This is a genomic window from Saprospiraceae bacterium (assembly GCA_016719615.1).
Taxonomy (GTDB): domain Bacteria; phylum Bacteroidota; class Bacteroidia; order Chitinophagales; family Saprospiraceae; genus Vicinibacter.
The window spans coordinates 626,199-741,541 of sequence record JADJYQ010000001.1 but is presented as its reverse complement, the minus strand read 5'-3'; the positions used below and the strand labels follow the sequence as shown (position 1 = coordinate 741,541).

Below are 115,343 nucleotides of genomic sequence, written 5' to 3'. Positions count from 1 at the left end.
TGGCGACCATTACTATTTCACCTACGTCTCTGCAACAAAAACTTACATATGGGCCAAAGTCATCTGTGCCGGAATAACAGGAATCTACCATTCTTCGAACCCGGAATGTATTAATTCCACAATTATCCAAAGATCCGTCATCAAATGTTTCTGCGAATACTTTGGCAGTACCATCTGCACCTAAACTAACAACTGTTTTTTGATCGCAAACAGGAATCGGAACGAGATCATCAACAACACCTACTTCAATTGTATCTTTCGTAATGTTTCCGCATGCATCTTCTACTATATAATTTATCCAAATCCGTCCCTCTGGAGCTCCCCTAAGAAAGAAACACTTCAGATTTTTATCGTATTCAATATATTGTTTACTAACAATAGGAGGCAATCCAGGAATTGGATTTTCGAGACTTGTAAAAACATCATAGGTCCAGCTATTGCAATCGATTACTGACAGAGGTGCTGGCAATTTACCTTCACTTCTGCAGCTATAAACTTGCATTCCCATTGTAATATCTTTCGGACTCTCTACTATTGGTGCTACATCGTCTATAACTTTTATGATCTGATTATAATCTAAAACCAAACCTGTACACCAGTCAAGGATCACCCAACGTCTCAATACCTTATAGGTATTTCCACAAACGGGTATTTTCAAATCCGAAAAACTTGCATTTAAAGTTGAGCAAGATTTTGGAACCGGCCATCCTGTAAAATCGGGATGCGGATTTCCATTGGGTAATTTTGGAAATAGGAGATTACAATTCAATGGCGGCAAATCGAAACCATCATAATCGTGAGGATATACAATGTCTAATACGGTTGGCTTAATAATGCAGATGGTATCATTGCAATAATTTACATTTCCGTAGGCATCTTCTGCTTTCCATGCTCTTACTATTTTACGCAAATATGCGCTATCGCAAGTATTGTTATATGTATAATCCGTAAATGATAAATACGCTTTTCCACATTTATCCCAACCATGAACTACAAAATGATTCGGATCTAAAGAATCAATCGTTACACTTATCCATGATGGGATTGGATAGCCGAGATGATATGGACTCAGGATAGCACCACAGCGAACCGTATCATTAGAACAAACTAATTGAGGAGGATATTTATCCTCCACCAGAAGTTTGCCCCAACAGGAATTTCCGGTGGCAATGTGCCAAACTTTATAATCATACCGTTTATTGATATCGGTATGATCAAATGAAAGATCTGTTTGTGCAGTGCCGTTGGCATTATAAACAATCATTGCATAATCTGCATTCACTCCGATCATATCTTCCAATACCATAGAAGGAGCTAACACAGCCAAACAATTGGTATCCAAGGAAACATGCACGAGATCATTGCATGCCATAGGCACCATTAATTCTTTAAATGTTCCTTTGGCGGCAAGCAGACTGTTTATATCTGTAAGGCCGGTGAGCAGGATCATCATCAGAAAACATTTCAAAATGTTTTTACATCGGTTCATGGATTCACTAATTTTAAGGTATTGAGTAAATGTGTGTTGTTTCAGCTTACATATAGGACTAGCAAATTATATACCAAAAAATTGTAATATGAAAAATCGGATCAAACTTTGGTGCCTCAATAGTATTATATAATATTGTTTATGAATATTTTATACATATATTAATATTATTATATTAAAAAAAAACTTATAAAATTTAATTTGAATATGAGTGCCTGAAAGGCTCCTGGAAAGTAAATACCAGCTTATGTGTGCCTACAATTAACTCTTCGGTTTTAATTACATTTCCTTTTATTCATTGCGACTTCGTGGCAAACAAAAAGAGAGCCACTAAGGCTCAAAGGCACAAAGGACCACTAAGAAGATTTAATTAGAATCTGCATTGAAGCTTTTAGCTCCAGGCTTTAAGCTTTATGCTTCCTAGCTACCCTTGATTTTTATGAATATAAGCTGCGATGAGGTCTACGCCTTTGTCAAAACTTTTATTGTTGTTGATGATGATGTCGATTTCATCCAAATAGGGTTCAATGTACTTTTCATAAGCAGGCGCAACATGATGTTGATAGCGATACAAAACGTCCTCCAAAGGATAATTCCGTTCCGTTTTATCTCTGGTAATTCTCCTGATAATTTTTAAATTATCCTTTGCATGAATCAAAACAGTCAAATCGAGCAGTTCTCGTGTGTCTTCATGATGAAGAATGAATAGGCCCTCCACCAAATAAACTGCTGCTGGTAACACAGTTACCGTCTTTGCTTCATGATGATCATTGTTAAAGGTATATTCAAGCCTGCTCACAACTTCATTTTTACGCAAATGCTGCATATCTCTCATAAAAGCTTCATGGTCAATAGCATCGGGTATATCAAAATTGATGACTCCCTTATCGTCACTTTGTTGCAAATGACGTGGTTTATAGTAATTGTCCTCGGAGATGAGTCCCAGCTGCTGTTCAGAAAATTGGGCTCTTAGAGCACGAATAAATGCCGTTTTACCCGCACCACTTCCTCCTGATATACCGATCAACATAATTTACTGAGCTGTGGAAAAGAAATCACTTATTTTTAAGCTTGTTTAATAACCAAAGGTATGAATATTATTGAAATAGCTCGGGGGCTGCTGGGGATCTCCATACTCTTATTGATTTGTTACTTGTTGAGTGTCAATAAAAAGCAAATTAAATGGAATATGGTTTATGGCGGTGTCATCTTTCAGATTGTCATTGCTTTTTTATTAATACAAGTGCCCTTTATCACACATCTATTCGAATACATTGTCAAATTCTTTTCGGTGATGATCAAGAGCAGCAGCTTATCAGCTACATTTCTTTTTGGTGATTTGGCAAAACCAGGTAGCCCTTATGGATTTGCATTCCTCATACTCCCTACGATTATATTTTTCTCAGCCCTTTCATCTGTACTCTATTATCTGGGCGTCTTACAAAAAATCGTCTTTGGTTTTGCCTGGCTCATGAATCGAACTTTCAAATTATCAGGCGCTGAAAGTCTTGCTGCTGCAATTAATGTCTTTGTTGGTCAGACGGAAGCTCCACTAGTTATTAAACCATATCTGCCTACGATGACCAAATCTGAAATGCTTTGCCTGATGACCGGTGGAATGGCTACCATTGCCGGAAGTGTCTTTGGTGCTTATATGGCCATGCTTGGTGGAAGTGACGATCAACAGATGTTGTATTTTGGCTTGCATTTATTAACAGCTTCCATTATTTCTGCTCCGGCTGCAATTATAGCAGCTAAAATCTTATATCCTGAAACAGAAGAAGTCAATCAAAATCTTGAAATTCCTAAATCACAAATGGGTGAAAATTTTCTGGATGCCTTATCTCATGGCACCACTGATGGTTTGAAACTCGCAGTAAATGTTGGTGCGATGCTGCTTGCGTTTATGGCTATGGTATATTTAGTAAATATCATTTTAACTCAAGTCGGTGAAATTACAGGTCTCAACCTTTGGTTATCAGAAGCTACATTGGGTAAATACAAGGAATTAAATTTACAATACATTATGGGGATACTCTTTTCACCCATTGCCTGGATCATAGGTGTAGATGGGCAATATATGATTCCCGTCGGACAATTATTAGGCGAAAAAACAATTTTGAATGAATTTGTAGCTTATTTATCGCTGGCTGATATGAAAAATGCGAATGTACTCGATGAAAAATCAATACTCATTGCAACCTATGCACTTTGTGGATTTTCAAACTTCGCTTCGATTGGAATTCAAATTGGAGGAATCGGAACCCTGGCCCCAAATCAAAGAGTAAACCTTACACAACTGGGTGTTAAATCGCTTATTGGCGGAACCATAGCATGTCTGATGATAGCTTGTGTAGCGAATATAGTCACAAATTTATTTTAAAATTTAAAACACTTAGTAAGATAGCCTGCATTCGGATGAGATGATCAAGCCATGCTTGATCAAAACATTAGTTTTGAAAAAATGTATATTTTTTAACAAATTAAATTGCAGATTTTATTATCTTTGAAATATCCATATAGCATATCACGACCCTTCTTTCAGGATAAATTGCTAATCATCTATGCTTGTATTAATTGTAATTTGCATTTCACTTCTATTGGCGTATGTCGTTGAAATAAGTTCGAGGACAACAAAAGTACCTTCAGTATTATTTTTGCTCGCACTTGGATATTGCCTGAATCAAATATGCCTAGGATTCAATATTCTAATGCCAAATATGGAAGCGATTCTACCTGGATTAGGCACTGTCGGATTGATTTTAATCGTTCTGGAAGGTTCTTTAGAATTAGAACTTAAAAAAGAAAAATTTCAATTCATTAAAAAATCGCTTGTTTCCGCAATCGTTCCCATGATTATTTCCATGGTGCTCATATCTGTAGTATTTGTTTATGCAACAAAAGAAGATTTGCTAAAATGTATATTAAATAGCATTCCACTTTGTGTGATCAGCAGTGCTATTGCAATTCCCGCATCAAAATTTTTAAACAAGCCGGACAAAGAATTTGTCATTTATGAGAGTAGCCTTTCCGATATTCTGGGAGTACTTTTCTTCAATTTCTTCCTCATTAATCAATGGCTTACTTTAAGAGTTTTAGCTGGTTTACGGCACAGATCATCGTTGTCATTGTGATTTCAGCTTTCGCTACCATCCTTATGGCCTACATGTTAAAAGAAATTCAACATAAAATTAAGTTTCTTCCAATCATCATACTTATTGTCCTCATCTATGCAGTCTCAAAGGAATTGTATCTCCCCGGATTGATATTTGTTTTAATATTAGGACTGTTTTTAGGCAACCTCGACGAAATCAAACATTTGAATTGGATTAAACAATTTCATCCTGAAATTCTCAATCGGGAAGTACATAAATTCAAAGATTTAATAACCGAATTTACATTTCTCATTCGTTCTATTTTTTTTCTAATGTTTGGTTTTCAAATTCAAACTCATGAATTGTTGAATATGAATTCTATGGTACTTGCATTCATTATCATTTTTATTATTTATGTAAGCAGATACTACTTTCTGACTTTGCTTAAAATATCTGTACAACCTTTATTTTATTTTGCCCCAAGAGGACTGATTTCAATTTTACTTTTCCTATCCATTCCAACATCCAACTTATTGCCTGTGCTAAATAAAGCATTAGTCACTCAAATAATAATAATAAGTTGCTTAATGATGATGTATGGAATGATGAGCTATAAACCACAAATAGAAATTCAATCATAGAAAAATTTATTCGTCATGATAACAGTCATTATTCCCGCTTTAAATGAGCAAAAAACTATCGAAAAAGTTATACACCTCAGTTTGAAATCTAAAAATGTTGACGAAGTTATTGTTGTTGATGATAAATCAATGGATTCGACTATTGATACCGCAAGAAAGACTGGAGCAAAAGTGGTAACAAGTACAAAATTGGGGAAAGGCCCCTCAATGTTTGAAGGAATGTTGGCAGCAAAAAATGAAATGATTGTTTTCCTGGATGCAGATATTGAGACCTACCAGGAGGATACGATACAATTACTTACAGACCCTATTAAAAATGATCAGGCAGATTTTGTCAAAGCGTATTTTACCAGGCAGGCAGGCAGGGTTACAGAATTGGTTGCCAAACCTCTGTTGAATATTCTTTATCCGGATTTTCCAGACCTCAAACAACCACTTAGTGGCATGGTGGCCGGTAAAAAATCCTTCTTCAAACAATGTATTTTTGAGGAAGGATATGGAGTAGACATTGGCCTGGTATTGGACATGTACTCTCTAAATGCGAGAGTTGTTGAAGTTAACATTGGACATATAGAAAACCGGATGCAATCTCTCGAACAACTTGGGAAAATGTCCAGAGAAGTCGCAAATACCATTATTAAAAAATCAAAAGATAAAAACATTCAAAACCTGGAAACCTTTGAATATATTCATGTAATCCGTGAACAAATGGATTTTGCAATCAGAGAAAGTCTGGGATCTCTTAAAAAGTTAGCCATTTTTGATATGGACAATACGATATTAAGGGAAAGTTTTATTCGACAGGCAGCAAAGAAATTTGGATTTCAAAAAGAATTAATCGAAGTAGTAACCAAATACGATAATCCATTCGCCAGGACCAAACATATCGCTAGATTGATGAAGGGGATCAGCGTGGATGAGATATGGAAGTTGGCAGAAGACATTCCGGTAACAAAAAATCTAAAGGAAATATTAATAAAACTGAAGGAAAAAGGATATATCACTGGTATTATCAGCGATAGTTATGATTGTGTCACCAATCACATCAAGAATATACATGGATTTGATTTTACATTGGCAAATGAACTTGAATTTTCTAAAAGCAGGGCAACCGGCGAAGTCAAGATACCCTCCTTCTTTCTTCACGATAACTCCAGTTTATGCAGTCATATGTATTGTAAACTCAATGCTATGGTTCATATTTTAGACAGATATAAAATAGAACTCAAAAACGCATTAGTAATTGGAGATGGTGAAAATGATATATGCATCATTAAGCATTCCGGGGTTGGTGTTTCCTTCTGTGCGACAATGCCTCTTGTTGAACAAGTTGCAGATTATATCATCAATGAACCCGATTTTAATTTATTATTTCCTATCCTCAAATAAGGATTTATCAAGATTCAATCAAACATTCCATCCGGTAATTGCATTTTTAGAAATTTTTGCTCCGCATTGAATTCAAGAATCCATTCTTCCCTTAATGGAAGGTAAAATAATTTTTCCTGAATAGTAACCAACAAGAGTATTTGAGAAGGAAATTCCTCTATTTCCATAATGACCCCAGATTTTGAAGATGTGGTATCATGAAATGCATAACCTACGATATCTTCCTCCATTTCCTTATGCACATCGCCCGTAGGTTCACCATGCCAGCGACTACCATCAATATAAAATGGGGTATTGCTGAGTTGCTTGGCAGATTCCGGAGACTTTATGTCTTTAAAACGAATCATGCCTTCCTCTAAATCACAATCTTCTTCTATAAAGAAGGGAACAGCATTCCCTTCTATCATAAAAAACAGAACTTTTTCAGCCTCAATAAACTCAAAATATTTATCCAAGGCTTCAAACGTCATTTCGCCTTTTAATCCATGGGTTTTAAATGTTTTCCCTGCTTCTATTAATTCTATCATTATTTAATTGGAGTACAGCAAACGCTGGGTGAGGATCATACCTTTTTGTGCACGTTTCGAAAATGGGATTGCTGTATCCGTGTTTTGCGTATCAAGCAACCATTGTTCTTTGTAAATTAAACCAATGCCCTTTGCGTATTTTGCGATCGAGTATCTTTTTTGGATAATGTTTTCGTCATCCACTTCGGTCACTTGACAGGTATTTGAATAAACGCGGCCCAAAATTGTATCGGATTTGTTTATATAATCGTAAATGTAATACCAATTTTCAAAGGGTTCTAAAGACTCTCCACCAATAAGAATCGTAGTGCGGGGATGAATATAAACATTACCATTCCAGGAGGTGCCCCTTTGAGCCGGAAATACCAACCTAACAAATGTTAGTCCGTTTTCTCTTTTGTTTAAAGCTAAAGAATTTGCTTCGACATAAAAATTGCCCGACAAATCCCAACCCTGACTGCTATCTCGCGAATGATATACATCTAGCCGGTAAATGAGTTGATTCGTTGCATCCCGGAAACTATCTCTTACCTCCTCACGGATAAAAGACCTAGAAGTATCGACTACCACTGTTGATTTTAAGGAATATAAAATGGAATCTGTTTGGTACATCCAGTATTTACCGATGGCAATGGGATAATAATCGTACCCAAAAATAGAAGGATCCAGAACCTCCGGGTCTTCAGACTGGCAACTTTGGCATATCAGCAAAATGGCCCCAAGCAAGCTCCAGATTAGGCTTTGAAATTTATTTACAATTACATACATATTAGTTTTATTTTATATATGTATAACAAAGATCGAAAAAATATTCGAAATCCCAGGGGTTTTTAAAATAAACCGGGAATGTTTTGACGAATGATGCCTCCACAAACCACATCATCGCCTTCATAAACCACAGCCGACTGCCCGGGAGCTATGGATTTAACGGGACCAATAAATTCAACTTTAATAGCTTCTGAAAGAGCATGAACAAAAGATGCCTGGCCCGGATCTTTATATCTGATCTTAGTTGTAAATTCTGTGGAATCATCGACGCTACTATATTTTTGCCAGTTGGGTTTTCCGACTTCCATAAAACTCGAACTCATTTCCTGGTCATCAGCCAGAACAACTACATTGGTCTCAGGTTTAATTTCTGCAACAAACATAGGCTTTCCAAATGCCATGCCGAGACCTTTGCGTTGGCCGATAGTAAAAAAAGGATATCCATCATGTTCTCCTAAAATATTTCCCTCTTTATCGACAAACATTCCTCTATTGAGTTGATCCAATTTTTCAGGAGCTCTTCTTTTTAAAAATGAACGATAGTCGTTGTCGGGAATAAAGCAAATTTCATAACTCTCCGATTTTTTGGAAAGATCTGCATAACCCCGGTCAAAAGCTATTTTGCGAACATCTGGTTTAATCAAATCTGCCAACGGGAACATCGTTTTCTGGAGACAGTCCTGCGTTAGGCCCCAAAGAACATAGGATTGATCTTTATTCAGATCGACTGCTTTTGAAATATAAAATCGCCCATCCGATTGATTGATTTTGGCATAATGTCCGGTTGCGATTTTTTCGCAATCCAGCGCTTTAGCCCGCCGGTATAGCGCATCCCATTTGATATGTGTATTACACATGATGCAAGGATTCGGAGTTCTGCCAGCAAGGTATTCATCTACAAAATTATCGATCACCGACTCACCAAATTCTTCTCTTAAATCCAAAATAAAATGCGGAAAACCCAGATCTACTGCTACTCTTCTCGCATCCTGCAAAGAATCTAAAGAGCAACAGCCGGTTTCTTTTTTAGAGCCTCCTGAAGAGGCATAATCCCAGGTCTTCATGGTCACGCCAATCACTTCGTATCCCTGCTCATGCAACAGCAAAGCAGCAACTGTGCTGTCTATGCCACCACTCATTGCGACCAGGATTTTTCCGTGTTTACTCATTAAATTATTAAATATTAACGATATATATATTTTATTTATTTTAATATAAATTGCTACCTGACAATTTTAATACTGGAGTTATAAGTTTTTGCAGAGGTATTGTATATTTGCCATCCCAAAAAATATTCAAGCCATAAAGATGGTTTAATTAACATTGAGGGGTGCTAAAAGTTGTTCAGCTGTATTTATTCATATGGCAAATTTACTTTAAACTTTGCTGAAATAATGAGCTCTTGCTCCTTTTAAGACCACTTCAATTCAACTATAACAGATTGTTTTTAAAAAATTGCGGGAGTAGCTCAGTTGGTAGAGCACAACCTTGCCAAGGTTGGGGTCGCGAGTTCGAGTCTCGTCTCCCGCTCAATTCAAGAGTCAAGGGTTAAGGGTCAAGAGTCAATTTCTGACTCAATAATTCTGATTCTTCTTTTATTTAGAACACTCTCACACCAAATATTCATGTTTAATGAAGAACTGCGTCATCGTTCTTTTAAATTAACGATAGATGTTATTCTGTTTTTAAGGCAAATCCCGGATAATCAAGAGCATAAGATTATCAAAGGACAATTGATCAGGTCCGTGAGTTCTATGGCAGCAAATTTCAGAGCTTCGTGCACCAGCCGATCAAAAAATGAATGGTATTCTAAGATGTGCATAGTAGTTGAAGAAACAGATGAAACGCTATTTTGGATTGAAATCCTTGAAAATCTTATTATCCAACATAAAGATGAATTGGAAAAATTAAAGGAGGAAGCTCAGGAATTGGTTAAAATATTTTCAAAGGTGAGGGGAAAAGTAAAATCCTGACACCTATCTTTGAAAGTGATTCGTTAATAGCTAGCAGTTGATACTCTAAATTGACTATTGACTCCTAACTATTAACTCTTGCTCCCCTGCCCAGGTGGTGGAATTGGTAGACACGCAGGACTTAAAATCCTGTGGCCAGTGATGGCCGTGCGGGTTCAAGTCCCGCCCCGGGTACTAGGTTCAGAGAAATCTGGACCTTTTTTATTTTAGTCGGGTCGAACATAGGTCGAACAAATTAGTATTTTTCTTTATTCCACTTATTTTATTTCCCTTATTTTTGTTTAAATGGAAGGACTTTCACTCAAAGCCGCTGCTAATATGAAGCTATTAATTTTATTAAAATGAGGCGAAATTTAGTTTTTGTAAAATTGTTTTTTTTCTCAGTTCTTACTTCAATGTCAGCTGAAAAAATAACACAAAGAGAAATATCCACCACAATTTCCATTGGTAAAAATGGTCCTGAAGCAATTGTAGAAATTGATCGCGTATTTGACCCTGAAGGGCGACAATACTTTATGTCTTTTGGTTATTCAAAAGATTCTCTCATTAAAACAAAAAAACTTGATTGTAATAACATTGGCAAAACTATGCTCAAATGCTACTACAACAATAGCGGGAATAGGGATAGCACTTATTTGCTTGTAATTTTACAAGATAATAAAGGGCTCTGTAGCCAAAAACAAAATACAGATACATTTTCAATCTTTGGATCAATAAAAACTCAGAATGGTAGAACCGTTGAAGCGGAAGTCGAATTAGTAAAGTATGATATCTCTCAAAAGAGATCAAAGGCACTTTCAAATGATAGTGGGTATATATTCAATGTTATGGAACAAGAATTTTATGGCTTACAAGTAAAAAATACTGACACAGATTTCTCTAGAGGTCTCAGTGGTGCTGACATATTAAGAATTCAAAGACACATCTTAAGTATTGATAGATTTGTTTCTTCGTATCAATATTTAGCAGCAGATGTTAATTGGGATAAAAAAATCAATTCCGCAGACATTAAACTTCTGAGGGATATGATCCTAGGGAGAATCTCTCGGTGGCCAAATTTTCTTTCTGCATGGATTTTCATTCCTAATGAATGGAAATTTACAAATAATACTGTCCCTTGGAACAGTATGCCTGGTGTGTGGCAAAACATCGCCCTGCAAGGTTCAATCCAAAAAGATTACCTTGCTATAAAAAGAGGGGATGTGAATGACTCAAATCATGGCAATCTTTGGGATAATGAGATTCAATCAAGGGGTTCATATTCTGAAGAATTAGCATTAGAGGAAGAGGTAATAAGAAATGATCTTTTGATTGAAGAGATGGAAAAAAGGACTATTTTAATTAATTTAATTGAAATAAATTCTATTAAATCTTCTGTTTTTGGTACAAAAACAATCACAGTTAAGAAATAAGAAATTAATGGAAGTTATTTGTCTTGAGGATGAGGCCTTTTATGCTTTAATTGATAGGGTCGTGTCCCGAATTAAGGACAAAGAGGGCATCAAAGAAGATAGATGGATTTCCACTAAAGAAGCCATGATTAAACTTAGAATTAAGAGTAAAACAACACTTCAGAAACTGAGAGATGAAAACAAGATCCGGTTCTCCCAGCCAGAAAGAAAAATTATTCTTTACGATACCGATTCAATCAATGAATATTTAGAAAAACATTCAAAAGAAACTTTCTGATGGAATTGAACGAGGAACAATTTATAGCAGGATTTAATAGTGGTTATCTCTTAGCTCAATACGATCAGGAAGTGCTTACCTCATTGCTAACCCAGATAAGTCCAGTAAATTCATATATCTCCGGAATGACTTATGGTAAAAAGGAGTATGAATTAACGCTTCAAACTAATCAATTAGACGATTTGAGGAAGATTAGAAGTAAGGGAAAAGATAGTCGAGAATCCGAATTGGATTAGTATTTTAAAGTTTAAAAGTACTATAAATTGCAAGTGCAACAGCAACAGTTGAGATAAATGAAGATAAATTAAATCCGTTCAATTAATAGCTGTTGTTGGTGCGCAGTTTAGTGGACATAAATTGGAAAATTCCAAAATATTCGCACTCATCATATCATCTCCATTTTCATCGATACCAATTATTACCAATCTACGATTTGAGTCATAAAATCCATTGAAAATCCGAATGCCGACACAGCCCTCTTGCTCTAGGATATCCTTGACTTTATTAGAACCAAAGCTATTTGCTTTGGGATTAGAAACACTCGCGGGACCAAAATTGCTGACCCAATCTGAGACCAAATCTTCAGCTTCTGATAATGAAATGCGTGAACAGGTTTCTGGACTAAATGACTCTGGCGTAAGCTTGAAATTTAATGGGTTAGATAATAATTTAAAAATCTTGGTAAAGATGGCTTCTATTTCGATTCTATCGCTAAAATACGTTTGCTTTTAAGCAATATTCATAAAAAATGGTACATGTTGCAATTCAGATGAAACATAGTGCAGTTTATTATTCATTTCGTACCACCTCCTAAAAACAGTATAAAGTGCAGTCAGATTTGGTATATGTTGCAATTTATTTTGCAATATGTTTGCATAACATTTTGCTATATCAAGTTGATGTAATAAGTGTTTAGCTTACAAAATTATATGTCCTTATACAATGTAGGAGTCAGGATTGATTCGAATTAAAGTATATTTAAACCTTTGTTAAACGAGAAACTTAGATTCGAGCTGATTATTTAACAAAATCCACATATCTTTATGAAAAACTTAGTGTTTTTAATTTCAGTTTTTATTTTACTTTCCTGTAATCAGGAAGGTTATCTAACCGATTCTAAGCTTATGCAAACAACCAGAAAAATGCAAAAGCTCTATAATCTAAATCCAACAGTCGATGGTTTGATGCCAACAGGTGAAGACCCCTATGATTGCTCGGATAATGAAGGCACTTGTGAAACAGGTTGCCCTTCATATTCATGCACAAGACAAGTTTTAGATCCTTGTGATTTTGATGATATGGGAGATTATGCACAAGCTGTAGTTTGTATGCTTAATAAACATGCAAATCCACCATGCGGAACGATGCCAGGAGTGCCTCTCGGCTGCGAAGATCTTGTCACTATTTGTTATAAAAATCTTTTTACTCCTCCAGACCTAATTGAATATTTGGATATGGGTTATATTAATTCTTGGAGATATTGTGCGTATGCTGATTGTGATGAATATCTTTGTCCATCCTTTTTAGGAGATATTATCCATCATTTATATCTGGACACGACTGCTCAAAACATTTTAATAGATTATGCTTGGGATTTGGCTGACAGGAAGAAACCAGATGAATGTGTATTTGGGGACGCGATTCCTTATCAAATAAGATTCATGTTTTGTTATGATATAACTACTAGTCCACCAGGTCCCACCCAATGCTGGGAGGGCAGTAGTTCATTTTGTACCAATATGAGTATTAAATTACAAGTTGACTATATGTGTTGTGAACCAAATTAAATCACATGATTACTCGTTTTGGAATAATAACTTTAATTATATTTTGTAGCGAATTAATTTTTTGCCAATCTCATTGGCAAAAAATTAATTCCGAACAGTTTCAAAAATGTGAGGACATTGCAATATCGAATGATGGTGAGATATATGTCGCCCTTCGTTATAAAAATATAATACTTGAATCAAAGGATCAGGGCAATTCTTGGCTAAACATAGTCAACGATACATTTACATATAATCCCCTTCATTATACAAAAGAATTGTATATTGATGACAAGAATAGACTAGTACAGTTTTTTAATGATGGTGGATTATTTTTTGGCAGGTTTTATGAAGAAAATGAAGGTTTTAAGTTATTAGATAGTGTAATCCAACTTCAACTTTTGTATAATACAATTAAATATGATGAAAATGGTATTTCATATACATTCCAAGGCAATCGTATAATAAGATATAATAGAAATTGGTCTGAAGTTAAAGATATTATTGTTCTTCCGGATAAAATTGAGGCCATATTCCCATATACGGAAGATATTAATTATGCACTATGTTACGCCAATAATGAGTACATTATTTATAAATTTAACACCACTAATTTAAGCTATGTCAAAGTTAATACACTCTTAATCATAAGCAGCGTAAAGAATTTTTATATCTCAAAACAAGGACATGTATTTGTAGGTAATGGGAATGGTCTGTTTATCTCTAACAATCCTGCAGGAATACCGAAAAGAATTCAAATTGATCCTAAATATAGCATTTCTGATCCCGTTAGAAATTTGGTACTGACTAAAAGGAATCAAGTAATAGTCAGAACAGATAATAGTTGTTTTATTACTTATGATGAGGGGCAATCATGGACTGAAATCAGTGACTTTAATATTAACTTCCCTTCCAAATTCTCCAAAATCGAAGCTTTAGATTCTTCTTTAGCAATAGCTATGGTTAATGAAGACAATTGTGGCCACATTGGCATGAGAATATTTAGATCAGGAAAATCTGGATGGACTGAATTGAAACTTGATTATTCCCTTTGGAATTTTTCAAATGTATTTAAGAATGCTGGTGAAAGGCTATTCGCTAAACCAGATTATTGTTCTTTCTTATATTCAGAAAATGAAGGTGCAACATGGGACAATCTAATGCATGATGGAGCCGAATTAAATAAAGTTTTTCCACTCCATAATAAAGAATTAGTTGGCATAGATATTAATAGCAATATCCTAATTTCAAATGATAATGGCAATAAATTTCAAGTAATAAATTTTTCTGCGCCAGAAATTCATTATATTGGTAATCTTCTAAATAAAAATCATTTTTCATTACTGTTTTTTGGAATGAAGGATGTCGCAGGTGATTTTATTGATACAGTAATTACGTACAAGTATGAGAATAATAACTGGGCACTCCTCGGAGGAGGTAATCTGCCAAATCCGCAAGTTTTAAGATATTATTTATCACCAACGAATAAATTGTATGCTTATTCGTATACAACTCAAGATGTATACGTAAGCGCTAATGAGGGAATAAGCTGGAGCATAGATACAACATTTAAGGATTTCAAAAGGATTGTGGATTTAAGAATAGAAAATAATGGCACTATATTAGTTAGTGGCGAAAAATACAATAGGGAAACCAATCTATTTGAATCAGATGGAGGTTCTGATTTTATTCCTACTTCCTCTTATTTTGAAAATAAATTTATAGGAATTTATGATAAATATTATCCAAAAATAATTGCCATTAATAATATTGGAGGTATAAGCATTTCAAATGACGGTGGGCATATTTGGAACGATTTTAACAGTGGATTACCGATTTTTGGTAAAGAATTTGTCATCTATAATTCATTGTTTTGGGATTCGGAGGATTATATTTTTGTTTCAATAGCTTATGATGGATTGTATAAAAGCGTTGACAAAATAACAAAAGTAAACGAATTGATAAAATCAAATTGGCACTCCGTATTTCCAAATCCATTTAATGATCACTTGTCCGTGGAGCTAGACACACAGATTAATGCGAAAGGGGCTGTCTTAAATATATACACTCTTAGTGGCATTGCAGTTCAAAGATATAGTTTAGCCAGTAGCAAAAATAAAATTAAACTTGAAAGCAATTTAAATCCTGGATATTATCTATATAATATACGCTTACCGGATGGCAAATTACTTAGTGGAAAACTTGTAAAAATTTAGGACAGTTGATTTATTATGATTGAATTCCTGATTATCGATAATGTAATCGCACTAAACGGCCTACTCGGCTTACCATCAATCATGAGCTTTAAATAAATCTTGTAGTTTGGTAGGTTTATAAAATCCTCCACATCAAATTCAGGATACATTTCTTTAGACATCAACATAGCATCTTCCGTGCCTATTCTAAAGGAAATTATAGTTCCTACATTTCCAAGTACAGCACTTTTAATATCTGGATCAAGCTGAGCCATATACTGATGAGCCATTGTCATTCCAACTTTAAACTTACGAAGCTCGGAAAACATACCAATTAGAGATAAGGTAGTGAAGTTATGAAATTCATCCACATAGACCATAAATGGAACTCTCTTGTCTTCTTCGGTATCAACTCTGCTGAAAGCAGCAGAAGCAATTGACGTAATAAATAATGCACCAAGTATATGAGAGACATCCGCTCCTACATGTCCTTTGGAGAGATTGACCAAAACAATTTTCTTTTCATCCATAGCTTTCCTTAATGACACTTCTTCTGGATTAACAATTAATACACGCTTGATTACAGGATGCACTAACATTCCTCCAATTTTATTCAATACTGGTAATAGGTCGTATTTGTGATATTCATTGAATTCACGTTTCCAGAATTTCTTTACACTATCACTTTTGACATGCATTAAGGCTTCTTTCCTAAAATCTTTGTTCAATAAAATTTCAACTATGTCAGCAATAGTGGCTTTGGGTTGATCGAGAAGTGTTAGAATTGCATATCTAAGGATATGCTCCAACTTAACCCCCCAGGCACTATCCCAGAGTTTAGAAAATACATCAAGAATTCCGGAAGCGACCAAAGAACGCTTTTCTGGCGACACTTTTCTGAACGGGTTATATTTCAACTTTAAACTAGCATCAGGTATATTAAAATAAATTAAATCATCTTTCCGGTTTTCCGGAATGGCTTTTACTACTTTCTCTACCAGATCTCCATGAGGGTCAAGTAAACAGCATCCTCTTCCAGCTTGAATATCCTGAGTAATCATTGTCTCAATTAGTGTGGATTTGCCGGTTCCTGTTTTTCCAATCATATAGGTATGCATCAATCGGTCAGCTTGCTTAATACCGAAATTTTTTTGCTGATTCCGGTAAGATGTTTGGCCAATGTAGGTGATTTCATTATTTAAAGTTTCTTGCATCCATAAATCATAGTCATTTTATCACTTAGATTAAAGACAGTATTTTATGTCAATTCATCAATTTGTACTGTCTTCATTTCCACAATGGATTCATTACACTGTATTGCAAGGAACCATGAATAAAATATCCAATAAAAAAATAGTAGAAGCAAGTGTTTCTCAACTAGAAAAACTCTTTAATGAGTATATAAACGAGTGCCAATTTTCTATGTGCTTGCGCTCAGAAACGATCCGAGGATACAAAGCAGTGTTTAGCCTATTCTCAAAAGTAATGCCGGAGGTTTCAACTACGGGCGAACTAAACACAGAAATGTTGAACTTGTTTTTCAAACGTATCAAAACCCGTTCAAGGATTGTAGGTAAAAATACTATTAAAACCGGAGTAAAAAGCTCAACTATAAAAACACAATACAGTAAACTTATTGTTTTCTTTAAATGGTTATGTCAAAAAGGATATTTGGAACAGAACCCTTTGAAGAATATTAAGGCGCCTCAAGTAAACTATGATGATTTCCGAAGATTGGAGGATGAGCAAATCAATAAAATATATTCTGCAATTACTCGATGCTCTAACAATACATTGCTTCTTCGACGAGATACTGTCATGGTCAGCATTCTTTTGTTTTGCGGGATAAGAAAAGGCGAATTTGTTTCTCTTCATGTTAAGGATGTTGATATTGAAAAGAAAGAAATCACGATAAAAGGCGAAACTTCTAAATCAAAGAGAACACGAGTTTTAAAAATTCATCCAACACTTATGCTTCATATAAAAGATTACTTAAAAGAAAGGAAGAATTTAAAAACAGAATGGCTCATTGTTTCTAGTAGAGGAGATAGAGGTTTAACAAGAGAAGGATTAAAGCATTGGGTTCAAAGTATTATAGACAAATCCGTAAAGTTTCATCTTCATGAGTTTCGCCACACTTTCGCTTGTAAACTTGCAGAATCAGATGTCAACATCTTTAAAATACAAAGAATGATGGGACATCAAAATATTTCCATGACAATGAAATATGCACGTTCTTTGAAAACAGAAGCAATGGAAGATGATATTGGTAAAATATCCTTTTAAACTTTTGATATTTCATGTTAAATCTGCTAACTTGAAATATGTCGAGCAATTTATTAATTATAAGTATCGAAAGCAGAGTATTTTCATTGAAGTTGTTGAGTGGTAAACAGGTCGTACGATTGCATCTGTTTTAAGTACCAAAATCCCATTTCATCTTCATTTTATATGCGTCATTTTGGAAAAGGTCTCTCCAATGTTCCTTTTAAGAAGCATGTTCCATGTTCAAATCGGCATACTCAATTCCTAACAAGATTTGAGCCTCTATTCTAAATTCCGATTAATAGGCTTATGCGTCCCGATCAAAATACGTACTTTATAAATTCATTTTAAACCTAAAATTTCAGGTAGGGAGATGAATTCTTTAATATTTGTATTTTTTTTGATCTTTTTGAATGGAACGGCAAATTCGAAAGACAAGTTGGCTTTGAACCAATCATTTGGATTAAGACTTTTCTCAACTTGAGCTTTGGCTTCCCTTACAAATTTTATATAAGACTCAATTAGTAAATCCAATCTTGTGGTTTGCAAGTGTGGTAATAATTCAAATAAAAAATTTAAATTTAGCATTACCGGATCGTGTATTGCTTTAAATTTGTTTATTTTCAAATTAGATTTAAATATTCCTGTTAAGTAATTATTTATACCAGGTAAAGAATATGAAAAGTCGGTATAGATTATAATTGGATAAATTTCGATCCGATTTCGTTTTAATTTCTTTATTTCAAAATCGTCAAATTTATAGGATGTCTCATTTAAATAGTGGATTTGATTTATTAACTGCATCACTCCTTTTGGCTTACCTCTATCATTCTGAACAAATTTTTTATCGACTTCATGATTGATTTGATCAAAATCATAAGATTCTACAATGGACGAAGGCATTAAATTATCTTTGAATTCAAATAGAAAAATCTTATTTCTTTCTCGCAAATATGCATCAGGTTGACCATCCTCCTTTCCAAATTGAAATACTTTATGCTTCATGGAATAAATAGCGGACATGATTGGCATGAATATTCTCTCTTCGGAAATGCGTTTCCCGATAAAGGACTTAAAATTTTCGAAACCTGAATAGACCTTATTCAATTGAGCACGGTAGTATATATCAAAGATGAAACCATTATAAATTTTGTTTTTTAAAAAATTCCAATTCAAAACAATAAAATTGTATTCTTTATAACCAAGTAAAGGATATTTTTTTATTGCGAGGTAATCTTTGTTATAATTCTTTTCTTTAATAATCTCTAAAACATTCAACCTTAAATGGTTTAAAAAATGGTGCATATTTTCTTTTACAGAAACAAAAAACAAATTCACATCAAATCCATCCATTTCTCTCGTTTTATTAAGACGTGCGATATTCATTAAATTATAAACATAATCTTCACATGTCATGTGGATTTCTTCTTCAAATTTATTTAATAAAAGTTTTGCATCATAATCTTTTTTTAGCTCATCTAAAAGAACAAGGGTTCTTATTGATTGAAAAATTTCTTGGGGCCTTTGATTAAACTGAAACTGCTTCGTCATATATGGCCAACTCAGGCTATTGAAGGAGTGATCAGAATTAACTTTCACGCCTTGCATTACGTCATCTAATTCCTTTAGTGTTTTGTTAACAATTAAAAGATATGCTTTAAAGATTTTTAAATCTTCTTCTGGCGTTGTGTCTTCAAGCCTATCGTTGCTAAATTGAAGCGCATACACCATAAATTCTGTAATATAAAATTCAGAGAATAATGTTATTCCTGTTTCCTGTTCTTTTTCGAATTTACTTATTCTTTGTTTTATTGATATTAATTCATCATGAGGAATTCTTCGTAAGAACAAATGCAATATATCTACTTCATTGTGACTAAAATGTATTTGTGTACTTATTACCGCTAAATTAGTTAATAATGCTGCCGTCGGGATGTTTTTAATTAGATCATCAATTGTATCATCCGATTTAGGAAATATTGCTTTAAATCCAGGTGAAGTTTTGAGGGGCATAAAAGTTATTTTAAAGGATATGATGATAATAAGGTCATTTTGCAATCAAATAATGAGACTAATTTAATCGAATACTTTGCTTTTGAATTGCAGACCGTAATTTAGCCATCCTAAAAAGAATATCAGGATGGCATTTTCTGATCTGTTTTGGGTTGTTGCAAAAACAAATACTTGATTCAGTTACTCGTTCATGCCCTGAAAGCATTGCTTTTATTCGAGGCCAATTTTTATCCTTTCTCAAATCCTGTAAACATGCTTCAATATCTTCTTTCGTCCCATCACTAAAAGCGAAAGACTGAAATATTCCTGCGGAACCATGAGCATATTCGTTCCAAGGCCATTTTTCATATTTATCAAAATATGTTTGCTCATACAAAAATGGAACAACAAGTCTTTCTAAGAATTTAGTAAATAAAAATCCCGATTGAATAAATTTACCTCTTTCCGCCGGCCCACAAAGACATGCCTTCCCATCAGGATAAAAATGTCTGCCAATATTTATCTTTCCTTCATCAATTTTTAGTTGTAAAGATGGTAACTCGGTTAGCTTGTCCGCTTTTTTAACAAGCACCTCGTAACTGTCTTGTAGAATTTCTCCTTTAGCCATCTGCTTATCATCAATTAGCCATGTGAACCCGCCCTCTTTATCATAGGCTGCCCGAAAATTAATTAAACCGCTTACCTCACTACGATCTTGATTAATATTTAGGGATGGGCAATACTCTGAAATCCATTTGATTTCATCATCTGTAATCATTGCTCCAGGGCTTGCTTGGTTGAAAAGAACTGCCTACTGTATAAGCTGAAGTAGATGCCACCTTACTTGAAGAATTTGAATCATTATCAACGAACGTTTCTTTCCAATCGCTTAAATCATCAGAGTTTTCAATTTTAGTGTAAGTCCTTTTAGCCATTTGGGTAATGGATTCTTTTTCAGAATCACTGACTAATTTTGATACAACATTATTTGTATTTGCGGGATCAATTAATTGAATAGTAGAGTATCTATCATTGAATTCTTCAAGCACTTTTAAAAAGCTTTTCTGCAAATTGCCTTTATCCTTATATTCAGTAAGAACTTTGACAATGAATAACTCCAAAATAAATGTCTTAATTTTAAGATCATTTCTATGGGCCCAAAGTTTCACAAGTCGAATTATTTCCACACAGCCGCTGTCTTTAATGTGGTCGATATGCGTTCTTAAATTTGTTTGCATTCGTTGTTTATCACCATAAGCAACATGTAAAAAAACATCTTTAGTGTCTTCAATGAAACGACCAGGCACAACATCAATATGAAAATCAACTGGAGCTTGAGATCCCTTTAGATCCATGATTCTTTCTGATGAAGACTTATGAGTAAGTTCATATTTGTCTTCAAGATGATGTGCTACGTCTTCACGGATTTCTTTTAGTGAGCGATCATCTGAACTTGGAAAATAACAAACTACGTCAAGGTCATATCTCTCGCTGATCATAGTTCCTTTTTCTCGAGATCCGGCATATTTAATAATGGGATCATTTCCAAACTCTTTACGAAGATAATCAGTTATCTCCTTTTTGTGTTTTTGCAGATCTTCTTCTTGTTGCTCTGTTAAGTCTTGTGATTTAAGCAAATCTTGTAAATATTTTTCTATAGTCATAATTAGTTTATTTTATTGTTAATGTTGGCAGGAATCCACCTTGATTTTTATCATAATCATATACAAGTACTGGAGGATCAGCTTTAGGTAATAATTCTTTTCCGCATAACACTGCTATCGGAGACGGAATTGCTGGAAAAAGATGAATAACGCATTCACCTCCGTATTTGGCTCTTATATCGCTAATGGTCTTTCGGTATAACATTCTGAATTTCTCAAGGCGAGATTTATACATAAGAAATTCGGGGCCAGCATTTTCGACTTCGATCTCGAATACAGGTACTTCACTACCCAAGATAGTTCTGTATTCTTTGGAACCAATCTTACCACTTAAAGACAAAACAAGTGCAACTTTAGATTTATCGGAACCATCATTAAACGAATATTGATATTCAAAGGGGTCTAATAAAAGTTCTTGTTTCCATTTCCAATCATCCGTGTCTCGATGTTTTTGAAAAAGGTCAGATGCGATAATATTACCGACTTGATTTCCTAAACATATAAGTGCAGGGATCGGAGCAAGCCCAAATATGGATAAGTGTTCATATCGTTGTCCATTGTTTCCTTTACGTAGACTATGTTTAACTTGTTCAGAAATTTCACGAGAATATTCATTCCAAAAATTTTGATCACCACTACCAGATTTAGTTGAGAAATCAAAAAATATACCTTTATCATCCGCTGGGTATCGAGGGTATAGAGCAGCAAAAGCCTGAGCATTCGATATTACTACTTGTCTATCACGAATTGGTGATTGAAAAATAACCACAGTAGTCTTGTGTTCAGGTGCAAGTTCTGTTTGTCTCCTAATACGATCTTCATGTATAGCCTTATATTTAACCAGATCTTCTACTGAATAATCATTCTTGTTTTTTCCATCAATTAATTTTGAATGGGTTTGGCAAAGCAATAAAAGATTATCATAATCAATCTGCAACTCTGGAGATAAAACTACATCCCCACGGGGCCCATTGCTACTTGCAGCAACGATATGGGCCATGTGTGCGAAATTATCCTCTTTTAAAGTTAAACCATCACGCCAAACCATGACGTTACATCCTGGAAATTCACATCTTCCACCGGATTTAACCCATAGCTTAAGCATTATATCATCTGGTATTTTCTTTCTGTTACTCATTAATGTTTTTTATCAATTATTGATGAAGGATCGTTGCCGTAACTGTCTTTATCCTTAATCTGACCTTTCCGATTATGATACACGGCTTCAGTTTCATTCTGTTTTGCAAGCTTTTGTGTTTTTGCTTCTGACGCAACTTGCGTGTGATGAATTGAAATAGGTTTCTCAACTCCTCCTTTTTTTACCGCCCAATCTCCATCCCAAGGAACACTGTGAAAGTTTTTCTTTGCCATATCAATCTTGTTTAAAGTTATTCATAAAGATCTCCAGGGAGCACCGCGACTACTACTCCTTGAATAATACAATTTTCAGTTAATACTATTGGTTTATGTCTGGCTTCTGTTGACTTTGGACGAAGAATAACTAAGTTATCCTTTCTCTCGAAGTACTTAACAGTGGCCGAATCATCAATTAGTGCTACAACAATCTCGTTATTTTCAGCAGTTGGTTGCTGCTTCACAAGAACAATGCAATTATCCTGAATTGTTACTCCATTTACTTGAGCATTATTCATAGAATTACCCACTACACGCAACAAGAAATATTTCTGATTGGGCCGAGCAAGCGCAATACTTATAGGAATAAATGTTTCGATATGTTCTTCGGCTAGAAATGGTGTACCTGCTGCGATTTCTCCAATCAAAGGAACTTCCACCGTCGTTATTGACTTTTTCTCAGACCAAGATTCGTTGGCAAGCCTAATCTCATGATTTGGTAGAATTTGTATTAATCCAGCAACTTCGATACGCTCCAAAGCCAATTTTCCAGATCTGGGGGAACTTTTACCTATAATTTTGATTATCTCCCTTAAGGTAGGGGCTTTCAGCCCGTTGGCTATGCGGTTTCTAATGATTAAGTATAGCTTTTTGTCGTTTTCGCTTAATGAACCCATCATATAGTCCTAGTGTACAGAAAAGTAAACAAAAAAGCAAGCCACAGGGTTCAAAAAATAGATTATTATTTTTTAATAATTACAAATACCTGTATTACAGCAAGATAATAAGCCTATATGTCCAGATTTTAAGGACTATCTAAAACTGAAGTTGACAACCAAATTTGTAATTGCTATACTTATAGAGTCCTTAGAAAAAGTCGCGTTTCGCGGCTTTTTCCTTTTTACGCCTTTTTTTTGATCTGAAACTTAAGGTTATCAATCTCCATAAACTTTACGGGTAACCCACTGGCTTGAGTAAGCTTCCGAAGCTTGGTTGATAATCGAGAGGTTGAGTAGCGAGCGCCTTTTTGTACTTTCTTAGCACTGGAAAAAATGGTAACTTTTGAACCATTTGACACAGCACTTTCAATAAGCATTACAAAGTCGCCATCTCCAGTAAATATCATTAGTTCTGTGTTTTCTTTTGCTTGATCAAGAATTTCCATTGTCATTTCAACATCGCAGTTACATTTCCAGGTATGACCATTATTGATTCTCTGGGTAATTTCAGTGTCGTATTTCGGACAATTTGCACTGACTATCTTATCGCTGTTATTATATACATAGTAATATTTCGATCGAACGATGCCTCCAATGTTTGTTATCTTATCAAATAGACCGGAACATTCCACATCACCGGGTTCAATACCAGGATAGAAAAACACTTTTTCGCAATTCCATCTTTCTTTGAGATAGGCAAATAGTCTTTCGAGATCGGTTGCGAATTTTAAAACCTTGAGAGTGGTCGGTCGTCTCTGTATTTTGTACATCGATAAAAGTAAATCGCTTCATGCAGTGATTGTATCATTTTGTGAATTGGATCACCACTTGAAATTTTCAATAAATCTGCTATACTGTCAATCAAGTCGAGCAATTTATTAATTATTAAGTAGCAATTGCAGAGTATATTCATTGAAGTTGTTGAGTGATAAACAGGTCGCACTATTGCATCTGTTTAAAACACCAAAATCCAATTTTATCTTTATTTTATATGCGTCATTTTGGAAAAGGCCTCTCCAATGTTCCTCTTAAGGAAGTGGCCCCGCATTTGAATCAAAGAAGAAGCACTATAATTGAATTTAAATGGCTTTTTGGGAAAATTAACGATTTTAAACGACCACTTCCCGTGGTGAACAGGTTCTTGGCTTAACTTCAAAAAATAATCTGCTTGAATTAAAAGATCATGGATATAGACATTTTGTTGCAGAAGTTTTGCGATTATTCTTCATCAATTCGTGGGTATTCAAAACATACAATACGGAGATATAGAAATGTGATAAAGAGTTATTGCCAATTTGCAAACATTAGTGTGATTAATCAAGTCAATGATGAAAATGTTAGGGCTTTATTTTATCATGGCCGGACAGAGCGAAACTGGTCGGTGAACACATTTATCGCTTATCATAAGACGCTATTAGTATTCTTTCGGTGGTGTATCACTCAGGGCTATATGCAGAAAAATCCAATCGCTGATGTTGAAAAACCTAAAATGGAAAAGCGCTTGCCTCTAAAACTAAATAAACAAGCTTCACTAAGGTTATTGGAGGTGGTTTATAATTACCCCTATGAATACAAGTTTCTCAGATATCGTAATCACGCCATATTTTCAACTTTCATTTTTACCGGATTACGAAAACAGGAATTACTTAATCTCAAATACACTGACATAGATACAGACAACTTCACTATTTTTGTTAAGCAAGGAAAAGGAAACAAAGATAGAATTGTGCCAATGAGCTATACTTTAGCTCAGAGTTTAAAGAAATATCAAAATGAAAGAAAAAGACTGAATAAAACCAACCCTGAATTTTTTTCATCCCTTCGAGGGAATGTCGGCTTTACAGATAATGGATTAAAAAAATTGGTGGAACAGGTGCGTAAATCTTCCGGTGTTGCTTTTTCTGTCCACAAACTTAGACATACTTTTGCAACTCTCATGCTTGAAGGTGGATGTGATATTTATTCTCTCTCAAAAATGATGGGGCATTCGGATATTAAGACTACTACAATATATCTATCAGCCAGCGCAGAACATTTAAGGGGGCAAATGGTGAAGCATCCATTAAATGATTTAGTATAATCTCCATTTTCATTGCAGACCGGAGTCTGGATTTTTATTTGTGCGCCCAGGAGGGATCGAACCTCCGACCATTCGATTAAGAGTCGAGTGCTCTACCAGCTGAGCTATGGGCGCATGTGTTTATTAAGCTGAATCTTAATTTAGTGCATTTGAACGAGATGCACCCGAAGAAATGTTGCCAAAATGGAAACTTCTATTGTGCATAATCTTGATTATAACATAGGTGTTTATTTTTTAAAAGACATTGAATGACGCTTCACAAAATTTTGACCACAAAACTTTATTATGGTATAATTAAATAAAGGCAGTCAGGTTGTAAAGATTTCATTAACCGACATGCAAGCACTCTAATTTACTTTCGACGAAAGCTAAATTTATTTTCATTACTAATATTGAATTAATTGACAGTGCCTTGGCACCGTTGGTTTGCAATCTGCGATACCCTTCAAATTTCGCAGATTATGGGTACCTAAAGGTGCGAAGGTGCCAATTTTATCAATTTAATCTACTTCAAAATGAGACCACCATAATTGAGTGCGTACAATTTAATAGCAATACCACTAAACGTGGAGCGTGGGCGAAAAAAATTGCCAAATTGGCAACAAATACTGTCTACGATAGGAAGTATTATAAGTATAAACTTAGGGCATCAGAAAAATTATTTCTGGTGCCCCTTTTTAATTTATGTCTTCACCACCAAATTATTTAAAAGTCTATAGAAAACGTTCCGGTTTAATTCAGGAAGATATTGCTTTCATTTTGGATTTACCGGATTACTCCAATATATCCAGATATGAGAAAGGTCAACGAGCGCCATCCATCGAATTACTTCTAACTTATCACCACTTATTTGATGCTCCAATTGAATCGTTTTTCGAGCAGGAATCACAAATAATTAAATTAAAACTTATCCAAAGAATAATTCAATTAGTTCCAGAATTAAAAAAAGATCAAATAACATTAAAGAGCACCCAAAGAATTAGATTTCTTGAAGAAACTATTAAAAGACTAACAAAATAAAATACTATGAAAACACAGAGTGAAAAACCTAAAATCGTTTACGCAATTTATCCAAATGCTAACGGCTTCGGATTTGTTTATATGGAAAACGCTAGAAAATTAATTGAATACGGATCAGTAAGAATCAACCCAATTTCAAACAGAAAAATTCTTGAACGGATTAAAAAATCAATCTCTTATTTCAGACCAACGATAATAGTTTTATCCGATCCGGATGGTAAATCCTCTCGGACTGGAAAAAGAACCCGCAGACTTATACAGAAAATAATGACTTATGCAGAATCCGTAAAGCTTCCGGTTGAACAGTACTCCCGTGATCAGGTAAGAGATGTATTCGAAGGGTTCGGAGTTGTCACCAAATATGAGATTGCTCAGTTCCTTCTTGCGGAATTTAAAGAACTGGAACCTAAGAAGCCAAGGGAAAGGAAACCATGGGTAAGTGAAGATAGGAATATGGGGATTTTTGATGCGCTGTCGCTTGCATTGAGTTGGTTTTATCTTAATGATTAATAGTATCAATCTTTCGAATTTCAAGATTTATTTGAAACTTAGGATTCAAGTAAACTAAGCATGCCGTTTAGTGCAGCATCATTATATTAATTTGCTAAACTCAAATATTTGTATTTAGCTTATAAATGTTCTAATACTAATTTACTTACAGTGTTAACTAGATCTTTGTCATAGCCCAGATTCGTATAAACAATATTTCCTTGTTTATCTATAATGTATAGTGTTGGATAGCCATTAACATTGTAGTCTCTTGCTACATTCGCAGAATCCATGAGAATGAAGTAATTAATATCGTGTTTCTTAATAAATTCAGAAAGCTCACTTTTACTTTCATCTATAGGATTAATGCCAATAATTCTTAAACCTTTTGAGTAGAATTTATCATGCAGTTCCTTTAAACTGGGCAAGGACAAAAGACAAGGATAACAGCCTTTATAAAAGAAGTGAAGAAGAACAACCTTGTTTCTGAAATCATATAAACATATTTTTTTATTTGATAAAGAGATTAGATTCCAATTTGGAGCTGCCGTACCTTTTGGTAATGGCTTGAATTCTTTAACAAGAGAAAAATCAACAATTTTATATCCAAAGGGAATTGCTTCTAATGTAAATGCGCTAGAATCAATATTAGTATTTACGTCATAACTTTTTAGTAAATATCTATTATACTGACGAATGGTATCCATATTATGTATTCCTACCACAGTGAAAGACAATTGTATTGGAATTGAATCTGACTTGGAAATCCAAAAGTCATATTCGAGACTAAGAGTTTGAATTGGTGTCGAACTATCTATCTCAGGAATCTCTATTACATGAAAATGATAACAATTAATATTATTAATATATTCGCTTCCTTTGAAATAAAACATATGTTTAGCTTCCGATAAATCGGCTTCACTTAAAAGAGGAGAACTTGAATTATTAGTTAATGGAGAATACAGAGAATACATACCACTATATGCTTTAAAATACGAATCCCAGTTAGTTTTTGACATCACTGTTGCCGTACTATCTGTTGGCTCAATTGTCACAATTTCATGGCCTGTATAAATGACCTCTCTATTCAATTTTCCATCCTGATATTCTTTGTAGTAAAAATGAGAAGAAAATACACTATCATTCTTTGCTTTTAAAAATTTGCATTTAAACAGATGCTCAGTGCCATCAATTCCTTTAATCAGAGACATTTCATAATTGCCACACTTTACAGACTGACATTTGATAAATGCCATTTTCAATATACTCTTCGGATCCCTTGAGCAAGCTGCGAATAAAAAAACACAGCTTAAATAAATGGAATAAGTTTTATGTTTCATAAATTGTTATTTATTTAGCTAAATCGGAAAAACCGGACAAATTGACCAAGGGTTGTCAATTTCACCGGTTTTTCCAAAATTGAATTAACTTCTTTTAAAACATTTCCCAAGTGTAATAGAAATAGATAAATTGTAAACTGAAAAATAAAAAAGTTCATCTTTATTAAAGAATGTAACCAAGTCACCAAAGATAAACGATGATTCAATTTGAAAGCGATTATTTAATCTATATTTACATCCTAGGATGAAATCAAGATAATATGTTTTATCTCCATACAAATGTATTCCATAACTCTGAGGCCAAGTATTACAAATTCCTAAGCCAATTCCAAATTTTTTGTCATAGAAATATCTTCTATATAATAAAGCATTTTCATACAGATAATAAGTTACATTTGATGTAACTCGAAAAAGCCTTGGATCCACTTTTGAACCCCGAGCTGATAAATATAAACCTGTCTCAATTGAATTCACATCGTTTATGAAATACTCAATCTGAAGCCCTCCTTTCCAAAGTAGTCTGGGAGAAAAATTATACTCAAATGGAACTAGCTTATCATGAATAATGTTCAAATTCATGCCGAGATTAAAATTAAAATGCAGCTGACCAAACAGTTGTATTGTCAGAAAGAGAAAAATCAGGATCTTCAATATGATTAATGATTATTTATCGAAATTTCAATGATCATTTTTCAAATCTTGAAAATTGCATTAGTTACTCAATTATTTCGTATGTGATCCGCCATTCACCTATACAAAAATTACAACTTATCCTTTCACTATAAGGTGACTTATTAATAAAACCAGGTGTAAGAGTCAAGTTTTCTTCCATGATCTGATCTATAATTGTGTCGGCATCATATGCGTTTAAAAAAATATCATCAATATTTGAGCGAAATATAATATTAGAGTCAAGATTGAAATTTATAGGAGAAGCTAAAATATTTTCATTCTCAGTTCGGTTAGAAGTAAATATTTTTGACTTATTTAAATAAATTGATATATATATATCTGGACCATCAAGACTATCCCATAGTATAAATTCATTTGGATTGATAAATTTATTTAATTCAATAGCGGTAATTTTTAATTTATGAGGAGTTTGTTCTTTCGAACAACCGGAAATTATAATTAGCATAAAAATGAAATAATTAATATTCATAAAATATTATTATATGTTGGACAATTATCAATTTTCATTAGACATTATTTTTGTAGGATATCCTATTTAAATATTAATATACAATTATATTTAGGGTTTTAGTTTGAAGTTAAAAATAGTATAATTTAACGATAAACTACCAACGTAAAACAAATGGGTATCTCTGTTTGAATTTAGCGGGTCTAATCCACCAACTAAGTATGATATTTCAATATTAAATCGAGGGTTAATGATCCATCCCAAATGAACTTCAAAGTCTAATTCATACTCCTTGTCCTCAATTAGATGAATAGGTGGATGTTTAGTAAAACCGTTTATTAGACTTAACCCAAATACAAGTTTATTTTTAATAAATGTATGATGCAAAGAAATGGGGATTTCGATGAAATTAAAATATAAAGTACCGCATCTTCCTTCAAAAAATGCATATTTAGCACAAGTTGGCCGAAATGAAACCAGGCAACCAGTACCTAATATAAAATTTTTAATTTTATATTGCGAAATTAAACCGAATCTAAACCCAAATGCGTTATCATATGAATCTCTAAAATTAGGTTCTACATTTATTTTAGTGGTTCCATAATTCAGACCAACTTTTGTGTTTATACTAAGTTGATTATACCCAATGGTTCTAGAATTAATGAATATAACCCCAAATAGAATTAGTTTTATATGTATGAATAGTTGATGCTTTGAAATTTTCATTCTAATAATAAATTACCACCAATCTATATAAGTTGCGCAATCCGCAAAACAATATCTGCAAAAATCAATTGAAATAGATGAAATTTTATCGTTCATGTTAGCGCAAAATAGCCAACCCCATTTCTGCTTCTTTAAATTTGGGACAGCCCAGTCGGAGTCGTCGTAATTGCATCTTGGGTGCATTACCCACATTTCAATCCAACAGCCACTTGGGGTTTGCCTATAACCAGAATTTCTGAACATGATAAATGCCACTTGGGTTAGTGGACCACAAAACATATTTGTTTCCATCCAATCTTTTGTACTTCCAGATTGATGCATTTTAAAAGATGATATTCTATCATTCCAGTTACTAGACATCCCTAATGCGCAATTTTCTAAATTTGGTATATTAAATTCAAATTCACAGTCTCCTCTCCAATGCTTGTTGTAAGAATAATCTGTAAATTCGAATGAGTTGCCACCATAATCAATATGTTCATAGAAAGTTGCAAATGGTGGATCATTTGAAGGCGCCATTGCAGTTGAACTATCGGGTTCTGATTCAGTCTCAGGAATGTTATATAAAAATATTGTGTCAGGATGTTCATCTGTCAATACCTTCATAATATCATTTTCACCAATTGCATCTTTTAGGGCATCTTCGGTTTCACTATTAAATGGAACACCTTCTTCAGCTTCAGTTTCGCTATCGAATTCCAAAGTATAATATACACCATCATAATAAAAAGTTTCATAAATGGTATCATTACTTCTCATTTCAAGATCTATTTGTTTGCCGTCCGTTAAATCATTTAAATGATTGGTATTTTTATCGCAAGAAGGCATTATTGTGATAATTCCAAACACCAAAAATAATAATTTTTTCATAATTTGCGCGTTTATTTGTTAAATATTAGTAAAATGAAATTATTTGTTTTTAGTTTTATATTTTTCTTTGTCGCTTGTACAGAAAGCGGAATAAACAATTTGAAGGAGTTTAACTTATCCCAAGTTGGCTTAAATTCATTTCCATATTCCAATATGGGAAAACCTTGGGACTCGTTAGATGCTCCTGATTTAATATTGGAAGTCTATCTCAACAATAAACTTTCCTATTCATCAAAAGAATCTCAATATGTTAATTTAAACTATTTGGATTTGCCAATTTGGTTTAACTTTGATAGCTTGCTCTATTTGGAGCCAAGTACTTTAATTAAAGTCAAATTGTTTGATATGGATAGTAACTCAAGAGATTTAATTGATACCATCGAATTTCAACCTCCCTTCATATTTGAACTACCGCTAATAGAAAATATTACGTCAGATACTACAACTTGGAGATTCCATTACGTAGGCAAATAGTTAAATAATTATTTATTTTTCTTTTTCTACTTAACTTTTTAAGTCCTGTACTTACAAAAGTAACATATAAAATATTGCACTGTTTACTATTTGTATTGCAGAAAATACTATAATTCAATAGTTGCAATTTGCGCTCTAAAAGTAAGACTAATGATTGTTATTATGATTACAATAAATGGGTGGCATAGGAAATGCTCAAAAAGGTCAAAGTTATTTTTCGACTTAGCTCAATTCCACAGGTAATTCTCTACCATCTACTCCGTTTATTTCCCAATCATTCATGCTTTCGATAAACGCTTTTAAAATATCGACCTGCTCATGATTATCTGAGCTTTGCTCATCAAATACAAGTTCGCCCTCTTTAAATGGGCCGTGAATATCTCCTTCAGAAATTGTTGATGGGTTGCGAATCTCGTACCTGATTTTACCATTATGTGTAAAATAGAAAATTAATCGGCCATAACATTGTGCTTGAGTACTATCAAAAGCCTTATTTCTTAAATATATAGGAATATAAAACATATTAATTGAAATTCCTTCGGCAACATTAGTTATAAGCCATTCGCAATTGCTAGAATAATATAATAGTAACGACTCGATACGTTGTACACCTAATGATCGTATATATTTGAATCTTTCTTTTATTCCTCTTTGAATTTTTAGATTTATTTCCATTAGAGGAATGATATCATCACTATTTCCCAAGTGTAAATTACTTTTCATTTTGATATTATTAAAGTCAAAGAAAGAATCGTATAAAATAAGCAGTATTTCTCTATTACTAATCCCACAGACTACCATATAGCAATCCTGGTAAACGGAAATTACTTAGAGATTGAGTTGGAACATAGCCGTTAAACTCCTCAGTAGTGATGCTTGATTGGATGTTGCCTCTTAATTTATTATAAATTTCAATGGCATAGTCCAAATACTCCTTCTGTTTATCTTTAGGAAAATTCATCGCTTCTAATTGTGAGCCGTAGGCTATGAGAAATGTATTGAAAGAAAGTTTAGAAATGTCAACGCTGGATTTAAACGCAACATTTGCAAGAGCCGTTTCAATCTGGGAGGTAATACCTTGTGCTTCGATTTGTCTAGCCCAAATTCGGATGTCATAGCGCGCGATTCCATAATCCTGTACAACGATATAATAAGTACTCATTTCCTGTTGCACTCCAGATCCAGCACCAATAATTGCTTCAATTCCTGTTGTAACAAGGCTCGCAACTCCATCAATGATTTCGTTAGCTCCGCCGGATACGAATTTTTTTATAGCACCCGCAACCTAAGAAGCAACTTTACCCGCATCGCTTTTTATATATGCTCGATATTCTTTGTGTCTGGCTAAAATTTCAGTTACGGGGATAGTTTTATTTTCTCCAGTACCAGCAATTCGAAGTTCATTTTCGATACTGGATGAAAAATCTTTTACTTTTTGCTCACATAGCTCAGAAAGCAGAGATAGGAGCAAAGTGATATCCTTTTTTCTGTCCGGAGCTGGGTCAAGTGCATTAATTGCATTTTTTAAAATTGCCATAACTTATAGTTTTTAATGTTATTTGAATAATAATGTCTAGTACACGATTTTACATTTGATATATTCTGTATTTAACATCAGGTTTGAAAAAATTAAAAATTAATGAGGTAACCATTGCATTAATGTGTTATAAACTATTTGTTGCCAATTCACTCCATCACAATTTACCGGAATGGTTCTGCTACCATTAAACCAATAAGGGTTACAAGTGGCGCTGTTGTAATGAGTGTTTCCTCCAACATTGAATGGGTAATTTATAGCAAACCCAATGAAATCCGACGTGGGACGACCAAGTAGTGCACACATTTGCCCGTGTAAGGTTCCACCAGAAGCAGAGTTGATAGGCGCATGAGGTTGGCAATTAATGCTGACTGTACCTTGGTATGGAGGTGGGTTGAAAGAGTAAATGCCAGGAAATAAAAATACATAACCTGGTCGAACTTCTCCATAGCATTGGCTTTGCCAGATATTCATTGCCATTAATGCTGTCATTCCATATCCATTCGCAGAATTTTGGCCCAAAGCTAAGGTTGAATAGTTGGCGCGCCCCTCGGCAGATACTTAAGTCGTAGCGGGAGGGTTAGGGCAGCCAGCTTCTATTCGTTTTAAAATATTTATATCTATTGTTTCATTATCGAACCCAACAAAAAATTTACTTTCCATTGTCTTGTGCTAAATTATTTATAATATAAATAGGTGGTCTATCATGTTTACGATCAAAAGTACATGACCTAATTTATTCAACAAATAATTTCACTGAAATAATTTAGATTCTAAATATTTTTAGTATTTTCTGAGTATATGCTTGCAGTAAATACTAGTATTTAGAGGTCAATAATTTTATTCAGGCTAATAATTTGGAGTCAGTTAAAGTAGACACATGTAAACCTCAAAATTTAAATTGTTAGAATCAATTAATACAACCTTGAAGTCTTGTCTGAAGTTCATAACCGTCATTCTGAATCTATTCTTCATCCAAATATAATATCAGACCTGAATTTTATTGCAAATAAACAACAAAAAATATTCTGGTAACCATTGTAAGTAAAAATAAAAGCCCCCAATTGGTGAGGGCTATCGATTTAATTCTAAGTGCTCGAGCTATTTTTCTTTGATTTGAAATTTTTACTAAAGAAAAACATCATTAGAGCGATTCCAAATCCGACAACTAAGCTGGCAAGAAACTCTCGCAACAAGGTGTAAATTTCAGCATCCATTTCTTTTAAAATTTAATAAAGACATATTTTATAAGAGCTATTTTACAAAAGCACTTTAACATATGCTAAATTATTTTGCAAGGTTTTGAATTACTTATTCGGCGTGGATAGGAAAACAAGACAACTATATACAAATTAATTTCTTCTAACCGATGAAATTAAATTTTCAACTAATATTTTATTTGTTAATTGTAAATCTATTTGCTGGATGAAGCTTGTATTTATTGCACTAATCAAGAGATTCTTGTTACATAAGTTGATTATTAGCTTATTACCCCAAGACCATAATGACATAGGGACTTTGATTTCATAATATAGTTTATCGTCAGCAACTTCTTTATTAAGCAAAATAAATTCGTTAGAATTGACATATTGATCTATTTTTCGTTCTAATGCTTTAATGTCATATACTTCATCTAACAATGTATTTAAAGTATAAGATCTACAATACTTTACGGAGCCATTAATAAATAAACTTAGAGAAAATAACAGCGATAATATAATGAGGATTACAACTAATGAAGAATAGTTTACTTCATTAAGATCCTCTGTAAATAAATATTCCAAACCAAGAACTGATAGAAAAATGGTTATAAAAAATAATATTATTTTCATGGTATTAAATATTTAATTTATTCTCCAAAAGCATTATTAAGAGAATTTGTTGTTGCACCACCAACTGCACCTCCTGCTGCTCCTCCGGGACCTAAAATAGCTCCACCTAACGCACCACCCCAAGCACCGATAAAATCTGACTTCATAATTCTTGCCCAACGAGGGGTTCTTGTTTCAAGTTTGTTTCTAAAAGAAATTAAGTCCAATGAAATTTCTAAATAGCCAGAGCCGCAGTCTGACTCTGGATACCATAGATATGTTGAATATTTAATTGTAGCTAGGCCTGAAAAGTAAAGCACTGAATCAATAGAATTATTAAATGTAGGAGGATTATCTTCTAAATCCTTATATGCATCAATTCTTTCTTCTAGGTCCATTTCAGAATCATGGATTGCATTAATGTCATCGTAAAGCTCTTCTAAATAGGATGCTCTATTTTGAACAGTTATTTCTGGAGAAGTAGCTAAAATTGAATCAAGCGTTTGACAACTAAGTTCAAATGTAGTTGGAGGTGTAAACCAATTGATTATATATGTCTCGGCATAATCTAAGCCTAAATTACATATCATTTGGTGTGAAAAATATGAAATGTTATTGGTGACGAATGAATCCACGATATGCATTATGTAGTAGTTATGCATTATACCTACACTGTCCAATGGGTTATTTGAATTTTCCAAATTGATGTTACATATTTTTTCTTTAATTGGAATATGGTCATCTGTATTCTGACATGAGCTATAGATCATAATAAAAATAAAAGCGACGAAAATTACTGGTAGTTTCATAATTTTAGATTTTTTCTGTTAATAAATAATTATGAAGGCAAATGTATTTCACGATTTAAATGCAAAATTTACTAAAAGCATATCAGTAATTACTAATTTCATAGCCATGTAACATACAGATAGTGAATAAATTATGATTGGTTTTAAAAATATGGAAGTAAATAATTGCAGTTATTACTATTTTTATTGCAGCAAATACTAATTTATTTTGAAAATAATTGAAGAGTTATGAACTATTCATATTAATATAATCCTATTGCTCTTTCTGGTTCAACCGCAATAATTCCTTTTAAACTTTTTATGCTTGATACATTTTTTGGTGAGGCTAGAATAACAAGAACAGAAATGTTATTCAAAGTATTTACAAGTATAATTTTTCTTTGCTTTAATTCTTTTATGACATTAGCAAATTCGTTATCCTGAACCTTCACAATCCAATTAGTTTTTTTTACCGGCATAATGAATGCAAAAAAAGTTGAATACCAAAGTTACAATTAATAACGATAGTATTCAACTTCTGACAAATGGAAGATAAGACACTTCAATTATAATCGATCCTTAAATGGAGGATGCTTGAATATAGGCCATTTTCTCTTTTGAGGCGCTTGTACCAATCCGGCACCAACATCTCTTGTTGGATGTTGAGGTAAGTTTTTCGCAGTAGATGATAATTTGTTCCATAAAGCATTTCCTCTAAGGCCAGTAGCTTGACCCCATAGTGCGGCTATTCCGGCCACATGTGGGGCTGCCATGCTCGTGCCATTAGCATTACCTCGTATAATACCTGCAGGCCCCATTAATGCATTATGAGGATTGGATAAAGCAGAAAATACTTGAACTCCAGGACCGACAATATCAACAGCTCCATAAGTAGGATATATACCCCCGTTAGAGAATGTTGCGATATTCATGTTCGAATCAATTGCGCCAACCGCCATAATTGAAGGACAATTGGCAGGATGAGATACTGGATTAATAAGTCCAGGTCGGTTCGAGTCATTACCAGCAGCGGCTATAATAAGAACTCCGTTATTTAAAAGATTGGAAGCTGTTGCTTCAAATACAGCCGAAAATCCTGGCCCACTTGTTCTTGCTCCCAATGACATACTGATTATGGCACAACCTTGGCCATAAGCCCAATTAATACCTGCCAGGATTTGACCATCGGTTCCACTTCCGGAATTATTTAATACCTTTCCTATATGAATTTGAGACGCATATGCAATGCCATATCTAGGAAATGCCCCTGCAGGATTTAAAGGCCCACAGGCAGTGCCTGTGCAATGCGTTCCATGTCCAAACAAATCTTGCGTGGATTGCCCAGAAATAAAACTTGAATGGATTATTTGCCTGCCGACAAAATCCGGATGATTAAAATCAAATCCAGTATCTAAAATGGCCACTTTTACCCCAAAACCTGAATACCCAGTAAAGAATGGTGAAATAGGTACAACATTTGTTGCTCTTAATCCCCATGTAATTCCAACTGAACTGGCTGACACTTCATCCTCTGTTATTAATTCTCCATTTTCTTCAAAATTTTCCTCTAATATTTGACTAATTAAACCATTAATGCCATCTCTGTACCCCATTAAATAGTTTTTAGAATTTTCGTCCATAAGGTTAATCGCATGAACTACTCTTTCAGGTTCAATTAGCATATTGTGCTGTGAAGACAAAGAATTTATTGAATTTTCAAATTTTGGACTTTTGTTCACAATTGCAACGCCTATGTTTTCAAGTACAATTCCATCGCAATTATTCAAATCTTCATTTGAAAATACACTATTTGTAAATTCAGATGATTTCTTTAAGGTTAAACCTGTGGCGGAATGAATACTATTTACAGGCCCTTCTGGTGAATCTCGCTCCGGGAGCAAAATGAGATATCTTCCTGTAAATTCAGGATTTTTGTTTTCACTAATTGATTTCTTTGCCATGAATGTAATTTTTTATCCCTACTCTGGAATACAGCTTTTCGGGTTTGCGCTGATCAATGAAAATTCGAGATGATTTTCAAGATTGGGCAAACTTATAATAAGAAAGCAAACCCAGCAATAGTTAAAATACTATATTCTAACTAGTAATTTTACTATAATAATTAGGTGAACTGCCCTTCAGTAGTTTATAAATTCCTTTCCTACTTTTCGATATATTAACAATCTGGATATTTTTAGTATTTTTATTCAAAAAATAGTAATATTACTATCGTAAATTGCAGTAAATACTATTTAATTCGGAATTCAGAAGGTTCTTGCACACACGAAATTTACAAATTGAATTGAAAATCTATCTTTGGCTTCATTTATAAAAAACTAACAATTATGCCAGCAGAAAACTTTAGTCCTGACACCGGTTCATTTATTACTCTCTCCACTGCGGAAGATATGGTTGCAGATTGGGTAAGCAATTTTGGACCAGCAAGTAATTCGAATCCCAAAGCAACTGCATTTGGGTCTAATAAAATTCAAGACATCTTAGATCAGAGTGGTTGTGTAGGTTTGAGAATTTACAATGGCTATGATGATGGAAATCGAAAGTTAGTGATTGTGGGAGTTGATGAGGATGGAAATGATTTAACCGGAGGGTACATATTGGATGCAGGTTCCCCATGCCCACCAATGTGTGCACCTAATAATTCAATTAATTGAATTGGGTATTAGCCTCATCAGTTTCTTCCTCATTCCTTGTTGGAATTTTAAGCCTTATAATAATTAAGAGAACACCCATCTTAAAATATATTAAATACTATTGTGTATTTAACCTGATTATTGAAATTTCGATGCTTGTGCTATCTTGGGTAGATTACAATAATATTTTTTTGATCTATATTTTGACAGGGATTGAACTAATATTTATAATTAGATATTTCACTTACGAAATAGAAAATGTAAAGTGGATTGGAAATTGGAAAAATATTGCATTCTTATACTTCATATTAATTTCAACGTTTGCGATCAAGCATCCTTTGGCCTATGTGAATCCAAATCCTCAAATTGTAGAAGGTTTGTACATCACTATTTTGTGTTTGCTCTATTTCCATAAAGAGCTAAAATATCCGAAGTATAAAAATATTATAGCAGAACCTTCATTTTGGTTTGTTGTAGGATTTTTATTTTATTACGGATGCTCTTGGCTAGTTTTGTTGAGCACGAATTATTTTTTTGAAGCAGATAAATTTATTTATGTTTGGAATATTCATAATTTATTATATTCAATAAAAAATATTTCTCTAATAATTGGTTTGATATGTTTGTATCGTCTCCAGAGAGTTTAATATTATTGGGAACCTTATTATTATGCCTCTTTATTGGAGGGTTGATTATATTTGTACTAACCCACAGGAAGCATATTATTCATTTAGAGAATGAAAAAGTTAATTTTGAAAAAGGTTTTCAGTTGCGTTTGTCTGAGGCAGTTATAAATTCTCAAGAAAGCGAAAGAAAGAACATAGGGAACGAATTGCATGATGAAGTCGGCCCATTATTAACCGCTGTTCAATTAAGTTTAAGATCGCATATAGTTAAAGAACCAAATTGCAACCTGTTAGAAATTAAATCGGCTATAATAAATTTAGATTTGGCGATTAACCAAGTAAGAAACATCTCACATGTCTTGCATCCGGCCGCATTAGAGAATTTTGGACTTTATCATGCTATTGAAGACTTTTGTTATCTAATCAACAGTACAAGCGCTTGTAACATTACTTTGGGTTTTGATGACAATCAGCTTGAATTAGAGCCGTTCAAAACACTCATGTTGTACCGTATTCTACAGGAACTCGTTATAAATGCAATAAAACATGGTAATGCAAAGTCAATCCATATAAATATAAGTGCAAATCCGCAATATTTTCAATTAAACATAGTACACAATGGGGACTTGTTTACTATGAGAGAATATCTAAATCTTTTGGAAACATCTGATGGATTGGGTTTAAAAAACATCCAACACAGGCTAGATATTCTTAATGGGAGCATTAATTTTGCTGAAATTGAGACCCTTGATCAACGATGTATCGAGCTAAGGATTCCATTAATCCAACATTATTAAATCTCAAAAGACTATGTTAAAAATTAGAGTTGCAATAGCAGATGACCATAAAATATTTAGGACAGGTATCGTTTCAAGTCTTTCATATTATAAAGACATTGATATTGTGTTGGAGACTTCAAATGGGAAAGAGCTTTTAGAAAACCTCACATCACAACATATTGATGTAATTTTGCTTGATGTTAAGATGCCTGATATGGATGGCTACGAAACTTTAAACATTCTACGGGTTAATAATGATGAAGTTAAAGTAATTGTACTTACAATGCACGAAGAAGATAGCTTCATTTACAAATTTATGGACTCACGGGCCAATAGTTACCTTATTAAGAATTCTGACCCTGCTGAAGTCTACTTTGCTATCAAAGAATGCCATGAAAAAGGCTATTATATGAATAAGAGGATCAATGATGTTCTAGCATCCAAATTTATTGAGAAAAAGCATATAAATTATAGGGACGGAATAGATGTGGCTTTTGATAGTCGGGAATTGAAGGTGTTAAAACTACTGGCAGAACAAAAAACATCACTTCAAATAAGCAAAGAATTATATATAGGTGTCCGCACGGTTGATAGCATTAGGGCGGAACTATTAAGAAAGACCCAATGTAAAAACACCGCTGGTTTGGTGATATTTTGCTATAAGAATAATTTAATCAATTAAAAACTACTTTTCAATTATTCTCAATTTTGTTCATAAAAGAATAGCCATCTGAGCTTTAATTTATAATAACTTTTTTGTATTTATTTTAATTTATTTATTTTCCACATTTGGCCATTATTAAATACTAATATTAGTGAAGATTATAACAGTTCATGGAATTAGAAGAAAAAAAAAATGGTATGATACCATTGCTTGTTCTGAAATAGTAGAAATTAATAACATTTCATTATATCTTTTGATTATGGTTATTTAAGCATTGTTAAATTCATTGTGCCTTATTTTAGAAATAGGATAATTAAGAAATTTTGCACGTTTTACGAACAAAACTTTCTATCCAATTCTGTTCGACCTCATATAATTGCTCATAGTTTTGGAACCGATATTGTATTAGAATCAATGAAACGATATGACAGAATCATGTTTGACACAATTATATTCTGCGGATCAATACTAGATCAAGAAACAGATTTTACCCAATTAAAAAGCAAGGGGCAATTTGAGAGACTAATTAATGATCATGGGTCACATGATAAAATTATTGGATTTGCTCCTTCCAGGAGTTGGTATGTAGTTGGTCGGAGGGATACGATAATTCAATCACAAAGATTTAAATTTAAAACTCATTATTTCAAAGGACCACACACAGCAAGAGTATAGATTAATTCCCTGGGCTTTGTCAATACATGCTTCTAGATTGAGTTAAAATAATACTTGACGACTTTAAAAAGCACAGGAGTTATTGTAGTTCCGGTTTAAATCAACAAATACTAAGATGTAATAGTATTTTTACACCTAGATTTAGTATTTCTACTTACAAATTGAAAGTTTTTATATTTTAGATTTGTGTCAAATCTCATAATTTATTCACAAATCAAATAATTATTATGCCAAACGAAAAAAAGCAAAACCCGAAATGGTCAGCCGATGAAATTAAACTTCATATTAAGAAGATAACAGAATTAGTTGAAAAGCAACGCGGCCTGTCAAAGAATCTAAATTTTACGGGTATTACCTCCTCTGAAATTGAGGACAAATTTAAAAGAATAAACTCACCATTAATTTGGTTCCAGAGTTGGAGCGGAAGCACCAGTCCTGGGGGAACTATTAATTACAACATTGGTATTTATAATCCGGATCCAGTAAATTCTGTCTGGTTATTTAACCATGTATGGGTAGGTTCTGGAAATGTTGACCCTAACATTGGCACTTTTCTATTAAATGTAGATACAAGATTTCCACGCCTTACCCAACCTGCATTCGCAGGCCTCAATCTTGCACCGGGGGCTTCAGCTACATTAAGTTATAGCCTTAAAATACCATCATCAATTGAGAAGACTAATTACCTAGGCAATAGTTGCTTAATGCGGTTTAATTGGCACGACATTGGCAACTATTTAGACAGAAGTGTTTTTGTGTTTGGGGTTGTTTAGCTTAGATTGAAGAAGAGTCCCTTTGTAATAAAATATTTATAATTTTAGATCTCCAATTTCAGAAGATACTCCCGAAATGCATAAATCAAAGGCATTCAATATTGTCTTCAAAGTTTATTTCAAGATCCAACATTTGCTGCAACTTTTTATCATTTGGCAGAATGGTATTACTTATACTTTATCCAGCAGAATAATTTAAATGAATCTATTAATGATAATTGGAGACAAGCGGCCATTTTATGTTTGCAAATTACAATTGAGATGGAGCGATCAATTGACAAATCCAATAAAGGCACGTATTTATTAGTAAAAGCAATGAAATTGCTAGATAGGGTAAAAAAATTGGACTAATGTTTACACTTTTTGTCAAGATTGACGTAATATCTCAATAGCTTGGACGGATTAAGGGTAAAATATATAAATATGTCATACACAAAAAACCCACACATGCCAAACGTACGCAGAGATGCTGCCTACATGGTAAGGAGAGGATTTAGTAAGGAAGAAGTTGGTCGAATATATGGAGTTGGTTCTAGTACGATATGTAAATGGTTCAAGAAAGCACAAGTATATGGATTTGGTGCAATACCGACTAGATCCTCAAGGCCACACCACCATCCGAAAGAATTAAAAGAAAAGATTGTAAAAAGAATTGTGGCTCTACGTATCAAAACAAAAAGAACGAGTGAAGTGGTGCATCAGCATTTACTAAATGAAGGAATCAAGGTTTCTCTGAACTCTGTACGAAGAACCATTGACCGTCATGGCTTAATGAAAAAGAGAAGTAAGTGGAAACGATATCATCCACCCGTAGACCGTCCATATCCCCTTAAATCGGGCGATTTGGTGCAAATTGATACCATTCATCGGATGATTGATCAAAAGAAACGATTGTATGTATTTGTGCTCATTGATGTATATTCAAGATGGGTATATGCAAAAGCGTATGAAAAAATGAACGGTAAACAAACCATTAAATTTGTAAATGAAGCTCAAAGAAAATCTGTATTTCATTTCAAGATGCTACAAAGTGATCACGGACCAGAATTCTCTCAATTGTTCACTTCGAGAATCCACAAAGACCATAGGTACACCAGAATCGGTAAACCCAATGACAACGCTCATATTGAAAGAGTAAACAGAACGATACAAGAAGAATGTTTAGACAAACTTCCTAACGATGTTTCAAAGATTAATTGCGAATTAAAAAAATACCTGCAATACTACAATTACGAAAGATTACACTTGAGTTTAAATTTAAAAACGCCAAGTCAATTTATTAACAATTCCGTCCAAGCTATTGGTTAGAATACGGATTGACATATAATCCATATTGTTTATACTTGAACTTAGATTGCACCTTGCTATTTATAGTTGTTTTTGCAACGTATGGCAAAAATGTTCATAAATATGAGCGGAATATAAATGGATTTATTTCTAGATAATATATCCATTAGAATTGATTTGTTGCATTCGAATCAAATGATAGTTTGCACTAATCAAATAGTCCAGCATTCTAAAGCCCTAAGTACTTGATGTTCGAGGGCTTTTTTAATTGTCAAAACTTCGCTTCGAAGAATTAAATTCTTTGAAATTTTCACTCAGGCAATTTAACTTATAATTCGATGAAGTTAGCTTTAAACCTCATTATCTAATAATATATTCATACACAATCTGCTTTAATTGGTATAAGAATTGTTCTTTCCAAAAAAATTATTTACAGTTAATACGTTGATGTCTTTGCATGAAATACTAAATTTTAAATTTGGGGAAATACTTTTCATTAATGCATTTAAATATACCTTACATTTACATAATTAAAATTCCATAAAATGGCATATCGAAAAAGGAAAGATAAAGACACATGGCATTTTTGTAGAAATTGTTCAAACTGGCCAACTAGTGATTATGTAGAGAAAACCACAAAACCTACGAGTGGAGAGTACTGCAATGAGTGTCTCGCTAAAAAGGCAAATGACAATTGTAGTAATTAATATCCAGTTTACTTTTCTAACATACACACAATTAAGGGCACTTTTATTTATTGAAATAAATATTTTCATTTATTTGGTCCCACTTTAATTAGAGTTCAAAAGCAAAAAGTCTAGATTGAAAAATTCAATTTTTAACATTAGAGACTCGGTTTTCAACATTTTCGCATTCTTAATTATGATTTTTCGCTTCCGGGTATACTAAGCCCATTACACCTTCCTTTTGAATTGCAGTATCCTAAATAAATTATAAGCGATGTTTATGGTTTGTTTCTTCTGCCTTACTGTTTTACTCAGGAATCATTCTCTTTTTTCGAATTAAATTACGCGATAGTACCAGCTGGCTGAATCTCCGTAGAGTCGGCTATTACTCATGATGGAAGAACAGTACAGCGTATTGCATTGATGTACTCAATATTTGGATCCCTCAAAGCTAATGATGTACACCCATATGAGTGCCTCAGGACAACGTCGGATCAGATACCGGAGATCATATCACCGGATTTGGTATGGTTCCTACCTAATGTCGGAATGTAAAATATCTTCATTGTTTCGTCATTTTCCCTAAATTTGCTTCGAATAATTTGATTTCTTTTTTTAGCCAAGTCATTTAGAGGGCTAAGACACAGCCTTCGGGTTTTGCATATTAAGTGATTATTTCTTAATCGTAAAATGACTATTGGAAAATATATTGCTGATTTAGACCTGAATATTTATAAAAATCAAACATTAAATTTCTACACAAAATTATATATTTGAAACTTAAATCTCCTTTATGTCCAATAGTTTAAATATAATACGAAACAACTTCGGTCTTATAATTGTAATTTTAACCATAATTTTAACTAATTTACTAACCAAATCAAATAATCTATTTACTTACGATGTATTTGGCTATTATTTGTACCTTCCAAAGTTTTTTACAGATTGGAATTTACATTTTACTAATCTAGAATGGGCATCTAAAATTAATGAAACTTATCAGAATTCTCCAACATTATATCAATTTAGTTATATCGATAATCAAAACTATGTAATCCGTTATTCCATCGGAATGTCAGTGCTTTACCTGCCATTTTTTTTAATAGCGCATATTATATCTTTGATTTTCAGTTATGCACCAGATGGATTTACTGCACCATATCAATGGTCAATTTTTATCGAAAGCATGCTCGTTACTATACTAGGATTCATACTTTTGCAAAAACTTCTAAAAAATTACTTTTCAAACATTATAACACAAATTACATTAATTTGTATATATTTTGGGACAAATATGACAGTACATTTTGGAATGTATGGCTTAAATCTAATGCAACACAATTATCTTTTTTTTCTTTATGCTACCTTGATGTTTTTATCAGAAAAATATAAAAATAGTATTAATCAGAAATATTGGTATTATTCAATAGGATGTTGCGGGCTAATGGCATTGATCAGGCCAGTAGAGATTATTGCCTTATTAATTCCTCTATTTTGGACTCCACAAAATCCTGTATTCAAATTTTTTAGAGCATCAACTATTTCTAATATTAAAGCACCCATTTACTCTTTATTAATATTAGTCATAATTGGATCGATACAATTTCTATACTGGAAAATAGAAACAGGGCATTGGCTAATTAATAGTTATGACAACGCTGGTGAAGGATTAGATTTTTATACACCACATATTTTCAATTACCTATTTAGTTTTAGAAAAGGCTGGTTAATTTATACTCCTTTGGTCATTTTAGCTATAATTGGTTTCGTTTATTTATATCGAATAAATTTAAGATTATTTTACACTTTAATTAGTATTTTTATCGCATCCATATATATAACTTCAAGTTGGTCCGTATGGTGGTATTCTGGAAGTTTTAGTTCCCGGGCAGCACTTCCTTCGTATAGTTATTTATGCTTGCCTTTTGCGGCTTTAGTGTATAGGTCATTTTTAAATAACAAATTTTCAATATTGAAATTGATTATGGCTATAATTTTATTTTGTGTAGTTTCATTGAATATATTTCAATCATGGCAATATCATAAAGGAATAATTCATCCGGATAGAATGACAAAAGCAGCATATTTAAAAAATTTTCTATCAACAAAAAAAGATCCATCTACTGATGATTTATTATTAATTGCCCGAAATGAAAAAGGTATCGAAAATTTGAATACGAATAAAACTTTGAACAGAAAAATAATTGGTTTTGAAGATATGGAATATGGTATTGATTCTTCGTTCGTTAAGGAACCAGTTTATGATGGGAATTATTCGCAGAAAATTGCCGGTAATGGATTTAGTAAGAACATTTGGACTCCATTTAACGCAACAACACCACATTATTATTCTTATTTAAGGGTTTCATGCTTTGTGCTTATACCTGCTACCAATGATAGTATCGTAAATGCTAATTTATGCGCCCAAATGGAACATCGAGGGAAAGTCTATTTTTGGAGATCTCTAAACTTTGAAACTTTAAAGTTGCCAAGAAACATTTGGCAATATATTGAATTTATATATTTAACCCCAGAAGTGCGATCGAAAGATGATATTTTCAAAGCATTTTTATGGAATCGCGAAAGTAATGAAATATTTATTGATAACATTAAAGTTGAAGCCTTTTATTAAGTTAAATAATTTTGACAAATTTTTTCACTTTTGTCCGACTGTATGTCGTCAAAGTAATTTGAACTTATCACTAATTAGTGTTTCTATTTAATTCAAAGCTAATTCTTTTTGTTTATAAATATTAATTTTAATGGGAAATAATTTTTCATATTCAATTTTTCTATCCCTAAAACATTGTAGTTTAATTCTTTCTCTTTCTTTTAAAATGAGGTCGCCACGGCCAAAATAAACATCGGCAGGAGTTAAATTTTCTAGTGATTCATGGTATCTTTCATTGTTATAAGTTTGCACAAATTTTTCTAAAGCTCTTTCCAATTCCTCAGGGCAATAATAATTATCAAGTTTTACGACGTTTTTCATTGTCCTATGATATCGTTCAATCTTGCCTTGCGTTTGAGGATGGAATGGCCTTCCATGTATCTGGTCTATATCATAGAATTTTTTCAAATAATTTTTTAAATCAGAAGCTATATAGCAAGAGCCATTGTCAGACAATAATTTAGGTCGTTGTTTAGTGACAATTTTAGCTTTGATGATTGCTCTATCAACGGTCCTTTTTACATCCTCCACTTTCATGCCTTTGCAGAGTTCCCAGTGGACAATATATCTGCTGTAATCATCTAAAACAGTACTTAAGTAATACCAACCCCAGCCTAAGATTTTAAAGTAGGTAAAGTCTGTTTGCCACATCTGATTTACGAATGCAGTCTTTTTACTAAATTCATCTGCTGCTGTTATAAAAATATGTGCAGGAGCCGTAATCAATCCTCTTTCTTTTAGAATTCTATAGACGCTTGATTCTGATATAAATATTTGTTGTTCATCCGTAAGTTTATAAGCAAGTTCCCTGGATGATAAATGAGGAAACTCCAATGCAAGTATGACAACAATATTCTTTTGCTCTTGTGGAATACTGTTCCATTGCCTTCTGTTAGTACGTTTACTGGGAGCCAATCCATCCACACCATGATCAGAATAAGCTTTATACCAGTTATAAAAAGTACTTTTATTAAGTCCAATCTCTCGAAGTGTTTTGTTAACCCCAATTTGGGAACCAACTACGATATTGATTAACTCTTGTTTTTCCGAAGCTGTAAATCTCATATACTTATTGAATTTTACGGTTATTCCAGCACGGACAAGCTTTTTTTTACAATATCATATCGAAGTACCAAATCAGCAACCATCTCTTTTAAACGCTGATTTTCCTTTCTAAGCTCTAATACTTCATCACTTGTGGCTTCCCTGGTTGTATCACCGGATAATCGCTTCTTTCCTGCTTCCAAGAACTCTTTATTCCATTTGTAAAATTGCGGTTCATGTATTGAATACTTTCGACATAACTCTGCTACTGATATCTCAGCTCTCAATGCTTCCATAACAATTCCTATCTTTTGTTCGGAACTAAATATCCTTCTAGTTCGTCTGCGAATCTCCTTAATGAAGTTTTCTGTGGTTTGTTTCTTCTTTGTTTCCATAATTTGTAAATTTAATTGATCTTGGAAACACTAACTAGTTTTTAGTTATATTTGGTCCACTTTATGCTGACGATTTACAATAAAGAAAGGACTTAAAATCCTGTGGCCAGTGATGGCCGTGCGGGTTCAAGTCCCGCCCCGGGTACTAGGTTCGGAGATTTCCGAACCTTTTTAATTACCTCAGGTAGAACATAGGTAGAACAAACTGCCCTGTTTTTGTTCTCTCCTTTCTCTTCATTAAGATTTCGTATTTTTGATTCATGGAAGTTATTTGCCTGGAAGATGAAGCATTTTACAAACTCTTTGAAATGGTGGTGTCCCGAATTAAAGAAAAGGAAGGCAAAAAAGAGGACAAATGGATTTCTCCTGAAGAGGCTATGGCAAAGCTTCGAATTAAGAGCAAAACCACTCTACAGAAGCTCCGAGATGAGGGTGAAATCCGGTTCTCACATCCAGAAAAAAGGATCATCCTGTATGATACCGATTCAATAAATGAATATTTAGAAAAACATTCAAGCGATAATTTATGAAGGAACTGAGCGAAAAACAATTTATTACTGGATTCAATACCGGCTATCTTCTTGCGGAATATGAGCCTCAAATTTTGGCAACACTATTGAAGGGCATTCAGCCCATTGTTAATTAATACATATCAGGAATGTCTTTAGGTCAAAAGGAATATGAATTAGGGCAAACGAATGATCATTTGAATGAATTATCGCAAATAAGGCAGAAGAGTAGGGATGAAAAGGAGAAAGAGAGGGAATAAATATCATGATTTTACTTCAAAATTTATGTTGAATTTTGAAAATGGATAAAAGCAAATAGTAAAACAATTTGCAAAAGATTTCTCACTGCTATTTTATACTAGAGAATTGGATTGGATGATTTTAAATTGACAATATTACTATTCAAATTTCATCAGGTTTAAACTAATCAAAATTACAATCAATGTTACTCCAACATCCGCAGCAATTGCTAATACCAAATTGCTGAAGCCAACTAATGCCAGAATAATAAAAATTGCTTTTACCAGGATGGCAGCAATCGTATTAAATTTTATGGTATTGACTGTTGCTTTGCTCAATCGAATGAGAAATGGGATGAGTGAAAGCTTATCGTTCATCAATGCGATGTTTGCAGTTTCAATAGCAGTATCACTTCCGGCAGCACCCATTGCGATACCCACAGATGAGAGTGCCAATGCCGGTGCATCGTTTACACCATCTCCTACCATGGCTACATTTTTATATTGAGACGTAATTTCTTTGACGCGCGTTACCTTATCTTCCGGTAACAATCCGCCGTAAAACTTTTTAATACTTACAATCTGTGCAACATATTTTGCTGAGGCTTCTAAATCTCCTGTTAGCATGATGGGCTCAATGTTCATTTCGATTATTTTTTTGAGTGCGTCGATACTATCTGGTTTTATTTCATCCATTAAACCAATAATACCCGCTACTCCTTTTCCGAAGCTAACTACGACACTTGTTTTTCCTTGCTCAGAAAGTTGTTTGACTATTTCTATGGCTTCATCGCTTACTGGTTGGTGTTCACTAATAAAATTGAGTTTACCAACAAATATGGTTTCATCTTCACATACCAAACATTTTGCCATGGCGCCTTTACCAATGATACTTTCAAATTTTTCAGTTTTATGAATTTCAAACCCTTCTTTCCGGGCTGCATCAACAATAGCTTGTGCCAAAGGATGTTCGCTAAAAATTTCTGCACCGGCACTACAGGCCAAAAGTTCTTCCCGACTGGTTCCTTGTAAGGGAAAGACATCTGAAACAACCGGATTGCCATATGTGATTGTTCTTGTTTTGTCCAGGCAGATCGCCTTGATATGAGCCAATGCTTCAAGATATTTTCCTCCTTTCACAAGTGCGCCTTTTGATGAGGCGTTACCCAACGCGGCATAGATTGCTACTGGTGTCGATATCACCAATGCACAAGGGCAAGCGATGACCAACAATGTAATGGCTTGTTCCAGACAATGATTTAAATCCTGATTCAAAAGAAAAACTGGAATGATAAAAAGCAAGCTTGCTATAACAATAATAGATGGCGTGTAAATTTTTGCGAAACGCTGAATGAATTTTTGTGTAGGACTCTTGTTAGCGCTCGCTTCAAAAGTAAGTTGGATGATTTTAGAAAAAGTCGTATCGGCAGAAAGCTTAGTAGTTTTGATTTCTATAAAACCACTTTTGTTGAGCGTACCGGCAAATACAGTGTCGCCCTTGTATTTATCTTTTGGAATTGCTTCTCCTGTGATCGTAGCTTCATCTATAGCCGATTCTCCTAACTCGATAATTCCATCTAAAGGAATCATATCATGCGGTTTTACCTGAATGATCGTATTTATCTGAATTTTATCAATTGGGATTTCTGTTTGACTTTCTTTTACAAATGCAGCTTTAGGTGATTTAGAAATGAGTTCGTCCAAAGCGGACTTGCTGTTTGCAATTCCAATTTTTTCAAGTCGCTCACCCAATACATACAATACGATTACTACTGCAGCTTCGGGGTATTCACCCAAATAAAATGCACCAACAACGGCAATGAACATAAGCAAACTAATGCTGCTGAAATTGAGTTTCACAAGTGCTTTTAATCCATCCCAAATTACAGGATAACCGATTCCGATGATGAATGCTCCAAAGACGAATGGCGCATAAGGCATTGGTATGTGAATGCCAAGAAGAGATAACACTTCCAATGCAATCACGATAGCGATCGCAATCAGAAGGAAGATGAATTTATTGTCGTGTAATGGAAGTTTCATTGGCTTGAAGTTTTTTTCTTCATTTATTCAATTAGGCCCCGACAGAGGAGTCGAACCTCTGATCTTTTTTGCATCATTAAGAGCAAAAAATGTTTTACATTTAAACTATTGGGGTATATAAAGGATCATTTAATGATTATGACCATCTCCTTCCTTATGATTATGACCATCTCCTTCTTTATGTTCGTGAACCTCCTTCAAATCGGAATTGCACACAGGACATTTACCAGGTTTCTCATAGGTTTTTCCTTTCTCGCAATCATTGGCACATTGATAAACGTGATGATGTGCCTCACCTTCTTTGTGTTCGTGCTTAGATTGCTTGTTTTCTTTTTTTGTTTCGGCGTTTCCGCAAGATGTAAATCCAAATGCTATAGCAGTGAATAACATCATAATAAAAAATACTTTTGTTTTCATTTTTTAACTATTTAGTTATTAATAATTTTTAATTGAATTAATGAGCATGCCCTTCACCTTTATTCGTCATTTTTGCTAAAATAAAAAAAGCACCATTGGTGACAATTTTTGAATTAGGCGGAATTTCTCTTAACAAAGTGATTTCGCTGTAGCCCACATCGGAGGTGCCTTTACGAACGGGAATTTTTTCAAACGTCGTTCCTTCCTCTCTTTGTGCACCTTCTTCCTTATGTGTACCTTTTTCTTTATGATCTCTTTCTTCCTTTTCGCTATGCTGATGTCCATGCTCGTCATGTTCATGTGTTTCTCCGGGTTCTTTATGTTCGTGATGTTCTTCTTCAGCATGTGCATCTGAGACAATGAAGATGTAATCCTGCCCCTCATGATTGATAATGGCAGTTGTTGGGACCGCGTCTACATTAGCATTTTCCAGACTTACCAAGGCAGTAATGGACATACCATCAATGAGCCCTTTTTTGTTGCCTTGTACTTTTGCGTGTACTGCTATCGCTTTGTTGGCTTGTTCAAACGTATTGCTTATACTAAAAACCACGGCGTCATATTCCTTACCCGGGTTATTGGTAAGAGTAAAATGGATAGTCTGCCCTACTTTTAATTTTGCCAAATCCTTTTCATAAACATATAAATCCAGATGCAATTGACTATTGTCCACTATTTCGGCAATCGAGTTATTTGCTTCAACAAAACTGCCGATGTTTACCATTACATTGCTAATGGCACCATTAATCGGACTTGTTATACTTACAACTGTCTGTATGTTTTCGCTAGTGAGTGCGGCGGTGCTAATACCGATTGACTCAAGCTGCTTCTTCAAACTTGCCTTACGTGCTCTTAATGTTTTTAGTTCGGCCTCACTTGATTGTAGGTTTTTTAATGCTCCTGCGTTTCCTTCCTGCAATTCTTTCTGACGATTATATTCGTGTTGCGCTAAATCTGCTTTTGCCAACACAGAAATATATTCTTGCTGCATTGCAATAAAAGCGTTATTTGTGATCCTGGCGATAGTTTGTCCTTTTTTTACAGGATTACCTGTCTGAATCAAAATAGATTTGATAACACCACCCATCATGGCTGTGGCTGTAGCTTTGTTTTGATTTGGCACCTTTAATATGCCATTGGCTTTTACTGAAGCAGTGAGTTGCTTTTTCTCAATACTACCCAATTCGATTTTTATGGATTTCATTTGTTCGGCGGTGAGCATAGTCGTATTGGTGTTTTCATGCTCATCATGGTGTCCTTCTTCTCCATGCGCAGTTTCTTCGCCGTGATTATGTGGATCAACCTTCTTACGATCGCCACATGAAGAAAGTAACAAGCTCATTGTTGCAATAGATATGATTAAAATAAACTTATTCATCTTGAACTATTTTATTTGTTGATTATGAAATTAATATTAATTACCGATTGATTCAGTTGGTTTACGGATTGCAGAGCATTGAGATGAACATCGATTGCGGTTTGCAATGCCTGGGTATATTCGATGTAACCTATGTCGCCACTTCTAAATCCTATCCTTGCTGTATTGATGATGATGTCTACATTGGGGATTGCAATTGATTTATAATAATTGTATTGGGAGTAATTTTGATTGTACTGCTGAAAGGCGTTTTCCAATTGCAATTGCAATACCACCGCTCCGCTCTCGGCTTCTTTTAGTAAAGATTGCTGTTTGTAATTGAGTGATTTAATTTTTGCAGAGTTGCTGAAAAATGTAAGGGGAATGTTGATGCCAATATTTATTCCCTGAAAGCGTTTGCTTCGGTCAAAAAACACATCTTCCCCATCTACCATTTGTGTTCCAATTAAAGATTGATTGAAATAACCAACTGTAAAATCGGGTAATACTGCTGATTTTTCTACTCTTTTGTTTTGTTCTGCAATGATTGCTTGCTGATACATTAATTTAATGGAAGGATTATTATTAATCAGCGAAGTATCTAAGTTGTTGCTTATGGTTAATGGCTCAAATGTTTCATTCTCGCTGATTTCAAAATTTTCATCCGTATTCATCAGTACTTTTAGAGAATTGTATGCCATTGCATATTCGGTTTCGTTTTGTTTGAGCAGAAGTGAAAGCTGTCCCCGTTTGGTTTCGGCCGTTGTCTTTTCTAATAAATTGGTTTCACCTGACCTATATCGCAGTGCAGCAGCTTTCACAAAATCGTTCAGCAAGCTGTCTAAAGATTGCAATTGCTTTTTGGCTGATTGCAAATACAACAACTGATAGAAATTAGATTGTACCTGTGCTTTTATCAGGTTAATGGTAGCTTGCTGCCGCAGTTCACTTCCTAGTAATTCCGCTTTATACAAGCGGGATTTAGCAGTAAAGTAAGTGGGAAATGGAATGGTTTGTGAAATCTCAAATGCATTATCCTTTTGTATGCTATTGAACTGTCCGTACTGAAAGTTGATTTCTGTCTTTGGTAGTTCAAACACCGATTTCCGTAATGCGCTGGAAGATTGTACGCTTAGTTGTTGCGATTGCAATTCCAGGTTATTTTTTAACGCCGTAGATATAGCATTCTCACCCGTAAGGGTTTTTGGCAATGCTTGTGAATGGATATCACTGAAAGAGAATATCGCAATCAATAAAATAATTTTAGTCATAACTCCTTATAAATTTTACTTTTTTTAGAAAACAAAATATATAGCAATGGCAATACAAAAAGGGTAAGAAATGTTGCTGTGATAAGTCCGCCAATTACAATGGTGGCCAATGGTTTTTGAACCTCAGCGCCGGCACCATGCGAAAGCGCCATCGGCAAAAATCCAAGTGAGGCTACCGTAGCAGTCATTAACACAGGCCGCAATCGGATTTTAGTGCCTTCCTTTATTCTTTGCAGAATGTCAGTAACTCCTTCTTTCTCCAATTGATTAAATGTGCCGACTAATACAATTCCATTCAAGACAGCCACTCCAAACAATGCAATAAATCCTACCCCTGCAGAAATGCTAAAAGGCATGTCACGAATCAATAATGCAAAAACACCGCCGATAGCAGCCATTGGTATAGCTGTAAAAATGAGCGTTGCTTGTGAAATAGATGTGAATGTAAAATAGAGTAGCATAAAGATAAGTGCAAGAGCAACCGGTACAGCAACCATCAATCGTGCTGATGCTGCTTGTAAATTTTCGAATGTTCCTCCATAGGTATAATAATATCCTTCCGGTAATTTTACTTTTTCATCCAATTGTTTTTGAATGTCAGTGACCACACTAGCCACATCTCTACCTTTGACGTTAAAACCCACTACAATTCTACGCTTTCCATCTTCACGACTTATTTGTGCCGGACCCAATTCCATTTTTATTTCTGCAACCTGGGATAATGGAATTTGAGTTCCGTTAGCGGTGGGTATATACAAATGACTTACGTCTTCTATATTGTTTCTGTGAGTACTGTCCAAGCGGACCACCAAATCGAATTTTCGTTCATTTTCAAATACAACGCCCGCTTCACCACCTGCAAAAGCGGTGCTGACAATATGATTAATGTCCTCAATATTTAAACCATTGTTTGCAATTTGCGCACGATTATAGTTGATAACAATTTGTGGCAGACCTGCCACTCGTTCAACACTGGGTTCTGTGGCGCCTTCCACATTATTGACAACCGCATTTACTTTGTTGGCATACTTTAAAAGGGTGTCCATATTTTCACCAAAAATCTTTACGGCTACATCTTGTCTTATGCCTGTCATTAGCTCATTAAAACGCATTTGTATAGGTTGACTTTTTCAAAGAATACTCCGGGAATGTTTTCTAATTTTCATAAATTTCATCCGCCAGCTCATCATAAGAAATATCCCGTTTCCATTCACTTTGAGGTTTGAGTATAATCATCATATCACTGGCTTCAGGTGGCATTGGGTCTGTAGGCACTTCAGCACTTCCTGTTTTACCTACCACCATTTTGACCTCATCAAATTCTTTGATTAGCCGGGAAGCCTGCATCGATGTTTCTATACTTTGCGATAATGATGTGCCTTGTGATAAGATGCAATGAAATGCAAAATCGCCTTCTGCCAATGTTGGAATAAATTCGCCACCCATTCTTGAAAAAATAACAGAAGTAATAATAAATATTGCAACAGTTAATCCAACCACATAAAGTTTAGCTTTGATAGCCATTTGCAAAAGTGGTGCATAAATACGCTGAAAAAATTCCATCATTCTGTCGCTGAAAGTTCGTTTGTGTGAAACATTTTTTGATAAAAACTGTGCACACATCATTGGTATATATGTAATTGATAAAATCAAAGCACCAAAAATTGCAAAACCAACCGTCTGTCCCATTGGTCTGAACATTTTACCTTCAATACCTATGAGAGTAAGTATTGGTATATATACTATCAGGATAATGATCTCACCGAATGCAGCACTGTTTCTGATCTTTGAGGCCGATTTGAAAACTTCCGCATCCATTTCAGCCTGACTAAGTCTATCAATTCTTTTACGCAAACCCAGATGATGCATCGTGGCCTCTACAATTATTACGGCACCATCTACAATCAAACCAAAATCAATTGCACCCAAACTCATCAAATTTGCGCTCACGCCAAATACATTCATCATTCCCAATGCAAACAACATGGATAAAGGAATGGCTGATGCTACAATCAGTCCTGCACGAAGGTTTCCCAGGAATAAGACCAAAATGAAAATTACAATCAATGCTCCTTCAATCAGGTTTCTTTCAACAGTTGAAATTGCACGATTTACTAAGTCGGTTCTGTCTAAATAGGGTTCTATGACTATATCAACCGGTAGTGATTTTTGAATGGTTTGCATTTTCTCTTTCACACGGTTTACGACTTCAGCGCTATTTGCACCTTTCAGCATCATCACTACACCACCAACTGCATCAACTTCACCATTAAAAGTAAGTGCTCCGTAACGAACTGCAGATCCGAAACGAACATCGGCCACATCTTTAATTAAAATGGGAATCCCGTTGGGGCTATTCTTAACTGCAATATTTTTGATATCATCAAAAGAACCAATCAATCCTACTCCGCGAATAAAATAAGCATTCGGCTTTTTGTCAATGTATGCTCCGCCGGTGTTTTCGTTGTTCTTTTCTAAAGCCGTAAAAATTTCGGGAATGCTTATCCCCATTGCAATCATACGGTCCGGATTGACAGCTACTTCGTATTGTTTAAGTTGTCCTCCAAAACTGTTTACTTCTGCAATGCCAGATGTACCATACAATTGACGCGCAACAATCCAATCCTGCATCGTGCGCAGATCCATTGCTGTGTATTTATTTTCACTACCCTTTTTCGGGTGAATGATATATTGGTATACCTCCCCAAGCCCGTACTAACAGGCGCTAATTCAGGAGTACCAATTCCCTCAGGAATCTTTTCTTCTGCTTCTTTTAGTTTTTCATTAATGAGTTGCCGTGCGAAATAGATGTCCACTTTGTCATCAAATACAGCAGTAATTACTGAAAGCCCAAAACGAGAGATACTACGCAGCTCCACCAAATCCGGTAAGTTGGCTACGCTTTGTTCGATAGGGTATGTCACTAATTGTTCCACTTCCTGTCCGGCAAGAGTTGGACATAGTGTTATTATTTGAACCTGGTTGTTGGTGATATCAGGAAGGGCATCAATGGGTAATTTACCCGCACTCCAAACGCCCCAAATAATGAGCGCAAATGTCATCAAGCCAATGATGAATTTATTATTAATGCTAAAAGCAATTATTTTATCTAACATTTTGAAATCAACTAAAGAATGAAAAAATAACTTATGAGGACTTAGTCCTGTAAGCCATTAGAATAGTATCCGTATGAAGGATACTTTAAGGATTCTTCAACTGATTTTTGGCGGTTGCCAAATGTGGAAATAAGCTATGGAAAGGAAAGTCTGCATGTAAACAGGCAAGTCCTTAGAGTGGACCAGGACTATATCTGAAAAAGTCGCCGGATCATGCATATTAATAACAGAAGTACCACAGCAGGAACAGATGCAAAAAGGGGTGCAAGTGTCGGTTTCATGCTTGTGGTGGTCAGTGTCTGCATTGGCTGAGATATAAGTGATTTGTACCTCATTACAATCATGCACATCGCCACATGGAACCAATGATAGTACCAGAATATAGAGGCTGAATGTGATTGTAAAAAATTTCATGACTTCGAAGATACAAAAACAAGATTATACGCTGATATACAATATACTATTGAATAATAAAAATTAACGTATTCCTAATATTTAATGTTCAAAGGAAAGAATAATTAATGATTCTTTTGGCCTTTTAACCAATAGAATATACATATCAGCTATCAATATGTAAGATAATAAGCTGATAATTGCTTATAATTAAAGCTATTTTATTATTTTTATGCCAACTGTTCTCAAATATTGAAGGTAAATCGTCTACAAACCTCAAATTCAAAAAATAATTTAAACTTCAATTTATTTCATAATGCCAAAATTGTTGTCAGGCACAAAAATTTAGCTACAAATGAGTTTATCTAATAAAATAGAACCTACTAGTGACTTAAAAGAGTTCTGGAAATTAGTTTTAAAGAGAGTACATGTTGAATTAGGTAATCATAAAGCTCCAGCTATGTATGGTGAAGTTTCTGCGATTATTCCGTTGCTTTATATTCTAACCTTTATCGCGATCTGGGGCGATGTTTATCTTGCTATCAATATTTTAATGAAAGCAGGTGTAAAGCCAGCTTTTGTGTTTATTCAAATAGGTGCCGATATTGTTCTCGCAATTTTACCTTTTCTTTTACTTAAATTGGGTTTAAAATTCTTAGATAAAGTGGCAAATAAAAACTTGAAGCTTTTCTATGAGTTGGATTCAAAGTTAGAAAGGAAAGATGAGACGCAAAATCAGTATCAAAATAGGAAGAAAGAAAATGATAAAGCACTCTTACCTCCTGTTGAAAATAATTTATTGTGGTGCAATTTAGTGACTTGGACTACAAATGCAGCCATATTCGGTGTTGCTTATTGGAAAATTCATACTTATGCTAGCACCATTCCTTACAATATAGTAAATACTGCTAACGGCAAAATGGTAATTACATTAGCTATATTGGTTGCATTATTTCATATTATTGCTACTGAGAACACATTAATACATTCCCTCTTTTGGTTTCATAAAAAGAAGGCGATTGCCAGATATAATCAAGTAATGAACATCAATGATGAACCAAATATTGACGATACTGAAATAAAATACGTTGGGAAGTATACAACAGCAAAATCAGGATATACAGAAATAGTTAAAGAAGATGATGATAAAATAGTTTTAAAGTATGCTTACATAATTAGGGATGAAGATATAAACAACTTACTTGCACGTAATACAGATGTGAAAGCCAAAATGGGAATCATTGCCGCATGTAAACAGATTCAGTTAAATCAATAAATTCAAACTTTATGAAGAGAATAGCATTTCTATCATTGCTTATAACAATCTTATTTTTATCCTGTGGAGAAAAGATGCCAAAGTTGTATGCAATAGAAATTATCTGTGACCAACCATTATCAACGACAGGCAAGTTCCCGGATTACTTCTCTAAGCTGTTAACACCTGATGAGTATGATGAGGACTTCTTTTTGCTTCCTAAGCCTATTAAGATTAATCGTGTTGATATTAATAATGCATCTGTCTCAATTGAGGCCTTTGCATTTGAAAATATTGCAGATCCAACCTTTAATTTATACAATACTTGGCTTCCTGTTTATTTTAGGGATAGTGTTCCTCCTCAAGAATTGCTAGCCCCAAGGGGTAATAAGGGTTCGACTATTGATTGGATAAAAAACAATACAGATAAAACCATAGTAATCATTTCTGGTAATGAAAAAACATCAGATACGAATAACAAAAACGTGAATTATTGCGAGGATGAATTAACGGCAAAAGCTAAGATAGTTGAATTGCTAAAAGCAAAACCAAATTCTAAAATTTATTTAGTGAATTGTCCTGGATGTGGTGATAAAGGTGATGCAAGTAATCATGATGAAAAGGAAGTATGGATAAGTGCTGGTGATAAAGAATCAGAGAATAGCGATTATCATATTATTTTAGTGAACGCCGAGCCTTATATTCAAGATGACAAAGACCATGATTATGGGCACCCTGAAGCATATAGCATGTTGATAAAATCCTGTAGAGTTGCAATATCCAAAAATCAAGGACCGGACTTAGCTAGTCATTTACGAGAAGATTGTGAAAGAAAAGAAATTATCTGTAGAAAATTAAAACCGGGACATGAAGGCAGATGGCGTTTAATTTTGATGGCACTAAACGAAAATAATTCATCTTTGCTGGAACAAGTGTATGTAGAAGTAAAAAAAACTAGGCAAGAATTGATTAATGACTTACTTCAAAATAAGGGACATGACGACCATCATGAAAAACACTAATGTGATTTTTACAAATTGATGAAGTAAATCCTTCATAATCAATTAAATTTAAGGCTTTCATATCTCTCTTAAATTGAATTAAATATTTGATTAGGTTCTACTAATTTAGAGTGCTTAATTTACTTTCTTTTCTCTTTAAAAGACTTAGTTTTAATTTTTCTTGAATTGCTTTTATTCCCGTGGTCATAACCAAAAGTGGACCCATACCGGAGCCGGTTATAAATAAACTCGCTGCAAAACTTTTTAATTTATCTCCTAATATATCATCCCTCAATAATGCAATTAGAGGAACAGATACCTCAGTAAAAAAAGCCAAATCTCTTTTAGTTTTTGCATAACTTTTTTCTTGCATTGTAATTTTGTCCTGCAATTCTTTTAATTTAGCGCTATCCATAGACTGTAAGGTGTTTTTTATACCTTCAGATCCTCCAACATCTGCGATTTCTTTTTCTGCATTCCTTAAGTTAACATCAAGAGTACTTGCCAATGATTCAATATTGGCATCAGTTTTTTCTTCGACTGATTGTTCATGAAGTTGCGGATTTTCATTTAATTTCTTCTCTGTTTCATTCCCGTTTTTATTTTCTTCCAAATTCATATAATTACTGGTTAGACTTGGTAATAGATTGTTTCAACTGTTCAATCTTTACTTCTTTTAATAATAGGCGAAGAGAAACTATTGAACTGTTTAATACTTCAAGCAGAGCCAGCTCTTCTTGGGGTGTTGTTGAACCACTCTGAGCCTTTTCTACCAATTCTAAAAATTTATTGTCCATATTTAAATGATAACTATTACCTGCAATAAAGTCAATAAAAAAATGTGGATAAGAGTTTAATCTGTCAATAACATTGGCCAAAAGGATAGAGATGGTATATTAAGTGTTCAACCAAAACCAAGTAACGGTGTAAATCGTCAGCATAAAGTGGACCAAATATAACTAAAAACTAGTTAGTGTTTCCAAGATCAATTAAATTTACAAATTATGGAAACAAAGAAGAAACAAACCACAGAAAACTTCATTAAGGAGATTCGCAGACGAACTAGAAGGATATTTAGTTCCGAACAAAAGATAGGAATTGTTATGGAAGCATTGAGAGCTGAGATATCAGTAGCAGAGTTATGTCGAAAGTATTCAATACATGAACCGCAATTTTACAAATGGAATAAAGAGTTCTTGGAAGCAGGAAAGAAGCGATTATCCGGTGATACAACCAGGAAGCCACAAGTGATGAAGTATTAGAGCTTAGAAAGGAAAATCAGCGTTTAAAAGAGATGGTTGCTGATTTGGTACTTCGATATGATATTGTAAAAAAAGCTTGTCCGTGCTGGAATAACCGTAAAATTCAATAAGTATATGAGATTTACAGCTTCGGAAAAACAAGAGTTAATCAATATCGTAGTTGGTTCCCAAATTGGGGTTAACAAAACACTTCGAGAGATTGGACTTAATAAAAGTACTTTTTTATAACTGGTATAAAGCTTATTCTGATCATGGTGTGGATGGATTGGCTCCCAGTAAACGTACTAACAGAAGGCAATGGAACAGTATTCCACAAGAGCAAAAGAATATTGTTGTCATACTTGCATTGGAGTTTCCTCATTTATCATCCAGGGAACTTGCTTATAAACTTACGGATGAACAACAAATATTTATATCAGAATCAAGCGTCTATAGAATTCTAAAAGAAAGAGGATTGATTACGGCTCCTGCACATATTTTTATAACAGCAGCAGATGAATTTAGTAAAAAAGACTGCATTCGTAAATCAGATGTGGCAAACAGACTTTACCTACTTTAAAATCTTAGGCTGGGGTTGGTATTACTTAAGTACTGTTTTAGATGATTACAGCAGATATATTGTCCACTGGGAACTCTGCAAAGGCATGAAAGTGGAGGATGTAAAAAGGACCGTTGATAGAGCAATCATCAAAGCTAAAATTGTCACTAAACAACGACCTAAATTATTGTCTGACAATGGCTCTTGCTATATAGCTTCTGATTTAAAAAATTATTTGAAAAAATTCTATGATATAGACCAGATACATGGAAGGCCATTCCATCCTCAAACGCAAGGCAAGATTGAACGATATCATAGGACAATGAAAAACGTCGTAAAACTTGATAATTATTATTGCCCTGAGGAATTGGAAAGAGCTTTAGAAAAATTTGTGCAAACTTATAACAATGAAAGATACCATGAATCACTAGAAAATTTAACTCCTGCCGATGTTTATTTTGGCCGTGGCGACCTCATTTTAAAAGAAAGAGAAAGAATTAAACTACAATGTTTTAGGGATAGAAAAATTGAATATGAAAAATTATTTCCCATTAAAATTAATATTTATAAACAAAAAGAATTAGCTTTGAATTAAATAGAAACACTAATTAGTGATAAGTTCAAATTACTTTGACGACATACAATTCTCAGGGTTGCTGTTGATTCACCTGGAACATACAGTTATTTATGGAATACAGGTAGCGTAGGAGCTGCCCTGACAAATGTTCGCAAAGGAAATTATACAGTCAGTATAACCGACGAGCTAAAAAAATGTACATTGAGTTTTAGCAATGATCTCAGTGAACTTCCTACAGCGTATATTCGAAATGTAAGAATTACACAACCAAGCTGTCAGATTCCAGGTGAAATCAGAATGGAAATTTTTTCCTCTGGGAATGGCCCGATGAAATTGCTTCTTTTCCATCCGGGAGGAAATGCTAATTATACAATTCCCAAAGGAAATTTAAATATTTCTACTTATGCCCCGATAGCGCCGGGTGAATATTCCATAGCCATTTATGATGAATCCGCTGGTTTAGATTGTATACATGAAATAATGGTCACTATGGAAGCGCCATCAAGCTTCGAAATTATTTTGGAAGGCGTAATTCCTCCCTCCAGCCCAAGCGCATCAGATGGCACAGCCCTTATAGTTGCTAGTGTTCCGGGAGCACTACCTTATGTAGTGCTTCTCAATAACTTGCATTACAGTACAGCTTTTGACCACTTTATTGAAGTCGGGGGATTGGGGGCAGGTAGCTACATGATCCAATTGCGTGATGCTAACAATTGTTTGTCCAACAAACTAACAGTTGTTATTCCTCCAAGATTATATAGCTGGTCATTAGGTTTTCAAACAAATATGGATCCCAAACGAGCCATTCAAACTGAAACTCCAGGTTATTATAGAATAAAATCATTGTGGCGATCCGGCTTCCAATTTTGCCTGAATAACAGTTTATCAGGGATTCCAAGTGAAAGTCTTTTATACTTCTCAACCGACGGACATCAGAATTATTTAGATCTGGAACAATTATTCACATTCAAAAAATTCAACCACAATAACATCCATACATATTTGCAAGGTGGATTCGGATTTCACTATTCACCTGAATTAAAACTGCAAAGCAAAGTCCTGGCACAAATCCGATCCGATTTTCCAATAAGTACTCAATCCAAAATTTTCGGAATTATTAAATTTCAAAATATGAAGGAGCAAAGGATATTATTTCAATTTGGAATAAACTTCATAAATCCATTCAATTTCTCAAAATGGAAAATATTCAAAAGTATTTAGAAAATGAGCAATATCTCGAAATAAGGACAACCCTTTTCCCTTTTCCCTTTTCCCTTTTTCGCTTTTTCGCTTTTTCGCTTCTAGCTTCTAACCTCCATACATCTCATCCCTGAGTTTGCTGATGGCTTCACTCTCGATGTATTCATCAAAACTCATTAATTTGTCAATACAGCCATTTGGCGTAATTTCAATAATCCGGTTACATACAGATTGCATAAAAGCGTGGTCATGCGAACTTAAAATGACGATGCCCCCAAATTCAATCATGTTTTCATTGAAGGCTTGGATGCTCTCAAGGTCGAGGTGATTGGTAGGTTCATTTAATAATAAGGTATTGGGGTTTTGTAGCATCATCATACTCAACATTGCTCTTACTTTTTCACCCCCACTCATGACACTGCATTTTTTCATGACTTCATCGCCACTGAATAACATCCTGCCCAAATAACCGCGTAAAAATATTTCATCAACATCCGTCATTGTAGGTGGAACGTAATTGCGAAGCCAATCGATCAGGGGTTCTCCCGCTGCGAAATAGCTGGTAATGTCAACCGGCAAATAAGCTTTAGAAATGGTGGTTCCCCATTCAATACTTCCTGAATCTGCCTGCCGCTGTCCGGCAAGACAATCAAAAAATGCATGCACCGCCATTTGATCTCTTGACAACAAAGCAACTTTGTCTGCTTTGTTCAGGGTAAAATGAATATTGCTAAACAGCTTTTTATCTTCCAGTTTAAGGCTGAGCAGATCAACTTTCAAAATCTGATCACCCACTTCGCGTTCAGGTTTAAATACAATACCGGGGTATTTTCTATTGGATGGTTGCAATTGCTCAATATTGAGTTTTTCAAGCGCTTTCTTGCGAGAAGTTGCTTGTTTACTCTTGGAAGCGTTTGCAGAAAATCGAGCAATGAAATCAAGCAATTCCTTTCTGCGGTCTTCAACTTTTTTATTTTTATCGGAAATCTGGCGTGCAACCAATTGACTTGATTCATACCAGAATGTATAATTACCCGTATAGATCGTAAGTTTCTGTCGATCCACATCAACCACATGCGTACAAACTGCATCCAGAAAATGCCTGTCGTGACTGACCACAATTACAATGTTTTCATAGTCCGCCAAAAAATTTTCCAGCCATTTAATGGTCTCTACATCCAATCCATTCGTAGGCTCATCCAAAAGCAAAATATCGGGATTTCCAAAAATGGCCTGTGCCAGAAGTACGCGAACTTTTAAAGTCGCCGGAATGTCGCTCATAAATACGGTATGAAGCGCTTCATCAACTCCTAATGCACTTAACATCGAAGCGGCATCACTTTCAGCCATATAACCCCCCAACTCCCCAAATTCTTCTTCCAATTGAGCTGCCAGATTTCCATCGGCTTCCGAAAAATCAGCTTTTGCATACAATTCTTCCCGGTCACGGATCAATTTCCACAACTTTTGATGGCCCATTAATACCGTATTAATGACCGAATGATTATCGAATTCGAATTGATTTTGTTTGAGTACGGCTAATCTTTCGCCGGTAGTAATTTCGACATGGCCTTTGGTTGGGGCGATCTCGCCGCTCAGAATCTTTAAAAAAGTACTCTTTCCCGCACCATTAGCACCAATAATACCATAACAATTTCCCTTTGTAAAATGAAGATTTACCTCATCAAATAAGGTTCTTTTACCATAAGACAAACTGACATTAACTGCACCGATCATAATAAATTCAATTTAATCCGCAAAGGTAACAGGAGATCGGGCTTTAAAAGAAATGATAAAGTCAACAATTTGTATATTTACAAGTCATTCACATGCCGGATTTTCAAATCGAGCTGGATACCTGATATCAAGCTAAAAGTTTCTAAGATCGGACTTTTAAAATCAATTTGCATGAAATCAATTCCCGTTATACAGATGGGCTTCATGAGCCTTATCATTTACATTGGCTTTCAAAGTCATTACCTTCCGCAAGCTAATCTTTCCAAACCCGTTTTATTTGTATCGAGAAACATCCCCTGCTGTGGATCGGTATATATGTCTGAAGCCAATGCGCTTCCGGGTATTGGTGGGTTCTCAAAATATCAGATTGCAGCACCTGCTTATTTGTGTATCCTCAATCCTGATAATAGCATTGATACACTTTTAGATGGCTCAAAACCGGATCAGAATATTTATAAACTCATCGACATCAGTAGCCCATGCCTCTCATGGGATGCAAATAAAATTGTGTTTGCCGGATTGCCCAACGGAAACTATGTTCTGGGCAATCATAATTATTTGCCTTTTGAACATAATACCTGGAGAATTTACACATTGGACATAGATGGCAAAAATCTGAAACAAATTACACATTCGGGTCCTGACCCTGATTTTTCACAATTCAGCCCATTGGCAAGAGGCGTGTTGAAAGGCTTTGATGATACTCATCCCGTTTGGTTGCCCGATGGCCGTATTTGTTTCAGCAGTACCCGCTTTCCAGGTATTGGCATGTACAATGTCGTCCGTACCAGTAATTTATTTATTGTCAACGAAGATGGAAGCGATTTGCATAGGATTACCAGTGAAAAAAATGGCGCAGACAAACCTGTGATCGACCCTCTTACCGGAAAAATTGTATTTGCAAGATGGTGGCGCAATTTTTACTGGCCATATGATCAACTTCACCAATTGGAAAGTACGACTTATCCCGGTGGCTGGATTTTTAAAGACGGGCTGACCAGCAATCTGGATAGTGTGATCGATGGAGAAACATACATGTTCAACAATAATGCATTCTTATTGAGTGAAATCAATCCGGATGGAACGGATCTCAAATTATTTTCCGCACATTACCGAGATGTTTCCGGCAATAGTTCATATGGCGGAAGTTTTGACCGCGATGGACACTTTATTGGAAACTGGTTTCCAATAGAGCATATCAGTGAATCATCAGGCTTTGGTGGTATTAAAAAATATTTTCGCGGGACGAGTAAAAAATCAATTGGACTTGCCGGAGTCACCTCCTATGGCAATTTGGATTACTATATCAAAAATCCAGCATCTTATGGAATTTTCAAGGGTGAATATGCTACCGAACCCTCTGTTTCAAATTCCGGAGAAATCCTATTTTCGAAAGCGCCGGATCCAAAACAGGATTATGGAATTTGGATGATGGAAGAAGATGGCTCCAATGAAATTTTGGTTTTCGATCATCCGGGAACGACTGAATTAAATGCTCAAATCATAGAATCCAGATCGGTTCCAAAAATAATACCAGATATAATTGTACAACGACCCGGACCACTTCCCCCCAAAGATCCTCAGCATTTAAGAAGTGAAGGAAGCTTTGAATTTGATTGCCGGAATATTTTTTACAATAGTCCGGTCGATGATGGCATTCTTGCAGCGCCGGCCATCGCAAAACTAACAAGTGTTCGTTTTTTTGCAGCTCCAATGCAGGACAAACAATTTGGCTCCGTTGAAGCGCTCGACTTCCCCTATTTGTACAATGAAATTGCAGTGGATGCTTATAATCGGGTACTCGAAACCAACGCTCCTGCCAATATTCCTTTGTTCGAACAGGCCCGGTCTGCTCCATCATCGGGTTATAAAATTCCAAGAACAGGTGGCGGAATAATGGATGGTGCAGCGCATGTCACCGGATTCAATTATGGCCGGCCAGGTCAGAAAGTAACTTGTGTAGGCTGTCACGCGGGGCATTCTAGAATTCCAGTTCCCACAAACCCGGAAGATTTGTTCTTCACCAATCTTGCTCCGGGTGCACTGGTTACTGCATCTGCATCCATGTCAAATCCGGGATACCTTATTGATAAAAAAAATTACACTGCAACGCAACACTGGTTTACACCTGAAGGAATTTCTCCAACGGGACAATGGCTTGAATTCAAATGGCCGGTGCCTTTATTTACAAGAGAAATTGTCTTGCATAATATCCCCGATACGAACCGCTTAAGAGTAAATCATTGCAAAGTTATTCTTTATGAAGATGAAAATTTCACAAATGAAATTAAAGTCATCGATGTCAATGAAAAAATTTCGAATAAAGGCACGCGTCTTTTTCTTGCTCCATATCTTCAAATACAATCCATTCGCATCGAATTTCTAAATGTCACCGGGGGCATCTACCATTGGAATGCCGCCTCATTGGGTGAAATAGAAGTCATATCCAGCAATGTGGATCCTAAAAAATTTAAAGACATTTGTGATTGTAAAGGAATAGCTTACGGATTGCATAAAATAGATTCCTGTCATCAATGCCTGCTGCCGGAAGATCCAAAATGGAACGATTGTCTTACTTATACCCATAATCCGGATAAACTTAAAATAATGCTGCTCTATCCACAACCAGCACAGGATTTTATTTTCATACAAATTTATGGAAAATTAAAACACTCTTCAGCACTCATGATATATGACCAGTATGGTAAATTGGTATTAAAGCAAAAGATGGAATCAAATTCCGTTAGCTTGAGTATTTCAGATTTAAATAAAGGAATGTATCATATGATATTGCAAAACGGGACCACTCGCGAACACTCCAAATTTATGAAACTATAACATAAGGTTTATTTTTTGAATCAACAGACTACGCGTGATTTTTTTTAGACAGCTCTAATTCCAAATCACAGATTCGTATATTTGAATAATTTTAATACTAAAAATAACGAAATCAAATGAATCACAGAATTGTACACTTTGAAATCCTGCGATCATCCGGCAGAAGTTATGAAATTTTTTACCGAAGTATTTGGTTGGACCTTTTCTCAATTTGGAAACATGGATTATTGGTCTGTGACAACAGGAGATCCCAACACACCGGGCATCAACGGCGGACTCATGTCTAAAAAACATCCGGATCAACCCATTGTGAATACCATCCAGGTTGAAAATGTAGAAGCGCATTGTTCAAAAATCGAATCCGCCGGAGAGGCATGGTTAGTACCCAAATGCCCATCCCAACGGTCGGTTGGTTAGCATATTTCAAAGATCCGAGGGCAACATCCATGGCATTTTTCAGGATGATCCGAATGCAGGATGAGGAGGAAGAGGTGTGTAGGTGGGTAGGTGGGTAGGTGTGTAGGTGGGTAGGCATTTAGGCTTGTAGGAATGTAGGAATATTGTAAGATTGACTCTTTGCTATTGACATTTGGACTTTGACTGTGCTGACTGTTTGACTGTTTGACTGTTTGACTGTTTGACTGTTTGACTGTTTGACTGTTTGACTGTTTGACTGTTTGACTGTTTGACTGTTTGACTGTTTGACTGTTTGACTGTTTGACTGTTTGACTGTTTGAAAACTAACTATCGTTAGTTTTCAAATTTCAAATAATATAAATAAAACCGCTCTGCATAGTCTCCTCCCGCTAAATTATTGTAAAATATACACCCCAAATTTTTTCAAAGCGGGATACGCTGGGGTGATAGGAAAACTCCGTTTTCCAAACGGATCATTAACTGAAGTAATTTTCGATTAGCTTTCCATTTCGATTATGCTGATTACCAAGAACTATCCTATTAAGTGATGGCACTTTTTATTTGACTTCGATAGGCCCAGCAATTAATGGCTTTCTAAGTATATCTAAAACTTCTGGTATTAGTTTCATCAGAACAGTATATTTATTGATCCGGGCACTCAAAACAATTACTGTAATTGGATATGTTTTAAAATTTTGTTGATACTGCATATTTTTATCGAATGTTAAAAGCGCGTCAAACTTATTTTCGATTAATTTTTGTAGTAACAATCCGTTTTTTAATCCATTCCAGCCCCCGTTCTTTTATTGTAAATACATCATGTTCTGTTAAATCATTTTTTTACCTTTTTGGTAAATTTTCATCAAGCAATAGAAGCATATAATTCGTCTATCTTTTTAGAAGAAAGTATTTCATTTGCTATTTCTATGATAGCTATTGCCTGTTCTTTGGAAACAGTATCAAAGTCTGCAAGAAATTCATCTAGTGAAACACCCTCTTCAAGGTGGCTAAATAGTGTTTCAATAGGCACTCGGGTACCTTTAAAAACTGGCTGCCCTCCTAAAGTCTCAGGATCTATAGTTATAAGATCTTTAATTTTTTTCATATACAAATATACTGTTTCTTTGACAATTTAAAATGCATTAAGCTCTGCGAAGTCTTCATCCCGCTTTATAAATGTATAATGGACTCCGTAGAATTTTTCAAAGCGGGATACGCTGGGGCGATAGGAAAACTCCGTTTTCCAGACGAAATGCTGTTCCTAAATAAATTTTCAGAATGCGGATGTTTATGTACAAAAATATACTTCAAATATTCATCATTAACTTACGAACGTTTGTTAGTTATGTACCATTAACGATCACATTTCAAGCACCAACTAACAACTATATCACCAACTGAATTTCTTTCCGTATTCCCTCAATCGCTGTATCAATAATTTTCAGTTTCTGCATTTACTTTACTGTTCAAATGTTTTTCAACATCAACGGATCCTTATCAGAAAATTCTACAAAAGCCTCATCCAAGGCATGTAAAGTTTCATTTCTGGCCAGCATGATGATTTCCCATAATTTTTCACTGACATAGATTTGTTGCACCAGATTGTGTTCGAATTCCTGGTGGATTCCCAGCATTAACATTTTACAGGTCGTTTGGGAATCGCTGTCAGCACTCGCAAATCGCATGAGAAGATTATGCATGCGCATGCGCTCTAAAAACAAAGCCAGCCTTTCATAAGCCTGTAACTTTAAAGGCAAACTATGTTGCTTGAGTTCTTTTTGCAGATGGGCATAATATTTTCGGTTTTCCTGTTCAATATATTGCCTGATCAACATATATGCCGTTAGAAAAACAACAACAGAAGGTAGTGTATATTTTAGCAGTTCAAAGAAAAACTCCATGGTTCAAAGATTAAGACGCAAAATTAATCATAATCACATGGCATGAACCCCAGACTGGCAGCTATCGCGCCCGACATCGAACAAAAGTGCTACTTTTGCGTTTTAAACAATAAAGCTTTATGTCGGTAGAAACGATTCAAGATACCCCAATTTGCTTTACAGAATCCGCTGTCCAAGCATTATTGCGCATCAAAAATGAGCAACAAATACCTGATAGTCATGGACTTAGAGTAGGTGTAAAAGGTGGCGGCTGTTCAGGATTTAGCTATATACTGGGATTTGATCTTCCTCAGGAAAAGGATCTTCTTTTCGATATCAGCGGATTTAAAGTTTTTATGGAGAAAGCACATTCCCTCTATTTGGTGGGCATGCAAATAGATTGGGTTAATGGCCTCGATAACCGAGGATTTTCTTTTATCAATCCCAATGCCAAAGATACATGTGGATGCGGGCAGTCCTTTTCTGCCTGAGATCCTCAATTAGTTTAATACAATACCATATCCATGAAAGACGGCTTTGATTTGCTGGCAAGGGCAATGATATCTACCATTTCGATTTACGAGGCTTTTACAACATTGCAGTTTATCCAGCGAACTAAAGAGACGCTATTGGAATATGGACTTAGTTGGTATCCTGAATTTCTCATCTATTTCACTGCGATAGCCCTTTTTATTGGTGGTGTCTTTTTACTTATTGGCTACCGTCCTGGTTTTGCCGTAAGCTTGTTACTTCTCTATTGGATTCCCGTAACTTTTATTGTGTTCCCGTTTTGGAATGACCCTCCAGAGATCAGAAATGTTCAATCGATACATTTCATGAAAAATATTGCTTTTATCGGAGGCATGATACATGTATTGGTCTACGGAACCGGCAAATATTCAGTCAGAAGGTTTTTTGGAGTTACAAAACTTCCTAAAGAAAAATGGTAATGTGGCGTCTAAGAATCAGCTTCAAAAAATTGATCTTCCTTTTATTATTGCAGCTCAAAGTTATATCATACATCTTTGCTCAGATACCGGGGCATTTCCATATCGACACTTTTAAAATACCGGATTGGCCGCATATCCATTCCTTCGCATTTGCAAGTCTTGGCGAAAAAGTATTAATGATCGGTGGCAGAACAGATGGCATCCACCCCAAAGAAAGTGGATTTGAATATGATCAGGCCAACACATTTATCTACGTCTGGAATACAGCAACTATGCACATTGCAAGTCAATCATTCAATTTTCCAAATAAGGAGATAAATGGTTTTTTAAGTGCTGCCAACAGCACCTTTACCCAGGATAAAGATTACCTGTACATGATCGGAGGATATGGCCAGGATGCATCCGGTACCTATCAGACCTACCCCTACCTCGCTAAAATAAATATTGCTGATTGTATTCACCTCGTTGAATCATCAAGTGATCCGGCATCTGCTTTTGAGTTTATTAAAGATTCTTTTTTTGCAGTTGCAGGAGGCCAAATGCGCATTCAAGACTCCTTATATTATTTGGTCGGAGGCAATTATTTTGAAGGTAAGTATTCGAGCAATTCTTCAAATGTAAAACAGTTTTATACCGACGCACTGAGCATTTTTGAATTATTTAAAGATAAGGACAGTTTGAAATATAAAATTGTATTTAAAAAAACCGACGATTATAATTTTCACCGACGGGATTTTAATTTAAGTCCCTTTATCGATGCTGACGGAAAAGAAAAGCTTATGGTCTATTCCGGTGTCTTCCAATACAATGTAAACAGACCATTTCTGAATACTTCCATTATCGACAAAACAGATGTCGAGGAAGTTTTTGATTTTGATCAAAAATTCTGCGCTTACAATTGCGCAAAACTGAGTTTCTTTGATCAAACCAACAATCGTTCGCACCAGGTATTTTTTGGAGGAATGGCGGAGTTTTATAGAGATTCTGTAGGTCAACTAACACATGATAGTTATGTACCTTTTGTAAAATCTGTCAGTTGTATTACCAGAAATGAAAATAGAAAATTTAGTGAATGGATGTTGCCGGAAGAAATGCCAGGATTTCTGGGCAGTAATTCAGAAGTATATTTAATACCGGGTTTACCATTGGTATCAAATGAAATTATTGACTTGAATGCATTATCTGATGATACTACAAACCTTGCTTACATTTTTGGAGGAATATATAATTTGGGACCGGATCGCAATCCCTGGCAAAACGATAGTGCACATCTCACGATAGCCAATCCCTATTTAATTAAAATCCGGTATATTAAAAACAAACCCTCAAGCAACATCGCACTTCAAAATAAAAAAGAAAAAATACAATTGGAGACATATCCCAATCCAGCAAAATATACAACGACAGTCTTTCTAAATACAAATCAATCAATAAAGCAGGCATATATCTGGGTTCAGAATTCAAATGGAAAAATCCTACATACTAAACAAATCTTTCCCATTGAAAATAATAAATTCGAATTGGATTTGAGCAATTTACCTGCAGGCGCTTATTTTGTTTATGTTTTGGCCAATCAATTTACTTTGCTGCAGACTTCTTTGCAAGTCTTGGATCATTAATGTTTTTGATGTTCCAGTATCCCTTTTATTGCTTTTCCACACCATGCTCCCAAGCATGCACTTAGACCATAGAACAAGCTGCTGATGAGCGCTAATGTAAATGAAGAGGTCCCTAAAAATAATGCCCCCATTCTGTTTACCAAATCCTGACTTCCTAAAGATTGAATGATTAGACAATACAGCAAACAAATCAAAGCATATATTAAAAAATGCATGAGTAATAAATGAGGCGAATCTTTTTTTAGGATTAAAACAAACAATAAAGCCAGTAAAAAAGGAGCATACCATAATGGAATAAACAAAGCCAATACGGCAACTGCAATGCAAACGATCAAATGGAGTTGTTGCTTCATTTTGTCTTTTTAAAGTGTATCCTGTTATCAAAGTTACCTTCATCAGGTTTTTGATCCCAATTTAATAAACGGAAATATTTCCCTTTAGACCAGGGTTCAATCATGTGCTCGTAATAAGCGCTTCCCGGATGTCCGCTTTGCCCGCCCGGATAAATACCATAAGCAATCATTGAATCTTTTTGCAATTCGACAATCATACGCCAGGAAGGACCAAATACTCTGGCATGTGCATTGATGATATCCTCATGACCGGATGTACGCACATTAAATTTGCCAAAGGCCGGGATTCGTGCGATGTGCACGATCTCTGCTGCTTTATAGTGAGCCCAATCTTTGACGCGATCCATGGTATCCATTTGGAATACCAGACTATCAAATGACATTTGAACGAGGTCGCGGGCAGTTTCACGCTGGTCCGTTTTTTGATAATCAAAATACAAATGTTCCGGTTTATTCTTCAACCAATCGATCATCACCATTTCATTAGGGAATGCAATATCTAACTTCGTAGAAGTTTGCTCAAGCTCATCCCAAACCATTTGATTCAAAATATCAAACCATAAATCAAAATAGACTGGACTTTTACTGGTCGAATCGTAATTATAATTCCAATCCAATAATTGATGAAAAATTTCTTTTGAGGAAGCATTCAATTTTGAAGTGTCTAACAAAGAAATCATGGTTGGCAATGAAGATTCTGCTTTAAGACTATAGCTGTTGTATTGTAACTCTTTCATCGTTTCGACAGTCCAGTCGTGTTTGCCGCTGAGAATTCTGTTAATCAAGCTGCCTCTAAATGATCTAAAATCTCCATCGTTATAATATACCGGAAAACTCAAATCAGTTGTTCTCTGATTTGCTGATGATACAAAACCCCGTTCCGGATTTTTCACGGAAGGGTTAAATATCGGGTCCAAAAATCCATTCCATTTATTTTTTCCCTTGGATCCATCCAATACAAATCGGCCCAATTGATCCGGTTTTACAGGCATATTTCCAGCAACAGTGATAGCGACATCACCTGTATTGGAAGCAAACACAATATTTTGCGCAGGGTATGGAAAATAGGTACAAGCTTTCCGGTAGTCCGCATAATTTTTTGCTCGATTGAGACTCATAAAGGTTCTGAATTCCTGTTGCTCATAAGGATCGTGCAAAATCCAGTGCATCGCAAGAGAATACTTTTTATGCGTCGGATCTGTATATATGACCGGTCCCCAATTTGTTAATCTCACCGTATCTATCACAATGCGATCACCCTTAATTTTTATGGTATCCAAACGAACGTTCGTTTGGATCCACTCACCATCAAAATGATATGCAGACATACTGGAATCTTTCCACATGATTTTATACCAATCCAAAACATCCCAGCCTGCATTGGTAACTCCCCAGGCAATATGTTTATTAAAACCAATGACGACCCCTGCTATACCCGGAAAAGTAACCCCATACACATTGTATTCAGGTGTGACGATATGCTGTTCATACCAAATGGCCGGTAAAGTAAGATGCAGATGAGGATCATTGCATAATATTGGATTTCCCGATGCTGACATCGCCGATCCAACCGCCCAATTATTGCTTCCCAAACCGGATATTGATTCTTCTTTCATAAATGGAAGATATCCAAAACTTGCAGTATCAGGCTGTTCAGGAAAAGTAGTACTAGGAAAATCGGGCCATTTTGTACCCGATGGAATAACAGGATCTGTCATATGATCCATTTCAGGAAATAAGATTTTAAAATTCTCTTTAAAAAATGCTCTTGCATTATTTAAATCTAAATCCTTATCACGTCCGCATAATACTTCTGCCATACTTTTATGAAATAAAGCGCTGCGATATATGGACCAGGCTTCCGGTTTATAATTCAACAATTTATATTCTATAGGCAATTCATATTCGGCTAAACTGTTGATATATGCATTCACACCACGTGAATATGATTCTAAACGCGAGAGCAGAAAACTGTCTTTTTTCCAATGTTCGACACTCATGCGCGCAGCAATGGCGAGACCCTTACGCCGCTTAAGGCGGTCAAATTCAATGGTCCTGTCCCCAATGATTTCACTAAGTCGACCTTCTGCAGCCCGCGTTGAAAAATCCATTTGCCACAAACGATGCATCGCATGCATATAACCCTGAATAAAATAAGCCTGATGATCGTCTTCTGCAAAAATATGCGGCACCATTCTATCATCCAGAATGACTTCGCCTTCAACTCCATTGAAGTCTAATATTTGCGGAATTTTCTTATCCATCCACTTCACATTCCACCAAAAACCAGTTGAAGGGCTAAAAAAAGATCCCAATGGTGGCAATGCACTTTCTTTGATGACGAAGGATGTACTCATCATCCAATACCATATTAAAGTAATAAAAAATGGGAACCCTTTTACTATATATTTTACATTCATAATTATCGGGTAAAAAACCAATCAAATTCGTCGGATAATTTTTCGTTGTAGCCGTAATTTTCTAAATTAAATTCCTTTATTTGTAACGCATTCGTACAATGTTGGTCTGCCAAATATCTGGCCATCAATCCCCTGGCTTTTTTTGCATTAAAACTCACAAAGCTCAATTTTCCATTTCGCTCTTCTCTGAAATGGATATTTATCACAGGATATTTCAAATCCGGCAAATGAATCGCTTGAAAATATTCCTGTGAAGCCAAATTGATCAAATAATTATATCCGGATTTTTCGAGATCATTTTGCAGTTGCTTTCCAATAATTCCTTTCCAGAACTGATACAAATTTTTAAACTTTCCAATTTTTAAGCCTATGCCCATTTCCAAACGATAAGGCTGAATGAGATCCAAAGGCCTGAGTAAACCATATAATCCGGAAAGTATTCTCAAGTGCTGATGGCAGTAGTTGATTTCTTGCTCACCAAGTGAATAAGCATCTAATCCCCTGTAGACATCGCCGGAAAATGCAAATATTGCAGGCCGGGCATTCGAAACCTGATGTTGGATTTCGAATTTCAAATATCGATCGACATTTTCTGCTGCTAATTTATCACTGATATCCATCAGATTTTTGAGTTGCCGAGCAGATTTTTTTTTCATGACTTCCACAACCGCATGCGTTTGCGAAAGAAAACGCGGCTGCGTAACTGAAACAGTAGGAATTTCTTTTTTAAAGTCAAGATCCTTGGAAGGTGATATTACAATCAGCATTTTTTAAAATCTGTGACATAGATACTTGATTTTCCCGAAACCAGAAAGGATTTTACTTCGTTGATCTCAATTTCTTAATTTAGAGCCCGCCCTACTTTGCACCGCTCTGGGTTAATCCGATGAAAGAACAATACAACGTTTAGATCTTCCAACCAATGGTAAATAATATTTCTACCCGGTTGATATTTTGATTGACAAGTGGAGTTACGGCATCTATTTTACCATCGCCGTTGAAGTCGGAATTTCCTGTGAGATACGGAGCATAGCTTTGATTTTGTTTGCCAAAACTATAGGCAAAATCGAAATAGATTTTATCTCCCCGATAGCCACCGCCAAAACTATAATAATGCTCTTGCTCATCCGAATTGGTGTAGGTTTGAGGGAGCCATTGAGAACCTGCGCGGAGTCTGAGTTTAGACAGCGCCAATTCAGCACCGAGTCGGTATTGCATCACTGATTTGTATTGTTTATCAATGTCTGCATTCAACTCCTGTTCGAAACTTGTATCTCCGGCATCGTCACTAAAGGCCGAAAGATTATAATGCGCTTGTTGCGGATTGATCCAGTCCACTTCACCAGAAATAAAACCATAAGTACCGATGAGCGCAACAGAAAAAACGCTTCTCCAGGGGGTCGTCAATCGATATTCAAATTCACCATCAGGAGATCGTGCATCAAATAAAGTATCGCGATTGTTCAACACAAATCCGTATTCAAGGGAAGTATGATATTTGTCTTTGAGTGTTAATAAATAAGGAGTTTGAATGGCAGCTCCCAATCTCAAAAAAGGAGTCGGCTTCAAGATGATGCCCATTTTAGCACCGACTCCTGAAATTTCTGTTTTTAGTTTGTTTTCAAATACCAGACTTCTGAAAGGCAGGTATTCATTTTTAATCGCTTCAGATTCTGTATAAACTGTACTGCTTTCAAAAAATCCGAAAGGAATATGGAGACTCAATCCTAGAGCCATCCATTCGCGATAGTTGGCACCTACTCCAAATGTAAATTCATGCATGCCACCATACTGTTTTACAGATTGTTCTTTAAGCACAGCATATTCCGGATAGGCTAAAAAGTCGGTATTATAGATGTATTTCAACGAATCTGTTCCCGTATCAAAAAGCGCACCCGTTTCGTAAGCAAGTCCGGCTTCAAAATCATCCAAATCATCGGGGTGTAAACCTTCAAGCCCTTGTCCCAAGGGATCTAGCGCCAACTCCAAAAAACGATCTGTGATAGAACCCCGGCTTCTCCCTTTAAAATAAATATCCCTTCTAAAATCAGCCGTACGCACGAGATTTATACTGACATTGACATTTTGCCAATCGCTTGCAATGGGATTGGAGACACCTACAAATCCTAAGCCATTCAGTGAAAACTTACCGGTGTTTTCTTCGAATATTGAATTTTGATGTTGGTCTGAGTTTAATCTCGCTTCATTTTTTTCCCATATCGTGCCCATACTCACATAAGCATCTGATTTCCGATAAAGCCCGATACCTGCCGGATTGATTGCAATTGCTGAGAAATCACCACCTAAGGCAGACATACTATTTCCAACTCCAATGGCACGGCTTGTACTATATGGCCTGAACATGCTGTATCTCAAGGCTTCCGAAGACGTCTGTCCGTACGTATGTTGTATACCAATAGCAATAAAGAACATCAACAAAAACTTAACTTTCATGATGAGTGAATTTAAATACAATTACAAAATATAGAAAAGTTTATCTGGGTCCCTTTCTGGGGCTTTCTGATTTATTTGATTTTCCAGAATTTCCGCCTGATGAAGAATTATTTCCTTTCGATTTAGAGCCTCCCAGTGCATCCATAATTGCACCTCCAAAACCCGAACGATCTTGATCTTGCCTTTGCCTGGGCAAATTTATATCTAGTTGTGCAGAACGATCTCTTCCGGTTCTTCTTTCAGCGTCCATTCTTGAGTTACGGCTTTTATCTTCCGATGGAAATGAACGTTCCATTCGATGAGGTCGTAATTTACTATTATCGATGTTTCGTTCATCTTTGAATTTATCTTGAGCATTCATTTCGCGATCATCCCATTTTTGTGGATCTCTACCGGTACTGCGATCGATTTTTTCATAACCATGTTTGCCATCTGATAATTCTTTACTGGGATTTGATCTCGGCAAAGGTCTTTTACCGGTATTTGGAATTCCGGGCATTAGCTTATCATTCGATGCATCCCCATCTGCACTTCTCACCACTCTTCTGGGAGCATCATTCGTTCTACCCGGATTGGCATTCACTCCGGTTGTTTCCGTGATCTCTCTGGGTGAAGGATTACTCAGCCGTACGGGTCCTCTTTTAGAAGTATTGGTTGTCCCAAATCTTCTGCTTCCATAATGGTAGCCATTATCAGCGTATTTATCCTGATCCCGGTATTTGTTATGAGAATAATAGTGAGGAGAATTGTAATAATAGTATGGACTTCCCCAATAAGTATTATATCCATGATAACTTCCATAATAGCCGTGGTGGTAATTATTCCAGCCGTAACAGGCATCCCAATTTGACCAAAAGGGTCTATAGCTATAATAATTGCTCCAACGAATCGGACCGGTATAAAAATTAAATCTCCAACTACTTGAGTATATATCCCGGTCATAATACCATGGATCAAAATCATAGGGATCGTAATAGTAATTATAAGTATAAAATGGATCGTAATAACCAAAACCATAGGCCGGCCTATAAAATCTCTTTATTCTCGATGTGTAATAATACTCCTGATCTTCCCACTCTCCATTGGTATCGTCATAATAAGCTTCTTCGTCAGACTCATTTTCGTAGCTCAGATGTTGTGAATCAGTTGGAGATCCGCCTCTTTCTTCTTCATAATATCTATTATCCACAGGCTTGGTATCCTTGTCAGGATCATAGTAGATATCATCAAACTGAGCCTGAATCCCCTGCGAAACAAAGGCCAGGAATAAAGCTATAAAGACACTATTTGAAATCGTTTTCATAGTTGAATACTTTAAAGTGAACCTATTCACATTACTAAACAATGGCTAATTTATTACATTTGTGGTCGGGCTTGGTTAAATTCCATTTAATATTTAACAGAATTAAGTTAAACTTACTTAACAAGTCATATCCCAGCATTTATTTGATTGAAAATCAAGCATAAAGTTTAATAAGATCCTATGGCTAAAGTAATCACATCGCGTACAGAAGACTATTCTCAATGGTATAATGACCTGGTTTATAAATCGGGATTGGCTGATCAAAGCGCCGTTCGCGGCTGCATGGTCATTAAGCCCCTGGGCTATGCATTATGGGAAAACATGCGGGATGTTCTCGATCGCATGTTCAAAGAAACCGGTCATGTGAATGCTTATTTTCCACTTTTTGTTCCCAAGAGTTTATTCGAAGCTGAAGAAAAAAATGCAGAAGGTTTTGCCAAAGAATGTGCAGTCGTAACCCATTACCGACTCAAAAACGATCCCAATAATAAGGGGAAACTCATGGTCGATCCGGAAGCCAAACTTGAGGAAGAACTGGTGGTAAGACCAACCTCTGAAGCCGTTATCTGGAATACTTACAGAGATTGGATCCAATCGTATCGAGACCTACCCATACTTATCAATCAATGGGCAAATGTTGTCCGCTGGGAAATGCGAACCCGTCCTTTTTTGCGCACCACCGAATTCTTGTGGCAGGAAGGCCATACCGCTCATGCAACTGCAGCAGAAGCCATAGCTGAAGCTGAACAAATGCATGAAGTGTATACGCGATTTGCAGAGGAGTATATGGCTATACCCATCATTAAAGGGGTCAAAACAGCTAACGAGCGTTTTGCCGGAGCTGAAGAAACTTATACTATTGAAGCGATGATGCAAGATGGAAAAGCATTACAAGCAGGTACCTCTCACTTTTTAGGTCAGAACTTTGCCAAAGCCTTCAATGTAAAATATCTGACGGATCAAAACAAAGAAGAATTCGTCTGGGCTACTTCCTGGGGAGTTAGCACGCGCTTGATTGGCGCGATCGTTATAGCACATACAGATGACGAAGGACAGATATTGCCCCCGCGCCTGGCACCTACACAAGTAGTCATTGTGCCTATACCTAAGCCATCTCCCGAATTAACCGAGGCCGCTGATGCGCTCATGAAAAAACTGCAACAAAAAGGCATTCGTTGCGCTTACGACAAAGACGAAAAAAATCGTCCCGGCTTTAAATTTGCCGAACACGAATTAAAAGGTGTCCCCATCCGCGTAGGCATCGGTGCCAGAGATCTCGAAGCAGGCGTTTTTGAAATCGCCAGAAGAGACACCAAAGAAAAATCAAGCATCCCCATCGAAGGTGCTACAGAATATATCGAACAACTATTGGTTGAAATTCAACAAAATCTTTTTACAAGAGCCCGTAATTTTCAAATTGCTAACAGTCGTTCGTTAGATAGCTGGGATGAATTTGTAAAGGTCATTGAAGAAACTCCAGGTTTCATCTACGCCCATTGGGATGGAACTTCTGAAACAGAAGAGAAGATCAAAGAACTCACTAAAGCTACGATCCGTTGCATTCCTTTGGATGCAAAAGAGGAGGATGGCAAATGTATTTTCACAGGCAATCCTTCGAAGCGGAGGGTGTTGTTTGCGAAAGCTTATTAAGAGGAAAAGTCTGGAGGAAGTCTGGGGGAAGTCTGGGGGAAGTCTGTGGGAAGTCTGGGGAAAGTCTGAAAGTCTGTTAGTCTGTTAGTCTGTTAGTCTGTTAGGCTGTTAGGCTGTTAGGCTGTTAGGCTGAGGCTGTTAGACTGGAAGGCTGGGAGTTATAAATGTATGATGTTAGATTTGTGATTCTGATTAGATTTAATCAACAAATTCAATTTGGAATATTCACTTATTATGCAATCCTTTGATAAGGGAAAACAAAACTTTTTCTGCCGCTTCAAATTTGTTTTGACATGCATTGAAACTTTTAAGTTCGATATAACCCAGACGATATGCTAATTCAAATTGATAATGTGATTCTTTTAAGGAAGCAAATGAAATTTCCAAATATCTGAAAAATTCTTTTTCACTTGAACGGTAACATCCTTCAACTATATTGCAGCATACTGATATTACGGCTCTTCGCAATTGAGATGACAAACCATAAATCTCATCTTTCGGAAAGTACTTCGTAATTTGATATACTTCCAGAACGAGTGCATCAGCAATTTGAAATGCTTTAATTTTCGTGTAATCTCTCATGTTGTTATATTGAATTTATCAATAAATAAAAACAATATTACACTGGATAAATTTTTACAAACAGAAATGATTAAAAAAAATAGGGATCAATTTATTCAATCACCCTATTGATCGATTGAATGTATTGGTGTGCCAACTTTTAATGTAACTCTGAAATTTCCTATATGCACATAAACCTGCATGACTCCACACCTCAAATGCATCCGTAAAAAAATAACAGACTATCAGACTTCCTCCAGACTATCAGAATAGCAGACAATCAGACTTCCTCCAGACTAGCAGACTAGCAGACAATCAGACTTCCTCCAGACTAGCAGACTAACAGACTAGCAGACTTACAGCCTTCCTCCAGACTTCCTCCAGTCTTCCTCCAGACTTCATTTTAAAGGAAATTTACTCCCGTATAAACCGGCAAGAAAAAATCCAGTAACAACAAGAATCTGATCTTCTACATCCTGAAGATATTCAATCGACCAATCCCGGTAATCAAAAAAATAACTGTTATAAATAATAAATACTTCTTCTTCGCCCTGTGTCATCAAACATTGAATCCCATCCGATTCAGGTTCAATGCGCAAATTGTATATTTTATCCTTAAAAGCAATTCTCCAAACATCAAATTGTCCCGCCCATACAGGTGTAGCCGTTAAAAAATGATCCAACAAACGGATTTCCCAATCGTGTGGTTGATTTTTCCAGCGTTGTTGAATGGATCCGGATAATTCATCGATCCGAATATCCCATTGCGAAAAGTCCTGTTCAAAACCCCAACGTGCTCTTAAGCTTCCCATCTGAGATTCTTCCTCATCTAAAAATCTCCAATCGCGAAGATCATCGGAATAGACCGTTTGAAAGTGAGAAATCATCTGGCTGTTTAAGCCAGTCACAAAAAAGCAGAATATGCAAAGAATTTTATACATCAAAAAGGAAGATCATCAAAATTGGTTTCCGGCTGTGAAAAAGGATCCGGTGCATCTTTATCAGCCACTAAATCCTGACCAGCGGCCTCTCCACCTCCTGCTGACGCTTCCACCTTCCAAGCCTGTAAATTGGTAAAATATTTACCCTGCCATTCGCGACCGCGCAAATCAAAATGCACTGCTAGTTCGTCATTTTCATTAAACTTATCAATGATATTGCAGCGATCCTGCACCAACTGAAATTTAATGTATTGAGGATATTGCTCTTGGGTTACAATTACAAATTCTCTCGTTTGAAAGCTGGCAGTTTTGCTTTCCATTTCCATTTTTTTGACCAGTTTGCCGTTTATTTGGTAACTCATATTGTTAAATTTAGGAAACAAATATAAGCCTAATATCTAATGTGAGAATAACGAATTTCAATCCTGAATATATTTTGCTAAATCAAGAAAAAGCCATATTAATTATAGGCTAATCTATTAAATTTTAGTACTAAATAACGTATAATAAAAATAATTATGTAATCCACCTGGTTACAAAACTGAACAATTTGTATTAAGTTTGAAGAATCTATTGATCAACCAACCGAAACTGACCCCATGGACGATCCACTCAAAACCAGGGCGCCTCAACTTAATTGGCGAAGCTTTAGCAGGAGTTATCCTGCCTGTATCTTTACTGCAATTTTTATTGTACATACTTGCTTTTCTTTTGCAAATTCATTTATCCTTATAAGCTGGAACATCAAAGATTTTGGGCAGTCCAGGGATGATAAAGAGATGCAAATGATTGCTGATCTTATAGGACATGCGGATGTGATCGCCATCCAGGAAGTAGTTGCCAAACATCCGGGCGGTGCACAAGCTGTTGGAAGATTGAGCGAAGCACTCAAACGAAAAGGAGCAAACTGGGATTACCGCATCAGCGATCCTACCAAAAGCCCTAGTGCATATATCAGTGAGCGATATGCCTATTTGTGGAAAACATCTCGCATCAAAATGTTGGGACACCCCTATTTATTAAAAGAAGTCGATGCTGCAGTTCACCGCGAACCTTTTGTAGCTTTATTTGATATTGGAGGTTTATCCTTTAAAATGATCAACTACCATTCTCGCACACACGATAAAAGTTTTGAGGAATCTATTGAAATTAAAGCGATAACACAATGGATTTCACAACAACAAAATAATAATATGATATGGAGTGGAGATTTTAATCTTCGAAATGATCATGACGCTTTTAACTCACTTAAGCAATTAGGTTTTAATTCGTGTCTCAATGGACAATCGACAACGCTCAGAATGTATTGTGAAGATGGAAACTACATGAGTTTGGGCGAAGACAATATCTACTATAAATTCAATCAAAGTCGCAAAACTATTTGCAAAGTACAGGATTTTATGAAAGATCGACCTTGTGAAACGGTTACAACTTTGAGAAATGTTTATTCAGATCATTTACCTGTCGAGATGCTGGTGGAATTTTAAATTTAATAATCTGCATGAAAATATTTTTAGATATGGAGTTTACGGGATTACATCAGGCCACAACTTTAATATCAATGGGTCTGGTCGCCGAAAACGGCAGAGAATTTTATGCAGAATTCAACGACTTCGATCGCAATCAACTCAATCCGTGGCTTGAAGAGCATGTCCTACCAAAACTTGAATACAAAGAAGTTGAAGAAATATTAGAAAATTCCGGAACAACCTTTAAAATGAAAGGAAATAAAATTCAAATCAGAAAAGAATTGGAAACATGGCTTTCTGAATTTGACTTTATCGAAATCTGGGCTGATGTACTGGCTTACGACTGGGTCTTATTTTGTGAATTGTTTGGGGGTGCAATGAATATACCTTCAAACATATTTTTTGCTCCATTTGATCTTGCAACCTATTTCAGATTAAAAGGCATTATAGAACCGATGGATCGATTTACAAAAGATGTATCGCGATTTGAATTTGCAGGAGCTGATAAGGCAAAGCAGCATCATGCTCTTATTGATAGTCAAATTGAGCTAGTTTGCTTTAAAAAACTACATAATTTCAAAACTAATGGATAAAAAAGTGCCTCAAATTTATAGTACACATACCTTCATGTTGCCATTGAAGTGGGATTTTGTTCCTGGAAAGAAGAACCTAAGTACTTACGATTTTGAATTAAGATCCGATATCACAAAATTTCATAAATACCTTAATAATACTAATTGGAGAAGACAATTTTACAGGTTAAATACCGAAAAGGATTACAATGAATTTGTTTATTTTCACGATTATGTCCGAAAGGCCATTTTCGATCAACAAGAGAGGAATGAAAAACAAAATTGGCAGAACGAAAATCCCGTATGGGGTAAAATGCCAAAAAACAAATTTATGGCCTATTATGAATATAAACTTGGAAATAATGCTGAATATATAATTGATACCAAATTAAAAACTTATATATTACATCTAAAATCAATTTGCCTTCATGTTTTTTCTACGGGTGTATTGATATTAAGTATTGATTGTGAAAACCACAAAGAAAATCAACATGATGAAAGTAGTATTCTTCTTATAAATGAATTTGGCAGAAGAATCTATCCTCAATATTTAGGAAATTCCGAGCCGCGAACAGCAGCTGTTAAAAGCAATTTTCTTGCTTCTAAAATTATACTAAATCCAGACTTAGGCACTAATCCAATCGAAGATAATTTTGAAAGATTTGATGACCTAACAAAACTTACAACTAAAGGTTACTATACAACAGAAGGCACAACATCCTATCGTGATCAAATGGTAATTCATGCTCCTAAGTTCATTTCAGGACTATTTAATGCTCATTTTGCTTTCAATCAACATGAACATTTAGATCATAAGAATGGGTTGATTCGATTAAGCAGAGTAATGGATGATCGAATGTTTTTTCAATGTTGGTATGACAATACTAAAAAAGCAAATGCCCTGGCAATCCCAACAAAAGTGGACAACACGTTTATGAGAATTGAGAATGAGTACCTACCTGCTTATGCAACAGATAAATTTTGGTATTCCTTTATGTTTGGAGACAAAAATCAGGATGATCCTTCCATTAATGACGATAATTTACAAGCTAATCAAATATTAACACATACATACTCAAGATGGTACGACTATAAACGTAAAAGTGGGCAATACGATGGCACCTTATATGGCTTTACAAGAGATTCCTTTGTATGCATAGGTGGATGTTTCGTGTTACCACACATACAAACTATGTACTATCAAATTGCAGTATTATGCCTTGCACAGCGGAGCACAGCACTTAGGTATTCTGGTGAGGTTGCAAATTTGACACCTATTAAATCTAAGCCTCAAAAGATGGTCAGACGCATAAGGAGTTTACACTTACATTATGTTGAGTTTATAAATAAACTTTACTTTCGTGAAGTTACATCACAGATTCAAGGAATTGAAATGTACAATCAATTACAGGATATAATGCAAATTCATAAAGATGTTAAAGACCTAGATTCTGAGATTCAGGAATTACATTCATATGTAACAATGTATGAACAAGCATTGATCGCAAAAATAACTACAGTTGGAGTGCCATTTGCAATTGTCTTTGGAATTCTAGGTGCCAATATATTTCAAAATGGGATGGTACTAGGCAATACTCCTGACTTTAATGCATTAAAATGGATTGGCTGTGGATTATTAATTAGTATCATAACAATCCTAATATTACCATTTATTTTTAATAGTTGTATTCCAATTTTTAGAAAATTAAGAAAATCTTTATGACTTTTCAAATTCAGTTTAAATTACGACAACATACTCCAATAATTCACTTCCAATGGAATGAAAATAATGCAAGTTTGAGACCAACTGAGCTTAAATCAAAATTAGATAAATGGCTCATTGCAATTCTAGCAAATGAACTCCGAGGAAATGAAAAAAGACGTGAAGCTGCATTGAAAACTGAAAAGCTGAAAAAATGGCTCCGTGGGGCTAAATTAAAAGATAAAAGTAATCCGGCATTCAATTACTCAGTAAAAATATCCACAATTGGAAATAACAAATTTGAAGATGAGATAAATATCGAAATTGATGAAAACAATCCAATAAATCCAAAATTGCGCAATACCGATTATCCTACTTACTTCGGAAATCAACTAAAAGTTAAGGCAATTAATGCAAATGGTAGTTTTCATCCTGAAGATGAATATAGAACAGGTAAAAAGCGAATCAAGCGTCTTAATTACTTTACTGGAGTAATTATTACGTTTTCATCACCTTTTGAAGATTTGTTAGCTGAAATCAATAATCAATTTCCCAGTTTTTTACTCAAAACCAATTTTGGCACCCGGCAAGGTAAAGGGTTTGGTAGTTTCTTCATAGAAAAGGGTGCAGAAGGATTTCCTGAAAATTATGACAATTGGTTCAACCGAAAATTTTCATGGAAATTTGATGTAACTGTTGAAGGGAATACTGAGGAAAAAAGGATGAAGAATCTATTTGAAAAGATTGACTTGTTTTATAAAACATTACGAAGTGGGATAAATACAAAAAAATTCGGAGGGCACTATTTTAAATCCCTAATGTGGAAGTATGTTAAGGAAGACCAGAAGTTACAATGGGATAAAAAAACTATTAAACAGAAATTCTTCTTAAATAATTACAAAAGCACACCTGAGAACGAATCTACTCAAAAAATAAGGCATAATGTTATAGGTATTCCTAGCGATAATGATTCACCACTTTTTTGGGAAGAAGCAATGGCTGAAATTTTTAACAAATTCCTCTGGCGCGATTTACTTGGCTTGTCATCAGTCCAACAATGGAAGGATTACAAATTGCCGAATACAAACAACCATGCAACAGTTTATAAGGAACATATTCCGTCTGGCAACAATCAAAAGATTGATCGCTTCAAATCCCCCATTTTTTTTAAACCTATTAGAACAGATATTAATAAATTCAGGGTCTTTTTTGAAGTACCTTCTTACATTCAAATAGCATTTGCGCAAAACGATCAAAAAGGATATGCGGATGAAACAGCAATCCTTGGTGAAACAATCAAGATTGGGACGACATCAAATCTTACTCTAGGAAGTTGGGGTCTTAAATTTCCTGATTCTTTTAATTATAATCGATTTTTGGCGCACGTACTAAATACAACGAATCTTGCAACATATGTAAAAGTAAAATCACCAAATGATAAATCGCTGAAGTCGCTACAAGAAATATTTAATCAACTTAAACCCCAAGCTGAAGCCATTTTCATCAAACTAAATCAACAGCAGCAATGAGCATTCTTCATATCGGCATCACAATAGGCCCCATTTATAAGACATTCCAAAAGGCAGATAAAACACGCGAATTGTGGGGCGGTAGTTACTTATTTTCGTATCTGTGCAGACAATTGGTTCTGGAATTGCAAAGCAAGGATGGAATTACAATTCTATTGCCCAGTCCAAAATCTGCACTTGATATGAAAAATTTACTTGTAAAAAAACCCGGCGTAGGATTGTACCCAGACAGAATTTTACTCCAAGTCAAAGGAGATAAATTAGATGATGTAAAGAATGTTGTAAGGGATGTAAAGGATAAAGTGGTAAGCGAAATGCTTCGATACATCCAGTCCTATAGAGCTTATGACCCGTATGCCAGATTACTTAAGATGCACATTAGAAACAATTATGAAAACGCCAAAGATTATCTTTTCAATTATCTTCAGGTTTACACTATTCAGGCTGATCTGTCTCAGGATAACTTAAAGGAAAATGAACGACCATTGGGTACAGTGAAGTCCCTGAATACTTTACTTGACCATGCAGAATTACGTTCTTCAATTACCAGTTTCGATCCTGACCCCATTAAAGTATTTCTTCGCGGCATAAACCATAGTTTTCTATTGAATGACGCTCTTGACGAAAGTTTCAACCATTTCCCATCGCTGCCGGAAATTACAACCACAGAAATCAGGTTTATATCAGAGAATATCAGAAATGAATACGACAGGATAATTGAAAGTGATTATAATGAACTCGTCAAAAATGAACAGTTAAAAACTATGGAGTTACTAAATAATCCTGATGCCGAGGATAAGTCAATCGAAGATGAAAATGATCTCGAATCTGACTTAAAAGAGGATGATCTGCTTAATAGACTTATTAGACTTGCTGAAAAAAATGATAGGCGTCTGTATCATAAATATATTGCCATTGTTCATGCCGACGGAGACAGGATGGGCAACCTTATTGGCAGTTTACCCGATGATCAGGTACAAGGATTTTCAGAAGATTTATTGGAATTTGCACAAAAAGCAAATGAGGTTATTGCCGGAAAGAGGTTTACTCAGGGAGCTAAAACGGACTGGGGTTTTGGAGGTGCACCCATATACATAGGAGGTGACGATTTGGTATTTTTTGCACCAATTGCTTGCCGAAAAATAGTAAATGGACATTCTGTACCCCAATTTCAAACGGTCTTACACCTTATAAAAGATATAGATAAAATATTTGATGATGTATTTAACAAAAAGAAATCAGATGGTAGTTACGAAAAATATCAATTATATACTATCAATCGACCCTGTATGACATACGGTGTAAGTATTGCATATTTCAAAAGGCCTTTACACGAAATTTATTCAGAAAGTTATGAGCTCATGCAAGCAGTAAAAAATAATAATTACAAGACCCGCAACCGCATTAACTTAAAGATTACAAAACACAGCGGGCAGTGGTTTGGCGGTGTATTAGACAAGAATGACCAAAGTACTTGGGAGAAGGTAATTGAGTTAATTAGCGAAAAAAACATATTAAAAGCGGAAAGCGGCCATATCGAACAGTTTGTGAATTCAGTTACTCAAAAACTTCGCTATTATAAAGCAGTAATTATTAAGTGTGCTAAAGATGACAATGATGATGAATTACAAAAACATATTATTGCGCTGTTCGATAATGCATTTAATGAAGGAATTCATAACACCGTGCGGGATTATCTTAATCAGGTACGTGATTTACTTATCTCCATGCTCATTATGACAAGAAAGAATGAACTTCTGTCAGGAGGAATGACTAAAGCTGAACATATAAAGCAAACAATTGACACTCTGTATGGCATTATACGCCTTTTGCATTTTATCCGCGATACTCGGGCACCTGTTTCTAAACCATCACCTCAAATACTGGAAGTATAATATGACAACACTTCGATTTATACTCAAACCTCTTGACACCATTTTTTTTTGGGGATGAAAAAGCTTGTTTAAGCAAGATTACTTGCAAAAAAGCCGAATGCTACCTCAGCAAACAACCATCTTAGGTTTCCTTCGTTATGAGGCATTGCGTAAATCAGGATTACTTGGAAACTATTCTACAGAATGGAATTCCTTAATTGGGACTAAGAGTTTTGATGGCAGTAACGAACAAAAATTTGGAATAATCAAAAACGTCTCTCCAGTTAGCATTTACAATGGCAATAATGATTTCTATCCACTGCGTGACCCAATTAATATGAATACCCATACTTTCCATAATGTGAAAGTTTCCTTTGGGGATAATAGTGAAGACTGGGATGAACTTAATATTTTTCAATTTGGTGAAGCAAACCGATATGATCCTAAAAACCATTCACATTTTAAACTCATATTCTCCGACTTCAACGGAAATAGTCATCCAGCTGAATGTGATGATGTATTGGACTCAGAACAGGAATATGGCTTCATTCTTGCCAATTGGAGTAGTGGCGGGATATTCAGAAAAGACACTCGTCCGGGTATTACAAAAAGTTATAAAGGTACTCCCAATGATGAAGGCTTTTTTGAAACTGAATTTTGGCGAATGCATCCTGACTTTGCCTATAGTTTCACAGCTGATATTGACGACCATAATCTTTTGAAGGCCTCGGATTGGAAAGACACTATTGATATTATTCGTTTTGGTGGAGACCGATCGATTTACAGACTATCAGTAACTGATGGCATTACTAACACAGAAGGAAATTCAGGAACGGTTTTCATATTAATGAGTGATGCCAAGGCAGATAATTCAATTTACAATCATTGTGCAACTGTTGTAACTGATACACAACACTTCCGAAACATGCGAACACAGAGCAAAGCAAATGAAAATTGGAATAAACGACCTGCTGATTTCAACTCACTAAAACAAAATGGCTCTAATGCCCAAGTACTGCTTAAGCATGGTAGTATTTTGATCGCGAAAAATGATAATTTAGCCACTGAGCTGGCAAAAGCTTTAAGTTCAAATTATGCATTTCGAAATATAGGTTACAACCATTTTCAACGATTAAACCAAATTCCAAAAGGACTTATAAAATAATGACCATGTATACACAATTCTATCGTTTAAGAGCCATTACCAATATGCATGTAGGAAGTGGCGAATCCAATTACGGCGTAATTGACAAACTCATTGAGCGTGATGCTGCTAGTGGATTGCCCTGTATCAACAGCAGCGGGTTAAAAGGTGCCATTAAGCAAAAATTTAAGGGAATACCAGGACTGAAAGAAGTTTTCGGCAGTGACCATACAAGAAATGATGGAGTATCTAGTTCTGACTCTGGTGGCGAAGACAAAAATGCCCAACAAGGTTCTTGTAATTTTCTTCCTGCGCATTTGCTGGCTATTCCGCTAAGAACGGATAAAGTCCCTTTCATTCTCGGCGTATCAATAAGTACCGTTAATGCCTACTACCAATTTAGAAAGGATTTAGGGCTAACAGAAAATCCTATTACTATTTCTGCTGAGCACAAGTTTAAAGTTAGCGACGAAATTACTGATGTCGACCTAGGGCAGTCCGGTAAGCGAACCATCGGCAATTTAGAAAAAAATATTGAAACTCAAATAAAGACCTTGCTCGGAACAAAACATCCAGTGGTAGTTTTGGATAATGAGACTTTGATTGAACTTTGCAATGACTTAAATCTGACAGTCATCGCCCGAAATGCACTTGAAGATGGACAGAGTCAGAATCTTTGGTACGAACAGGTTCTTCCAAGAGAATCCATACTTTACTTTCCAGTTATGTGGGATGACGCTTCCAAGAAAAAGACTTTTGATCTTACAAAGGGTACCCTACAAGTCGGCGGCAATGCTTCTGTAGGTTATGGTTTCACCAAAATAACCGAAATACCATGAGTACCATTAGCAAAAAAAGATTTGACTCTTTAATTCCTTTAGCGATAGATGTCATCAATGATATGAAAGCGGAATTTATTATCGGAAGCACTGATCTAGTGTTTACTGCATCTGATGGGACTAAAGAAAAGAGAACTGTAAGGGCTGTTCCAAATGCTTTTCATGGTTACTTCTCATCATTTGGCGCAGATATGATTAACTCCACTCCATTAGCAGCTATTATATTTTTTGAGGAGGCGGACAAAGCTTCTGGAGGAAGAAGCAAAGAGAACAAAGCATTAATTCCAAGATCTATCTTAAACCTTATTAAAAAGGAAAATCCTAACGACCGTGAGGTATGGCCAACTGAATTGAGTAAATACTATTGTCCTGATGACAAATCGTGTATTGTTAAAATTGCAGCTGCAGCTGCAGCTTTGAAGATTGCCCTCCGAACATTTCCAAAATCTTAAATAAGACATTATGAACATTAGCAATCCAGGATTAGCCTTCAATAAAACTGTTTTTAATGAGTTGTCTGCAATGAATAAGTCCCTTTATAAGAAAAACACCTACAATCTCCACCATGCTCTTTTCAATGTTTCATTAGGTGAGAAATGGAAACCACTAGACCTTTCCAGCTTAGACTTAGGTGATACAAATAGACCCTATGTATCATTTAACTTGACTGTGGACTGGCCAGGAATGATGATGGGCCTGGGTTATGGACATGGTGCTAAAACTGGAGCTGACAACAAATCACATCCACACGAAACAGAGGTAAAAACAGGTTTCTATTTTGACTTTACGACTGGCATACCAGTTGTGACTGGTTCTTCAGTTAAGGGTATTCTAAGAAGTCATTTTCCGAATAGAATTAAGTGCAACAAGAACGATCAGGATTGCGAATCTCTCAAAAAAGCAATGACCAATCGGATAATTTCAATTTTAAAGGAAATACTCAATAAAACTTGGGATGCTGAAAAAGTTAATATATTTGAACAAGTTGTATTTGAAGGGAAAGATGAAGTATTTGAAGGAAGTAAGAAAATAATTAATTCAATCCCTTCAACTAATCAAGATATTTTTTTAGAAGCATTTCCATGCAAAGGTGTGAATGCAAAAGTGTTAAACACGAATATTCCAGATGATGTAAACGATGCCTTCTTAGGTGAAGACGTGCTCACACCTCATGACCATCCTTTAAGGAATCCAGTACCCATCAAACATATAAAACTTCTACCCGGAGTAGAAATGAAATTTCAATTCTTATTGAATGATAAAGGAGGACTTACTTCAGGCGAAAAATTAACACTTTTTAAATATTTACTTGAAAATTTTGGAGCAGGTGCAAGAAGGGGTACTGGCTTTGGTCAATTTAAGTTAAGCACTTCTGAACAATCTGTAAACCAGTCCAATTGGTATATAAACTTTTCTCCATTACAGAGTGATAAAGATGAAGTAGGTGATGGTACCAGCAGTGAGGAAGAAATAATAATTAAGCCACCTACAAAACCAGATATTACCAAAGTTCCCGAAAGTGAAAACTGGCCATCCATTTCCTCAGTATATAAAAATGAGAAGATATCAGGATATATTCATGAACTCAAAAGTGGAAACGCTAAAGTCCAACTCTTTGTTAAAGGTCAGTCTGATTTCTTAAATTTACAAGGTTACAAAGGTCTAATAGGTATTGAAGTGGACTTTAAAATTGTAGATACCATTGGATCATTAAAAAATGGGAATTACCAAATATCAAGAATTGAATTATATAAATAATTCTATAAATATCTCTAAATACACACAAGTATAAATTTAATATAATTACTTCTGATATTTATATAATTTGAATTTATAAATTTTATTACTAAATTACTCACATCATGCCAAAAAAATACATCTACACCCGCAACAAAGTCTGTAAAAAAGGAAAACTCGATGGCCGAGGTTGGCGATGGAAACTGTGGCCATTTACGAAAGAAGAATTTCCTGTTCAGCCGGAAGATAATCGGCAGGATCCTGCATTATACGAAATGGAATTGATGAAAGCGGGTGATGACTGGTTGAGTGACCTTGCAACCGAATGGAGCAGCCAAGATAAAAAGTTGAAACCACTTTATTGCGATGCCTTTATTAAAGCACAAGCCTGTGCTATGAATCTGGAGACTGAAAAAGCAGAATTCGATAGCGCTAAAAAGGAATATGATGAAGCCCTGGAAGAATTTGAAGATTTACAAGCACCGGCATTCTCAAAGACTGGTGAATATATACTGATTGCACTTTTAGCAGTTGCTGAATTTTATTTTAATTACATGATCTTTTCAGTCATGGGTTCATCCAAAGTTGAAACCATGATCAGTGCTGCTACCATTAGTATCGCGTTGCCGGTTTCAGCATTCGCATTTGGGCATACGGTTCGAATCGATAATAAAACTCAAACGCAACGCATTTGGGCAACGTTTTTGGTATTGGTGCCCTTTATTGTTTTTGTAGTTATCTCTTTTTTAAGGGAAGCTTTGTTTGAAGTTGCCTGGAGAGATTCAGCATTAAAACTAAGCATTACTCCTTTCCAGGCTACATTAGCCTTTGTTTTTATAAATTTATTAATTTGGTTGATTGCAGCTTTTGTTTCTTACAGAGCTGCTCATAAAGATCCTGAGAAATTCAGAACTTTAAAGTTGCGGTATTTAGGGGCAAAAAAAGTAATGGAAAAATTCGGATCAGATTATGCAACTGCCGTCAAAGAATACGAATTGGCAAGACTGCATTATGAAAAAATAAAACATTTGCGTAAAGAAGAATTTGACCATCATGTATCCATTGGCCGCGATATGATCAAAGTTGTGAAATGGCTGATTTCTGTTTATCGGAACAAGAATCAGGAGGTAAGACGCTCTCAAACCATTCCTGCATGTTTTCAAAAAAGTATTCAGGAACTGATCATGCCGGCAGGTTTATGGGAAAAGGATCTGGACTGGAATTGTGATATCATACCAAACAATCAACCATTGCCTAAACCCAGTGATAATTAAGAAATCTAATTTTATGCATTTGAAATTTAAATATTTTTTTGGATCAGGGCTTTTAATCGTTTTGCTATCACTACTTTCCTGTACTGAAGATAAAAACCAAACCACCACAACCTGGTGCGTTTTATTGGATATGTCCGGGGTAAGACAGGATTTGCAAACACGACAGAGGTATTCTGATAATTTTACAAAACTGATTGAAAAGATCGGAGCTGAAGATGTTCTTGTTGTGGGACTCATTACGGAATCTTCCATCAATGAGCCGGAATACATTGCAAATCATAAATTTTTAAGCTTTAAACCTACAACAGACAATGAATTAATCATGAATATGGAAAAGTCCAAATTTGATTCGGTTTTAAATTTGGAAAAATCTATGATCACCACTAAAGTCCAAAATTTTATCCTTAATAGTGAACGATTAGCAAAAACTACGGATATTATTTCTGCAATTCATGTTGCCGAGAATGTATTCAAAAAAAACACCCATTTGAATAAATATCTGATTCTCTTATCCGACATGGAACAATATTCTGCAGATTACCGGTTTCCGGTGGAAAATCTCAACGATGACCGGAACAAACAAATCATAGAACTTGAACAAAAAAAACCACGAGGCCTGCCCGATCTGACCGGTGTAAAAGTATACGTAGCCGGGGCTAGAAGCAGAGACAGCGACCGCTTCTTCAGAATTAAAAACTTCTGGCTGACCTATTTTGATGCCTGCCATGCTTCTTTAATGAAAGAGGATTATGGTGCTGCCTTGATTCAACTGTAATGGCTACTTATGCTGAAAGACATTTGCTTAAAGGAGAATCGATTCTCCATGAGACCACTTACCATTGGGTTCACTTTATTTCATGGAAGGCTTTAATCTCATTATTTATCATTCCTATAATTCAACAATTGACCGATGAATTCGTGATTACCAACCGGCGCATCATTATCAAGAAGGGTTTGATCAGAATCTGGACATTTGAAATGAGCCTACGTAAAATAGAATCCGTTTTTGTCGATCAAAGTATTTTGGGTCGCATTCTTAATTTTGGTACAGTTACGATAACCGGCAGCGGCGGTACACGAGAAATTTTCATTGTATTTGGCAACCATCTTTGTTCAGAAAGGAATTTATGGAAGCTGAGCTTAATATGAGTGCATAACATCACGATATGTTTGGTACAAGAAAGAAAAGATCGTTAATGGAAAATATGTCTGCCATTGCAAGTATTTTAAGTGCAACAATAGTTTGTGTGCGATTAACATATTTTGGAATTCTACCCATAGAAACGGCTGCTTTGATAATGGTTGCTGTTGTTTTTATGGCAGCCGTTGGGACAACTGTAATGAAGCTTGGTATTTGTGCAGCATCTATCTACCTTTTTGCAAAGTATGTCTCACAGGGCGATGATGCGCAATTTCAGGGTGTCCTGGCTGCTATCCTTGCTTTGATTATTGCATTGATTGGGTTGTATATTATCGTGAGACAAATGTTTCGATGATTGATGATTGAACACAATTAATTTATAAAAATGATTACAAACCATTTAAATTTTGTCGAATAAAAGTGTCTGAATCTACAACACCATCGGAATTGAACATTGCAATTTTAGCTGAATCTCTTCAGGAGTTAGCTGATGCTCTGGAACATTTGTCTCAACTGGTTTTGCTTCAAAAGGAAGCCGATAAGCAAGTGCCCATCAAAGAATTTAGTTTGTTGGTCAGAAATTTCAAGAGTAAACTAAACCAAGCTCCGAATGTAACTCTTCAGGATCATAAGACGCAATGGGCTTCAAAACATAAAAGGAACTTTATCAAAAACTGGTTAAAATCAAAGAATATAAAATTGGTAGGTGCCATTACTTCATTGAAAGCAGACAGCTACTTATTTCAGGCAGTGGATTACCTGGCCTCGCACTTTGGAAACTTGCAGATTTTTTATGAATTATTAAAGGCCAATCAGCGGAACAAAAAGAATTTTACTACACGCACAACCGAAACATCATTGCAATATATTCAAACCTGGTGTGATATGCTCAAACAACATGGGATCATTGATCGCTTTGAAACTAAAAGCAAAAGTGAGCTATTTGTTGATGTTGCGGAGATCCATAAATCAGCAATGTTTATCAATGGATATTGGTTGGAGTTGTTGCTTCGAAGCAAATTATCGTTATTTTTAAAGCAGCGTCTAAATAAAATACAGTCCTTTGATATTTTAAGTCAATTAGCAGTAATCAAACCAGATGGCAAACATACTGAACTTGACCTGATGCTTATGCTCAATGGGCAAATTTATTGGTTTGAATGTAAAAGTGGGGCCATAGGCGAATATTATCAGAAGTTCAACAATCATAGACATTTGCTTGGCATGAATGAACAAAATTCCTTTGTTTTGTTACCTACTTTGGAATCTTCGCAAGTTCTGCATATTTTTGAACGGAGTGGAATGTCCTGTATATCTGCAATTAATTTGATTGAACAATTGGAAACCTTTCTATTAACTCAAGATAGCTACGCTTCATATGAATAACATAAAAACCTTAAAAATTATATACAATCTACCGCTCCGACCGGATGAAATTCCCCACTTTAAAAAGGAGATTCTGCATTTACAGGATCCAACAGAAGATATTTGGCACAATCATCTAGAGGAAATTGATGACCTAAAAAACAATACACAACAAAAGATTATAAAGACAGGGATGGGCAAGGCCAATTATTTGAGGTATCCACTTATCCAATTCAGGTCTGAACTTATTGGCAGGCATTTTTATGCATCTATTTGGGCTGTTGCAAAGGGTGTTAATGTTTTAAATTCATTTGTAAAGAAGAATCCGGAACCTAAAATTAGATGGGGACATTCTAAGATTAAATTAAAACTATTTGAAGAGTTTCAAATTGAAAAGACTAAAGTTAAAATGTTGCCCGGTTTAAATTTTTTGCCCTACACCTTAACCCATTTTTTGCCATTCAATGAAGAAGGTGCCTATAAGCAATTTAAAGCAGAGCAATTTTTTGAAGATAAATTAAGGTTGATAGAAAATAAAATAAAGGATAGCCTTACTCATTTTGCGGAGAGTGTTGAATGGGATTCAGAACATGGTAAGCCATTCAGAGCAAAAGTCATGGATTTTAAAGGATTTCGTACTGCAAAGTATAGGCCAAAACAGAATAATGAAATCCTGACTTATGTTTCTGCCGATCTGATTGCCGGGATCAATGCTTATTTGCCACCTGAAATTTCAATTGGCAGCCTTAAAGCTCTTGGTTTTGGTGTATTGAGGCCCTTACGATCCGTAGATCACGACGACGGATAAAGTTCTTTGAAAGAATGAAATAAAGCTATATGTCTATAAAAACTGCCATAAAGATCAGAGCTAAACGATTCAGTAAAATCGAAACCCTAAGAGATCTTTGCAGTTTGATTCGCAAGCATGAACAGCAAGTGGTGTTGATGGCCCATCAACCACGATATCACCGTTACGAAATTCCAAAATCTAAAGGTGGTTTAAGATTGGTTGAAGATCCCGAAAAGAAACTCAAAATCGTACAAACATTTATCAATGAACATTTGCAGGCTTTTTACAGCCTGATCAGACCTGAATGTGTATATGGTTTTGTGATTAAACGGGAAGCCGGTGAAGACAGGACGATTACCGGGAATGCTATGCAACATTTAGGATGTAATTATTTATTGAATGTGGATCTTAAAGATTTTTTTCATCAGGTAAGTCGTGTCAGGGTGGAAGAAATCTTTAAAATTCATTTCAATCATTTTCATGACGAATTGATTGATATATTGGCCAGATTAACTACCTATCATGATAGATTGCCAATGGGTGCTCCAAGTTCTCCTGTATTATCAAATATGGCCAGCATTGAGATGGATCGTGAATTGATACAATACAGCAAACATACAGGACTTGTATATTCTAGGTACGCAGATGATCTTAGTTTTTCCACTCTTGATTTGATGGAGCCCGAACACTTGGACAACATTAAGAGTATCATATCGCAATGTGGCTTTAACGTGAACCCTCAAAAAATCAAATGGTTTGGACATGAAGATCGAAAGGAAATCACCGGTATTCTGCTCGATGGCAACAGACTTGGCTTGCCGGAATTGTATCTGGAAGGATTGCAGAAAGAATTGATGAGATATAAATCGTACATGGAAGTAGAATCCAGGTATCGGACAGGTGCGAGTGCAAAAAAGTTAAAATTGTTTGAATCAGAATTACGTGGCAAAATAAACTTTGCCTTGACCGTGATGCCCGAAGATCAGGGTGTAGGCAAGCTTTTCGACCAATTTGAAGAAGCCAAAGAAATTATGCAAGATTTTGAATCTGTAAGCTGGTTGGATCTTCCATACGAATTTTTTTAATTCAAATTATGCATCTTTTTATAGAACAATATGGAGTTAGATTGGAATTAGAAGACGGTATGCTCAAAATATCAGGTACGGATGGAGTGCGATATGCCAGTTTTTTAAAATTGAACAGCATCAATATCCTTAAAAACGGGATCATCAGCACAGCAGTATTAGGTATGGCTGCTGAATTCGAAGTGCCAGTAATGATTTATGATGCAACCGGAAGGGTGGATGCCTGGACCTGGAGTCACAAATATGGGAGCATAGCTTTGTTGCGTAAAAGCCAGGTGTATTATAGTGATTCCAAATTTGAATGGAATGGGTAAGACAATTGTTGGAATTGAAATTAATACATCAGCAGCAAAACCTACGCTGGTTGATAAATAGATTTAGTTCAACTGCCCACTTCGCAAAAACCGCATTGGATCGTATGGATCGGTCAAGAACCAGACTTCAACAGGAAAATGATTACGATGTATTCAGAGGTATTGAAGGGAGTGCATCTAAATGGTATTGGGCGGCGGTCGCATTAAGTTTAAAGAAGCATACGGAATTTGATGGAAGAGTCAAAAGAGGACCTAAAGACTTGTTCAACAAAGGACTGAATTATGTATATGGAATTACTTATGGCATCATTGAATCGAGTCTGCTTATGTGTGGCTTGGATCCATACATTGGTTTTTTTCATGTAATTCAATATGACAAACCCACTTTGGCTTATGATCAAATTGAACCATTCCGGCCATGGGCAGATCGAATTCTGATTCAAATGTTTATGCAAAAAATGATTACAGATGAGGATGTGGAGGAAGAAACAGGACTATTAACCAGTGATTGCAGAAAAAAGATTATCCAATATTATTATAAAGTTATGCATGAACGTAGTTTATTGAATGGGAAGAAAATCAAAAGAATTGATCATATTCACTATTTAAGTCAGACACTTGCACAGCAAATCCGGAATTATGATTATAAGAATGATCATTTATGATATTGAATCAGATCCATTAAGGACGAAGTTCTCGAAAAAACTGGAAGCATTAGGATTTATCCGGATGCAATATTCAGTTTTCTGCGGTAGCCATCCTGATCATCAATGGAAATATTGTAAAGAACAGATCGATAAGGTATTATCCAAAAAAATGGGGGATCATGACAAAGTGGATATTTTGAGACTGGGAAAAATACAACTAAAAAAGATGGATAGTCTTGGTTTGGCTGCAGATTTTGAATATATATTGAGCCCACCGGACGTACTTTGGATATGACAAACGAAAAGAAAATTATGAATCAAATTGGATAAAATTGCTTAAATTTAAGCTATGAAAGCAGTAATTCAGGCAAAGGCACGAATTTGGGCAACGAAAACAAACAGCACTATAAACTGTAATACAGACAGTTATATTAATACTGCTGTCGAAGCAATAAGAAAATAAATCGCTTACTGAGACTTTATCATTAGGTTTTGGCCTTATTAAAGAAGGTCGAAGCAATAAGAAAATAAATCGCTTACTGAGACAATTAGTAATGTTGTTAGGAAAAACTCATTAAGTCGAAGCAATAAGAAAATAAATCGCTTACTGAGACCTGTTCGTAAGTGGCGATGCGCCCTTTTCGCTTGTCGAAGCAATAAGAAAATAAATCGCTTACTGAGACATATAAAATCGGTTTGTTGGCATTTAATGCAGGTCGTCGAAGCAATAAGAAAATAAATCGCTTACTGAGACTTTCGATTCTTTCGAGTGGCACGTAATCGCCTGTCGAAGCAATAAGAAAATAAATCGCTTACTGAGACATAATCGGTTCCGGTGTTCCAACCGGGATAATCGTCGAAGCAATAAGAAAATAAATCGCTTACTGAGACGTATAACACTGGATTATTGGTTTACTTTGAGTAAGTCGAAGCAATAAGAAAATAAATCGCTTACTGAGACAGAATCCAGATACCCTTTAAGTATTTTTCCCTGTCGAAGCAATAAGAAAATAAATCGCTTACTGAGACTCATTCGTTTTAAATAACAGCGAATACGGCAAAGTCGAAGCAATAAGAAAATAAATCGCTTACTGAGACTTATTCCGCAAGTTTTCCTATAAGAACAAAATCGTCGAAGCAATAAGAAAATAAATCGCTTACTGAGACTTAATTGAATCAGAACCCCCACCGCTTAATGTAGTCGAAGCAATAAGAAAATAAATCGCTTACTGAGACATTTCTTTTGAGCTTTCATTACTTTAATGATTGGTCGAAGCAATAAGAAAATAAATCGCTTACTGAGACCGTTGCTGAGTTCGACAGCTCAAGTACCTTTTTGTCGAAGCAATAAGAAAATAAATCGCTTACTGAGACAAGTAGCCCCAGCTTTGGCCATCGATACCGTGGGTCGAAGCAATAAGAAAATAAATCGCTTACTGAGACGCTATGATCCCCATTGGGGATGATGGCATCTCGGTCGAAGCAATAAGAAAATAAATCGCTTACTGAGACAAAATATGTTCGGTTGTTTATGATCTTGCACCCCGTCGAAGCAATAAGAAAATAAATCGCTTACTGAGACCCATAGTTTCCACTTCACAACGCTTGCAATCTTGTCGAAGCAATAAGAAAATAAATCGCTTACTGAGACTAAATATTTAGAAATCCAAATTCCTCCACTAAGTCGAAGCAATAAGAAAATAAATCGCTTACTGAGACTACGGCTAATTGCAAGGCCGGGTATTTGGATTACGTCGAAGCAATAAGAAAATAAATCGCTTACTGAGACTCTGGATATAGCCAGTCCTGGGATTTGGATTACGTCGAAGCAATAAGAAAATAAATCGCTTACTGAGACAAAATAATGTTTAATTGATTGAACAAGCTCATGTCGAAGCAATAAGAAAATAAATCGCTTACTGAGACAAGAATCCGGCAACTGCCACAACAAGCCCAATGGTCGAAGCAATAAGAAAATAAATCGCTTACTGAGACAATGAGACCAAGATAGAACTTTGCAGATTCAAGTCGAAGCAATAAGAAAATAAATCGCTTACTGAGACATCGGTTTGCCGCTGTTTAATGCCGGCCCGAAGTCGAAGCAATAAGAAAATAAATCGCTTACTGAGACAATCAGTAGTCACCCACTGATTCGCACTTATGTGTCGAAGCAATAAGAAAATAAATCGCTTACTGAGACAGCAAAGAACAAACCGTACTTGACTCAAAGAATGTCGAAGCAATAAGAAAATAAATCGCTTACTGAGACTTTGACAAACTTTGGAGGAATGATTCTCGGTATGTCGAAGCAATAAGAAAATAAATCGCTTACTGAGACACTACCTTTGGATTCTATGTAAAAGTCTCCAATGGTCGAAGCAATAAGAAAATAAATCGCTTACTGAGACTTTGGTTAAAGTAATAAAAAACATTACCAGAATAGTCGAAGCAATAAGAAAATAAATCGCTTACTGAGACTCTGTGGGGTTATAAATATAACCAGCATCTTTTAGTCGAAGCAATAAGAAAATAAATCGCTTACTGAGACAATCCTAAGGTCAGGCGCATTACCTGAAACACTGTCGAAGCAATAAGAAAATAAATCGCTTACTGAGACTATTTTTTAATGGATAAGTGCAAATGCACGTATCTGTCGAAGCAATAAGAAAATAAATCGCTTACTGAGACTTTCTAAGCCAATTACCAATAGATCCTGTTCTCGTCGAAGCAATAAGAAAATAAATCGCTTACTGAGACATGAATCGCCCTTCGATACCCGAAATGGGATCATGTCGAAGCAATAAGAAAATAAATCGCTTACTGAGACTAACTCCCAAGGCATTCCAGCCATTACATCACATGTCGAAGCAATAAGAAAATAAATCGCTTACTGAGACCAAAGGGTCATTGGGTCGAGGGTTGCGATTTGGGTCGAAGCAATAAGAAAATAAATCGCTTACTGAGACATTCCTTGTTGTGGTATATATTGTATTAATATAGTCGAAGCAATAAGAAAATAAATCGCTTACTGAGACTAGAAATGAGCAGTAAGAGATGGCATTGGAGATTGTCGAAGCAATAAGAAAATAAATCGCTTACTGAGACATGAAAATTCCTAAGACATGACCCGCGTTATAGTCGAAGCAATAAGAAAATAAATCGCTTACTGAGACATTTCTTGAAGAACTTCACCAATTTCACGAGGAGTCGAAGCAATAAGAAAATAAATCGCTTACTGAGACATTCTCACTTGACGAACAGTGCCTGTTTGGTTTGTCGAAGCAATAAGAAAATAAATCGCTTACTGAGACTCAACGAACACGAACTTCGCGCTTTTGATGATAAGTCGAAGCAATAAGAAAATAAATCGCTTACTGAGACTTAAAGCTTTGCGCCTTAAAGCAATTTTTGTACGTCGAAGCAATAAGAAAATAAATCGCTTACTGAGACCGTTGCTTGTCTTTTGACAGCCTTCGAGCTGTATGTCGAAGCAATAAGAAAATAAATCGCTTACTGAGACAGGTGTCGATTTGCCAAGAGCCGTCCTCCCTAGGGTCGAAGCAATAAGAAAATAAATCGCTTACTGAGACCGTCCAAGACTGTCTTGGATAACTATTGCACTAAGTCGAAGCAATAAGAAAATAAATCGCTTACTGAGACATCTTTTGAGCACGTAGCTCGTAATAATTTTTGTCGAAGCAATAAGAAAATAAATCGCTTACTGAGACAGATTGTAAGACAACTTTCCCGTTTCTAGCCGACTGTCGAAGCAATAAGAAAATAAATCGCTTACTGAGACAAGTCGCACTTGATCTTCAGTTGGTCTTGTGAAGTCGAAGCAATAAGAAAATAAATCGCTTACTGAGACCTGTTCAATGGTAATGCCTATCTTTAAATGTATTGTCGAAGCAATAAGAAAATAAATCGCTTACTGAGACATTGTAGGAATTTGCTAGCCCAAACTTGCCCTTTGTCGAAGCAATAAGAAAATAAATCGCTTACTGAGACGAATTTGCATCTTGCCCAGTCTCGTTTCTCCTTGTCGAAGCAATAAGAAAATAAATCGCTTACTGAGACTATGCTGAACATTTTCAGTAATATTATACTGAAGTCGAAGCAATAAGAAAATAAATCGCTTACTGAGACAGTAAATGTTGTTTGGCAGATTTCTACTACTTTAGTCGAAGCAATAAGAAAATAAATCGCTTACTGAGACACTTTAATTTCTGCCTTAAGAATCTCCACCAGAGTCGAAGCAATAAGAAAATAAATCGCTTACTGAGACACTTCAAGGTTAAGAATGAGGTCTTGAGCATAGTCGAAGCAATAAGAAAATAAATCGCTTACTGAGACTTGTGAAGCCCAAGCTTGATTCTTGGAATTTAGGTCGAAGCAATAAGAAAATAAATCGCTTACTGAGACTATATCTTTGAGTTTTGGTCTTCGGCTTGCTCGTCGAAGCAATAAGAAAATAAATCGCTTACTGAGACACCTTTCACGTGTTCAACGTAACTCTGCTCTCCGTCGAAGCAATAAGAAAATAAATCGCTTACTGAGACTGTTCCAACTGCGGTTATGTTATAACCTTGTTGTGTCGAAGCAATAAGAAAATAAATCGCTTACTGAGACTCCCCATGACTGATTCTCTACGCCATGGTCCTCGTCGAAGCAATAAGAAAATAAATCGCTTACTGAGACAGAAGAAGCTGTAATGATGCATAAAAATCCTACAGTCGAAGCAATAAGAAAATAAATCGCTTACTGAGACACATCTTTATGCACTGGTTTTTTCAAACCACATGTCGAAGCAATAAGAAAATAAATCGCTTACTGAGACCTTATAGTGTTTATCACTACACTCTTCTCGAATCGTCGAAGCAATAAGAAAATAAATCGCTTACTGAGACTGAGCGTCCAAACTGTAATCTTTTGCCACGTGCTATTACGTGGCATTTTGTCGAAGCAATAAGAAAATAAATCGCTTACTGAGACAATGAGACCAAGATAGAACTTTGCAGATTCAAGTCGAAGCAATAAGAAAATAAATCGCTTACTGAGACATCGGTTTGCCGCTGTTTAATGCCGGCCCGAAGTCGAAGCAATAAGAAAAATAAATCGCTTACTGAGACAATCAGTAGTCACCCACTGATTCGCACTTATGTGTCGAAGCAATAAGAAAATAAATCGCTTACTGAGACAGCAAAGAACAAACCGTACTTGACTCAAAGAATGTCGAAGCAATAAGAAAATAAATCGCTTACTGAGACTTTGACAAACTTTGGAGGAATGATTCTCGGTATGTCGAAGCAATAAGAAAATAAATCGCTTACTGAGACACTACCTTTGGATTCTATGTAAAAGTCTCCAATGGTCGAAGCAATAAGAAAATAAATCGCTTACTGAGACTTTGGTTAAAGTAATAAAAAACATTACCAGAATAGTCGAAGCAATAAGAAAATAAATCGCTTACTGAGACTCTGTGGGGTTATAAATATAACCAGCATCTTTTAGTCGAAGCAATAAGAAAATAAATCGCTTACTGAGACAATCCTAAGGTCAGGCGCATTACCTGAAACACTGTCGAAGCAATAAGAAAATAAATCGCTTACTGAGACTATTTTTAATGGATAAGTGCAAATGCACGTATCTGTCGAAGCAATAAGAAAATAAATCGCTTACTGAGACTTTCTAAGCCAATTACCAATAGATCCTGTTCTCGTCGAAGCAATAAGAAAATAAATCGCTTACTGAGACATGAATCGCCCTTCGATACCCGAAATGGGATCATGTCGAAGCAATAAGAAAATAAATCGCTTACTGAGACTAACTCCCAAGGCATTCCAGCCATTACATCACATGTCGAAGCAATAAGAAAATAAATCGCTTACTGAGACCAAAGGGTCATTGGGTCGAGGGTTGCGATTTGGGTCGAAGCAATAAGAAAATAAATCGCTTACTGAGACATTCCTTGTTGTGGTATATATTGTATTAATATAGTCGAAGCAATAAGAAAATAAATCGCTTACTGAGACTAGAAATGAGCAGTAAGAGATGGCATTGGAGATTGTCGAAGCAATAAGAAAATAAATCGCTTACTGAGACATGAAAATTCCTAAGACATGACCCGCGTTATAGTCGAAGCAATAAGAAAATAAATCGCTTACTGAGACATTTCTTGAAGAACTTCACCAATTTCACGAGGAGTCGAAGCAATAAGAAAATAAATCGCTTACTGAGACATTCTCACTTGACGAACAGTGCCTGTTTGGTTTGTCGAAGCAATAAGAAAATAAATCGCTTACTGAGACTCAACGAACACGAACTTCGCGCTTTTGATGATAAGTCGAAGCAATAAGAAAATAAATCGCTTACTGAGACTTAAAGCTTTGCGCCTTAAAGCAATTTTTGTACGTCGAAGCAATAAGAAAATAAATCGCTTACTGAGACCGTTGCTTGTCTTTTGACAGCCTTCGAGCTGTATGTCGAAGCAATAAGAAAATAAATCGCTTACTGAGACAGGTGTCGATTTGCCAAGAGCCGTCCTCCCTAGGGTCGAAGCAATAAGAAAATAAATCGCTTACTGAGACCGTCCAAGACTGTCTTGGATAACTATTGCACTAAGTCGAAGCAATAAGAAAATAAATCGCTTACTGAGACATCTTTTGAGCACGTAGCTCGTAATAATTTTTGTCGAAGCAATAAGAAAATAAATCGCTTACTGAGACAGATTGTAAGACAACTTTCCCGTTTCTAGCCGACTGTCGAAGCAATAAGAAAATAAATCGCTTACTGAGACAAGTCGCACTTGATCTTCAGTTGGTCTTGTGAAGTCGAAGCAATAAGAAAATAAATCGCTTACTGAGACCTGTTCAATGGTAATGCCTATCTTTAAATGTATTGTCGAAGCAATAAGAAAATAAATCGCTTACTGAGACATTGTAGGAATTTGCTAGCCCAAACTTGCCCTTTGTCGAAGCAATAAGAAAATAAATCGCTTACTGAGACTATGCTGAACATTTTCAGTAATATTATACTGAAGTCGAAGCAATAAGAAAATAAATCGCTTACTGAGACAGTAAATGTTGTTTGGCAGATTTCTACTACTTTAGTCGAAGCAATAAGAAAATAAATCGCTTACTGAGACACTTTAATTTCTGCCTTAAGAATCTCCACCAGAGTCGAAGCAATAAGAAAATAAATCGCTTACTGAGACACTTCAAGGTTAAGAATGAGGTCTTGAGCATAGTCGAAGCAATAAGAAAATAAATCGCTTACTGAGACTTGTGAAGCCCAAGCTTGATTCTTGGAATTTAGGTCGAAGCAATAAGAAAATAAATCGCTTACTGAGACTATATCTTTGAGTTTTGGTCTTCGGCTTGCTCGTCGAAGCAATAAGAAAATAAATCGCTTACTGAGACACCTTTCACGTGTTCAACGTAACTCTGCTCTCCGTCGAAGCAATAAGAAAATAAATCGCTTACTGAGACTGTTCCAACTGCGGTTATGTTATAACCTTGTTGTGTCGAAGCAATAAGAAAATAAATCGCTTACTGAGACTCCCCATGACTGATTCTCTACGCCATGGTCCTCGTCGAAGCAATAAGAAAATAAATCGCTTACTGAGACAGAAGAAGCTGTAATGATGCATAAAAATCCTACAGTCGAAGCAATAAGAAAATAAATCGCTTACTGAGACACATCTTTATGCACTGGTTTTTCAAACCACATGTCGAAGCAATAAGAAAATAAATCGCTTACTGAGACCTTATAGTGTTTATCACTACACTCTTCTCGAATCGTCGAAGCAATAAGAAAATAAATCGCTTACTGAGACTGAGCGTCCAAACTGTAATCTTTTGCCACGTGCTATTACGTGGCATTTTGTCGAAGCAATAAGAAAATAAATCGCTTACTGAGACTACAGCACCCTCACGGGTTTCCACGAGTTTCCAGTCGAAGCAATAAGAAAATAAATCGCTTACTGAGACCAATATCGACAGCTTGTTGAACCCGCAAAAGAGGTCGAAGCAATAAGAAAATAAATCGCTTACTGAGACAGAATCATTTACGGGCTTGCCTTGTTCCGCTTTGTCGAAGCAATAAGAAAATAAATCGCTTACTGAGACTTCATCCAATGTTTTTTGGGTCATCGGATTCATGTCGAAGCAATAAGAAAATAAATCGCTTACTGAGACTACATTCAAATCATCATTACCTCTGGGTTTGTTCGTCGAAGCAATAAGAAAATAAATCGCTTACTGAGACTCTTCCAACATTTTATCAAAATCGTTTTGGACAAGTCGAAGCAATAAGAAAATAAATCGCTTACTGAGACAGAGAATTACGGTTTATTGCAGTTAATGCAATTTGGTCGAAGCAATAAGAAAATAAATCGCTTACTGAGACACTCATGAGCACAACTGTCATTACTGTTGCCAGAGTCGAAGCAATAAGAAAATAAATCGCTTACTGAGACTTTAAGATACTCAAGGTAAATTCTTCTTTCTCAGTCGAAGCAATAAGAAAATAAATCGCTTACTGAGACCCAAAACTTCGTGACGGTAAAAACCGTTGAAGATTGTCGAAGCAATAAGAAAATAAATCGCTTACTGAGACTTTTTCTATTATTAACTCTTCCCCATCGCATTGTCGAAGCAATAAGAAAATAAATCGCTTACTGAGACTCTTCACCTTCACCAATTGGCATTTCAGCGACAAGTCGAAGCAATAAGAAAATAAATCGCTTACTGAGACCTTCCATGTCTCCAAAGGAGAATTCTGCTTCAAGTCGAAGCAATAAGAAAATAAATCGCTTACTGAGACTGAAAGGTCCTTTGCACTTGTCGCTTCATATACGTCGAAGCAATAAGAAAATAAATCGCTTACTGAGACTGTTTTCAAAATCTCTATAAGTTCATCGTTCTTGGTCGAAGCAATAAGAAAATAAATCGCTTACTGAGACCCTTGTGTAATTCTCCGGTGTAATTGTCATTGTGTCGAAGCAATAAGAAAATAAATCGCTTACTGAGACAAGATTTTGATTTGTTCGGGGGTTGTGATTTCAGTCGAAGCAATAAGAAAATAAATTGCTTACTGAGACGTAGTCTGCAATGTCCTCGTCCAGTTGCCTTGAGTAGAAGTAATGTATCCACTCATACTGTCAATCAACTTCCTAAAAAAAAAGTTAATTGAATAAAATTTATTTTTCATCAAAATTCTATGGATATTCGCATTCAGTCCTTGCCCGAATCATGTCCAATAAAACTTCATCCTTCACTCCCGATCCTTCCAACAAGGAGTTTAATTTTGCAATGGACTTTATCCAGAATACTGACAAGTCGGTGTTTCTAACCGGAAAGGCAGGTACCGGAAAAACGACCTTTCTCAAATGTCTTCAAGAGCGCAATAAAAAAAATACCATCATTTTGGCGCCTACAGGCGTTGCAGCAGTCAACGCCGGAGGCAAAACCATTCATTCTGTTTTTAAAATCCCCCATACGCCTTTTTTGCCTCAGGATGCCCGCCTGAGAACCAAACCCGATCCGGCAGATCTGGACAAGAGCACTATATATGACCATTTCAAATATTATAAAGAAGATTTGCAAATTTTCCAGGCACTGGAGCTCCTGATAATCGATGAAATATCTATGGTTCGCTGTGATTTACTGGATGTAATCGACCGATTGTTAAGGGTGTTCCGAAAAAAATTTAATCAGGCTTTTGGGGGAGTACAATTGTTAGTCATCGGGGATATTCTACAACTTCCACCTGTGACGGATTATCAGGAGTGGGATATCCTGGAACATTATTATAAAAGTCCCTATTTTTTTGATGCGCATGCCTACCAAAATTTGGATCCCGTTTTTTTGCAATTGAAAAAAATATATCGACAGCAAGATTTAAATTTCATAGAACTTTTAAACAAAGTGCGGCACAACAAAATGACTGCCGAAGATTTTACCTTCCTCAACTCTAGGTATGATCTCAATTTTGAACCACCGAAAGATGAAAACTATATTTACCTCACGACTCATAATAAAAAAGCACTTGATTACAATTTGGATAAACTGAATGAGCTAGAAAGCGAAAAAACAACAATCAAATCCATTGTTTCAGGTGACTTTCCATCAAAACTGTATCCGGCCGACGAGTTCCTGGAATTGAAACCGGGCGCTCAGATCATGATTTTAAAGAATAGCAGAAATCTGGATTATTTTAACGGGCTGATTGGAAAACTGGTCTCTATTGAAAAAAATGAACTTGGTATTCAATTGGAAAATGGCAAAGAAATCAAATTAAACAAGTTTACCTGGGAAAATATCCGGTATCAATGGAAACCGGATTTACGCAAAATAGAATTTGAAGTAATTGGTACGTTCACACAATTCCCTGTAAAATTAGCCTGGGCCATTACAGTACATAAAAGCCAGGGACTCACTTTTGAAAAAGTTATGGCCGATCTTGGAAGCTCATTTGCTTTTGGACAGGTTTATGTTGCTTTGAGTCGTTGCACTACAATTGAAAAACTGGTTCTCAAATCAAAAATAGACGCCGGTGATATCAAAGTAGATCCCAAAGTGATAGATTATGCAGCACGTGAACGCGATGCCTCATATCTTGAAGATCAACTTATTTCATCCAAAGCTGATCACTATTATAAATTGAGCCGGCAAGCGTTTAAATCAGCTAACTTCAATGAAGCATTCGGGTTTCTAAAATCTGCTTTATCTCTTAGAAATGATCTCAATACTGATTTGTTTGAGAGAATTATCCTTTTGTTGCTGCAGAGATTACAAAGCTATAAGCAGAAATGGATTAAGCTATTCAGCAAGTATACCACTTTAGTAAATGCTCACTCAGATTTAGAGAACCATAAGCTCAACTTACAAGAAGCTTTAGAAAAAGAATTAAGTACTAACCAATTCCTTAAGAAAAAAATCAAGGATCTTGAAAAAAAATTAAATGAAATGGACGCTGTCATGATAGCTGTACAGAAAAAACACCGCGAAACAATGTTGCTTAACCTTGAACTTGAAGAAGATCTCGACCAACAAGACCAAAACATTGAGGACCTGGAACAAGAAATACATGCCTTGCGAGTAGATCTGGAAGTCAGAGAACGTGAACTTGTCCGTTCTCAGAATTTAAAATGGTACCACAAATTGTTTGGGTTGAAATAACTGATTTATCGTAGCAGTTTCGAAACGATTGCAACTTTTTTGTCCCCATACTATTCTCCTCTCTGCATAGTGGAGAGGAGTTAAAGCTGAAGTGGAAAAATACTCTAAAAGCTCTATTTCAATTTGCATTGATTTTAGGAATGGAGCATCTTACAAAAGTTGAAAACCTGAATAATACTAAGTATATTTGGCAAACCAACACTTCTCATGGAAATCATTTTTTTCAGATCCTCCAGGCCATTTCAACATCCAGATCAGGAGGTCTGTTTGATGTGGATGACCAAAGGATTCAAAAGAGTGCACATCAATGGCATCCGGGTCAAGCCAAGTGGCCGGCAGGTTTTTCCCTATAACCCGGCTGGATTATATACGCTTATTGCCACAAACACCAACGACTCCCGGAGTCAAAGCATTAAATTAGCTTCAAGAAAATTTGCTTTTCCGGAAAAAATGAATTGGGCGGAAAATATTCTAATACGCATTCCAGTAAAAGTAAAAACCTTGACCTCCTTTTTACATTTATATACACTTTTTACAAAGCGAAAGTTTTCTTTACCAGAATTCCAGGCTCTGGAAATGAACCGGTCGAATCATTTTAAGTTAAAATAAAACTCCTTCATATGCCAAAACTGAAAGATTACAAAGCACCCACTCCTAAATCATTTGAAATCTTTCTTTGGTGGTGCGCAGGCGCCGACAAAGAAATATTAAAAGAATGCACCTATGCAGACTATGTCAAATATTCCGGTCTTGGGGGTATTGTTCTAGCTACAGGTATATTAGCTTGGCTATCCATGAGTTTTGCACTGGAGCGAGTCTTTGATTCTTATTTCATTGCGGCACCCGGTGGCATTAGCTGGGGATTGATCATCTTTAATCTCGATCGGTTTGTCGTTTCCAGCACCGGAAAAGGGGATGGAAAACATACCATTTCCTGGGGGGAATTCGTACATGCATTTCCCAGGCTGGTCATGGCCACGATGATCGGTTTTACGATCTCTGCTCCTTTAGAAATTTACATTTTTCAAAAAGAAATCGACAAACAATGGGAGATCCGAAAGGATAAAGAAAAAGCAAATGTGAGAAATGAAGTGAAGTCTCATCGGAAAGACGAATACGACACATACAAATTGGCTGATGAACGCCTCTTGCAAGAATCGAAAACCTACAATGATCAAATCAACAACTTGACCAATATGATATCCGATGAGACAACGCGACTTGGATGCGGTCCCATTTGTAAGGGTCATATGCGACAACGAGAAGATCTCAGAAACCTCGTCAAAGAAAATGATAAAAAATTAATACCCATAAAAGATTCCATCCGATCCATCGATGTAGAGCGCGAACTCCTGGTAAAAGAGCGTGAGCAAAAATTCAGCGGCAAACTGGGAATGCTCGATTCGTTGACTGCTCTACATGAATATCCGGGCTCGGGTTGACCAAGTTGGTTGCTCAGATTATTGTTTGTACTCATTGAAATTGCTCCCGTTTTGTTTAAGTTGATGATCGCTTACAGTCCTTATGATTATTTATCTGAAAATCTGATGCAGATACAATTGGCCAAACAAGGAATTGAGTTTAAAGAGGGATTCTCAAAAGTGGAAGATGGCAGCTTTCACGATAAAATTATTTTCCACGAAGCTCATCAACTTGTAAAAGAGGAACAAATCAAACGCAATGCTGATCTGTCAAATTACAAACAGCTCATGGATGAATATGCCAAACGGGAAAGCCAAAACATAAAAGACCATCCAGACGATTACATCAAACCAGTCTGAGTATGAATACATTGATTTATATAGCAGGATTTGATCCTCAAATCATGAATTTTTGTAACGCAAATACAAAACGAACGCACGCACTCATCGGATTGATGTTGGTATGCAATACAATTTTGTTCTTTTGGGGGGCCTATCAGTTTTTTTGCTCCTGCAATCTTCAAAACTGGATACTCATTCCCATTTCTTTGATCCTTTGTCTGCTGCTTTTGGGCTATTACCGCATGTTGCTGGCGACACACGATTTCGATCACTGCCATTATTACCTGACCGGAGAGTTAAAAAAAGATACACCCGGCTTCTCCGCAATGATTCGCATTCTGTTGTTGCTGGTTTTTGCGGGCTTCTCGGCAACAGGATTGTCATTTTGGTTTATGGAAGATGCCGTATCTGAGTTTCTTTTGAAAACAAATACCGATACCGATCCAACCACAACAAGCCAGTTATTAATGCCAGGGACTACCTATATTGAACTCGCCATATCTGATAAACTTAATCTGATTTATATTTTACTTCAACCATGGCATATTTTAATCTATTTTTATTTTATAGTGTTCTTTATACTCATGACACTTCCTGTAGCGATAAAGTTTTTTGACAAAGGAATTTCCTTTTGTGATTATGAATGGGACGAAAACAAAATTGAAACCGATATCATCCTGTCAAATCATTTGTACACGCGCGATGTAGTAAATCAGTTGCGATACGAATTGTATCATTTAGGTCCTGACTTATACGAAGCCTATGCAGATCCTCCCTTCAACAAGATTAAGAAAGAGCAAACAAAAGTTAATATTCCAGAAAATACCCGGTGATATCCTGTTATGGTGACACAGAAATTTATAAAAGCAAAATGCCGGGGCAGATTCATTTCACACAACAGCAGACTGGATCTCATTGACCACAATTTTGAAGCAAGAATTATTGAAATCCAGCTGGAGGAGCCAGAGTACATCAGCATATATAATAAAGCACAATTGGAATCCGAATTCAGGGAAAATTTAATACCTGATACCATTCACGAGATCCAATTAAAGATTGATGATCGGGAAATCAAAACATCCCTATACAATGTAATTATAACCCATTTAACATGTAGCATACGAAACCGTTTTGATAAAGAGGTGGAAGCCTCTTTTGAAGGCTTGCTGTATGGAACATTATTACAACAGGATCAAAATATACAGCAAGCTGAAAATCCGGCGCCCGATGTTAAGCCGATCGATGAAACGAACAACAAGGGTTGTCTCAAGACCTTCAGCGATTTGTTTTGGTTATTGTTTATGCTGCTGCTGTTGATTCTGTTGGCAGATAAATGTTGCCGGGAAAACTTTAGGGAACGGCATACTTCTCCATCACCTTGTGATACTGTTTACATCAGGGACACTGTATGGTTGCAGACTACATCGGAATTGGATCCAGGTATTGATTCTTTAAATGAAGATACCATGAGGAGTCATTTTGATCATGCAGAATTATTCATACGCGATGGGCAAGACGTAGATGGCGATGTGGTCAGCATTTTATGGAATCAAAATCCCTTGATAAACAAGCTGATTCTGACAAGTGAATTTCAAGGCCCATACACAATTAACATTCACAAAGGAAGCAACCGGTTGCTCATTCTAACAGCTAACGTCGGATCGAGCGCCAACTATGCCACACCGGAAATCCGGATACGATTTCCGGATCAAACCGAGGCATATTACGATGCAAGTACATATATTTATACACCTTATTCGCTAATGATTCAATTTGAATAAACTATGATGAGGAGTTGGAAATTTTATGTAAAGCTTTATTTTTCAATGCTTCTCCTACTTGTCGCCATCAAATATGTGCTTAGCCGTATTGAATTTAAACAACCACAAAATGATATTCCGGTAGAGGTTCAGGCAGATTCTGTGGCTACCATTTTCACAGAGCAACCTGACCCTCTAAGATGCCAGGGAGCCATTCGGAATCTGAAAATGAGCCGGTATGCATCGAACATACAATATCAAATTTGTGATAGTATTTTCAAGCTGGCTCAAAAACGAAGATTAGCAAAGTCAGACCTCCCGCGATTCCAAAATATATCCCAATTTTATTTCCACTTATACCAAAATGATACTTCCGCACTCCGTGAAATTCAAATATTGCTTTACAAATTTGCAAGGCAGAAAAAGCTGGAACCCTTTGAGCTCATGCAAGCCATAGTGAATTCAATTCAAATGATTCCCTACACGATGGTCCATATGCACAGTCATGAAGATATGAACGACAACAGTTTAATGCGCAATCACCACAATTACTTACAATCCCGATTCGGCAACAAAAGCTGGGAATTTATTGGAGGTTGTTGTGAATATGTAGAACCCGCTGCTGTTTTTTCCCCGGTTGAAGTGGCTTATCATCACATGGCAGATTGTGATTCGCGCACTTTGTTTCTTTTCTCCATTTTAAAAAAACTGCAGTTTGATGTAATGATCATCAATAGCGATGTTGAGTTGCACTCCTTGCTCGCGGTTCGTGTTCCGGGCATGAATTTTTTTGGAGATGCCATAT

Annotated in this window: 100 protein-coding genes, 3 tRNA genes, 3 pseudogenes and 1 CRISPR repeat array (2 of these 107 cut by a window edge); of the genes and pseudogenes, 60 read left to right on the top strand and 46 right to left on the bottom strand. The window is 35.6% G+C overall.

The genetic code is table 11. The features are described from left to right. A protein-coding gene (locus IPM92_03120) for a hypothetical protein (GenBank protein ID MBK9107382.1) crosses the window boundary here: on the bottom strand, positions 1-1,489 show its 5' end (the start). 2,519 nt of this gene lie to the left of the window's left edge; 1,489 of the gene's 4,008 nt are visible here — the first part of the coding sequence; it begins with the start codon at positions 1,487-1,489; the stop codon falls past the left edge of the window. Positions 1,490-1,913: 424 nt separating this feature from the next. Then, positions 1,914-2,519 carry a uridine kinase gene (locus tag IPM92_03115; protein ID MBK9107381.1) on the bottom strand — a complete coding sequence of 202 codons (606 nt, stop codon included), beginning with the start codon at positions 2,517-2,519 and terminating at the stop codon, positions 1,914-1,916. A 60-nt stretch (positions 2,520-2,579) separates the two neighbouring features. On the opposite strand from IPM92_03115, the gene IPM92_03110 reads away from it, so the two are divergent. The 4 genes from IPM92_03110 to IPM92_03095 all read left to right on the top strand — a co-directional run bounded on the left by IPM92_03110 (position 2,580) and on the right by IPM92_03095 (position 6,614). Then, on the top strand, positions 2,580-3,872 hold the full coding sequence (locus IPM92_03110; protein MBK9107380.1) for a Na+ dependent nucleoside transporter: 1,293 nt from the start codon (positions 2,580-2,582) through the stop codon (positions 3,870-3,872). 181 nt (positions 3,873-4,053) lie between these two features. Next, the gene (locus IPM92_03105) at positions 4,054-4,623 is read left to right on the top strand and encodes a cation:proton antiporter (protein MBK9107379.1); all 570 of its coding nucleotides are present in this window, start codon (positions 4,054-4,056) and stop codon (positions 4,621-4,623) included. Further along, entirely contained in the window at positions 4,566-5,225 is a 660-nt protein-coding gene (locus IPM92_03100; protein ID MBK9107378.1) for a hypothetical protein, read from the top strand. The genes IPM92_03105 and IPM92_03100 overlap by 58 nt, the downstream gene beginning before the upstream one ends. 15 nt (positions 5,226-5,240) lie before the next feature. Beyond that, positions 5,241-6,614: an HAD-IB family phosphatase gene (locus IPM92_03095; protein ID MBK9107377.1), complete on the top strand. Its 1,374-nt coding sequence runs from the start codon at positions 5,241-5,243 to the stop codon at positions 6,612-6,614. Between the two features lie 14 nt (positions 6,615-6,628). Here IPM92_03095 and IPM92_03090 read toward each other — a convergent pair whose 3' ends face one another. From IPM92_03090 to mnmA, 3 genes are all read right to left on the bottom strand, one after another. Next, positions 6,629-7,141, bottom strand: a complete 513-nt coding sequence (locus tag IPM92_03090; protein MBK9107376.1) for a hypothetical protein — start codon at positions 7,139-7,141, stop codon at positions 6,629-6,631. A gap of 3 nt (positions 7,142-7,144) precedes the next feature. Next, on the bottom strand, positions 7,145-7,909 hold the full coding sequence (locus tag IPM92_03085) for a hypothetical protein (protein MBK9107375.1): 765 nt from the start codon (positions 7,907-7,909) through the stop codon (positions 7,145-7,147). A 62-nt stretch (positions 7,910-7,971) separates the two neighbouring features. Continuing rightward, on the bottom strand, positions 7,972-9,078 hold the full coding sequence (gene mnmA / locus IPM92_03080) for a tRNA 2-thiouridine(34) synthase MnmA (protein ID MBK9107374.1): 1,107 nt from the start codon (positions 9,076-9,078) through the stop codon (positions 7,972-7,974). 288 nt (positions 9,079-9,366) lie between these two features. Here mnmA and IPM92_03075 point away from each other — a divergent pair. The 8 genes from IPM92_03075 (at position 9,367) to IPM92_03040 (ending at position 15,553) form a co-directional block, all read left to right on the top strand. Continuing rightward, positions 9,367-9,439 (top strand) — tRNA-Gly (locus IPM92_03075). Between the two features lie 95 nt (positions 9,440-9,534). Beyond that, positions 9,535-9,882 (top strand): four helix bundle protein, encoded by a 348-nt coding sequence (locus tag IPM92_03070; protein ID MBK9107373.1) that lies wholly within the window; start codon positions 9,535-9,537, stop codon positions 9,880-9,882. Positions 9,883-9,970: 88 nt separating this feature from the next. Beyond that, positions 9,971-10,056 (top strand) — tRNA-Leu (locus IPM92_03065). 167 nt (positions 10,057-10,223) lie between these two features. Then, the gene (locus tag IPM92_03060) at positions 10,224-11,294 is read left to right on the top strand and encodes a hypothetical protein (protein ID MBK9107372.1); all 1,071 of its coding nucleotides are present in this window, start codon (positions 10,224-10,226) and stop codon (positions 11,292-11,294) included. A gap of 7 nt (positions 11,295-11,301) precedes the next feature. Further along, positions 11,302-11,571, top strand: a complete 270-nt coding sequence (locus IPM92_03055; GenBank protein ID MBK9107371.1) for a helix-turn-helix domain-containing protein — start codon at positions 11,302-11,304, stop codon at positions 11,569-11,571. Next, entirely contained in the window at positions 11,571-11,807 is a 237-nt protein-coding gene (locus tag IPM92_03050; protein MBK9107370.1) for a hypothetical protein, read from the top strand. Before IPM92_03055 ends, IPM92_03050 begins: the two co-directional genes overlap by 1 nt. Before the next feature lie 888 nt (positions 11,808-12,695). Continuing rightward, positions 12,696-13,358 carry a hypothetical protein gene (locus IPM92_03045; protein ID MBK9107369.1) on the top strand — a complete coding sequence of 221 codons (663 nt, stop codon included), beginning with the start codon at positions 12,696-12,698 and terminating at the stop codon, positions 13,356-13,358. Positions 13,359-13,363: 5 nt separating this feature from the next. Beyond that, entirely contained in the window at positions 13,364-15,553 is a 2,190-nt protein-coding gene (locus IPM92_03040; protein ID MBK9107368.1) for a hypothetical protein, read from the top strand. Here the strand turns inward: IPM92_03040 and IPM92_03035 are convergent. Further along, positions 15,550-16,746 carry a type IV secretion system DNA-binding domain-containing protein gene (locus tag IPM92_03035; protein ID MBK9107367.1) on the bottom strand — a complete coding sequence of 399 codons (1,197 nt, stop codon included), beginning with the start codon at positions 16,744-16,746 and terminating at the stop codon, positions 15,550-15,552. The two genes, IPM92_03040 and IPM92_03035, sit on opposite strands and share 4 nt — an antisense overlap. A 46-nt stretch (positions 16,747-16,792) precedes the next feature. On the opposite strand from IPM92_03035, the gene IPM92_03030 reads away from it, so the two are divergent. After that, positions 16,793-17,818: a site-specific integrase gene (locus IPM92_03030; protein ID MBK9107366.1), complete on the top strand. Its 1,026-nt coding sequence runs from the start codon at positions 16,793-16,795 to the stop codon at positions 17,816-17,818. Positions 17,819-18,139: 321 nt separating this feature from the next. Here IPM92_03030 and IPM92_03025 read toward each other — a convergent pair whose 3' ends face one another. From IPM92_03025 to IPM92_02995, 7 genes are all read right to left on the bottom strand, one after another. Next, a complete protein-coding gene (locus IPM92_03025; GenBank protein MBK9107365.1) occupies positions 18,140-19,810 on the bottom strand; it encodes a hypothetical protein in 1,671 nt (556 codons plus the stop codon). Positions 19,811-19,868: 58 nt separating this feature from the next. Further along, on the bottom strand, positions 19,869-20,567 hold the full coding sequence (locus IPM92_03020; protein ID MBK9107364.1) for a hypothetical protein: 699 nt from the start codon (positions 20,565-20,567) through the stop codon (positions 19,869-19,871). After that, positions 20,554-21,453 (bottom strand): hypothetical protein, encoded by a 900-nt coding sequence (locus tag IPM92_03015; protein ID MBK9107363.1) that lies wholly within the window; start codon positions 21,451-21,453, stop codon positions 20,554-20,556. Before IPM92_03015 ends, IPM92_03020 begins: the two co-directional genes overlap by 14 nt. A gap of 7 nt (positions 21,454-21,460) precedes the next feature. Continuing rightward, positions 21,461-22,591, bottom strand: coding sequence for an SAVED domain-containing protein (locus IPM92_03010; protein MBK9107362.1), 1,131 nt, complete (start codon positions 22,589-22,591; stop codon positions 21,461-21,463). After that, positions 22,591-22,824 carry a DUF2188 domain-containing protein gene (locus tag IPM92_03005; protein ID MBK9107361.1) on the bottom strand — a complete coding sequence of 78 codons (234 nt, stop codon included), beginning with the start codon at positions 22,822-22,824 and terminating at the stop codon, positions 22,591-22,593. Before IPM92_03005 ends, IPM92_03010 begins: the two co-directional genes overlap by 1 nt. Before the next feature lie 17 nt (positions 22,825-22,841). Further along, on the bottom strand, positions 22,842-23,486 hold the full coding sequence (lexA, locus tag IPM92_03000) for a repressor LexA (protein ID MBK9107360.1): 645 nt from the start codon (positions 23,484-23,486) through the stop codon (positions 22,842-22,844). A gap of 221 nt (positions 23,487-23,707) precedes the next feature. Beyond that, entirely contained in the window at positions 23,708-24,295 is a 588-nt protein-coding gene (locus tag IPM92_02995) for an NYN domain-containing protein (protein MBK9107359.1), read from the bottom strand. 413 nt (positions 24,296-24,708) lie between these two features. Between IPM92_02995 and IPM92_02990 the strand changes: the two genes are divergently transcribed. Further along, a complete protein-coding gene (locus IPM92_02990) occupies positions 24,709-25,605 on the top strand; it encodes a tyrosine-type recombinase/integrase (GenBank protein ID MBK9107358.1) in 897 nt (298 codons plus the stop codon). 41 nt (positions 25,606-25,646) lie between these two features. Here IPM92_02990 and IPM92_02985 read toward each other — a convergent pair. After that, positions 25,647-25,719: transfer RNA gene (locus IPM92_02985), tRNA-Lys, on the bottom strand. Positions 25,720-26,289: 570 nt separating this feature from the next. Between IPM92_02985 and IPM92_02980 the strand changes: the two genes are divergently transcribed. Together IPM92_02980 and IPM92_02975 are read left to right on the top strand one after the other, a co-directional pair. After that, positions 26,290-26,625 carry a helix-turn-helix domain-containing protein gene (locus tag IPM92_02980; GenBank protein MBK9107357.1) on the top strand — a complete coding sequence of 112 codons (336 nt, stop codon included), beginning with the start codon at positions 26,290-26,292 and terminating at the stop codon, positions 26,623-26,625. Between the two features lie 6 nt (positions 26,626-26,631). Continuing rightward, positions 26,632-27,135 (top strand): hypothetical protein, encoded by a 504-nt coding sequence (locus tag IPM92_02975; protein MBK9107356.1) that lies wholly within the window; start codon positions 26,632-26,634, stop codon positions 27,133-27,135. 119 nt (positions 27,136-27,254) lie between these two features. Here IPM92_02975 and IPM92_02970 read toward each other — a convergent pair whose 3' ends face one another. The 5 genes from IPM92_02970 to IPM92_02950 all read right to left on the bottom strand — a co-directional run bounded on the left by IPM92_02970 (position 27,255) and on the right by IPM92_02950 (position 31,191). Then, complete coding sequence (locus IPM92_02970) at positions 27,255-28,454, bottom strand: TlpA family protein disulfide reductase (protein ID MBK9107355.1); 1,200 nt, start codon at positions 28,452-28,454, stop codon at positions 27,255-27,257. Between the two features lie 84 nt (positions 28,455-28,538). Beyond that, positions 28,539-29,033: a hypothetical protein gene (locus IPM92_02965; protein ID MBK9107354.1), complete on the bottom strand. Its 495-nt coding sequence runs from the start codon at positions 29,031-29,033 to the stop codon at positions 28,539-28,541. A gap of 136 nt (positions 29,034-29,169) precedes the next feature. After that, positions 29,170-29,616, bottom strand: coding sequence for a hypothetical protein (locus IPM92_02960; protein ID MBK9107353.1), 447 nt, complete (start codon positions 29,614-29,616; stop codon positions 29,170-29,172). A 90-nt stretch (positions 29,617-29,706) separates the two neighbouring features. Continuing rightward, positions 29,707-30,321, bottom strand: a complete 615-nt coding sequence (locus tag IPM92_02955; protein MBK9107352.1) for a hypothetical protein — start codon at positions 30,319-30,321, stop codon at positions 29,707-29,709. A gap of 12 nt (positions 30,322-30,333) precedes the next feature. Further along, positions 30,334-31,191, bottom strand: a complete 858-nt coding sequence (locus IPM92_02950; GenBank protein MBK9107351.1) for a hypothetical protein — start codon at positions 31,189-31,191, stop codon at positions 30,334-30,336. A 33-nt stretch (positions 31,192-31,224) separates the two neighbouring features. Between IPM92_02950 and IPM92_02945 the strand changes: the two genes are divergently transcribed. Continuing rightward, complete coding sequence (locus IPM92_02945; GenBank protein ID MBK9107350.1) at positions 31,225-31,665, top strand: hypothetical protein; 441 nt, start codon at positions 31,225-31,227, stop codon at positions 31,663-31,665. 222 nt (positions 31,666-31,887) lie between these two features. Here IPM92_02945 and IPM92_02940 read toward each other — a convergent pair whose 3' ends face one another. The 8 genes from IPM92_02940 to IPM92_02905 all read right to left on the bottom strand — a co-directional run bounded on the left by IPM92_02940 (position 31,888) and on the right by IPM92_02905 (position 37,762). Next, entirely contained in the window at positions 31,888-32,388 is a 501-nt protein-coding gene (locus tag IPM92_02940) for a hypothetical protein (protein MBK9107349.1), read from the bottom strand. A gap of 58 nt (positions 32,389-32,446) precedes the next feature. Continuing rightward, positions 32,447-32,827, bottom strand: coding sequence for a hypothetical protein (locus tag IPM92_02935; protein MBK9107348.1), 381 nt, complete (start codon positions 32,825-32,827; stop codon positions 32,447-32,449). A 123-nt stretch (positions 32,828-32,950) separates the two neighbouring features. Further along, positions 32,951-33,202: a hypothetical protein gene (locus IPM92_02930; protein ID MBK9107347.1), complete on the bottom strand. Its 252-nt coding sequence runs from the start codon at positions 33,200-33,202 to the stop codon at positions 32,951-32,953. A gap of 99 nt (positions 33,203-33,301) precedes the next feature. Continuing rightward, positions 33,302-33,694, bottom strand: a complete 393-nt coding sequence (locus IPM92_02925) for a hypothetical protein (protein ID MBK9107346.1) — start codon at positions 33,692-33,694, stop codon at positions 33,302-33,304. A gap of 860 nt (positions 33,695-34,554) precedes the next feature. Then, positions 34,555-35,034, bottom strand: a complete 480-nt coding sequence (locus IPM92_02920) for a hypothetical protein (GenBank protein MBK9107345.1) — start codon at positions 35,032-35,034, stop codon at positions 34,555-34,557. Positions 35,035-35,051: 17 nt separating this feature from the next. Next, entirely contained in the window at positions 35,052-35,822 is a 771-nt protein-coding gene (locus tag IPM92_02915) for a hypothetical protein (GenBank protein ID MBK9107344.1), read from the bottom strand. A 242-nt stretch (positions 35,823-36,064) separates the two neighbouring features. Further along, the gene (locus tag IPM92_02910; GenBank protein MBK9107343.1) at positions 36,065-36,280 is read right to left on the bottom strand and encodes a hypothetical protein; all 216 of its coding nucleotides are present in this window, start codon (positions 36,278-36,280) and stop codon (positions 36,065-36,067) included. An 87-nt stretch (positions 36,281-36,367) separates the two neighbouring features. Next, the gene (locus tag IPM92_02905; GenBank protein ID MBK9107342.1) at positions 36,368-37,762 is read right to left on the bottom strand and encodes a S8 family serine peptidase; all 1,395 of its coding nucleotides are present in this window, start codon (positions 37,760-37,762) and stop codon (positions 36,368-36,370) included. Positions 37,763-38,146: 384 nt separating this feature from the next. On the opposite strand from IPM92_02905, the gene IPM92_02900 reads away from it, so the two are divergent. The 6 genes from IPM92_02900 (at position 38,147) to IPM92_02875 (ending at position 46,574) form a co-directional block, all read left to right on the top strand. Then, positions 38,147-38,473 carry a hypothetical protein gene (locus IPM92_02900; protein ID MBK9107341.1) on the top strand — a complete coding sequence of 109 codons (327 nt, stop codon included), beginning with the start codon at positions 38,147-38,149 and terminating at the stop codon, positions 38,471-38,473. Positions 38,474-39,071: 598 nt separating this feature from the next. Next, positions 39,072-39,875: a hypothetical protein gene (locus IPM92_02895; GenBank protein MBK9107340.1), complete on the top strand. Its 804-nt coding sequence runs from the start codon at positions 39,072-39,074 to the stop codon at positions 39,873-39,875. A gap of 13 nt (positions 39,876-39,888) precedes the next feature. Then, entirely contained in the window at positions 39,889-40,539 is a 651-nt protein-coding gene (locus IPM92_02890; protein MBK9107339.1) for a response regulator transcription factor, read from the top strand. A gap of 884 nt (positions 40,540-41,423) precedes the next feature. Next, positions 41,424-41,969 carry a hypothetical protein gene (locus IPM92_02885; protein ID MBK9107338.1) on the top strand — a complete coding sequence of 182 codons (546 nt, stop codon included), beginning with the start codon at positions 41,424-41,426 and terminating at the stop codon, positions 41,967-41,969. A 423-nt stretch (positions 41,970-42,392) separates the two neighbouring features. Further along, positions 42,393-43,277, top strand: coding sequence for a DDE-type integrase/transposase/recombinase (locus tag IPM92_02880; protein ID MBK9107337.1), 885 nt, complete (start codon positions 42,393-42,395; stop codon positions 43,275-43,277). 1,458 nt (positions 43,278-44,735) lie between these two features. After that, positions 44,736-46,574: a hypothetical protein gene (locus tag IPM92_02875; GenBank protein MBK9107336.1), complete on the top strand. Its 1,839-nt coding sequence runs from the start codon at positions 44,736-44,738 to the stop codon at positions 46,572-46,574. An 87-nt stretch (positions 46,575-46,661) separates the two neighbouring features. Here IPM92_02875 and IPM92_02870 read toward each other — a convergent pair. Continuing rightward, positions 46,662-48,052 (bottom strand): IS3 family transposase gene (locus tag IPM92_02870; GenBank protein ID MBK9107335.1). Its coding sequence is split into 2 segments (ribosomal slippage): positions 46,662-47,728 and positions 47,728-48,052, totalling 1,392 coding nucleotides; the frame shifts between segments, so codons are not numbered across the junction. A gap of 260 nt (positions 48,053-48,312) precedes the next feature. On the opposite strand from IPM92_02870, the gene IPM92_02865 reads away from it, so the two are divergent. Beyond that, the gene (locus tag IPM92_02865) at positions 48,313-48,582 is read left to right on the top strand and encodes a helix-turn-helix domain-containing protein (GenBank protein ID MBK9107334.1); all 270 of its coding nucleotides are present in this window, start codon (positions 48,313-48,315) and stop codon (positions 48,580-48,582) included. 377 nt (positions 48,583-48,959) lie between these two features. On the opposite strand, the gene IPM92_02860 is transcribed toward IPM92_02865, so the two are convergent. From IPM92_02860 to IPM92_02840, 5 genes and pseudogenes are all read right to left on the bottom strand, one after another. Then, positions 48,960-50,843: a cation-translocating P-type ATPase gene (locus IPM92_02860; protein MBK9107333.1), complete on the bottom strand. Its 1,884-nt coding sequence runs from the start codon at positions 50,841-50,843 to the stop codon at positions 48,960-48,962. Positions 50,844-50,972: 129 nt separating this feature from the next. After that, positions 50,973-51,260: a hypothetical protein gene (locus IPM92_02855; GenBank protein MBK9107332.1), complete on the bottom strand. Its 288-nt coding sequence runs from the start codon at positions 51,258-51,260 to the stop codon at positions 50,973-50,975. A gap of 37 nt (positions 51,261-51,297) precedes the next feature. Further along, a complete protein-coding gene (locus IPM92_02850) occupies positions 51,298-52,638 on the bottom strand; it encodes an efflux RND transporter periplasmic adaptor subunit (GenBank protein MBK9107331.1) in 1,341 nt (446 codons plus the stop codon). An 11-nt stretch (positions 52,639-52,649) separates the two neighbouring features. Beyond that, positions 52,650-57,004, bottom strand: a pseudogene (locus IPM92_02845) (CusA/CzcA family heavy metal efflux RND transporter). A gap of 96 nt (positions 57,005-57,100) precedes the next feature. After that, the gene (locus tag IPM92_02840; protein MBK9107330.1) at positions 57,101-57,418 is read right to left on the bottom strand and encodes a hypothetical protein; all 318 of its coding nucleotides are present in this window, start codon (positions 57,416-57,418) and stop codon (positions 57,101-57,103) included. A 334-nt stretch (positions 57,419-57,752) separates the two neighbouring features. On the opposite strand from IPM92_02840, the gene IPM92_02835 reads away from it, so the two are divergent. Both IPM92_02835 and IPM92_02830 read left to right on the top strand, forming a co-directional pair. Then, positions 57,753-58,673, top strand: a complete 921-nt coding sequence (locus tag IPM92_02835; GenBank protein ID MBK9107329.1) for a hypothetical protein — start codon at positions 57,753-57,755, stop codon at positions 58,671-58,673. Positions 58,674-58,684: 11 nt separating this feature from the next. Continuing rightward, entirely contained in the window at positions 58,685-59,674 is a 990-nt protein-coding gene (locus tag IPM92_02830) for a hypothetical protein (GenBank protein ID MBK9107328.1), read from the top strand. Between the two features lie 100 nt (positions 59,675-59,774). Here the strand turns inward: IPM92_02830 and IPM92_02825 are convergent, their stop codons facing one another. After that, on the bottom strand, positions 59,775-60,266 hold the full coding sequence (locus IPM92_02825) for a hypothetical protein (protein ID MBK9107327.1): 492 nt from the start codon (positions 60,264-60,266) through the stop codon (positions 59,775-59,777). Between the two features lie 10 nt (positions 60,267-60,276). Continuing rightward, on the bottom strand, positions 60,277-60,450 hold the full coding sequence (locus tag IPM92_02820) for a hypothetical protein (GenBank protein MBK9107326.1): 174 nt from the start codon (positions 60,448-60,450) through the stop codon (positions 60,277-60,279). 207 nt (positions 60,451-60,657) lie between these two features. On the opposite strand from IPM92_02820, the pseudogene IPM92_02815 reads away from it, so the two are divergent. Further along, positions 60,658-62,048: pseudogene (locus IPM92_02815) on the top strand (IS3 family transposase). A 183-nt stretch (positions 62,049-62,231) separates the two neighbouring features. Next, complete coding sequence (locus tag IPM92_02810; GenBank protein ID MBK9107325.1) at positions 62,232-63,251, top strand: hypothetical protein; 1,020 nt, start codon at positions 62,232-62,234, stop codon at positions 63,249-63,251. An 87-nt stretch (positions 63,252-63,338) separates the two neighbouring features. Here IPM92_02810 and IPM92_02805 read toward each other — a convergent pair whose 3' ends face one another. Further along, complete coding sequence (locus tag IPM92_02805; GenBank protein ID MBK9107324.1) at positions 63,339-64,967, bottom strand: ATP-binding cassette domain-containing protein; 1,629 nt, start codon at positions 64,965-64,967, stop codon at positions 63,339-63,341. A gap of 171 nt (positions 64,968-65,138) precedes the next feature. On the opposite strand from IPM92_02805, the gene IPM92_02800 reads away from it, so the two are divergent. Both IPM92_02800 and IPM92_02795 read left to right on the top strand, forming a co-directional pair. Beyond that, positions 65,139-67,805, top strand: coding sequence for a T9SS type A sorting domain-containing protein (locus IPM92_02800; GenBank protein ID MBK9107323.1), 2,667 nt, complete (start codon positions 65,139-65,141; stop codon positions 67,803-67,805). Between the two features lie 116 nt (positions 67,806-67,921). After that, positions 67,922-68,286, top strand: a pseudogene (locus IPM92_02795) (VOC family protein). A gap of 798 nt (positions 68,287-69,084) precedes the next feature. On the opposite strand, the gene IPM92_02790 reads toward IPM92_02795, so the two are convergent. Continuing rightward, complete coding sequence (locus IPM92_02790; GenBank protein MBK9107322.1) at positions 69,085-69,327, bottom strand: DUF433 domain-containing protein; 243 nt, start codon at positions 69,325-69,327, stop codon at positions 69,085-69,087. 361 nt (positions 69,328-69,688) lie between these two features. Further along, the gene (locus IPM92_02785) at positions 69,689-70,123 is read right to left on the bottom strand and encodes a hypothetical protein (protein MBK9107321.1); all 435 of its coding nucleotides are present in this window, start codon (positions 70,121-70,123) and stop codon (positions 69,689-69,691) included. Positions 70,124-70,242: 119 nt separating this feature from the next. Here IPM92_02785 and IPM92_02780 point away from each other — a divergent pair, with 119 nt between their 5' ends. Genes IPM92_02780 through IPM92_02770 form a run of 3 tightly spaced genes read left to right on the top strand, consistent with a single transcriptional unit; the run spans position 70,243 to position 72,671 of the window. Then, positions 70,243-70,593, top strand: a complete 351-nt coding sequence (locus tag IPM92_02780; GenBank protein ID MBK9107320.1) for an iron-sulfur cluster assembly accessory protein — start codon at positions 70,243-70,245, stop codon at positions 70,591-70,593. Between the two features lie 33 nt (positions 70,594-70,626). Next, complete coding sequence (locus IPM92_02775; protein ID MBK9107319.1) at positions 70,627-71,052, top strand: DoxX family protein; 426 nt, start codon at positions 70,627-70,629, stop codon at positions 71,050-71,052. Beyond that, entirely contained in the window at positions 71,052-72,671 is a 1,620-nt protein-coding gene (locus IPM92_02770) for a T9SS type A sorting domain-containing protein (GenBank protein ID MBK9107318.1), read from the top strand. Before IPM92_02775 ends, IPM92_02770 begins: the two co-directional genes overlap by 1 nt. Here the strand turns inward: IPM92_02770 and IPM92_02765 are convergent. The 5 genes from IPM92_02765 to IPM92_02745 form a co-directional block, all read right to left on the bottom strand. Next, entirely contained in the window at positions 72,668-73,024 is a 357-nt protein-coding gene (locus tag IPM92_02765; GenBank protein ID MBK9107317.1) for a hypothetical protein, read from the bottom strand. The two genes, IPM92_02770 and IPM92_02765, sit on opposite strands and share 4 nt — an antisense overlap. Further along, positions 73,021-75,384 (bottom strand): penicillin acylase family protein, encoded by a 2,364-nt coding sequence (locus IPM92_02760; GenBank protein ID MBK9107316.1) that lies wholly within the window; start codon positions 75,382-75,384, stop codon positions 73,021-73,023. The genes IPM92_02765 and IPM92_02760 overlap by 4 nt, the downstream gene beginning before the upstream one ends. A gap of 62 nt (positions 75,385-75,446) precedes the next feature. Then, positions 75,447-76,211: a peroxide stress protein YaaA gene (gene yaaA, locus IPM92_02755; GenBank protein ID MBK9107315.1), complete on the bottom strand. Its 765-nt coding sequence runs from the start codon at positions 76,209-76,211 to the stop codon at positions 75,447-75,449. Between the two features lie 139 nt (positions 76,212-76,350). Then, positions 76,351-77,898 carry a hypothetical protein gene (locus tag IPM92_02750; protein ID MBK9107314.1) on the bottom strand — a complete coding sequence of 516 codons (1,548 nt, stop codon included), beginning with the start codon at positions 77,896-77,898 and terminating at the stop codon, positions 76,351-76,353. Positions 77,899-77,938: 40 nt separating this feature from the next. Further along, the gene (locus IPM92_02745) at positions 77,939-79,201 is read right to left on the bottom strand and encodes a hypothetical protein (GenBank protein ID MBK9107313.1); all 1,263 of its coding nucleotides are present in this window, start codon (positions 79,199-79,201) and stop codon (positions 77,939-77,941) included. 180 nt (positions 79,202-79,381) lie between these two features. Between IPM92_02745 and IPM92_02740 the strand changes: the two genes are divergently transcribed. Beyond that, entirely contained in the window at positions 79,382-80,851 is a 1,470-nt protein-coding gene (locus tag IPM92_02740; GenBank protein ID MBK9107312.1) for a proline--tRNA ligase, read from the top strand. Between the two features lie 225 nt (positions 80,852-81,076). Here IPM92_02740 and IPM92_02735 read toward each other — a convergent pair whose 3' ends face one another. The 3 genes from IPM92_02735 to IPM92_02725 all read right to left on the bottom strand — a co-directional run bounded on the left by IPM92_02735 (position 81,077) and on the right by IPM92_02725 (position 82,715). Further along, positions 81,077-81,433, bottom strand: coding sequence for a four helix bundle protein (locus tag IPM92_02735; protein MBK9107311.1), 357 nt, complete (start codon positions 81,431-81,433; stop codon positions 81,077-81,079). 377 nt (positions 81,434-81,810) lie between these two features. Beyond that, positions 81,811-82,299, bottom strand: coding sequence for a hypothetical protein (locus IPM92_02730; GenBank protein MBK9107310.1), 489 nt, complete (start codon positions 82,297-82,299; stop codon positions 81,811-81,813). Between the two features lie 53 nt (positions 82,300-82,352). Then, positions 82,353-82,715 carry a DUF3127 domain-containing protein gene (locus IPM92_02725; GenBank protein MBK9107309.1) on the bottom strand — a complete coding sequence of 121 codons (363 nt, stop codon included), beginning with the start codon at positions 82,713-82,715 and terminating at the stop codon, positions 82,353-82,355. 237 nt (positions 82,716-82,952) lie between these two features. Here IPM92_02725 and IPM92_02720 point away from each other — a divergent pair, with 237 nt between their 5' ends. From IPM92_02720 to IPM92_02595, 26 genes are all read left to right on the top strand, one after another. After that, a complete protein-coding gene (locus tag IPM92_02720) occupies positions 82,953-83,840 on the top strand; it encodes an endonuclease/exonuclease/phosphatase family protein (protein MBK9107308.1) in 888 nt (295 codons plus the stop codon). 14 nt (positions 83,841-83,854) lie between these two features. Then, a complete protein-coding gene (locus IPM92_02715; protein ID MBK9107307.1) occupies positions 83,855-84,415 on the top strand; it encodes a 3'-5' exoribonuclease in 561 nt (186 codons plus the stop codon). Positions 84,416-84,725: 310 nt separating this feature from the next. Next, positions 84,726-86,117, top strand: a complete 1,392-nt coding sequence (locus IPM92_02710; GenBank protein ID MBK9107306.1) for a hypothetical protein — start codon at positions 84,726-84,728, stop codon at positions 86,115-86,117. Beyond that, positions 86,114-87,625, top strand: coding sequence for a hypothetical protein (locus IPM92_02705; GenBank protein ID MBK9107305.1), 1,512 nt, complete (start codon positions 86,114-86,116; stop codon positions 87,623-87,625). The genes IPM92_02710 and IPM92_02705 overlap by 4 nt, the downstream gene beginning before the upstream one ends. Next, complete coding sequence (locus IPM92_02700; protein MBK9107304.1) at positions 87,622-89,520, top strand: hypothetical protein; 1,899 nt, start codon at positions 87,622-87,624, stop codon at positions 89,518-89,520. The genes IPM92_02705 and IPM92_02700 overlap by 4 nt, the downstream gene beginning before the upstream one ends. Positions 89,521-89,617: 97 nt before the next feature. After that, the gene (locus IPM92_02695) at positions 89,618-90,664 is read left to right on the top strand and encodes a hypothetical protein (GenBank protein MBK9107303.1); all 1,047 of its coding nucleotides are present in this window, start codon (positions 89,618-89,620) and stop codon (positions 90,662-90,664) included. A gap of 5 nt (positions 90,665-90,669) precedes the next feature. After that, a complete protein-coding gene (gene cmr4, locus IPM92_02690; GenBank protein MBK9107302.1) occupies positions 90,670-91,482 on the top strand; it encodes a type III-B CRISPR module RAMP protein Cmr4 in 813 nt (270 codons plus the stop codon). Further along, complete coding sequence (locus IPM92_02685; protein ID MBK9107301.1) at positions 91,479-91,934, top strand: hypothetical protein; 456 nt, start codon at positions 91,479-91,481, stop codon at positions 91,932-91,934. The genes cmr4 and IPM92_02685 overlap by 4 nt, the downstream gene beginning before the upstream one ends. A gap of 10 nt (positions 91,935-91,944) precedes the next feature. Beyond that, positions 91,945-93,240, top strand: a complete 1,296-nt coding sequence (gene cmr6, locus IPM92_02680) for a type III-B CRISPR module RAMP protein Cmr6 (GenBank protein MBK9107300.1) — start codon at positions 91,945-91,947, stop codon at positions 93,238-93,240. A 104-nt stretch (positions 93,241-93,344) separates the two neighbouring features. Then, positions 93,345-94,493: a hypothetical protein gene (locus IPM92_02675; protein ID MBK9107299.1), complete on the top strand. Its 1,149-nt coding sequence runs from the start codon at positions 93,345-93,347 to the stop codon at positions 94,491-94,493. Between the two features lie 13 nt (positions 94,494-94,506). After that, positions 94,507-95,268, top strand: a complete 762-nt coding sequence (locus tag IPM92_02670) for a hypothetical protein (GenBank protein MBK9107298.1) — start codon at positions 94,507-94,509, stop codon at positions 95,266-95,268. Next, positions 95,268-95,642 carry a PH domain-containing protein gene (locus tag IPM92_02665; GenBank protein MBK9107297.1) on the top strand — a complete coding sequence of 125 codons (375 nt, stop codon included), beginning with the start codon at positions 95,268-95,270 and terminating at the stop codon, positions 95,640-95,642. Before IPM92_02670 ends, IPM92_02665 begins: the two co-directional genes overlap by 1 nt. A gap of 17 nt (positions 95,643-95,659) precedes the next feature. Next, positions 95,660-95,989, top strand: a complete 330-nt coding sequence (locus IPM92_02660) for a hypothetical protein (GenBank protein ID MBK9107296.1) — start codon at positions 95,660-95,662, stop codon at positions 95,987-95,989. Between the two features lie 65 nt (positions 95,990-96,054). Then, positions 96,055-97,020: a hypothetical protein gene (locus IPM92_02655; GenBank protein ID MBK9107295.1), complete on the top strand. Its 966-nt coding sequence runs from the start codon at positions 96,055-96,057 to the stop codon at positions 97,018-97,020. Continuing rightward, positions 97,013-97,807, top strand: a complete 795-nt coding sequence (locus IPM92_02650; protein ID MBK9107294.1) for a hypothetical protein — start codon at positions 97,013-97,015, stop codon at positions 97,805-97,807. Before IPM92_02655 ends, IPM92_02650 begins: the two co-directional genes overlap by 8 nt. 29 nt (positions 97,808-97,836) lie before the next feature. After that, positions 97,837-98,874, top strand: coding sequence for an RNA-directed DNA polymerase (locus IPM92_02645; protein MBK9107293.1), 1,038 nt, complete (start codon positions 97,837-97,839; stop codon positions 98,872-98,874). An 8-nt stretch (positions 98,875-98,882) separates the two neighbouring features. After that, the gene (locus IPM92_02640; GenBank protein ID MBK9107292.1) at positions 98,883-99,188 is read left to right on the top strand and encodes a CRISPR-associated endonuclease Cas1; all 306 of its coding nucleotides are present in this window, start codon (positions 98,883-98,885) and stop codon (positions 99,186-99,188) included. After that, positions 99,176-99,853 (top strand): CRISPR-associated endonuclease Cas1, encoded by a 678-nt coding sequence (gene cas1, locus IPM92_02635; GenBank protein MBK9107291.1) that lies wholly within the window; start codon positions 99,176-99,178, stop codon positions 99,851-99,853. Before IPM92_02640 ends, cas1 begins: the two co-directional genes overlap by 13 nt. Further along, positions 99,828-100,130, top strand: a complete 303-nt coding sequence (gene cas2, locus IPM92_02630; protein ID MBK9107290.1) for a CRISPR-associated endonuclease Cas2 — start codon at positions 99,828-99,830, stop codon at positions 100,128-100,130. Before cas1 ends, cas2 begins: the two co-directional genes overlap by 26 nt. Before the next feature lie 147 nt (positions 100,131-100,277). Further along, positions 100,278-108,935: direct repeats of the CRISPR family, unit length 36 nt; unit sequence GTCGAAGCAATAAGAAAATAAATCGCTTACTGAGAC. Positions 108,936-109,023: 88 nt separating this feature from the next. After that, positions 109,024-111,015, top strand: coding sequence for an AAA family ATPase (locus tag IPM92_02625; protein ID MBK9107289.1), 1,992 nt, complete (start codon positions 109,024-109,026; stop codon positions 111,013-111,015). Positions 111,016-111,222: 207 nt separating this feature from the next. After that, positions 111,223-111,624 (top strand): hypothetical protein, encoded by a 402-nt coding sequence (locus IPM92_02620; GenBank protein ID MBK9107288.1) that lies wholly within the window; start codon positions 111,223-111,225, stop codon positions 111,622-111,624. Positions 111,625-111,635: 11 nt separating this feature from the next. Next, positions 111,636-112,457, top strand: coding sequence for a DUF4407 domain-containing protein (locus IPM92_02615; protein ID MBK9107287.1), 822 nt, complete (start codon positions 111,636-111,638; stop codon positions 112,455-112,457). Positions 112,458-112,466: 9 nt separating this feature from the next. Next, positions 112,467-112,796, top strand: a complete 330-nt coding sequence (locus IPM92_02610) for a hypothetical protein (protein MBK9107286.1) — start codon at positions 112,467-112,469, stop codon at positions 112,794-112,796. A 2-nt stretch (positions 112,797-112,798) separates the two neighbouring features. Then, entirely contained in the window at positions 112,799-113,611 is an 813-nt protein-coding gene (locus IPM92_02605) for a hypothetical protein (GenBank protein ID MBK9107285.1), read from the top strand. A 9-nt stretch (positions 113,612-113,620) separates the two neighbouring features. Next, positions 113,621-114,559, top strand: a complete 939-nt coding sequence (locus tag IPM92_02600; GenBank protein ID MBK9107284.1) for a hypothetical protein — start codon at positions 113,621-113,623, stop codon at positions 114,557-114,559. A 3-nt stretch (positions 114,560-114,562) separates the two neighbouring features. Beyond that, positions 114,563-115,343: the 5' portion of a hypothetical protein gene (locus tag IPM92_02595; GenBank protein ID MBK9107283.1), read on the top strand. It continues 113 nt past the right edge of the window; 781 of the gene's 894 nt are visible here — the first part of the coding sequence; its start codon is at positions 114,563-114,565; the stop codon falls past the right edge of the window.

Bases quoted from the DNA above. Each gene is read 5' to 3' on its own strand.
- IPM92_02750 (MBK9107314.1), bottom strand. From the start codon at position 77,898: ATGAAAGTTAAGTTTTTGTTGATGTTCTTTATTGCTATTGGTATACAA.
- IPM92_02860 (MBK9107333.1), bottom strand. From the start codon at position 50,843: ATGAAACTTCCATTACACGACAATAAATTCATCTTCCTTCTGATTGCG.
- IPM92_02730 (MBK9107310.1), bottom strand. From the start codon at position 82,299: ATGATTTCTCACTTTCAAACGGTCTATTCCGATGATCTTCGCGATTGG.
- cas1 (MBK9107291.1), top strand. From the start codon at position 99,176: ATGGAATGGGTAAGACAATTGTTGGAATTGAAATTAATACATCAGCAG.
- mnmA (MBK9107374.1), bottom strand. From the start codon at position 9,078: ATGAGTAAACACGGAAAAATCCTGGTCGCAATGAGTGGTGGCATAGAC.
- IPM92_02665 (MBK9107297.1), top strand. From the start codon at position 95,268: ATGGCTACTTATGCTGAAAGACATTTGCTTAAAGGAGAATCGATTCTC.
- IPM92_02915 (MBK9107344.1), bottom strand. From the start codon at position 35,822: ATGAAACTACCAGTAATTTTCGTCGCTTTTATTTTTATTATGATCTAT.
- IPM92_02975 (MBK9107356.1), top strand. From the start codon at position 26,632: ATGAAAACACAGAGTGAAAAACCTAAAATCGTTTACGCAATTTATCCA.
- yaaA (MBK9107315.1), bottom strand. From the start codon at position 76,211: ATGCTGATTGTAATATCACCTTCCAAGGATCTTGACTTTAAAAAAGAA.
- IPM92_02675 (MBK9107299.1), top strand. From the start codon at position 93,345: ATGCCAAAAAAATACATCTACACCCGCAACAAAGTCTGTAAAAAAGGA.
- IPM92_02640 (MBK9107292.1), top strand. From the start codon at position 98,883: ATGCATCTTTTTATAGAACAATATGGAGTTAGATTGGAATTAGAAGAC.
- IPM92_02720 (MBK9107308.1), top strand. From the start codon at position 82,953: ATGGACGATCCACTCAAAACCAGGGCGCCTCAACTTAATTGGCGAAGC.
- IPM92_02670 (MBK9107298.1), top strand. From the start codon at position 94,507: ATGCATTTGAAATTTAAATATTTTTTTGGATCAGGGCTTTTAATCGTT.
- IPM92_02710 (MBK9107306.1), top strand. From the start codon at position 84,726: ATGGCCTATTATGAATATAAACTTGGAAATAATGCTGAATATATAATT.
- IPM92_02600 (MBK9107284.1), top strand. From the start codon at position 113,621: ATGGTGACACAGAAATTTATAAAAGCAAAATGCCGGGGCAGATTCATT.
- IPM92_02940 (MBK9107349.1), bottom strand. From the start codon at position 32,388: ATGAAAAGTAATTTACACTTGGGAAATAGTGATGATATCATTCCTCTA.
- IPM92_03010 (MBK9107362.1), bottom strand. From the start codon at position 22,591: ATGAGTAACAGAAAGAAAATACCAGATGATATAATGCTTAAGCTATGG.
- IPM92_02800 (MBK9107323.1), top strand. From the start codon at position 65,139: ATGAAATCAATTCCCGTTATACAGATGGGCTTCATGAGCCTTATCATT.
- IPM92_02885 (MBK9107338.1), top strand. From the start codon at position 41,424: ATGCCAAACGAAAAAAAGCAAAACCCGAAATGGTCAGCCGATGAAATT.
- IPM92_03105 (MBK9107379.1), top strand. From the start codon at position 4,054: ATGCTTGTATTAATTGTAATTTGCATTTCACTTCTATTGGCGTATGTC.
- IPM92_03090 (MBK9107376.1), bottom strand. From the start codon at position 7,141: ATGATAGAATTAATAGAAGCAGGGAAAACATTTAAAACCCATGGATTA.
- IPM92_03070 (MBK9107373.1), top strand. From the start codon at position 9,535: ATGTTTAATGAAGAACTGCGTCATCGTTCTTTTAAATTAACGATAGAT.
- IPM92_02995 (MBK9107359.1), bottom strand. From the start codon at position 24,295: ATGTACAAAATACAGAGACGACCGACCACTCTCAAGGTTTTAAAATTC.
- IPM92_02615 (MBK9107287.1), top strand. From the start codon at position 111,636: ATGCCAAAACTGAAAGATTACAAAGCACCCACTCCTAAATCATTTGAA.
- IPM92_03115 (MBK9107381.1), bottom strand. From the start codon at position 2,519: ATGTTGATCGGTATATCAGGAGGAAGTGGTGCGGGTAAAACGGCATTT.
- IPM92_03040 (MBK9107368.1), top strand. From the start codon at position 13,364: ATGATTACTCGTTTTGGAATAATAACTTTAATTATATTTTGTAGCGAA.
- IPM92_02765 (MBK9107317.1), bottom strand. From the start codon at position 73,024: ATGAAGCAACAACTCCATTTGATCGTTTGCATTGCAGTTGCCGTATTG.
- IPM92_03005 (MBK9107361.1), bottom strand. From the start codon at position 22,824: ATGGCAAAGAAAAACTTTCACAGTGTTCCTTGGGATGGAGATTGGGCG.
- IPM92_02910 (MBK9107343.1), bottom strand. From the start codon at position 36,280: ATGCCGGTAAAAAAAACTAATTGGATTGTGAAGGTTCAGGATAACGAA.
- IPM92_02660 (MBK9107296.1), top strand. From the start codon at position 95,660: ATGTTTGGTACAAGAAAGAAAAGATCGTTAATGGAAAATATGTCTGCC.
- IPM92_02605 (MBK9107285.1), top strand. From the start codon at position 112,799: ATGAATACATTGATTTATATAGCAGGATTTGATCCTCAAATCATGAAT.
- IPM92_02880 (MBK9107337.1), top strand. From the start codon at position 42,393: ATGTCATACACAAAAAACCCACACATGCCAAACGTACGCAGAGATGCT.
- IPM92_02745 (MBK9107313.1), bottom strand. From the start codon at position 79,201: ATGAAAACGATTTCAAATAGTGTCTTTATAGCTTTATTCCTGGCCTTT.
- IPM92_02725 (MBK9107309.1), bottom strand. From the start codon at position 82,715: ATGAGTTACCAAATAAACGGCAAACTGGTCAAAAAAATGGAAATGGAA.
- IPM92_02920 (MBK9107345.1), bottom strand. From the start codon at position 35,034: ATGAAAATAATATTATTTTTTATAACCATTTTTCTATCAGTTCTTGGT.
- IPM92_02875 (MBK9107336.1), top strand. From the start codon at position 44,736: ATGTCCAATAGTTTAAATATAATACGAAACAACTTCGGTCTTATAATT.
- IPM92_03100 (MBK9107378.1), top strand. From the start codon at position 4,566: ATGGCTTACTTTAAGAGTTTTAGCTGGTTTACGGCACAGATCATCGTT.
- IPM92_03020 (MBK9107364.1), bottom strand. From the start codon at position 20,567: ATGATTACAGATGATGAAATCAAATGGATTTCAGAGTATTGCCCATCC.
- IPM92_02620 (MBK9107288.1), top strand. From the start codon at position 111,223: ATGGAAATCATTTTTTTCAGATCCTCCAGGCCATTTCAACATCCAGAT.
- IPM92_02970 (MBK9107355.1), bottom strand. From the start codon at position 28,454: ATGAAACATAAAACTTATTCCATTTATTTAAGCTGTGTTTTTTTATTC.
- IPM92_02855 (MBK9107332.1), bottom strand. From the start codon at position 51,260: ATGAAAACAAAAGTATTTTTTATTATGATGTTATTCACTGCTATAGCA.
- IPM92_02785 (MBK9107321.1), bottom strand. From the start codon at position 70,123: ATGGAGTTTTTCTTTGAACTGCTAAAATATACACTACCTTCTGTTGTT.
- IPM92_02925 (MBK9107346.1), bottom strand. From the start codon at position 33,694: ATGACAGCATTAATGGCAATGAATATCTGGCAAAGCCAATGCTATGGA.
- IPM92_02645 (MBK9107293.1), top strand. From the start codon at position 97,837: ATGTCTATAAAAACTGCCATAAAGATCAGAGCTAAACGATTCAGTAAA.
- IPM92_03045 (MBK9107369.1), top strand. From the start codon at position 12,696: ATGCAAACAACCAGAAAAATGCAAAAGCTCTATAATCTAAATCCAACA.
- IPM92_02760 (MBK9107316.1), bottom strand. From the start codon at position 75,384: ATGATGAGTACATCCTTCGTCATCAAAGAAAGTGCATTGCCACCATTG.
- lexA (MBK9107360.1), bottom strand. From the start codon at position 23,486: ATGATGGGTTCATTAAGCGAAAACGACAAAAAGCTATACTTAATCATT.
- IPM92_02960 (MBK9107353.1), bottom strand. From the start codon at position 29,616: ATGAATATTAATTATTTCATTTTTATGCTAATTATAATTTCCGGTTGT.
- IPM92_02965 (MBK9107354.1), bottom strand. From the start codon at position 29,033: ATGAATTTGAACATTATTCATGATAAGCTAGTTCCATTTGAGTATAAT.
- IPM92_02850 (MBK9107331.1), bottom strand. From the start codon at position 52,638: ATGAATAAGTTTATTTTAATCATATCTATTGCAACAATGAGCTTGTTA.
- IPM92_02650 (MBK9107294.1), top strand. From the start codon at position 97,013: ATGAATAACATAAAAACCTTAAAAATTATATACAATCTACCGCTCCGA.
- IPM92_02935 (MBK9107348.1), bottom strand. From the start codon at position 32,827: ATGAGTACTTATTATATCGTTGTACAGGATTATGGAATCGCGCGCTAT.
- IPM92_02735 (MBK9107311.1), bottom strand. From the start codon at position 81,433: ATGAGAGATTACACGAAAATTAAAGCATTTCAAATTGCTGATGCACTC.
- cmr4 (MBK9107302.1), top strand. From the start codon at position 90,670: ATGTATACACAATTCTATCGTTTAAGAGCCATTACCAATATGCATGTA.
- IPM92_02930 (MBK9107347.1), bottom strand. From the start codon at position 33,202: ATGGCAATTTTAAAAAATGCAATTAATGCACTTGACCCAGCTCCGGAC.
- IPM92_02990 (MBK9107358.1), top strand. From the start codon at position 24,709: ATGGATATAGACATTTTGTTGCAGAAGTTTTGCGATTATTCTTCATCA.
- IPM92_02715 (MBK9107307.1), top strand. From the start codon at position 83,855: ATGAAAATATTTTTAGATATGGAGTTTACGGGATTACATCAGGCCACA.
- IPM92_02905 (MBK9107342.1), bottom strand. From the start codon at position 37,762: ATGGCAAAGAAATCAATTAGTGAAAACAAAAATCCTGAATTTACAGGA.
- IPM92_02840 (MBK9107330.1), bottom strand. From the start codon at position 57,418: ATGAAATTTTTTACAATCACATTCAGCCTCTATATTCTGGTACTATCA.
- IPM92_02830 (MBK9107328.1), top strand. From the start codon at position 58,685: ATGAAGAGAATAGCATTTCTATCATTGCTTATAACAATCTTATTTTTA.
- IPM92_02835 (MBK9107329.1), top strand. From the start codon at position 57,753: ATGAGTTTATCTAATAAAATAGAACCTACTAGTGACTTAAAAGAGTTC.
- IPM92_02775 (MBK9107319.1), top strand. From the start codon at position 70,627: ATGAAAGACGGCTTTGATTTGCTGGCAAGGGCAATGATATCTACCATT.
- IPM92_03055 (MBK9107371.1), top strand. From the start codon at position 11,302: ATGGAAGTTATTTGTCTTGAGGATGAGGCCTTTTATGCTTTAATTGAT.
- cas2 (MBK9107290.1), top strand. From the start codon at position 99,828: ATGATTATAAGAATGATCATTTATGATATTGAATCAGATCCATTAAGG.
- IPM92_03085 (MBK9107375.1), bottom strand. From the start codon at position 7,909: ATGTATGTAATTGTAAATAAATTTCAAAGCCTAATCTGGAGCTTGCTT.
- IPM92_02740 (MBK9107312.1), top strand. From the start codon at position 79,382: ATGGCTAAAGTAATCACATCGCGTACAGAAGACTATTCTCAATGGTAT.
- IPM92_02685 (MBK9107301.1), top strand. From the start codon at position 91,479: ATGAGTACCATTAGCAAAAAAAGATTTGACTCTTTAATTCCTTTAGCG.
- IPM92_02955 (MBK9107352.1), bottom strand. From the start codon at position 30,321: ATGAAAATTTCAAAGCATCAACTATTCATACATATAAAACTAATTCTA.
- IPM92_02770 (MBK9107318.1), top strand. From the start codon at position 71,052: ATGTGGCGTCTAAGAATCAGCTTCAAAAAATTGATCTTCCTTTTATTA.
- IPM92_02895 (MBK9107340.1), top strand. From the start codon at position 39,072: ATGTTTGTATCGTCTCCAGAGAGTTTAATATTATTGGGAACCTTATTA.
- IPM92_03025 (MBK9107365.1), bottom strand. From the start codon at position 19,810: ATGCCCCTCAAAACTTCACCTGGATTTAAAGCAATATTTCCTAAATCG.
- IPM92_02700 (MBK9107304.1), top strand. From the start codon at position 87,622: ATGAGCATTCTTCATATCGGCATCACAATAGGCCCCATTTATAAGACA.
- IPM92_02890 (MBK9107339.1), top strand. From the start codon at position 39,889: ATGTTAAAAATTAGAGTTGCAATAGCAGATGACCATAAAATATTTAGG.
- IPM92_03035 (MBK9107367.1), bottom strand. From the start codon at position 16,746: ATGCAAGAAACTTTAAATAATGAAATCACCTACATTGGCCAAACATCT.
- IPM92_03015 (MBK9107363.1), bottom strand. From the start codon at position 21,453: ATGACTATAGAAAAATATTTACAAGATTTGCTTAAATCACAAGACTTA.
- IPM92_02945 (MBK9107350.1), top strand. From the start codon at position 31,225: ATGAAATTATTTGTTTTTAGTTTTATATTTTTCTTTGTCGCTTGTACA.
- IPM92_02865 (MBK9107334.1), top strand. From the start codon at position 48,313: ATGGAAGTTATTTGCCTGGAAGATGAAGCATTTTACAAACTCTTTGAA.
- cmr6 (MBK9107300.1), top strand. From the start codon at position 91,945: ATGAACATTAGCAATCCAGGATTAGCCTTCAATAAAACTGTTTTTAAT.
- IPM92_02820 (MBK9107326.1), bottom strand. From the start codon at position 60,450: ATGGACAATAAATTTTTAGAATTGGTAGAAAAGGCTCAGAGTGGTTCA.
- IPM92_02780 (MBK9107320.1), top strand. From the start codon at position 70,243: ATGTCGGTAGAAACGATTCAAGATACCCCAATTTGCTTTACAGAATCC.
- IPM92_02950 (MBK9107351.1), bottom strand. From the start codon at position 31,191: ATGAAAAAATTATTATTTTTGGTGTTTGGAATTATCACAATAATGCCT.
- IPM92_03110 (MBK9107380.1), top strand. From the start codon at position 2,580: ATGAATATTATTGAAATAGCTCGGGGGCTGCTGGGGATCTCCATACTC.
- IPM92_02705 (MBK9107305.1), top strand. From the start codon at position 86,114: ATGACTTTTCAAATTCAGTTTAAATTACGACAACATACTCCAATAATT.
- IPM92_03050 (MBK9107370.1), top strand. From the start codon at position 11,571: ATGGAATTGAACGAGGAACAATTTATAGCAGGATTTAATAGTGGTTAT.
- IPM92_02695 (MBK9107303.1), top strand. From the start codon at position 89,618: ATGCTACCTCAGCAAACAACCATCTTAGGTTTCCTTCGTTATGAGGCA.
- IPM92_03095 (MBK9107377.1), top strand. From the start codon at position 5,241: ATGATAACAGTCATTATTCCCGCTTTAAATGAGCAAAAAACTATCGAA.
- IPM92_02790 (MBK9107322.1), bottom strand. From the start codon at position 69,327: ATGAAAAAAATTAAAGATCTTATAACTATAGATCCTGAGACTTTAGGA.
- IPM92_02805 (MBK9107324.1), bottom strand. From the start codon at position 64,967: ATGATCGGTGCAGTTAATGTCAGTTTGTCTTATGGTAAAAGAACCTTA.
- IPM92_02980 (MBK9107357.1), top strand. From the start codon at position 26,290: ATGTCTTCACCACCAAATTATTTAAAAGTCTATAGAAAACGTTCCGGT.
- IPM92_03060 (MBK9107372.1), top strand. From the start codon at position 10,224: ATGAGGCGAAATTTAGTTTTTGTAAAATTGTTTTTTTTCTCAGTTCTT.
- IPM92_02900 (MBK9107341.1), top strand. From the start codon at position 38,147: ATGCCAGCAGAAAACTTTAGTCCTGACACCGGTTCATTTATTACTCTC.
- IPM92_03030 (MBK9107366.1), top strand. From the start codon at position 16,793: ATGTCAATTCATCAATTTGTACTGTCTTCATTTCCACAATGGATTCAT.